We start from the raw sequence: 114,143 nt of genomic DNA, 5'->3' as shown, positions 1-114,143 counted from the left end.
GGGTGGGTGGAGGTTGCCACGCGGCCGGAGGCGGGCTGTGCGGTGCTGGTGGTGACCAATACCGGTCCGGTGGTCCCGGCGTATGAGGTGGAGAATCTTTTCGAGCCGTTTCGGCGGTTGCGTACCGAGCGGACCGGTAGTGACAAGGGTGTGGGTCTGGGGCTGTCCATTGTGCGTTCGGTGGTGCGTGCGCATGACGGGTCGATTGCGGCCGAGCCCCGTGAGGGCGGCGGCCTGGTGATGCGGGTCGTCCTCCCGCTCTGACCCGCCGGCCCACCACGCAGGCGCGGGCGGCACGGCCGCCGTACGGCCCGCTGTACGGCCGCTGGAGCCGTCGCCCACCCCCGGCGGCAGGGGTTCGGACATCTGTGCGTACGATCGCCCTTCTCGCGGCCGTACGTCGCCCTGCCACCCGACGGTCCGCCTGCCCTCTCCCCCCGGCTTGACGAAACGGGGGGTAGAAAGGGATCCTCTGCGCCGAGTTCGCTTTGCGCGGAATTGCACCGGAACGACCGCCGGTGCTCGTGTGTGTGATCGCTCACAGGCGCGAAATTCCAGCCACCTACGCTCCGCGATCACATGCCTGCCGAAATGTCGGGGAAGTCCGAGTTTTCAGGGGGCCAGATCACGGGAAGTACAGGTGATGGGCTGCGCGAGGTGCGACATTCGGACCGTGTACGGTCCTGATCGCCATCCAAAACGATCACCTCTTCAGGGGTGCGTTTGGGTGTCGATTGAGTAACAGACCTTGATGTGAGGCAAAATCTCCGCCTCAGGTCGGGCACAAGTCCGGCCTCTCACGCGTTACGAGCGCTGAGACACCGCAGACACCCAGAGGGGGAGAGCGAAAATGGCTACGGATTACGACACCCCACGCAAGACCGATGACGACCTCAACGAGGACAGCATCGAGGAGCTGAAGTCGCGGCGGAACGACAAGTCCGCCTCGGCCGTCGACGTCGACGAGTTCGAGCAGGCCGAAGGCCTGGAACTGCCCGGCGCCGACCTGTCCAACGAAGAGCTCGCCGTGCGCGTGCTGCCCAAGCAGCAGGACGAGTTCACGTGCATGAGCTGCTTCCTGGTCCACCACCGCAGCCAGCTCGCCGCGGAGGACAAGCAGGGCAACCCGATCTGCCGCGACTGCGCGGCCTGACCGGTCTACGCCGTGGCAGGCGTGAACCCGTTCCGTAAGGGCCCCAAGGGCGACCAGGGCCCGGCGGCCGGCGCACGATCACATGAGACAGCAGCGTCCGTGCCCGCCGACCCGACCGCCCTTCCCGCGGAGCGGACCACCGGTGCCCCACAGGAGCGAGGCCGCCGGGCCTCGCTCGTGGCCAGGGTCACCGGCGCCGGACGGGCCGGAGCAGCCGGGGGCAAGCGCCGGGTGCGGGCGGCGGTCGCCGCGATCGCCGACCGGATCATCGAAAACGCCCCGCGGATCCCGGTCCGCGACCTTGCCGCGCTGCGCACCCAGTTCCCCGGCCTGACCCCCGAGGAGCTGGCCGACAAGCTGGTCGCGGGCGCCCGCGCGGGCACCGCCACCGTCGGCGCAGGGGTGGGCGCGGCAGCGATGCTGCCCGTACCGCCCGCCATGCCGGCCGAGCTGGCCGCCGAGGTCGTCGGGGTGGCCTCGGTGGAGATCAAACTGATCGCCGAGCTGCACGAGGTGTACGGGCTGCGCCCCCCGGGCGTCTTCCGGCAGCGCACGATGGCCTATCTGACGTCCTGGACGCAGGAGCGGGGTATCGACGTCACCGCACCGGCCTCGTTGAACATCGCGCTCGGCGGGCAGATGAAGCGCGAACTGCGCCAGCAGATCATGAAGCGCACGCTGCGCAATCTGCCCAACCTCACCCCGTTCCTGATCGGCGCCGCGGTCGGCGCCTTCATGAACCGCCGGGACACCGGAAAACTCGCGGAGAAGATCCGCCGGGACCTGCGGACGAAGCAGGTCCCCTGGGACGCCCTCCCCGAAACGGGCGGCTCCGCAATGGGCGGCCTCCCCGGCCCGAGCGGCCCGAGCGGCCCGAACAGCCCGGGCGGCCCGAACAGCCCGGGCGGCCTCCCCGCGCCGGGCGGCTGATACCCCCGGGCTCTCCGGAGGCCCCACAGCCGCGGACCGGCCCCGGATCAGCCGCGCGCCGCCGCCAGCGCCGCCACCAGCCGCTCCGGCTGCCGTGTCGAGAGATAGGCGTACGGCGTCGGGTCGTCCGGATCCGTGATCTCCACTCGTACCGCGGTGCGGACATAGCCGCGCAGCAGCATGAACGCACGGGCGTCGGCCTTGTGCGTGCGCCACGCCAGCGCCTCGTCGGCGTCCAGCGGCCGGGCCTCGCCCAGCGCCGCCGCCGGGATCTTGGCGTCACCGGCGATCAGCGCACCGGCCACCACCCGGATCCGCGCCGAGCCGTACGAGCTCACCGCCACCGCGGCGAGCGCCGAGCCGCCGATCAGTCCGCCGAGCATCGGGAGCGTCCCCAGGGGCAGCAGCATCAGGGCGCAGGCGACGCCGATCAGCGCGGCGATCGCCCACCAGGACCGGGGTGCGGTGAGACGTTCTTCGTACGACTGCATGGCTCCAGCTTGGCACGGCGGCGCGGGGCCGCCGCCCGCGCGGGTAGGGTCTGCACTCGTGAGTGGAACTGACGAACCCAGAGTGCGGCTGACGCCACCGGCGGACGCCGTCGCTCCGGTCCGGCACGCCGAGGCGCCGGCGCCCGGAGAACTCCTCGGCGCGCACTACGACCGCTGCTTCGGCTGCGGCACGGGACAGCCGCACGGCCTGCACCTGGAGGCGCGGGCCGGCGACGGCGTGAGCGTACAGGCGGAGTTCACCGTCAAGGAGGCCCACCAGGGCGCGCCCGGCCTGGCGCACGGCGGGGTGCTGGCGACCGCGCTGGACGAGACGCTCGGCGCGCTGAACTGGCTGCTGCGGGTGATCGCGGTGACCGGCCGGCTGGAGACCGACTTCGTACGGCCGGTGCCGCTGGGCACGGTCCTGCACCTGGACGCGCGGGTCACCGCGGTGCACGGGCGCAAGATCTACTCTGCGGCCGTGGGCCGGATAGGCGGCCCGGACGGCCCGGTCGCGGTGCGCGCCGAGGCCGTCTTCATCGAGGTGAAGATCGACCACTTCGTCGAGAACGGAAGGACCGAGGAGATCCAGGCGGCGATGGCCGACCCGGACCAGGTCAAGCGAGCGCGTGCCTTTGAGGTGAACCCGTGAGTCAGGTACGGAATCCGGTGGATGTACTGCTGCGGCGACTGGACCCGGAGGTGCCCGTTCCGTCGTATGGGCATCCCGGCGACGCGGGTGTGGATCTGGTGACCACCGAGGCCGCCGAGCTGGCACCGGGGGAGCGTACGGTGCTGCCGACGGGTGTGTCGATCGCCCTGCCTGATGGGTATGCGGCTTTTGTGCACCCACGGTCCGGGCTCGCGGCCCGGTGCGGACTGGCACTGGTGAATGCCCCCGGGACGGTGGATGCCGGGTACCGTGGAGAGATCAAGGTGATCGTGGTCAACCTGGACCCGCGTGAGAGCGTGCGGTTCGAGAGGTTCGACCGGATTGCCCAACTGGTCGTCCAGCAGGTCGAGAAGGTGCGCTTCCACGAGGTGGCGGAACTCCCCGGCTCGGCGCGGGCCGAGGGGGGATTCGGTTCCACCGGCGGTCATGCGGCGGTGGGCGGCTCCACGGGCGGGAATGAATACGCAGCGGTCGGTGCCGACCGGGAAGGACAGTGACGTGTTCGGACGTCGCAAGAAGAACGAGGCTCCTGAAGAGTCGGCCGACGACACCACGCTCGCCGACGAGCAAGCGGTGGACGGCGCCGACGACGAGAACGAGGCGACGGAGCAGCGGCTCAATCTTCCGCCCGCGCCCCGTCCCGACGGCCCCTGGGACGCCTCCGAGGTCACGAACCCGGGCGAGGGACGCGTGGACCTCGGCGGCCTCTTCGTGCCCGGTGTCGAGGGCATGGAGCTGAGGGTGGAGGTCGCCGGGGACGCGATCGTCGCCGCGACGGTGGTGCTGCGGGACAGCGCCGTACAGCTCCAGGCCTTCGCGGCCCCCCGGAACGAGGGGATCTGGGCGGAGGTCCGCGAGGAGATCGCGGCCGGCATCACCCAGCAGGGCGGTGTCGTGGACGTGGTCGAGGGACCGCTGGGCTGGGAGCTGCGCGCCCAGGTTCCGGTACAGCTGCCGGACGGCACCAACGGTGTGCAGGTCGTGCGCTTCGTCGGGGTCGACGGGCCGCGGTGGTTCCTGCGCGGAGTCATCTCCGGGCAGGGCGCGGTGCAGCCGGAGGCCGCCGGCGTGCTGGAGCACATCTTCCGGGACACCGTCATCGTCCGCGGCGAGGGCCCGATGGCGCCGCGCGACCCGATCGTCCTGAAGCTGCCGGACGACGCCCAGATGGTGCCGGACGGCGTGCAGCAGGAGCCGGCTGCGGCGTCCCGCTTCGGCGGCGGCGTGGAGCGCCTGGAGCGCGGCCCGGAGATCACCGAAATCCGCTGACACGCTTCACGAGGGCCCGTATCCCCCAGGGGGTACGGGCCCTCGGCGTATGTGCGGGCCGGATCGCGCCCGTACGGCGCCGGAGCCCTCGGGCCCCGTACGACGCCGGAGCCTGTACGACGCCGCAGCCTGTACGGCGCCGGAGCCCTCGGGCCCGGTACGACGCCGGGAGCGTGTAAGAACTCCGTCAACGGGGCGCCCATGCCCGTCAGGGAGGTATCAACAGCGGTCGTACGGGCGGCACGAGGACGCCACGCTGTGGGGGTCCTCGTCTCACCGTCCCACTAGGAGCACACGATGGCCGATGTGGCCTTCGTCGTCGCCACGGTCGCGGTCTTCGCGCTGGTGGCCCTCGTCGCCAAGGGGGTGGCGAAGCTGTGACCATCGAGAACGTGGTCGGCCTGCTCGTCGCCGTCAGCCTGCTCGGATACCTGATCCTCGCTCTCGTCTACCCGGAGAGGTTCTGAGGCGGCGGCCCGCCGCCGCAGTCATGCCGGGTACTCCGCGGAGGCCCGGATCACCAGACGGCGCCGTCGCGCCAGTCGCAGGTCAGGCCTGCGTCGAGGTCCAGGGGAGTGGCCGCGGTCGGGAGGACGTAAATGCCGCCGTCTTCGTCGGGGGTGCGCCGGACACCGGCCGGGGTGAGGCTCCAGGAGGGGCCGCGCCAGAGCTGCCAGCCCCGGGCGGCGTAGAAGTCCGCGGCCCCCTCGGAGGCGCTGAGCGCACCGAGGTCGTAGGCGCCCCGGATCGCTCGCTCCAGGGCCGCCATCATGGCCGCTCCACAGCCGCGCCCGCGCCGGTCCGCGCGGACCCCGACGCCCTCCACATATCCGCAGCGCAGCGCCCGCCCGTCGTGCAGCAGCCGTCGCTGGACCACGGCCGCGTGCCCGATCAGTTCGCCGTCCTCGTGGACCAGGGCGTGCAGACCGCCGAGCGAGTGCTCCCAGTCCTCCGCGGTCAGGTCGTCGAAGACGTCGTGGAGCAGGGTTCGAGCCGCCTCGAGGGTGACGGCGTCCAGGTCGGCGGTGTGGGCGACGCGTACGCCGGCCAGGCGGGGCGCTTTCGGATGGGTCTCGGTCACGTGGGGCATGGTCGCAGCCGGACCACGAGCGGGCGAAGGGATTTTCCCGGTGCGCACTGCCCGGTCAACGGCGCTTTCCGGCCGCATGCCCTTGTCGGCCTTCCGCGCATGCCGTTCTCCGCCCGCCGCGCGTCATCTGCTTCACGTCACCCGCCCCTTGCGGCCGTCCCCTGACATGTGCCCCGAATGACATGTGCCCCGAAGCGGCCATTGCTGTCAGCGATGCGTCAGGGAAGGGGAGTTGGGCTGGTGCTCGGGGCGTCCGGCCGATGTCATGGGGGCGACCGGGCGAACCGTACTGCCGGACCGGCCGCCCTCCGGCGGTGCGTGGTGTGCGGCGTCCGGAACGGTCGGCCGGCCAACCGGGCCGACAGGGTGGACGTCGCGTACCTCTTCGCGCGGCGTCCACCATCCCGGGGCGTGCCGTGCCGATGACCGTGCCGGGGTGTGCCGTGCCGATGGCCGTGCCGCCTGCCGTGCTGGTGATCGCATCGTGCTGGCGATCGCCTCGTACCAGTGGCGACGCCGTACCGGTGACCGCGCCGTATCGATAGCGGAGAGTCCCGGGAATACCGCCCACCCCCGCCCGGTTGTGGTCCCGCAGGGGGCCCTCGCGTCCCTTAGGGGATCCGTTCGACCACCCCCTACGGGCCCGCTCCCCGTACGGGTGGATTTCCCCGGACGTCCGCCCCCTCCCAGGCCGAACCCGCAGTCGGCCTGTCGGCTGACCCGCGACTGACGGGCGACTGACCCGCGGCTGACCCGCCGGCTGGCCCCTCGGCCTCCGGCGTCCGCGGCAGATATCAGGGTCGCGTCAAGACCGGAGGTGGAGTGGGCATTCAGGGCGTTTGTCCTCTTGTAGGGCCGATAGGGTCGCAGCAGGCCCAGCCCGGTGGGGGCGGCCTTCACGTAAGACAATGGGGCCATGGCACGCGGCAAGCTACGGATATATCTCGGTGCGGCACCGGGCGTCGGCAAGACGTACGCGATGCTCTCGGAGGCACATCGGCGCGTGGAGCGGGGCACGGACGTCGTCGTGGGGTTCGTGGAGCACCACGGCCGGCCCCGGACCGAGGTCATGCTGCACGGCCTGGAACAGATCCAGCGCCACGAGCTGAGCTACCGCGGCACGGCCTTCACCGAGATGGACGTGGCAGCGGTCCTGGCGCGCAAGCCGGCCGTCGCGCTGGTCGACGAGCTGGCGCACACCAACGTCCCCGGCTCCCGCCACGACAAGCGCTGGCAGGACATCGAGCAGCTGCTGGAAGCCGGGATCGATGTGATCTCGACGGTCAACATCCAGCATCTGGAGTCGCTCGGCGATGTCGTCGAATCGATAACGGGAGTGCGCCAGCGGGAGACCGTGCCGGACGAGATCGTCCGGCGGGCCGACCAGATCGAGCTGGTCGACATGTCGCCACAGGCGCTCCGCCGGCGCATGGCGCACGGCAACATCTACCAGTCGGACAAGGTCGACGCCGCCCTCTCCAACTACTTCCGGCCGGGCAACCTCACGGCCTTGCGCGAGCTGGCCCTGCTCTGGGTCGCCGACCGGGTGGACGAGTACCTCCAGGAGTACCGGGCGGAGCATTCGATCCGCTCGACGTGGCAGGCGCGCGAGCGCATCGTCGTCGGGCTGACGGGCGGACCGGAGGGCCGTACGCTCATCCGCCGGGCGGCCCGGATGGCGGCCAAGGGATCGGGCAGCGAGGTCCTCGCCGTCTACATCGCCCGCAGCGACGGCCTGACCTCGGCCTCGCCCAAGGAGCTCGCCGTCCAGCGCACGCTGGTGGAGGACCTGGGCGGGACGTTTCATCACGTCATCGGGGATGACATACCGTCCGCGCTGCTGGAGTTCGCACGGGGCGTCAACGCCACCCAGATCGTGCTGGGCTCCAGCCGCCGCAAGGCCTGGCAGTACGTCTTCGGGCCGGGGGTGGGCGCCACCGTCGCCCGCGACTCCGGTCCCGACCTCGATGTGCACATCGTCACCCACGACGAGGTCGCCAAGGGCCGGGGACTGCCGGTGGCGCGCGGTGCCCGGCTGGGACGGAGCCGGATCATCGCCGGCTGGATCATCGGGGTGGTCGGTCCGGCGCTGCTCACCCTGCTGCTGACCAGCATCCCCAACGGCCCCGGGCTCGCCAATGACGTGCTGCTGTTCCTGTTCCTGACCGTGGCCGCCGCGCTGGCCGGCGGGCGGCTGCCGGCGCTGGCGTCGGCCGCGGCCGGGTCGCTGCTGCTGAACTTCTACTTCGTCTCACCCACCCACACCCTCACGGTCAGCAACCCGGAGAACATCGTCGCGATCGCGATCTTCTTCGCGGTCGCGGTGTCGGTCGCCTCGGTGGTGGACCTCGCCACCCGCCGTACGCACCAGGCCGCCAGGCTGCGCGCAGAGTCGGAGATCCTCTCCTTCCTGGCGGGCAGTGTGCTGCGCGGGGAGACGACCCTGGACGCCCTGCTGGAGCGGGTACGGGAGACCTTCGGCATGGAGACCGTGGCGCTGCTGGAGCGCAGCAGCGACGTCGACCCGTGGACCTGCGCCGGACGCGCCGGCGGCTCCGAGGACGGCGACGACAAGCCGCTCCTCCGCCCCGAGGACGCGGATGTCGACATGCCGGTCGGCGACCACATGGCACTGGCGCTGACCGGCCGGGTGCTGCCCGCCGAGGACCGCCGGGTGCTGGCCGCGTTCGCCGCCCAGGCCGCCGTCGTACTGGACCGCCAGCGGCTGGCCGGCGAGGCGGCGCGGGCCGGCGAGCTGGCCGAGGGCAACCGCATCAGGACGGCGCTGCTGGCCGCGGTCAGCCACGACCTGCGCACCCCGCTGGCGAGCATCAAGGCCTCCGTCACGTCCCTGCGCTCCGACGACGTCGCCTGGTCCCCGGAGGACGAGGCGGAGCTGCTGGCCGGCATCGAGGCGGGCGCGGACCGGCTGGACCACCTGGTCGGCAACCTCCTGGACATGTCCCGGCTCCAGACCGGCACGGTCACCCCGCTGATCCGTGAGATCGACCTCGACGAGGTGGTGCCGATGGCGCTGGGCGGCGTACCGGAGGGCAGCGTCGCCCTCGACATCCCCGAGGAGCTGCCGATCGTCGCCGTCGACCCGGGGCTCCTGGAACGCTCGGTCGCCAATCTCGTCGAGAACGCCGTGAAGTACAGCCCGGACGGTGAGCCGGTGCTGGTCGCGGCCAGCGCGCTCGGCGACCGCGTGGAGGTGCGGATCGCCGACCGCGGGCCGGGCGTCCCCGACAGCGCCAAGGACCGCATCTTCGAACCGTTCCAGCGGTACGGAGACGCCCCGCGCGGCGCCGGTGTGGGCCTGGGCCTGGCCGTGGCACGCGGCTTCGCGGAGGCGATGGGCGGCACGCTCGCCGCCGAGGACACCCCCGGGGGCGGTATGACCATGGTGCTCACCCTCCGGGCCGCGCCGGGCCGCCCCCTGGTCAGACCCGACCTGCCGGCCCAGGCCACGACATGAGCAGGACCGTACGGACCACACACTCCACACTCAGCACACGCTCCGCGGGTCCGGCCCGCGGGAAGACGACACCACAAGGAGACAGCCAGTGAACCGGGTGCTTGTGGTCGATGACGAGCCGCAGATCGTCCGCGCCCTCGTGATCAACCTGAAGGCGCGCAAGTACGAGGTCGACGCCGCCCCCGACGGGGCCACCGCCCTCAAGCTCGCCGCCGCCCGCCACCCCGACGTCATCGTCCTGGACCTCGGCCTGCCCGATATGGACGGCGTTGAGGTGATCAAGGGGCTGCGGGGGTGGACCCGGGTGCCGATCCTGGTGCTCTCCGCACGCCAGACCTCCGACGAGAAGGTGGAGGCGCTGGACGCGGGCGCGGACGACTACGTCACCAAGCCGTTCGGGATGGACGAGCTGCTGGCCCGGCTGCGGGCGGCGGTGCGCCGCGCCGAGCCGACCGGGCCGGCCGATGACGAGGTCGTCGTGGAGACCGAGGGCTTCACCGTCGACCTCGCCGCCAAGAAGGTCAACCGCGGCGGCCGCGACATCCGGCTGACCCCCACCGAGTGGCACCTGCTGGAGGTCCTGGTCCGCAACGCGGGCCGTCTGGTCAGCCAGAAGCAGCTGCTCCAGGAGGTCTGGGGACCGTCGTACGGCACCGAGACCAACTACCTGCGGGTCTACATGGCCCAGCTCCGCCGCAAGCTGGAGAGCGACCCGTCGCACCCGAAGCACTTCATCACGGAGCCAGGGATGGGGTACCGGTTCGAGCAGTGAGCCCGGCGGTCGGCTTCGAGCAGTGAGGGGCGGGCTGTCGGCCGGGGGCCGGGGGTTGTCCCCCGGGGTGTGCGGCATCGCGGAGCCGGGGATGGGGTACCGGTTCGAGCAGTGGGCCCGGCGGTCGGCTTCGAGCAGTGAACCCGGCGGTCGGCGCGGCCGGGACTGACCCGCTGTGCCCCGTGGCAGGCATGGGGATCAGGGCCCCGGCCACCGGTACGCTGGGCGCATGAGTGCTGGTACCCGACGCGAGAAGCCGGCCGGTCGCTTCCGCCGGATGCTCGACCGGCTGTCGTCCTCCGAGGAGGAGCTGCAGTCCGCCGAGCTTCAGCAGGATGCGCAGGACACGGGCTGCACCCGTATCTGCGACTGCGACGACCGCCAGATAGTGAAGGTCACCGGCACCCTGCGGCATGTCACGCTGCGGCCGCGCGCCGGTGTGCCCGCGCTCGAGGCGGAGCTGTTCGACGGCTCCGCCGCGCTCGACGTGGTGTGGCTCGGCCGCCGCTCCATCGTCGGGATCGAGCCGGGCAGGAAGCTCATCGCCTCGGGCCGGGTCTCGATGAGTCACGGACGCCGGGTGCTCTTCAACCCGAAGTACGAACTCCGACCGCTCGGACAGGAGTGACCGGTGCCGTCTTACGACCGACCGAACACTGACATGGATGCCGCCGCAGGAAACCAGGCGTCCTCCAGCTCCCCGCCCGCCGAGGGCACCCACGACGGCAGACAGGTGACCGAGGCGGCGCTCTTCGAAGCGTTCGGCGGTATCCGGGGCATGGTGGAGACCGTCGTGCCCGGCCTGCTGTTCGTCGCCATCTACACCGTCAACAAGGACCTGCACACCTCGGCGATCGCCGCGCTGGCCGTCTCGCTCGTGCTCACGGCCGCCCGCCTGGTCCGCAAGGACACCGTCAAGCACGCCTTCAGCGGCATCTTCGGGGTGGCCTTCGGCGTGGTCTTCGCGATGATGACCGGCAACGCCAAGGACTTCTACCTGCCGGGCATGGTCTACACCCTGGGCCTCGCCCTGGCGTACATCCTCACCACGGTCGCCGGCATCCCGCTGATCGGGCTGATCCTGGGCCCGGTGTTCAAGGAGAACCTCTCCTGGCGTACCCGCAACCCGGGCCGGAAGAAGGCGTACGCCAAGGCCAGCTGGGCCTGGGGCCTGATCCTGCTCGCCAAGAGCGCGATCCTCTTCCCGCTGTACTGGTGGGCGGACACCACCCACCTCGGCTGGGTGCTGGTCGGCCTGAAGATCCCGCCGTTCCTGCTGGCCGTCTACCTCACCTACGTCTTCCTGTCGAAGGCACCGGCTCCGATCGACGTCTTCGCCGAGATGGAGGCGAAGGAGAAGGCCGAGGAGGAGGCCAAGAGGCAGCGGGCTGCGGAGCGGGAGGCCGCCGAGCGGCACTGACCGCCGGGACTCCGCCCGCCGACGCGCGGGAACCCGTACGCAAGAACGCCCGGGGCCCGGGAACCACATGGTTCCCGGGCCCCGGGCGTGACACACGGCAGGTCATGCCGCGCCGCGTCACGCCTCTTCGCGGCGCACCGACAGCAGGTCCTCCAGCTGCTCCTCCCGCGACTGGGCCGCGACGAACAGCAGCTCGTCGCCCGCCTCCAGCACGTCGTCCTTGCTGGGCGTGAGGACCCGCGTACCGCGGATGATCGTGACCAGTGAGGTGTCCTCGGGCCAGGCCACATCGCCGACCCGGGTACCGGACAGCGCGGCCTCGGGCGGCAGGGTCAGCTCGACGAGGTTGGCATCGCCGTGGCTGAAGCGCAGCAGCCGCACCAGGTCGCCGACGCTGACCGCCTCCTCGACCAGGGCCGACATCAGACGCGGTGTGGAGACCGCGACATCGACACCCCAGGCCTCGTTGAACAGCCACTCGTTCTTCGGGTTGTTGACCCGGGCGACCACCCGCGGCACGCCGTACTCCGTCTTGGCGAGCAGCGAGACGACCAGGTTGACCTTGTCGTCGCCGGTCGCCGCGATGACGACGTTGCAGCGCTGCAGCGCCGCCTCGTCCAGCGAGGTGATCTCACAGGCGTCGGCCAGCAGCCACTCCGCCATCGGCACCCGCTCCACCGAGATGGCGGTGGGCGCCTTGTCGATGAGCAGGATCTCGTGACCGTTCTCCAGGAGCTCACCGGCGATGGAACGGCCCACCGCGCCGGCACCTGCGATGGCGATCCTCATGCGTGCGCCCCCTCAGGGCCCGTGGCGAATGCCGCTTCGACTTTCTCGACCTCGTCGGCACGCATCATGGCGTGCACCAGATCGCCCTCCTGCAGCACGGTCTGCGAGGTCGGCAGCATCGCCTCGCCCAGCCGGGTGAGGAAGGCGACGCGGACTCCGGTCTCCTCCTGAAGTGTGCTGATCTTGTGGCCGACCCAGGAGGGGGCCGCGTGCACCTCGGCGAGCTGGACGGCGCCGCTCGGGTCCCGCCACAGCGGCTCGGCACCGGACGGCAGCAGCCGGCGCAGCATCTGGTCGGCCGTCCAGCGGACGGTGGCGACGGTGGGGATGCCCAGGCGCTGGTAGACCTCGGCGCGGCGCGGGTCGTAGATACGGGCTGCGACGTTCTCGACACCGAACATCTCGCGGGCCACCCGGGCGGCGATGATGTTGGAGTTGTCGCCGCTGGAGACGGCCGCGAAGGCACCCGCCTCCTCGATGCCGGCCTCCCGCAGGGTGTCCTGGTCGAAGCCGACACCGGTCACCCGCCGGCCGCCGAAGGCCGCACCCAGGCGCCGGAACGCGGTCGGGTCCTGGTCGACCACCGCGATGGTGTGACCCTGGCGCTCCAGGGTCTGCGCGAGCGCGGCGCCGACGCGTCCGCACCCCATGATGACGATGTGCATGCTGGTTACCCCGTGCCCTGTACTAGCGCGCTGACCTGCCCAAACACCCTGCTCACTACTTCCTTCTCCACGTACCGGCGTCACGAGGCCACAGCTCGCGATAGGGACCGGGTGCCGGCGCCGGCGCCGGGCGCACCGTGGTCCGGTACAACCGTAGCCTTTATGCCGCTCACCGTTAGGAGACGCGGTGGACGGCGGTACGAACCGCACCCCCGCCGTCACGTCCCGTGAACGTCCGGGTGGGGTGTGTGCCGGTCCACACGCCCACCGTTCCCCCGCGCCGGTCACGGTTGGGCACGAGCCTTGACGAACCCTTAGCATCCTCGGGTGTCCAAACTGACCGACGTGCCCAAACGGATCTTGATCGGGCGCGCACTGCGCAGCGACAAGCTGGGAGAGACCTTCCTCCCCAAGCGCATCGCACTCCCCGTCTTCGCCTCCGACCCGCTGTCCTCCGTGGCCTACGCACCGGGCGAGGTGCTGCTCGTCCTCTCCGTCGCGGGAGTGACCGCGTACAACTTCAGCCCGTGGATCGCGGTCGCGGTCGTGGTGCTGATGTTCACCGTCGTCGCGTCGTACCGGCAGAATGTGCACGCCTACCCGAGCGGCGGTGGTGACTACGAGGTCGCCACCACCAACCTCGGCCCCAAGGCCGGCCTCACCGTCGCCAGCGCGCTGCTCGTCGACTACGTCCTGACGGTGGCGGTCTCGATCTCCTCCGGAATCGAGAACCTGGGCTCCGCGGTCCCGTTCATCGTCGAACACAAGACGCTCTGCGCGATCGCCGTCATCGTCCTGCTGACCCTGATGAACCTGCGCGGTGTCAAGGAGTCCGGCAAGCTCTTCGCGATCCCGACCTACGTCTTCGTCGCCGGCGTCTTCGTCCTGATCGCCTGGGGCGTGGTCCGCGGTGTGTTCCTCGGCGACACGATGAAGGCCCCCACCGCCGACTACTCCATCCATGCCGAACAGGGCGGCCTGGCCGGCTTCGCGCTGGTCTTCCTCCTGCTGCGCGCCTTCTCCTCCGGCTGTGCCGCGCTCACCGGCGTGGAGGCCATCTCCAACGGCGTCCCCGCCTTCCGCAAGCCCAAGTCCAAGAACGCCGCCACGACGCTGGCCCTCATGGGCGGCCTGGCCGTCACCATGTTCTGCGGCATCATCGGGCTCGCCCTGGCCACCGGCGTCCGGATGGCGGAGAACCCCGCCAAGGACCTGCTCGACCACGGCACACCGGTCGGCTCCGGCTACACCCAGAACCCGGTCATCTCCCAGGTCGCCGAGGCGGTCTTCGGCAAGGGCAGCCTCCTGTTCGTCGTCCTCGCCGCGGCCACCGCACTGGTGCTGTTCCTCGCCGCCAACACCGCCTACAACGGTTTCCCGCTGCTCGGCTCGATCCTCGCCCAGGACCGCTACCTGCCCCGTCAGCTGCACACCCGCGGCGACCGGCTGGCGTTCTCCAACGGCATCGTCCTGCTGGCCGGCGCGGCCGCGGTCCTGGTCTACCTCTACGGCGCGGACTCCACCCGCCTGATCCAGCTCTACATCGTCGGCGTCTTCGTGTCCTTCACGCTCAGCCAGATCGGCATGGTCCGCCACTGGAACCGCCACCTGGTCACCGAGCAGGACCCGGCCAAGCGCCGCCGGATGCACCGCTCCCGGGCCATCAACACCTTCGGCGCCTTCTTCACCGGCCTGGTCCTGGTCGTCGTCCTGCTGACCAAGTTCACCCACGGCGCCTGGGTGGCGCTGCTCGGCATGGTCATCTTCTACGTGACGATGTCCGCCATCCGCCGCCACTACGACAACGTCGCCGATGAGATCGCCGTCGACGACAGCCCCGCCGACGACGTCGTACGCCCCTCCCGCGTGCACTCCATCGTCCTGGTCTCCAAGGTCCACAAGCCCACGCTGCGCGCCCTGAACTACGCCAAGCTGATGCGTTCCGACACCCTCGAAGCGGTCAGCGTGGACGTCGACCAGGCCGATACCAAGGCCCTGCGGCAGGAGTGGGAGCGCCACGGCATCGACGTCCCCCTGAAGGTCCTGGCCTCGCCCTACCGTGAGGTCACCCGGCCCTTCATCGACCACGTCAAGTCCCTGCGCCGGGAGAGCCCGCGCGACGTCGTCTCCGTCTACATCCCCGAGTACGTCGTCGGCCGCTGGTACGAGCACCTGCTGCACAACCAGTCCGCGCTGCGCCTGAAGGGACGCCTGCTGTTCACCCCCGGCGTCATGGTCACCTCCGTCCCCTGGCAGCTGGACTCCTCCGATGCGGCCAGGGTCCGCGCCCGCAAGCGCGCGGAGTGGAACGCCCCCGGCGCGGTACGCCGCGGGCCGGTCGCCCAGCCGAAGAAGGAGAAGGCGGCCACCAAGCGGTAGCGACGAACGACCGGACCGGACGGGACCGGACCGGGGCGCGGCACGGCGGGGGCCCGCAGGGGTCCCCGCGGCCCGCCCGGGTGCGGTACGGCGGGGCCGGAACACCCCGGCCGCCACGTAGAATGAACGGCTGGCGTCCCGACGACCGGCGTCCCGCCGTACCGCACCGGTACGTCCCGCCTTACCGCACCGGTACGTCCCCCCGTACCGCCTCGGTACGCCCCCCCCGCAACGCACCACCGCACACACCACCCACCTCAGGAGCCCTCCCGCCATGCAGGCAGAACCGAAGAAGTCCCTGGTCGGCGCGGAGTACGAGGTCGAGATCGGACCGGTGGCACACGGCGGCCACTGCATCGCCCGCACCGACGAGGGCCAGGTCCTCTTCGTACGGCACGCCCTCCCCGGAGAGCGCGTCACGGCCCGCGTCACCGAAGGCGAAGAGGGCGCCCGCTTCCTCCGCGCCGACGCCGTCACCATCCACACCGCCTCCAAGGACCGGGTCGAGGCCCCCTGCCCCTTCTCCGGACCCGGCCGCTGCGGCGGCTGCGACTGGCAGCACGCCGCGCCCGGCGCCCAGCGCCGCCTGAAGGCCTCCGTCATCGCCGAACAGCTCCAGCGGCTGGCCGGACTCGCACCCGAGGACGCGGGCTGGGACGGCACCGTCGAGCCCGCCCCCGGCGACAAGGTCGCCAAGGGCGAGGTCCCGGCCTGGCGCACCCGCGTCCAGTACGCCGTCGACGCCGAGGGCCACGCCGGCCTGCGCAAGCACCGCTCCCACGACATCGAACCCGTCACCCGCTGCCTGATCGCCGCCCCCGGTGTCACGGAGCTGGGCATCGAGCAGCGCGACTGGCCCCAGATGGCCACCGTCGAGGCCATCGCCGCCACCGGCTCCCACGACCGCCAGGTCGTCCTCACCCCGCGCCCCGGCGGCCGCCTCCCCATCGTCGACCTCGACAAGCCGGTCTCCGTCCTCCGCGTCAGCGAGAAGGACGGCAGTGTCCACCGCGTCCACGGCCGCCCCTTCGTCCGCGAACGCGCCGCCGGCCGCACCTGGCGGGTCGGCAACGGCGGCTTCTGGCAGGTCCACCCGAAGGCCGCGGACCTCCTCGTCGAGGCCGTCATGCAGGGTCTTATGCCGAAAAAGGGCGATATGGCCCTCGATCTCTACTGCGGCGTCGGCCTGTTCGCCGGAGCCCTCGCCGAACGCGTCGGCGACAAGGGCGCCGTCCTCGGCATCGAATCCGCCAAGCGCGCCGTCGAGGACGCCCGCCACAACCTCGCCGATCTGGACCGCGTCCGCATCGAACACGGCAAGGTCGACCAGATCCTCCCCCGCACCGGCATCACCGACGTCGACCTCGTCGTCCTCGACCCGCCCCGCGCCGGCGCCGGCAAGAAGACCGTCCACCACCTCGCCTCCCTCACCCCCCGCCGCATCGCCTACGTCGCCTGCGACCCGGCCGCCCTCGCCCGCGACCTCACCTACTTCGCCCAGGCGGGCTACACCCCGCGCCGCCTGCGGGCGTTCGACCTGTTCCCGATGACGCATCATGTGGAGTGCGTGGCGATCCTCGAAAGGGCCCCGAAGGGCTCCTGACCTGCGACTTTATGTGTGCGCATTATGCGCGTTGTGGGCGTTACGGGCGATATCTTGACGCTGAAACGACGCTCGTGACGCTCAAATGACGCTCGGCCGCGACGATATCGGCCCTGGGCCCGACGGCCTGACCACCCTGATCACCTGTGGCTCTCCGCTCGCGTGGCCCACCATTCGCCACTCCCTGGGCCAGGACGGGAGCTTCCGACTCCCCGATGGCATCGAGTGGCTGAATCTCTATGCCCCTGGTGACATCGTCGCCCAATCCCGCGGCCTTGCCTCCGTTGCCCCTGCAGTACGCGACGTACGTGTCTTGAACGGCGTGGCCGAACCCCACTCCGCGCTGCGCTACCTCAGGAACGGCCGCATTGGCCGACGCCGTCGCAAAGGCTGGCGAGAATTGAGGGGAGTACGCCGATCGCCAGCCGACTTCGCTCGTCTGGGAGACGGAGCGTGCATGAGCGGTGGACTTTCCGCCGGGCGGAGCTGAGCACGACGGCCGCATTCGATCTCGTACCTTCCGCGACGCCGCAGCACAAGCGGAGAATCGTTCAGGATCTCAGCCTGATCTTTAGTTCTGTCAGCTCGCGATCAGCTCATCCATCGTGAGGTTGCGGGTGAATGGACGAGCCATCGTGGTGGCGCGATCACCCGTGGGCTTTGGTGAACAGAGCAGGTGCTTAGAAGGCATCTGCTCTGTTCTGGCCGTTTCGGGCATCCAAGGTGAGCCTTCTCGTGGGTGGGTCTTCGTGATTCGGGGGCATTGTGCTGATTCGCCGGCGGCAGACACATGAGGTCCGGAACGAACTGGAATAGAGCGGCGAAGCAAGTGAACCTAGAGCGGTCCTTCGAAGCCGCGGTGACCCGCAGCCGGTTCTCTTCACGCGAATCCAGAGGCCGTGAGCGTGAGGGTCGGCGCAACATAGCGCGAGATCGCCGGTTGGCCAAACCGGCGAATTTGCGGACTATTGAATCTGCCAGGGGATGCCCACACATCCCGATGCCCCTTGTGAGGAGTCAAGTAGCTTGTCCCAGCTTGCAATAGATGAATCATCCCTGCTTTCCCGGTAGCAGATCCGGTCTCTGCTCGAATGGGCGCGGGAAAACACCGGGGGACAGAGTGCCGTGTACCCCTTCTTTGCCTGCATTGCGGGAGCGGCCCTGCGTTCCGGCGAGGCGGCCGGCTTCGAGCGGACGACGTGACGCTTCCGGGAAGCGGGTTCGGCGAGCTGCTGATCCGGGCCGGTGAAGGTCGGAAGGTGCCTGTGACTCCTCATACTCCAGCTGTAGTTCGTGATCTTCATGTCCGGGTTGCGGCTTGTCGGCGGTAGTGGCTGGACTGTGATCGTGCCTGGTGGCGGCGTCGCCAGTCGGACCAGCTGAGTCGGTGTACGAGGTCGTTCAGCGGTCGGACGGTGACCGCGAGAAACAGGTGCTGGATCTCGTTGCAGGTCAGCGGAGCCAGGTCGTCCGGTCCGATGCGGCGTGCGTGTTCGTCTGCGCGGACGACAGCGAGAAAGGCATGAGCGAGCATGGCGAGGGTGACCCAACGGCTCCAGGACGGGTAGCGGCGGACCTGGTGTTCATCGAGTCCGGCCAGGGCCTTCTCGGTCTGGAGGGTCTCCTCCACCCGCCACCTGGATCCGGCCGTCCGGACCAGTGTGCGCAACGGGACTGGCCTGGTGGAATGGCAGCGGTAGTAGACAAGTTCGCCGATAGTGCGGTTGCGTCGGATCAGCAGGTGACGGTGGCCCGGTGCCGGGTCGGTGAGGTCGATGACGGCCCAGTCGTAGTAGCGGTGTCCCTTCGCGCCGCGTCCGACGGATAGTTTCTGCCAGGCCCGCTTCGGGAGTTTCCCGGCCAGCGTGTCGGCGCGGAACTTTCCTGCGCCGGTGGGCACTTCAGCTGAACAGGCCACCGCGAGGACGTAGCTCAGACCGCGCTTTCCAGGGCCGCCCTCAGCTTCGGATTGGAGCCGTAGACCTCGTCGCCGGTCACCCAGCCGATGTGATGCCCGGCGTCCAGGAACCATTCGATCATCGTGCGGGCCAGCTCCGGCCTGGTCGCGAACACCGTGTCCTCGCTCAGCCCGGCCGCCCGGCATCGATCCGGGTCTGAGGTCTAAGAGCGCGGGACGTACAACTCCCGGTCCACCGCTGCGTGCCCTCGCTCGCCCGCATAGACGAGATAGACGGCGACCTGGGAGTTCTCGATCCGGCCGGCAGTGCCGGTGTACTGGCGTTGGACACCGACGGTGCGGGTGCCCTTCTTCACATCGCCGGTCTCGTCCACGACCAGCACCGCCGCATCGTCACGGAGATGCTCGACGACATACTCGCGCACATCGTCACGCACGGCATCGGCGTCCCAGGACGCCCGGCACAGCAGATGCTGCATGCCATGCGGGGTCTTCTCCCCGGCACACTCCGCAATCGTCCAGCAGTTCTTGCGTGGCAGCTCCGACAGCAGCCCCAGCACCAACCGCCTGGCCCGCAGCCGGGGATCGACCCGGGCGAACCGGCCCGCGATACGGCCCACGGCCACCTCGAACGCCTTCCGCCAACGGCCCGGATCTATGCTGTGAGCCGCGGCCACCGTCTCTTCGTCAGTCCACACAACTCACGATGATCAACGGTGGCCGCACCCGTCTCAACCAGGGAGCGAAGAATGACCGATCGCCCGGATACTCAGGGATTTCAGACCAATAATTACGATGCGCGCCTCATTGAGGAAATTTTCGCTGATTTGGGATCAGCTTTCGCTGAGCATGACGCCGTGAAGTTCGACGAGCGGTTCACCGCGGATATCGTCTTCACGGCAGTGAACGGCACACGGTTCTTTGGCTGGGAGAAGATTCATGCGTATCACAGCGAGCGCCTGGCCGGGCATGCAGAGGGAATCAACACCTGGTACGAAATCGAGCGCATCACCTTTCCGACCCCGGACGTCGCCGTGGTCTTCTTCCGGCAGCCCATCGTCGTGTCAGAACACATGCGTGCCAATGTAGGGACGTGGGTGCTGGTGAAGAGGGAAGGACAGTGGTGGATCTCCGCTGGCCAAAACACAGCCGTCGCCGTAACTGAGTGACCACTCGCGCAGGTTGTCGGCGCCGTAGGGGCAGGGTACTCAGCCCAAGAATCCCAGGTCGGAGCGCTTCCGACCTGGGATTTTGTGTCGCTGGCCCGGCGGGCAGGTCAGCCTCGCCAGCCGGCGAGGATGTCGTCCGGGTTCCACGGCAGGTCGAGCGGGGCGGTGTCCAGATCCGTGGCGGTGCCGGAGAGGGTGGCGGCGGCGAGGCCGGTGCGGGTGAGATCGAAGCCTGCTACGCGGAGGCGGCGCGGCGTAAGAATGTGGACAGGCCGTGGGCATCGAAGGGGGTGCCCAGCGACTTGACCGAGCCGACGAATCGGGCCTCGCGAGCCACCGGTGCGCGGTCCGCGCCGACCAGGTTGAGCTCCGGGCCGAACTGCCGGTTCCACCAGCTGCCGACCGCTTTGACCCCTGCCCGGGGCAACCGGTCGGAGAGCACGGCCAGTTCGAGAGCTTCCCGGATCACTTCTTCAGTGCCTTGTCGCGCCGCGTCGTCCAGCGGCGCCCGATGAGGCCGGAGGCCGCCTCGGGGCGGCCGCGGCGGGCCTGCTCCTGGCAACGCGGAGCGCGGCGAGGCCCCGATCAGCAAGATCACGATCTACAGCTGGAGTACCAAGCTCGCCGACCTGCTGCGGGCTTGGATCGGTGTTGCTGCGCTGAAGCCAGGCGATCTGCTGTTCCCCGGTGAGTGCGGCGGGCTGTTGTCGCCTTCGGTGTACCGGAGGGTGTGGCGACAGGCGCGTGAGGTGGTCCTGCATACGGACGAGTTCGAAGCGGGGTTGGGGAAGCATGTCACCAGCCTTCGCGATTCCTGCCTGGAGAAGTGGCTCAAGGCCGGCGTTCCTGTGTGGGCCGTTGCTGAGGGGGCCGGGGCGACGCCGAGTCGGCTTGCGTTGCGCTACCCGCACTGCTTCCGTCTGGAGGATGCCGAAGTCGACTGGGACCACCTGGCCAAGATCATTGCCCTTCCCGACGTGCCCAAGTCGTAATTCTCGCCCCTCGCTCTGGCTGGCGCCCAGAGCGAGGGCGCTACCAGCTTTGCCCTCCTGAGAATCGGCGGTCCGTACCTCGTCGATGCCGTCACGTGATGGATCTCTTCTCTGGGAGTCTCTGCGTGACGCGGTCCCACTGCCCTGACGGGGCTGGTTGACCTTTGTATTGGACCGGCGACAGCCCGGCTGCCGACTCGCCGGGCGTCCATCCCACCCTCACCGTCAAGGACCCACCCATGCCTGCGCGCTTGTTGTCCATTCCCGCACGGAGATGCTGACCGGGCAGAACGAGCTGCTCGCCGAGCTCGCCATCAGTAGCCACCGCCCGGCCGGTTGGGGTCGAATTGCCGGACCTTCGCGGCGAGATTGGAACCGTCCGCGGTAACACCGTACCTCTTGCGGACGTACCCGATTGCGGCGGCGATCGATGCCACGGGATCGTAGATGTTCACCGACGTACCGGCGGCGTGGCGCGAGGCGAATGTCTGCGGAATGCACTGCAGGACGCCCCGGGAGCACTGGAACGGGGCCAGAGCGCCGTTCATCTTCCTTGGTACTCCATCGCGCCGGACACCGTCTCCGAAGTCGTGGACCTCACTGAATCCGTGCGGCGTGATGGCGTTGGTGTCCCACAGATTGCAGGCGTTGGGGTTGCCGGACGACTCGCGCGCGGCGGCGGTTTTGATGCCCCTTATCCAATGGTGGTTTGCGGGGACTCCGGCTGCCGAACACGCCTCCGTGATCCAGTCCTCCAGGCTGCCCTCGCTCATATGCCGATTGAACGTCACATCCTTCGGGTCAATTGCCGCTGACCCGCTGAGGCGCGTGCCGCCCGTCAGCCCGCCCACAGGCGAACCGAAATCGACCTGGAACAGTCCCGAGCGCTGCCCGAGTTCGCTCAGCGACTCCCCGCCCGGGCGCCCGGTGGCATCGTCGCCGGTGAAATTCAGCACAGTACGACGAAAATCGTCATAGAGAGACTGCGTGGCTTGCTCAAAGATTCCGGGTGCGTCGGCCACCACCGTGTGCATGACCTTCTTCAGCCCGTCCTGCACCAGAGCCACATCGACCTTCGTGCTGGCGGCCCCGGCTGGCTGCGCCTCTTCTTCCTGGGCGCTGTGTGTCGCGGCCCATATCACCTGGTTCACGCTCACCGAGGGCAGCGCGAGAGCCGGAGACGAGCCTGCGCGTACGTTGAACAGCTTTGACCGCTGCCCCAGTTCGACCAACGACTGCGTTCCGGGGGCGCCCATGGCATCCGCCCCGGAGTAGCCCAGCTTCTCCCTGCGGAATTTGTCGTACAGGTTCTGCGTTTCCGCATCGAACACGCCGTGTGGGTCGCCCGTGGCGACGCCCATGACCTTCTCCAGCGCGTCCTGCACCAGCCCCACATCGTCTGCGGGATTGCTGTTGCCGGGCTCCACGGCCCGCTGTTCGTCCACGGAGTGGACAGCGGCCCAGAGGAGCTGGTTCGAGGACACCCACGGCAGGGTGGTTTCGACGGGCGTCGTGGGGGGCGAACCGGCCTCTCTGGATGAGGCGGTGGCCTGGTACGTGAAGCCGGGCTTGCCCTTCAGACCGGGATCGGCTGTGATGACGCCTTCCTCGAAGGCCGGCAGCCCGTAGCCGTGGAGGAAACTGTCCCTACGAGGACGCGTTTTCATGTACACGCCGTTGCCTTCGGCCGAACCGTTGGCGTTGGTGTTTCCTTCGATCGTGTACGCGTTGTCGGCGTCGTACTTGTAGACGAGTCCGACATGCGTGCCTCCCCCGGGGCCGAAGAACGCCAGCGCCCCGATCGCGGGATAGAACGAGAACCTGCCCCGGCTCTTGTACCAGTTGACCGCGGTTGCGCAAGAGGCGGTGGCCGGAGCGAGGCTTTTCTCATGTGCCTGTTGGAAGGACCAGGACTGGAACGTCTGGCACCATGCCTGGTTCTGTGACCACTCCAGTCCAGGGACTGCGGGGGAAAACTTCTGATGGTTGTTGTAGTGACCGTTTGAGAAACCTTCGCGATACCCAACCTCGGTCTTTTCGATGGCGATGAGCGTATCTGCTTGGTTCATCGTTCTCCCTTTCCCATCATCTCGGAGATCAAGTTTTCGACCAAGTTTTCCGCATTAGCGCACCTGACCAAGCACCAGCCGCGAGATGCGGCCCGGGCAGGCTTCACCCGGGCCGGCGGTGGCCCCCATGGCCCCCATGGCCACCGTGCCCGCCAGGACCGCCAGGGCCGCCAGGACCACCGCCCGGACCGCCGGGCCGCGGCGGGAGGTCGACGGTGTCGCAGTAGATCACCGGCCCCGGGGTCGTGGGCGGGGTGGGGCCGTCGGGGCGGATGCCCTCGGTTTCGATGACCATGAGGCGCAGCGGCATCCCGCGCCGCCGGGGCGGTATGGGGACCTGGCCCGTGTAGAAGGGCGTCCGGGAGGATTCCGCGTCGACCGAGGTGAGTACGGTGGCGGTCTCGTCGAGCGTCACCCAACCGAGGTCTGCGTCGGCGACGAGGCTGTTGCGGCGTTGCAGCGTGGCGGTGATCTGCGGCGGCAGCGATCCGGTCGGGTCCCAGGAGGGGCCGGTGACGCTGACCGACAGCGGATCGCCGGGCGTGACCCTCAGTTCCCGGTCGGGCAGGGTGCGCACCAGGTCGGCGAGGACGACCGGGGAGATCTCGGCTCCTGGAATGGAATCCGGCTGGTAGCGGACCAGGGCGAACCGGACGAAGGGCAGGCAGGCGTCCCCGGTGTCCAGGTCCAGGTCGCAGAACCAGCGGTCGCCCTCGTCCTCGTCGAACTGCGGGGTGAAGCCGACGACTGTGACGGGGAGGGGGCCGGAGGGGGTGGGAAGAGCGAGTTTCCCGGACTGCCGCACCGCGTTGGTGAACGTTTCCGCGGTCGGGGCGAAGACGGGTGCGGAACGGTGGATGGGGTCGCGGCCCATCAGGGTGACCCAGGAGTCCCGGACGGAGGCCGGATCGCCCCCCGGCTGTTCGCCGAGAACCACGCCGAGCAGTTCGCCGTCTCCGGAGGAGAACCACGGGCGCCCCAGGAACACCCGGATGCCGCCGCCGCGCCGGCGGTGGACGATCGTGCCGGGCGGTCCGTCGATGTGCTCCAGGGTGAGCGTGGGCACGCAGTACAGCAGCCGCGGCGCCGTGGGGCGCTCGCTGCTCGGCACCGAGTGCTCCTTCGCCTGCCCCGGTACGGTCAGTGCGTGCTGGCCGGGCGCGGCGAACTGCGGTGGGAAGTAGTCGGCGAACCTGCTGCCGGCCACCGGGTGGTAGCGCACCGTCCGGTGCTTGGTGTCGCCGAACTCGTGCTTGGCGGGTATGGGCGGGACGGGCCGGGACTCGTTCCGGCTTGCCTGCGCCCTGTTCTCGGCCGCCTGTGTGCTGAAGGTCAGGACGCCGTTCTTGAGGAGGGCGGGCTCGGTGCCCGGGACGCCCTCCCGGCTCGCCCGCGCCGTCAGCAGGTCGAAGACCGGGACAGTCATCTGGCGGGTGTCACGGCCAGTGGGGCCGGCGTCCGTCACCTCGGTCCACTCGGCGACCAGGTCGATCCGGTCTGTACTGTTCTCGTCCAGTGCGATGGTGCCGGCAAGGTGCTCGGCGGTCGCGCCGCGGGCACGCGGGGCGGCTGCGGGCGTCAGGGTCAACACCGGTGTCTTCAGCGGCTGTTGCACGGCGTGCACGAGGGTGAGCTCCTGCCACGGGGTGAACATCCAGTGCCGGCTGGCCGCGGCGAGTGCCAGCGTGTCGTCGGTTCTTCGCGCCGCCGCGGTTCTCCTCGCCGCTGCCTCGGCCTCCGTCTCCGGCTCGCGCGTCGGTGCCCGCTCCGGCTGCTCCCGGCACCAAGCAGCCATGCCCATGATGGTCTCGTCGAAGTCGATCCTGGAGCACACCCGGACGGTCGCCACGACGCCCTTCGGCAGCGATACGGTCAGCACCCGGCTCGCCTCGTCGAAGCTAGGCGGCGCGGTCCCTTCGGCCAGCCGCAGCCGCAGAGACCGGGGGCGGTGCCAGACGTCGCCGTCCCAGGGGACCGGGAAGGGCTGCCCGGCGGGCATTCCCGGCAGGTCCAGGAAGACGGCTCCGGTGGACAGCGGATCGGGGAGATAGGGCAGTTCAATCCGCTCACCGGTGTACCGGGCGGTCATGGCCGGGTTGCTGGGATCCGCCGCCGGCGACGTGATCGGTTCCACCCGGACGTCCGGCCGGGACGGGGAGGTGTCGTTCAGCGCGCCGCTCTCGCGCTTGGCCAGCTCGTAGACCGCGTCCTGGACGCCCTGGTCCGTGGAGCCGATGGCCTCGTCCAGCAGGCCGTGCCACTCGACGCAGCGGAGCGACGCCTTCGGTGCCACCACATGGCGTTCGTCGGCCCCCTCGTACGGAACGTGTCCTTCCGTGGTGACCAGCGATGACCGGTTGAAGTCCGCGGCGTACTGCTCCGCCGTCCTGCCGGCTCCGCTGCCGGCGGCAGTTCCGGCACCCGTGCCGGTGCCGCAGTCCACGGCGAAGCCGCTCTTGCGGCCGAGCTCGGTGAGGGACTTGCAGCCTGGGTGGCCGTCGGCGTCCCTCTCCGAGAAGCCCTGGGCGCGTTGTTCGGCGGCGTATGCGGCCAGGGTCTGATCGCTGAAGTCGCCGTCCGCATCGCCCACGAGCGGGTGGCCTTGGTCCATGAGGGCCTGCTGGACGATGCGGACGTCCTCGTTGACCTTGCCGAACTGGACGTTGACCAGGGCGACCGCCCGCCCGCTTCCCGCGGCCGGTGGCGGAGCGGAGCCCGGGCTGCTCCGGATCACCATCCGGAAGGCCGAGGCACCTTCCCCGAACGGGGATCTGGGCACCACGGCGGGGGCCGGGACGGCCTCGAACCTCTGGAAGGTCAGCAGTCCCTCACCGCCGGGGAGCGTCAGGCCCTCCCCGTCCTGCAGGGCGTCGGCCTCCGCTACGTCGAGGCCGTTCCCGGCCAGGTCGACGGTGCGCAGCCGTACCCGGTACCGGTGGCCGAACCGCAGCCTGGGCAGCGTGCCGGGCCGCGCCCTGCACATGATCTCCAGCGGCAGTTTCGTCTGCGCTTCGTTGGTGAGCGGCACCGGCTGGTTGGGGGCTCTGTTCTCCTCGACCGATCCCTCATCGATGTCCAGCACCAGGCCCGGGCGGGGCGCGGACAGCGACCATCCGTCCCAGGTGACCAGTTGCTCGGGGACGTAGAGATGGCCGCTGTTCCGGGCTTCTGGCGGTGGTGAGGCCAGGTTGGCCTGGAAGAAACCTTCGTCGGAGGCCGTCAGAAGGAGCGGTCCGCCATGCGGCTGCCGGTACTCCACAACGCGCTCGTGCAGAGAGAACCACCGCTGCTGGTTCTCATCCCAGATGTCCATCCGGTGGCCGCGGACCAGGTCCTCGGCGACCAGCGTGGGGGGTGGTGGCTCCGCCGTCTCGTGCGGGGCGGCGACTCCCGGAGTCTGAGGGTCCGGCGCTCGGACACGTGCGCCTCGGTGCGCGAGCACCCGGGTGAATACCTCGTCATGCTCGGCTGCCCGCGTGAATTCCTCCGTGAGGCTGCCCAGGCGCTCGTTCCTGACCAGCGAGATCCCATGGGTCCGTACCGGGGAGAGTCCCCTGGCGTCCTTGGGCGGCGAGATCAGCTTGCGCGCGGCGCCGTCGATGTCGGCCTGCTCGACGGCGAACTTTCCCGTCAGCTCCACCAGGCCGCGGGACGGCGATGGCAGTGGATCGGCGTCCGTGCGGGCCACGGCCCCGGGGACGAAGGCGCGGCGGTCCGGGAGGAAGACGTAGTACGTGCGAGGGGGCACATCGTGCGAACCCTCCCCCAGTTCGGATGCCCACTGGGGGGTGATGGTCAGGAACCGCTTGCCCGAGGAGACGGGGAGCAGGGCGGCCGGCAGAAGGAAGTCCAGGACCAGTCCAAGGCGTCGCAGCAGGGTGGGATGGTCGCCGAGCGCGGTGAGCATCTGGTGGAAGTCGGGGTCGTGCCGGGGCGGCCGGGGCGGCGGGGGCGGCACTGCGCCGACGAACGGGATGGGCCGTCGCTTGAGTGTGTGGAACTCGTTCAGCTGGGCCAGCTGCGGGGGCATGGGAGGAGCGCCCTCCGCGGCGGTGTCGCCGGTCGCCGTGGGCGCTTCCCCGACGCCCCTTGGGACGTCACTCAGCGAGCGCAGGAGGTCCCTGGTCGGGGGCGGTGTCTCGGGCGACGCCTTGGCCGCCGCAGCGTAGGTGCCCTTGGTGAAGTTGCCGACCGCGTCGGCCGAGTAGGTGTGGAACTTCTCCTGGTCCGTGTGTTCTTCGAAGACGTAGGGGTCCACAGGCGTGCGCGTGGTGAAGAGGCGCTGCCACAAGTCCGTGTCGGGGGGCGGGCCGTGCGGCTTGAGCCCGCTGACGAAGGGCGTCGGAGCAGCGGCGGGCGCGGAGGGGTCGTCCCCGGTACCGAACGCGAAGGTGGCCGCCTTGATCTTGTCCGGCCAGCGCAGGAAGTCGGGGAAGTGTGCCAGCGCGGTGCGGCCCTTTGCACCGGGCGTGGCCAGCCGCGGGGCGATGAACACCGACACCCGGGCCTGGGTGCCGTCGTCCGAGAGCCCGGCGGGGAGAACGGTCCAGTTGGTGTGCTGTTCGAAGTCCATGGTCGTCTCCCGCACGGCTCACGCGGCGAACGCCGCACAGTACTCGCGCCAGTCGTCTTGCGAGACACAGCGGGCGAAGGTCGGGTCGCCCGGCGCGCCGGCGAAGCTCCGCTCCAGTGTGAGCTGGACGGACTTGCTGAAGAAGGCGATCCGTACGCTGACCGTGAGGGTGCCCCTGCCTCGCACCACCGACTGATGGCCGTGCTTCTCGTAGCCGAGTTCCAGGTAGAACTCGACGGACACCGTGACGATGCCCAGCACGGTCAGGAAGCCGTTGCACCGCAGATAGCCGCTCAGGGACACGTCGTTGCCGGCGAGCACGAAGCGGATTCCCGCCATCACCGACACCCCGCCGCTCGCCACTCCGAGATCCAGTGCCGCGCTGCCGCCGAACTCTATGGCGCCCTCGACCTCCTTGACGCCTCCGGTGTCGACCAGCATGGAGAAGTAGCCGCCGCCACCGAACAGGGAGACGGTGACGTTGAAGGGGTGCTTCTGCTCAGAGACCGAGAAGCGGAAGGAGACCGGCTCGTTGGTGAAGGGGATCGCCAGCTCGGCCGACAGCGCGACGTTCGACAGGGTGAAGACACCGAGGCCGAGGGCCGGAAGTGCGAGTTGGTAGCCCGCACGGATGCCGGTGGGCTGGACGTCGACGAACGAGCCGGGGCCGAAGACGTCGGCGGGCAAGGCGCTGCGGAGGGTGTTGATGAACTCCAGGTCGTTGCTGAACTTCAGCTCCACACCGCTCGCCGTCACATCGGGCTTCCTGCCCGGGGCTGTGGTGAACTTCAGGTCGGCGATCTCCACTTTCGCGATGCCGGCGAAGTCCAGCGCGAAGTTGCTCAGTCTGCCCGCCACGGTGGCCTGGTCCACGGCGTCCTTCGAGCGGACCGTACGGGCATCCAGAATCAGCGAGGCCCCGGACACATCGATGAACGCGTCCGGGTCCTTCTTCCCGTCCTTCATCGGCTGGTCCAACGGGGGCTTCCACACATACCGCAGTTCCTGGCCCTGTCCGTCCGCCAGGTCGCGGATGCGCAGCACGGGCGCCGGCAGCAGTCCTTCCGGGTCGCGCAGGATGGCCTCGATCTGCTCATCGCCGAGCTGCCGCAGAGCGCCGAGGCTGTCCTTGGCGATGCTCTTCAGGTACGGGTGCAGGTCGATGCCGAGCAGCTGCGCCCCACCGAAAGCCTTCCTGATGATGGCGATGTCGAGTGCGCCGACGACCGCTCCGGTGTTGTCCGTCTGGAAGACATCCGGGACGACGCCTGCCTGGCTGGTGATCAGCTTCACCGCGGCGTTGGGGCTGGCGAGTCCACCGGCCTGCTCCGCCCCGAAGGTGAGGCCGACCGCGTTCGTCAGCTCCAGGTAGGCGCCCGCCGGATGGCCCGCCATGGTCTGCCGGAGATAGGTGTCGTTGAATGCGACCGAGAGTTCACCGGCGTTCGGGACGAACTGCTCGATGGCGGGGACGCGTACCGTCGCGGCGGAGACTCGGGGCAGACCCACCACGGGCGGGCCGTCTGCCGAGCCGAACCCGAAGGTCAGGGTGCCAACCGCGTGACTGGTGCTGCCGGGAGCGTCGGCGGGCGGCTGCGCCATGGCCATCACCTGGCCGCCCATCGGCCGGTTCAGGCGCTTGTCCAGGCGCCTGTCGCCTGGTGGTTCCTTCGCCGGGTCGTACAGATCCTTCAACTGCTGTTGCTCATCGGCCAGTCCGTCCGGCACGAATACCAGCGGCATGGTGAAGCTGACCTTCCGCTCCTCGCTGTCCGTGCCGATCAAGGTGAACTCGTGGTCTTTGCCGTCACGTTGCAGACGCACCCAGAAGGCGACGGTGTCAGTAGGGGGGTCGGGCGCTTCCACCACGGGGGTGACGCGGTCGGTGATGCGCAGCGCACGGAACGGCATCTCACGTCCGCCATGCCGGAAACGGGGGTCCGCTCCGTACGAGACCTCGGGCTGCTTGACGATGACGCGGTCCTCCCGCTGCAGGTAGGCGACGATTCCGTCATCCGGGCGCGCGACGAAGACCCGCCTGAACTCCTTCATGTGCAACGCCTCATGACCGGTGGACAACCGGCCGGACGTGACGATGCGGATGTACTGGTCGCGTCCCAAGCCCGTGATGTGGTCGTACGCCCGCAGGCTCGGGGGACGTCGCACGGCCGGCTCCCAGGCGCCGTGCAGGTGGACCGAGGAGCCCAGCGGCGTGACGATGAACTGCTCGGCATGCAACGGCGCGCTGGGGACTTCGAGGGGCACGCCGCCACCCGGGCCGGTCAGCTCGGCCCGGCTGGTGAGGGTGACGATGTCCCGCAGGTTCTCGACGGTCAGAGGACTGCTCTCGGGTAGTACGCCCCGATCCCCGGCTGTCGCGAATGCCCGCAGCAGGACGTCGCCGTCCCGTGCGCCGTGCAATCGGGCGTGCCACAACGCGGTGCGACCGTCGGCCTGTTGAGGCTGGACCCTGCCCACCCAGTCCACGGGCTCGTCGTAGGTGATCAGCAGCCGGGTGGGGAATTCGATGACACTGCGGGGAATGCCTTGGAAGACCGTCGTTCCCGGCGTGTCCGGGCTCTGGGGGCCCACCGGCACGGTCATCGGTACCAGGCGCGCCCAGTCGAGCAACGCGTCCAACGACAGTTCCAGGCCATCGATGTTGGCCGGCACCGAGAAGGCCAGGTGCGTCGAGCCTGCGGTGAACGCCTTCATGGGGCCGAGGGCGGCGACGCCCAGCTGCGGGGGGACCTCCTCCAGCACGTGCTGCGGTGGCAGCCCGGCCAGGACGAGCGCGGGCTCGCCCGGATCCCGCCGCACCAGGCGGCGGCCGTTGAAGCGCAGGTTGACCAGGCCGATGTCGACGACGAGCATGTCCGCCGGCCGCACCAACCGGAACGGCCCCTCTGCGACATCCTCCTCGTGCGGCCCGGAGTCCGGAGGCGGGTGGGGTCCGGGACCAGGATGCGGAGGTCCATGGGGCGGACCGGGGTGCGGCGGCCCATGAGGCGGCCCACCGCCGAATCCCCCACCGCCGAAGCCGCCACCGTGCTCGCCGCCGTGCTCGCCGCCGTGGCCGACGAGGTGAGCATCGCGCTGTCCCTCGCCGTCACGGTTGCGCACATCGCCGCGCTGGTCCCGTACTTCTTCCCACAGCCTCACGGCAACAGGACGCCTGGTGCGGAATGACATGCCGAACGCCTCATCCGGGCTCGTTGGCGTGGTCCAGAGGTCGTGCAGGAGGTGAGGTGCGGAGGCACCCTGTACCTCCCTTCCATGCTCACTCCGGTGGCGGATACCCGCCACCGGGAGGCGGCACGGCGGCTGCCGACGCCTGGCCCTCAGTGTCCCCCGTCTGTTGCGTGCCGCAGCGACCGGGGGATACTGGCCTTGGAGCTCGTGTGAGAGGCGACCGAAGTAGCAGGTTCTCCTGCACATCGGCACCACAACCGGCCCCGATGCAGCCGGAAAGACTCAGGAGCGCTGCTCCTCTGCCGGCGATGGCCCGCAGCATGGATGATTGAGCCATGGCTGCTGTCGCAGTGAATGACAGACACAGCGCATTCGTCAGGAAACCTTCATGTTTGGGCAAGTGCGAGCAGTCATCGATAACACACCGATCGCGATGATCAAGGTCAGTGTCTATCGCGATCGGAATCTGATGGGGAAGGCGTACACCAACGACGAGGGCCGCTACACCGTAGAGCTTCCCAAGAACGAATTGGTCACAGTGAGGTTTGACACTCATCACTCGCTGACAAATGCTGAAGAGTGGCACCCCTCGGTAGTTGCCAACGTGATTTCCGACGATGACAGTCCATTGGATCGCTATTTACTGAAGAGCGGTCATGGTGCCGGACCCGAATCGGCCGTGGACGCTCTCAGTGGGTATCTGTTCGCTGCAGCATGGGAAGATGCGGATTACGCTCGAACGGCAGCGTCCCGCCTGTCAAGGCTCAAACAGACCAGTAAGGTACTCCAGGAAATCCAGCAAACGCTTCAGGAACATTTCAACGCACAGGCTTAGATGTCCAGTTCGCGAGTTCGCGGGGGTGGAACCCAGAGTTCCACATGTTGAGGTTCTTACGAGGAACGGGTTGAGGGGAATGGATGATGCAGTGAGTGTCCGGAACTTGTCCGAGAGCGTCGGTGAAGGCGGTGCCAACGGCCCTGACGATGTCTTCACCGTCCAGATGCTGCTCAACCACGTGGATTCGGCGTCGGGTGGACCGACCCCTCGACTGGATGTGGACGGCCTGGTCGGACCGAAGACCATTGGGGCGATCCGCCGTTTCCAGCTCCTGCAACTCGGCTTCCAGGACGGGCTGGTCGAGCCCGGCAAGAACACCTTCCGAGCGCTCAAGGGATTCTTCAGGGCACCGGAAGCCTTCCCGGACGAACTCATCGCCGGTGATGCCGCGTTCCGCCCGCACCGCCTCGTGTACCGGGACGTACGGCTGGCCGGCAGCAAACCGGCGGGTGACACCGTGATCGAGGTCGACGCCGACACACCGCTGCAGTGGTTCTTGGACAGCTCCGCCCACACCGTCGACCACACCGCGGACCCGGTTCGCCTCAAGCTGATGGCCCATGGCGCGCCTGCTTTCGTACAGTTCTGTAAGGAGAACCTGTTCACTGCCAATCTTCCGCTACTTGCCGTGCTGAAGAACAAGTTCGCCGCGGGTGTCGATCTGTTCTCCTGCTCGGCGGCGTTCATTGGTCCCGGCCCCAGCGATGGCAACGTCTTCTGCTACCGCATGGCACAGACGCTGAACACGTTCGTCCGGGCTTCCACGGCCACGCAGACGTACAACCTGGGCTCAGCCGGGTCGGGCCTGGACTTCGGCCGCTGGGAGGGCACCGTACTGACCTACGGCCCGACTGGAGCTGTCGTGCACGTCCAGCACGCCCCGCGATTCTGAAGGACGACTTCGTGAGCGGTCGTGAGGTCCTGCCTTCATGCATTCAAGTTCAAGAGCAGAGTGCGCGTTCGGGTGTCGCGTTGAGCGTGACGCGACCGAACGTTGAGGGGGAACTCTACGTGCGTATCCGAACGGGGGGCAGCTTCCGCTGCCGGCCGGGATCCGGGCCAAGGTCACGGTATGGCTGTAGGCCAAGCGAGGTCAGGATGGAAGACCCTGACTAAGGAATTCAAGAACGTCTACTCCGGTGGTGGACGCGGCAAGGGGACGGCTGCCGCGTACAAGTGCACGTACAACGTGGATGTGTACGAGTTCCGCAGCGCCATCGACGTTGACATCAGTGGCTACCCGGACAGCGACAACAAGAAGATCACCGCGACACAGAAGCTGGGTTGCGGCCTGTGATCAACAGCTGATGGCAGTGCTGGAAGACTGCTTCTTCCAGCACCGTCTGCTTACCGGAAGTGCCTGTGTTTCCCCACCGTCATCGTTGGCCTGCATGGGATTCTCAAGCGGTATCCGTGGTTCGACCGGATTGCCATGCAGGATGCGGATGCTGATGCCGAGGACTCTGTTGAGGAAGATCGCCTCTTTGTTGCCGTCGACCGGGCCGGTTCCTTCGGCTGGCAACCGTGGGTGGCTTGCTGTACGAGCACGGCAAGGTCACGGCCTCCTTTGAGCCCACGTCGTGGGCTCATGAGATCGGCCGGACGGGAAGCTCCGGACGCGGGTCGGTCGGATGGTGCACACTCAGGGGATGTGCGAGGTGATGCGGTTCGGCTGCCGCACGCGGGAGCGGTCGCCGGACGTCGCGGTGTGGCTGGTGTACCCGGCCGGCCCTGAACTCCCCGAGTGATGCCCCGCCCCTGGTGAGCCTGCTCTTCCTGAGGGACACCGGCACCAGACAGCACACACTTCCGTCCGGGTACCGGCTCCTCCGTCAGGAATCGCAGTGCTGAACACCCTCGTCCACGCCTACCGCAGCGGATGAGTGAAGACCCTGCGCGCCCGGTACCGGCCCCCTCCTCAGAGGCGCCTATCGCAGGAGAAGGCCGCCAGATGAGGGTACAGAGTGGCGATTCTCCAGGGCATCGTGAGGTGTAGCGTCACAGGCCGACGCCCAGAGCGACGGCGACCGTGGCGAAGTCGGTGGCGTAGCCGTTCACCCCGTCTCCGGCGAAGTGCAAAGCGACGATCTCGTTGTTCTCGTTCACCACGACCGCCCCCGAGTCGCCGTCCCGGGACCACCTTCCGCACGGATTGAGGCCCAGGTCGGGAAGGCAGGTGATTGCCGTCTGCCCGAGCATCCACCACAGTATCTTGCCGTTTTCGTCCCTGATCTGGTAGCTGCCGAGTGAGCCGCTGACCACGCCGTGGCTGAGACGCGTCTGAGCTCCGCGCTTGCGTACCCGGTCGCCAAGGTGCGGCGAGCCGAAGCCCGTTACGGTGCCGATGTCGGCTATCTCACCTACGCTCGCCGTTCTGCCGTTAATGATCGCGCTGTCGATCGAGCAGGTGGCCGCGTCGAAGAAGCCGGACACACCACCCATGTGAGGAGTCGGAAAGAACGCCGGGGTGCTGGGGATCTCGCAGTGCTGGACCGTGCCGAGTTCTTCGGAGCTCAACGGAGGGTCTGTGTGCGGGGCAGGTTGCTGGATCACGCCTCCCATGCCGCAGATCACGTGGGCATTGCTTATGGCGACGGGGTCTCCACTGGCCCTGTCGCGCAGGATGCAGCCGAGGGTTCCGGCGTGGGCTAGACCATCCATCGTGGCCCGCGGGCCGATCTGGATCCCGCCGACGAGCGCGTTGTGCTTCATTTCATCAGGTACGCACCGTTGCTCGGCGACCGGGTCGCCGCGCACCAGCAGCACAGGGAATCCACCAATGGTCTCCGGCAGCCCACCGGGCGGGTCGTCCGGGTCACTGACGAGGATCCGCATCGCCAGCTCGCCCGACTCGTCGAGCCCGATGTCGACGCCGTTGACCCCTTCGACCGGGAGTGGATCGGCGAGGTTATCGGAGAGCGCCTGGGACATTTCCTGTGGTACGTCCATGTCGCCCACCCCGGATGCAGGACCGTCGGAACATTCACATCGATTCCATGGTGCGTCGACGGCGTCCGCCGTGCATCCGGGGGCAGTGGTGCCATCGGGCGGCTGCCTGCACAGTCTTGGTGAGGCGGTGGCCTCGCCCGGCAGTTGAGGGGCGGATACGTGCGGGATCCCTGTCCGGCTGGCCCGCTTCATGAGTACGTTGAAATCGACGAGATCCGTTTCTTTCGGCCATGGCTCAGCTCGTATCGGCGTCTGCGCTGGTAATGACGAAGCGGGCCAGCACGTCCTTGCCATGGCCGGCCGAACCGGGCTCCACGCTGAGCGTGCCGTCGTACCGCGCGGTTAGCTCCGTAATCGTCCGCAGCCCCGCACCCAGCGCATCACCCTCCACATCCGGGCTCCGAGGATCCCGGTCGGCCAGACCGATCACCAGCTGCCCTGCGCCGACCGTGACCCCGCCATCCGCCGTGGGCGACCGGTCCGCAGCGTGGCGCAGCACATTGGCCACAGCTCGCTGACGACCAGCGGCGCCGCGTCCGAAAGCAGCGAGTTCGGGTGATCCCGAACTCGGGGAGCTTCGCGGCCGCCTCCTGCCTGGCCACGCGCACCGCACCGGGCTGGACGGGCACAGTGAACACATGCCGCCGCACCTGCGACAGCGTGTGCTCACAGGCCGCGGCGGACAGGAGTTGCCGCCGCTACGGCAGGAAACGACCCACCCACCTCATGACGCCCGGCCTTCCCGCGCACCCACGTCGGACTCCGTGAGCTCGGCCAACAGGTCCTGCTGCCTGGCAAGCAACTCCACCAGGAGCCGCCGCGCCGCCCCCAGCAACTCCGCCACATCCCCACCCGCCAGCTCCTACACCACGGTCGAACCACCCCGGGTCGCCGTCACGATCTCCGCCCGCCGCAGCACAGCCAGCTGCTGCGAGAGGCTCGACCTCGATCTCGGCCAGCAGCTCCCGTACCGGCATCGGCCCGTCCTGCAACAGCTCCAGCACACGGATACGCACCGGATGCCCGAGCATCCGGAAGAACTCCGCCTTCGCCTGATACAGCGGAACCTGCGCACCGATCATGCCCGGCTCCCATCAGGCTCCGCATTCGGATCGACTCCGACGTTCCGGGCCACCTGCAGCGCGTCCTCCGCCACATCCACCTCGTAGGCGTCCCCCACCCCAGACCTCCATACCTCGGACCGACTTGGCTGTCACGATAACTAGCGAATTGAAAAACTCTGCAAGTCTAGACTCGGCGAGTCCGTGGACGGCGTCTCCAGGCCAAGCCGACGGCGGCAGCCGGAATCGCGCCACGATGCCCCGGCGCAAGCAGTCAACAGCCCCAAGCACCGCATCCAGGAGGGACGGCGGGATGCGCAGTGCTCACTTCATTGAGCGTTGTTCATCCTGAATTTGCTGGTCATGGGGCTGGCGTGGGCGGGGGCTGAGGGGCTCGTGCCGGTCGGGGCGTGATCGGTAGCAGGTGATCATCCGGCGTATCGGCGGTCCGCCGGAATTGCGATGCCAGGTTGGAACTGCCTCGTAGGCTCCGAGGAGAGCCGGGTGGGAAGGGGCTGCTGGTGGCAGACGTGCTGGTCTGGGTGATGCAGCGAAGGGTGGTGCCGGCCGATCGCGCCGAACGGCTGCGCAAGGAGCTCGCCGAGATCGATGCCGAGGTGGCCCGGCTGGAGACAGCAGAGGTGGTGATCGGGCAGTTCATCGAGGCTGAGCGGAGCGGGCAGGCCGACGACCCGGCAGTGGCTGAGGAGTTGAAGCAGGTGACGACTCCGGGTGCGGGCGGGATGCTGCTGGTCCCGCACCGCGAGCCGGACATGGACGAGAGCGCGCTGCCCACCGACCACCAGTCGGTCATGAAGATCGTGGCCGCGGTCTCGGAACCGGTCCCGGCCAAGGACGTCAGCGTCCAGCCGGGCAGGGGCACCCAGCCCGGACAGGTCGAACCGGTGCGCGACAAGCTCAGGCGCCTAGCTGACCGGGGCTGGCTGCACCGCACTCCCGCAGGCCGCTTCACCGCCCTGACGCAGCCGTCCACCTGACCGGCCCGCGGCCTGATTCCGACGTAACGCGCGTGCACCCGACAGGAGTTGGGGATTCCATGCGAGCTGCCCGGCCTCAAGCGTGAGGACATCGACGTCGAGGTCAGCTGGCAGGAGGTCTACATCACCGGTGAGGTGAAGGAACGCGAAGGCGCGGGCGTCCTGCGTCGCGCTACGCGCCGCACCGGGCGTTTCGAGTACCGGGCGCTGCTGTCGGCTGAGGTGAAGTCCGAGGAGGTCAGCGCGTCGCTGTCCGACGGGATCCTGACCGTGACCATCCCCAGGCCGCATCACGTCGAGGTCGCGACCTGACCACTGTGAGGGATCGGGGTGGCAGCTCGTCCGGCCGGTGCGGGCAGAGCCATGATGCTCACTCCCTGCACTGGCGGGCGGGCTGCGTGGATCCCGACCTGAAGATCCTCGCGCGGACACCAACCTCCCACTACCCCGGTGTTTTCGGCGTGGGTGTTTCGCGTTTCGGAGCCATCGCGGCGGCGAGGAAGAGCTTGTTGGAACCAGCGCGTCAGCGGGAGGCATCGCTGCCGCCTCGCCCTGCCCGGGTCGCCGACCGCAGGAGACCATGCTGGAATGCTGGGCACCGGCCCGGTGCTGTGGGTCCGGTGGTTGCAGGGGGGAGCAAAGGAGCTCGTCATGAAACTCTCCCGGCTTGTTTGCGTGTCCGTGCTGCTCACCTCGGCCGTTTTCACTTCCGGTGTTCCGGCAGTTGAGGCGCAGGCGCCTTCCTCGCAGCGTCGCGACACGGGATGCGGTGAAGGGGGCGGGGAGTACAAGGACGCGACCGTGCCCGCGGTGGGCCAGACGTGGACTGCGGATTTCGGGGTTGATACGCCCCTCGGCAAGGGCCCGTTCCTGACCACGATCACGTTCCGTTCGGCGACCGAAGCGACGATCAAGGTGGTTGAGGGGCCGGGGACGCTCACGGGCCTGACGCAGCAGATCACCTACAGCACAACGCGGCTGCGGCCCTGCCAGTACGCCCTGTCCTGGTACGAGCCGGTCAGCGGCGTCTACGTCACCCAGGTGGAGGACTACACCGAGCAGCGCGTGTTCGACACCACCGTCAACGGCACGCAGTTCTTCCACATGACCGGCAAGTTCTACGCGGGGGCCCCGGTCGAGCGCGATGCTTGACCGTCCGTCGGGAGGCGGGGCGCGCGAGGGTGTGCGACGGTGAGGTCATGAAGGTGGGAATCATCGGCGCCGGGCGCCTTGGCGCCGCTCTGGCCGGGCACTTCACCCGGCCGGGCACCAGGTGATGATGGCCGGCTCCCGCGGCCCGGAGAAGCTGGCCCCCGCTCGTCGGCGAGCTCGGCGAGAAGGCATCGGCCGGGACACCGCAGGAGGCCGCCGACTTCGGTGACATCGTCGTCCTGGCCGTCCAGTGGGACCAGAAGGAGAGCGCGGCGGCCGCTGTCTCTTCCTGGCAGGGACGGATCGTCCTCGTCCCGATCAATCCGCTGCGGGAGACGCCGAGCGGTCTGGAGCACGCCGACACCGGAGGGCGCCCGCCCACCGAGGTCGTCGCCTCTCTCGTCCCGGGTGCCCGCCTGGTCAAGGGCTTCAACACCTACCCGGCCCAGGTCCTCGCCGAGGACCCCGTCGTCAACGGCGGGCGCCGCATCGTCCTGCTCGCCGGAGACGATCTCAACGCCAAACGCAAAGTGGCCGAGCTGGTCGACAGTACGGGTTTCCAGGCCGTCGACACCGGATCGCTCGCCGAGGGCGGGCCCCTCTTCGACAGCGGCGGACCGCTGGGCGGCCCACGCAAGGACCTGCTGGCCCTGTGACACCGCTGTCCTCGGCGTGCCGGGCGGCCGCTGAGCAGTCCGCGCCCGGCACTGACCACTGTTGAGGCAGGTGAGAGAGGTGGCACCCGTCCTGGGCCTTGGCCCGATCGGTATCTGGAGCAGTTGGTTCCGCTCGGATGATCCCGCCGAGGCCGGGCAGATCCGTGAGGCAGCGGCGGCGCTGGAAGACATGGGTTTCGCTGCCCTGTGGATCGGCGGCAGCCCGGGCTTCGACCACGCCGCTCGCCTGCTGGCGGCGACGAACCGTGTGGTGGTGGCCACCAGCATTCTCAGCATCTGGCAGTACGAGGCGGCCGATGTCGCCGCGCGGGAGGCCGCCCTCGACCCTGCCGACCGCGAACGTTTCCTCCTCGGTCTGGGCGTCAGCCACGCCCGGTTCGCCACGCGGTACGCCCGCCCGTACTCCGCGATGCAGGACTACCTGACCGGCCTCGACTCCGCCCCCATGCCGGTGCCTGCCGAACGGCGTGTGCTGGCCGCAATCGGCCCGAAGATGCTCGGGCTGGCCCGTGACCGCGCGGCGGGTGCCATCCCGTACCTCGTCACGCCGGAGTTCACCGCGCAGGCTCGCGAAATCCTGGGGCAACAGCCTTTCCTCGGGCCGGAGATGAAGGTCGTCCTGGACGCCGACCTGCCCCGCGCCCGCCATACTGCCCGTGACTACCTTGCCTCCTACCTGGCCCTGCCGAACTACACCAACAGCCTCAAGCGCGCGGGTTACACCGAGGAGGACTTCGCAGGCGGCGGCAGCGACCGCCTCCTCGACGCCCTCGTCGCACTCGGCGACGTGGAACGGATCCGTACGCGCGTCGCGGAGTTCCACAAGGCGGGGGCCGACCATGTCGCGGTGCAGGTGGTACTGCCACAAGGGCAGGGATACCACCAGCTTCTGGCGCAGTGGCGTGAACTGGCGCAGGCACTGCCCCTATGAGTGGTGAGCTGCAGCGGCCGATGCCCGCGTCTCGGCCCGGTGCTCCCGGCGCTGTGGTGACGTTCTGTGTCGTACTGAGCAATCGTTCCGTGTCGTACTGAGCAATCGGGAGCACCGGGCCCGGCTGCGGGACGCGTCAGGGAGGAGTTACTGCGTCTTGCCCGCTGCTGCGGCCGCGGTGTGGTGGTGCGCTGCCGCATGCAGGGCCTCCGCGACCTCGCAAAGGGCCGCCCGCCTGAGCTCCCCCTTCAGCAGGATATCGACGGCGATTTGGACGTCGTCGGCGCCGATGGTCTGCTTGCCGGCCTTGAGGGCCAGACCGGCGGCGGTTTCGGCGATGCGTGCGACGAGGTCGCTGGCGATGTCGTTCAGAACTCGCACCGAGGATGTGGCTGCCTGCCCCTGCCGGGCTTTCAGCAGCCGCTTGACGAACGCCTCGTACTGGTGCGCGCCGAGCAAGGCACTGTGCTTGCGAGGGTTCCCGGCCTGCGTCCCGGTCTCTTGCGGCGCGGCCGGCGCCACGGCCTCGCCGGGCCCGCCCAGGGACTTGCTGCGGGCCGCCGCTTCACCGGAGCGGATGAACCAGGGGTGGTCGGCAGCGGCCAGCTCGCTGTCGTTGGCCACCGCGCCGCTGATGTGCTTCGGGAGGATCCTCTTGCCGCCCTCCGCCTCAGCCAGCACGTGTGCGCCGTCGATGATCTCCGACACCACGTAGTGCACGGTGACTCCCGCCGCCACGATGGCCTTCTTCGAGGTCCGCATCTTGGTGAGCCGCCGCATGGACCGTTTGATCAACGCCAGCTTCGGCATCGTCTCAACGTCCCCTGTGGTGTGGGACGGTGCTGTGGGCGTGGGCATGAGGGGTACTCCCTGGGCGATGGTGGGCCCCTGCCGGAGTGCGAAGGGCCGCTCGACTCCCCGTACCTGTCCATCCGGCAGATGATCAATGCTGAGATCCCGCACACGTCCATGCCACTGCCGCAAAAGGAAGGGGTTTGATGCCAATGAGCGAGGTTCAGCCTGAAGTTACAGGTCCACGGGCTAGCAGGGGCCGCGGTGGGGATGCTCGTGCGGGTCGGGGTGTGATCGGTGGGAGGTGGTCGTCCCTCAGCGGTGGACCTCGGCGTTCGTCAGCACGCGGAGAGCCCGAAGAAGCGTGGTCGCGTGTCGGGCGTTCATACGGACCTTGGTGAGGATCCGCCAGTTCTTCAGGTCGGCGAAGCCGTGCTCGTTCGCCGCTCGCTCGCGGCTGACCAGCCGGAAAGCCGCTGGTCGTGCCGGAGGACCGCCAGGACGATCAGAGCAGTCCGGCCGGGCGGGAGCTTGCGCCAGCGGGTTGCGCTGACTTGCTGACCCCGAAATGCCCCCTGACCTGCAACGATGCCTTATCATGCCTCTTCGGTTTCGACTGGGATACCCAATCAACAGTAGCGCGACCGTCCAGGACTCGTGCCACGTGGCCTTATCGACAGGCACGCGGACAGAGAGCAAAGCGTGCGCTGCGTGCGTCAAGAGGTTGCCCGTAGCGCACGCAATGCCCACAGCGCACACTTGCCAATTGTCCGGTTTGATCTCGGCGGGGTCCCTGAGCTGCTGTTTCTTTTCGCATGTTTTTCATTCACATTATTTTTATGACCCATCATGTGGAGTGCGTCGCAATCCTTGAGCCCGCTGGAAAGGGCCGCTGACCTGCGGTTTCGCGTGGTGTGCGTTATGGGCGTGGTGTGCGTTACGGGCGATATCTTGACGCATATTCGACGCACGTGACGCACGTTTGACGCACGTCCTTACGGGTCGTCAGGGCGTCTTGTGTGCAGGTCAGGACAGTCGCTGGGGGATGGCTGCGGTGCCTGCTTTGTGAAGGCTTTGCCTTGGAGCGGGCCGGCTGCTCCTCGCTGTGCGGGTGGGTCGACCTCTGCCGTTCGTGGTCAGTGGACGTGAGGGCCGTAAGGGCTCCAGCCGTGGAGGAAGGGCTTGAGGTCGTCGGCGGTTGCGTCGGGGATGTCGGGCAGCCGGGGTGGTGTGGCCAGTGGATTGAGGCGCTCCAGGTATGTGGTGGCCCAGGAGAGCCAGGCTTCGGCGTCGGCTCTGGCCTGTCCGCCGGGCAGGGTCTCGATGTGGGCGCGGGCGGCGTCGAGGTAGGCGGCGAGCCGGGTTGCGCGATGCCATGCCTCCGCCTGGGTTTCGAGGTGCCCTACGCGGTATGCCTCGGCGTATTCGATGCGGGCCTGGTGCATTGCGGCCTCCCAGTCCAGGCGCCGCTGCCTGGCTGCTTCCTGCTCGGCGAGGCGCTTGCGCGCGGCGGCTTCGCCCCGCAGCGTCACCTCCTGGACGATCTCTGGGAGCTGGTCTTCGAGGGGGTGGTCGGGGATGTCGGCCCATTCGTCGGCCCGGTGGGGCTGGCCGCCGCTGAGGATGATGCGCAGGCGGTCGGAGGAGGCGTAGTCGTAGCGGCGGATGCCGGCCCAGGCGTACTTCTTGGCCCGGGCGAGTTCTTGTTCCGTGGGGATGTGCTCGTGCCGGTCCTGCCCTTGGAGGAACAGGAAGCCGACGGGCTGTCCTTGGGCGGTGATGATGAAGTGGGGAGGTGCGCTGCGCCGCCGATAGGGGCGGGGTGCGCCGTGGGTCGGTCCGATTTCGCTGGTGTGGCCCTGGGCGTTTGTGGCGGTGATGAGTGCCTGGATGATGCGCAGGGCTCGTGGCTGCACGCTTTTGGTCAGGCCCAGGGGATGGGGTTGGCTCTTCAGGGCTTTGATTACGGGATGGGGGTGGGTGAGTCTGGTGGGTACGGTAATGGGGTCGAGATCGGCCAGGCGCCAGGTGGGGATGTCGTCCAGGTGGATTTCGTAGCCGCGCGGAGTGCGGAATCCGTACAGCTCTTTTGTCTTCGGAATTTTTCCGGATCTACGTGCCGCGCTGATTCGTCCCTGCCAGTTCACGGCGTTGGGGCCGGATTCGGGTTTCTTGATGATCCGGCCGTCTGCTTCTGCGAGTTCTTCCAGGAGCTCGTCCACGACCGTTTTTCGGGACGGGGTTGCGGACTTCCCCATGCGTGGTGCGGTGGGTGCGGCCTGGTTCGCGGTTCGGTCATTGCCTGTGCGTACGGGGGAGGGCGCGGATTTGTTGTTCTGTGCTGACGGGGGTAGTTCGTGCCGGGTGGGCACGGGTGGGGCGCTGCGGGCCAGATACTGCGCGCCGGCTTCGGTCAGTACCGCGCTCCAGTGTCCGCGTCGGCGGGTGACTTTGACCAGTCCTCGGTTCTGCAGGGCCTGGCAGCTGATTTTGTAGGAGCTGGACTGCCACACCCCGTCGGGGCACCCTTGGCTGACCCATTGCAATACGGCGAACTGGCGGTCGTTGAGTTGCTGCTTCACCCGAGCCTCCAAGTGGAGCTGGTGGGTTCGTTTGCATGCTCTGAGCTTGTCCTACCTTCCAAGCATGGCCTGAGACGGTCATTTCTAGGGGCGTCGGACTCAGGGGTCCGGGTGTGGCTGTTAGCTTGTCGCGGTTCGGTGGCTTGAGAAAACGTGGCTGCCCGGCACCCCGCGACGACTCGACCCGCTAATTCGGATACGCGACTCGATCGCCGTGCAGGACAACGTCGGCGAAGTCGTCTGCGGGACCCACGTGTGACGACGAGCTGGCGGAGGTGGCCAGTCTGCGGTCGTGTCCCACCTCCCGGGGCTGTCACATCACGGACTTACGCGATCTTTCAGACACGCTCTTCACGGGGTGGGGTGGTGGAGGCTGTGGATGTAGTCCTGCCAGCGGGGGATGCCGTGGTGGGCGGCGCGGGTGTGGATGTGGTCGGTGACCTGCTGGACGTAGTGCGGGGGCATGGCACGCCGGGTAGCGAAGTCGGCGGCGAGGCGGTGGTGGAGGTGGGGCGGGAGGTGCCGGGCGGCTTGGTCCAGGAACCAGGGGCGGGCGCCGGGGCTGAGGCGCATGATGTCGGGGAAGACGGTGACGGCGCCGGCTTCGGCGCAGGCGTCGACGAGGTTGTTGAGGGCGTCGGGGTGGTCGGCGGCGTGGGGGATGACGGGGGCGATGAGGACGCCGGCGGGGACGCCCGCGGCGCGCAGGGCGCGGAGGGTGTCGAGGCGGGCGCGGGGTGGTGAGGCGGCTGGTTCGAAGGCGCGCCAGACGCGGTCGTCGAGGGAGCCGAGGGAGGTCATGACCAGGACGTCGGTCACGCGGGCGGCTTCGGCGTAGAGGGCGATGTCGCGGTGGAGGAGGGCGGACTTGGTGGTCGTGGTGAAGGGGACACGGTAGTCGATGAGGGCGCGCAGGATGCCGGGCATCAACTGGTAGCGGCCTTCGGCGCGTTGGTAGCAGTCGGTGGAGGTGCCGACCATGACCCACTGGTCGCCGGTTTTGCCGGTGCGCAGTTCGCGGCGCAGGACGGTGGCGGCGTTGGTCTTGACGTAGAGGTGGGTCTGGAAGTCTTCGCCGGTGTTGTGGCCGAGGTGGCGGTGGCCGTCGCGGGCGAAGCAGTAGGTGCAGGCGTGGGTGCAGCCGCGGTAGGGGTTGAGGGTCCAGCCCAGGCCGCCGGGTGCGGCACCGCGCCTGCGGTTGAGGAGGGTGCGGGCCTGGATCTCGTGGAAGGTGACGCCGTGGAAGTCGGGGGATGGGAGTGGCTCGGGAGTGACTGCGGAGGCCGGGAAGAGGGCCGGTTGCGGTTCAGTGGGCGTCATGGGGTTGCTCGGTTGGGGTCGGCTGTGGTGCTGATGTTCTGGGCGGCGTCGAGGAGTTGCTGTCCCAGGGCGGCCAGGTGCGGGGCGAGTTCGGGGTCGGCCTCAAGGGTGGCGTTGGAGCCGAGGGCCAGCAGGCGCTGGGCGATGTGGAGGGGCTGGTCGGCGGAGAGGTCGACGGTGCAGGTGCCGTTGCCTGTGGGGGTGATGCGGTCGGGGAGGGCGCCGGTGCGTTGGCGGAGGGTGTCCGCGTCGGCGGGGACGGTGGCGCGGGCGTGGTGGCGGACCGGGGCGCGGGCGATGGTACGGGCGACGAAGGTGGCGGGGTCGGGGGCGGGGAGTGGGCGGGGTGGGACGCGGTGGCCGGTGGGGGTGGGGTCGGTGAGGCGGTCGAGGCGGAAGGTGCGCCAGTCCTGGCGTTCGGTGTCGTAGGCGACGAGGTACCAGCGGCCGTGGGAAGAAACCAGGGCGTGGGGTTCGACGCGGCGGGTGCTGGGGGTGCGGTGGCGGGTGGTGTAGGCGAAGGTGGTGATCTCGTGGTCGCGGCAGGCGGTGGCCAGGAGTGCCAGTGCGGCGGGGTCGGCCTGGGGGCCACCGCTCCATGGCAGGGGGACGGTGGCCTGCTGGAGGGCGGAGACCTGGTGGCGTAGGCGGGTGGGCAGGGCGCGTTCGAGTTTGGCCAGGGCGCGGACGGCGGTTTCCTCGATGCCGCTCACGCCGCCGGTGGTGGTGCGCAGGGCGACGGCGATGGCGACGGCTTCCTCGTCGTCGAGGGTGAGAGGTGGGAGGTCGGCGCCGGGGGCGAGGCGGTAGCCGCCGGCGGTGCCGGTGGTGCCGTCGATGGCGTAGCCGAGTTCGCGCAGGCGGTCGATGTCGCGGCGGACGGTACGGCCGGTGACGCCGAGTCGTTCGGCGAGTTCGGCGCCGGACCATTCGCGCCGGGTCTGGAGCAGCGACAGCAGGCGCAGCATCCGGGCGGGCATATCCGTGCTCATGCCATCGAGCATTCCAGGCGTTACGGACGCGAGGTGTCCTAAAGGGCGTCTAGCGTCGAAGTCGTGTCTGAGAACAAAACCGTTCAAACGGTAAGAAATGTGTCTATTGTGCCGGATCCGCGGCGGTGGGCGGCGCTGGCCGTGCTGCTGGTGGCGGCGATCATGGACGCGGTGGATGTCACCGTCGTCAACGTCGCCATTCCCCATATCCAGAACGACACCGGGGCGTCGTTCTCCCAGGTCCAGTGGGTCGTGGGCGGCTATGCCCTCGCCTTCGCCCTGGGGCTGATCACCGGTGGGCGGCTGGGCGACCTCTACGGGCGCAAGCGCGTCTTCCTCACCGGTGTGGCCGGGTTCACGCTGGCCTCGCTGGTGTGCGGGATCGCCACCACCCCGGAGGTGTTGCTGGCCGGCCGGGTCGTGCAGGGGGCGCTGGCCGCGCTGATGGTGCCGCAGGTGCTCTCCATCGTCCACGTCTCCTTCCCCGAGAAGGAGCGGGGCAAGGTCTTCGGTGTCTACGGGGCCGTCACCGCCCTCGGTGTCCTGGCAGGTCCGCTGGTCGGCGCGCTGCTGGTCGACGGCGACCTGTTCGGCTGGGGCTGGCGGCCGATCTTCCTGGTCAACCTCCCCCTGGGCATCATCGGCCTGATCGCGGGTGCCCTCCTGATCCGCGAGTCCAAGGCGGAGAAGGCAGCCCGCCTCGATGTGGTCGGTGTCCTGCTGTCCACCGTTGGCCTGCTGTTCCTGGTGCTGCCGCTGACGCAGGGGCGCGAGCTGGGCTGGCCCGCCTGGACGTGGGTGATGCTGGCCGCCTCGGTGCCGGTGCTCGCAGTGTTCGTCCTCCACCAGCGCCGGGTGGCAGGCCGCGGGGGCACGCCTTTGGTGGAGCTGTTGCTGTTCTCCCGCAGGAGCTTCGCGGGGGGCTTGGGTGTGCAGCTGCTGTTCGGGCTGGCTTCTGGGGTCTTCTTCCTGTCCTGGGCGCTGTATCTGCAGCTCGGGCTGGGCTTCTCCCCGCTGAAGGCGGGCCTGTCCGGGCTGCCGCTCTCCCTGCTGCTGATGGCCGGCGCCGGCGTCTCGATGCAGGTACTGGTGCCGCGCTTCGGCCGCGCCGTGCTCCAGGTGGGCGCGCTCGTCGCGGCGGTCGGCATGGGCCTGTTCGCCTGGATGACCGGCCACTACGGTGCGGAGATCACGCTGTGGCAGACGATGCTGCCGCTGGTGCCGATGGGTATCGGCATGGGACTGATCGTCGCGCCGCTGGCGGACATCATCCTCTCCGAAGTCCCGCACGAGCACGCCGGATCCGCCTCCGGCCTGAACAACACCACCACCCAGCTCGGCCAGGCCGTGGGCACCGTCCTGTCCTCGCTCATCTTCTTCAACCACCTCGGCGAGGGCGACCCGGCCACCCAGGCCGCCGACATGCCCGATGCCTTCGCCCAGACCCTGCCGTATGTCGGCGCGGCCTTCCTCGTCGCCTTCGCGGTGCTGTTCGCGGTCCCGCGGCAGGCCGGGCGCAAGAACAAGGACGCCGGCGCCAGCGAAGGTGCCGACAACACTGCGACATCGGATGAGGCCGCGGACCTCGCATCCGCCCGGTGAACAGGACGGGCGGTGCCCCACCCGCGCGGTACCGCCCCACCCGAAGGGGCCGGAACACCGACCCACGCGGCAACCGCCCGGCATGTAGCCGGTCGAGCAACACCCCGCCTGGGACGCACCGCCCTCCTCCAAGACCGCTCAGCCGCGGGAAGAGACCGCAGAAGGAAGACAAAGCATGACCGAAGGCAGCGCCCTGGCGGCCAATCAACTGGCGATGCCACCACTCGGTTTCGGGACCTGGCAACTCAAAGGCGACGACGCCTATCGGGCCGTCTCGCTGGCCCTGGAGACCGGCTACCGCCACCTGGACACCGCCATGCTGTACGGCAACGAGGAGGCGGTCGGCAAGGCGCTGGCCGCCAGCGGGCTGCCGCGCGACGAGGCGTTCGTGACCACCAAGTTCGCCCAGCGCCGCGCCGGCGGCGAGCCGGAGGCGCTGGAGCAGTCGCTGGACCGCCTCGGCTTGGAACGCGTCGACCTGTGGCTGGTCCACTTCCCGCTCAAGGACCCGGGCGAGAACGCCGCGGTCTGGGATGCGTTCCTGGCCGCTGCCGAGGAGGGCCTGGCCACCGACGTAGGGGTGAGCAACCACAGCCTGGCCCAGCTCGACGCGCTGACCGCCGCGACCGGTGACACCCCGGCCGTCAACCAGATCCGGCTCAACCCGCCGCTGTACGACCCGGCCGTGGTGGCGGGACACGAGGAGCGAGGGGTGGTGCTGGAAGGGCACAGCCCACTGCGCCCGCGCAAGCCCGGTCTGGGCCACCCCACTCTCGTCGAGATCGCTGCCGCGTACGAGGCGACCCCGGCGCAGATCGTCATCGCCTGGCACGTGGCGCACCGGATCCCGGTCATCCCCAAGTCGGGCCACCCGGAACGCATCTTTGAGAACTTCCTCGGCGCCGAACTGGAACTCGACGCCGAGGACATCACCCGCATCGACGCCCTGGGGACGACCGCGCCCCGTCGCAGACGCACCCCCTGAGAGAGCTCATGAACAAGCACATCGTCATCGAGGGCGCACGCGAGCACAATCTCCGCGAAGTCTCGCTGCGCATCCCCAAGAACACGATCACGGTCTTCACCGGTGTGTCCGGCTCCGGCAAGTCATCGTTGGTGTTCTCCACCCTCGCGGTGGAGGCCCAGCGGCAGCTGAACGAGACCTTCACCACCTTCGTGCGCAACCGGCTGCCGCGCTACGAGAAGCCCGACGCCGACCGGATCGACCACCTGTCCACCGCCGTGGTCGTGGACCAGAAGCCGATCGGCGCCAACGCCCGCTCCACCGTCGGCACCGCCACCGACATCGCCTCGATCATCCGGCTGCTGTTCTCGCGCGCCGGGGAGCCGTCGGCGGGCATGGCGACGGCGTACTCCTTCAACACGCCCGAGGGTGCCTGCCCGACCTGCGCCGGGCTCGGCCGGACCGTCCAGCCCGACCTGGACGAGTTCTTCGACACCGCCAAGTCACTGAACCAGGGCGCGCTGCTGTTCCCGCTGTTCAACGTCGGCGGTGCGCAGTGGAACCTGGTCACCCGCACCGGCCGCTTCGACCTCGACAAGCCGCTGAAGCGCTACTCGCACGCCGAGTGGCAGCGCCTCCTGCACGGCGAGCCCGGCTCCACCTCCGCCTCCGACGAGGGCCTCGTGCCCCGCTTCCAACGGCTCTACCTGGGCCGGGACATCTCCACCCTCTCCCCCCGCACCCGAAAGGCAGTCGAGGAGTTCACCGCCCAGGGCACCTGCCCCACCTGTGACGGCGCACGGCTGAACGAGGCCGCGCGTACGACCCGCGTCAACGGATACGGCATCACCGACTACATGGCGATGGAGGTCGCCGAGCTCATCGACGTCCTGGGGAAGATCGACCACCCGCTGGGCACCCCGCTCGCCGAACAGGCCGCCTCCGGACTCCGCCGCCTGGTCGACATCGGGCTCGGCTACCTCAACCTGGGCCGCGAGACCTCGACCCTGTCCGGCGGCGAGGCACAGCGCCTGAAGATGGTGCGCTTCCTCGGCTCGTCGCTGACCGGGATGACCTACATCTTCGACGAGCCGTCAACCGGCCTGCACCCCCGCGACGTCGGCCGCATGAACACCCTGCTGCGCGAGCTGCGCGACCGCGGCAACACCGTGCTCGTCGTTGAGCACGACCGCGACGTCATCACCGCCGCCGACCACGTCATCGACATGGGCCCCGGCGCCGGCACCCACGGCGGCCGCGCCGTCTACCAGGGCACCCCCGACGGCCTCCGGGACAGCAGCACCCCCACCGGCCGCTGCCTGCGCCGCACCCCCGAGTTGAAGGAGCAGGTCCGCACCCCGACCGGCCACCTGACGATCAGCAACGCCGACTCGCACAACCTCAAGAACATCACCGTGGACATCCCCACCGGCGTACTGACCGTGTTCACCGGGGTCGCAGGGTCCGGCAAGTCCACCCTGGTCACCGAGGTGTTCACCGCCCAGCACCCGGAGGCCGTCGTGGTCGGCCAGAGCGGCATCGGCGTCTCCTCGCGCTCCACTCCGCTCAGCCACCTGGGCATCATGGACACGATCCGCAAGGCGTTCGGCACGGCCAACGGCGTGGACGCCGGGTACTTCAGCTTCAACTCGCGCGGCGCCTGCCCCGTCTGCCACGGCAAGGGTGAGATCACCGCAGACATGGCCTTCATGGACCCGGTCACCACCCCCTGCGAGCACTGCGGCGGCACCCGCTACGCCCCCGAGGTGCTCGCCCACACCCTGGGTGGCAAGAACATCGTCGACGTCCTCGGCCTCACCGCCGAGGAAGCCGCCGGCTTCTTCACCGACCGTGCCCTCACGCGCAAGATCAGCCTGCTCAACGAGGTCGGCCTCGGCTACCTCACCTTGGGCCAGCCTCTGTCCACCCTCTCCGGCGGCGAACGCCAACGTCTCAAGCTGGCAGGCGAACTCCACAAGACCGGCGGCATTTACGTCCTGGACGAGCCCACCACCGGCCTGCACATGTCCGACACCCGGACCCTCCTGTCGCTCCTGGACCGGATGGTCAACGCGGGCAACACCATCCTGGTCATCGAACACGACCTGGACGTCATCGAGCACGCCGACTGGATCGTCGAGCTGGGCCCCGACGGCGGCCGCCACGGCGGCGAGGTCCTCTTCACCGGCACCCCCGCCCAGCTCCTGGAGCACCCCACCTCCCACACCGCCCAGGCCCTGCGCGCCGATCTGGACACCTCGGACACGCGACGCCAGCGACAGGCACTTTAGGACGATCTGCGTCCTAAAGGACTCCTACTGTGGGTTTTGGGCGCGGTCACGGGCTTTGAGGGGGGAAAGGGGATACCGCCCTCGGCGGGCCGGAGCGGCGGCCCGGAGCCCGGCCGCGCCCCAACCACAGACCTGCAACCACCAACTCACGCATGAGGAAGACGCCATGAGCTTCATGTCCCCCGGAAACGTCGTCTGGTTCGAGTTCGCCACCGCCGATCCGCAGGCGGTCCAGGGCTTCTACGGCCCGTTGCTGGGCTGGTCCTTCGAGAAGGACCCGGACTCCTCCATCGACGGCAACATCTACATCCGCATCATGGCCCCCGGTATGCCCTGGCCGATGGGCGCCATCACCAGCCGCGAAGGCGGGGCCGGCGTTGGCGAGGCATCCCACCTCTCGATCCTGTCCACCGACGTGGCCGCCGACGTCGAGCGGCTGCGTGTCCTGGGCGCGAGCGTAGAGGTGCCGGCCACCCAGGTCAGCTATGTAACGGTCTTCGCCCGGCTGCGCGACCCGCAGGGCAACGTCTTCTCGCTGTTCTCCCAGAGCACGGCGGCCCGTTTCGAGGACCGCATGGAGGCCAGCCACGAGCAGATGGAGCAGGTCGCCTTCGAGCCCTGCCCCGGCGCCTTCGCCTGGTTCGAGATCGGCACCACCGACCCCGAGGCCACCCGCGACTTCTACTCCCGCGCCTTCGGCTGGCGGTTCGAGGGCGAGGGCCCGTACCAGTCCATCCTCACCGGCGGCCCGTACCCGGTCGGCGGGCTGTACGACCACAGCGGACGGCAAGGCGGCGCGGACTACGCCATGCCGTGCTTCCTGGCCGACGACGTCACAGCCCTGGTCGAGAAGGCCGACGCGACCGGTGCCCGCGCCGAGCAGGGGCCCGAGACCTCACCCGACGGCTGCTGCTTCGCCCGCCTGCTGGACCCGCGCGGCAACCGCTTCGGCCTGTTCTCCGCGTCCGCCAAGGGCCAGGACGGCTAACGCCCCGATGGGGCCTGCGGTCAGCTGACCGCAGGCCCGACCACCACCACGACAGCAACAACGACAGCAACAACGACAGCAACGACGACAGCAGCAAGGAGAACGCACGATGAAGATCGGTCTGCTGGGAACGGGCTTCGGCCGCGCACACGCCGCCGTCTACGCCACCCACCCGGACATCGACGAGGTCGTCGTCTTCGGCCGCACCCCGGCCAAGCTCCAGGCAGTCGCCGATGAGTTCGGCTTCGCCACGACCACGGACGCCGACGCCATCCACGACGATCCGGACATCGACCTGGTCGATGTCTGCCTGCCCACCCCGCTCCACGCCGACCACGCCGTACGGGCCATGGAAGCTGGCAAGGACGTGCTGTGCGAGCTGCCGCTGGCCACCACGATGGAGGACGCACGCCGTGTCGTCGAGACCCAACACGCCACCGGGCGCCAGGCGTTCGTGGATCTCTTCGCCCGCTTCAACCCCGTCAACGAGTACATCCACCACGCCATCACCGAGGGCACCTACGGGCCACTGCACACCTGGGAGATCGAGGTCCGCACCGCACTGCTGTGGGAGGGCTACGACATCCGCCTGGACTCCCTCGTCATGGACGCCATGCATTGTGAACTCGACCTCTTCGCCACCGCCCTGGGCCTTCCGGAGTCCCTCACTGCACTGGGCACCGAAGGCGAGCGACGCGGCTCGGCCGGCGAGGCGCTGCTGACCTACCCCGGCGGCGTACTGGTGCGCTGCGCCTCCTCCGCCCTGATGCCCAAGTCCTACGGCCTGCGCGGCAATTCGCGGATCGTCTTCGCCGACGCCGTGCTGGAAACGGATTTCACCGGCGGCTTCGACGGACAGGGGCGCACCCGCCTGGTCGAGTACACCGACGCCGGCCAGCGCCCCGTCGACCTGCCCGAACGCAACACCTACGCCGCCGTCATCGACCACGTACTGGCCTGCCTGACCGGAAAGGAGACCTCCCGGATCACCCCTCAGAGCGCGCTGGATGGCCTCCAGCTCACCCTCGACATCCGCCAGAAGATCAACTAGTAGGCATAGCACCTCACTCGTCAGGGCCCTGGGGTGTCTCCAAGGCGCCCAGGGCCCGTTCGGCGATCCGCCGCAGGTGCGGGACGATCTCGGGCGGCCCGACGAGGGTGTAGTCCAGGCGCAGCGCGGCGATGCGGAAGGCCAGGTACTCGGGGGAGTCCACGGCCGTACGCAACCTGCAGCGGTGCTCGTCGAGCCGTTCCAGGACACCCAGGGAGGCCGGTACACCCTCTGCGGCGCGTTCGATCGGCGCGTGGAGGATCAGCTCGGCGCGGCAGTTGCCCGGCCCGGCGGCCAGCGTGTCGGCCACGTACGCGGTGGCGCTCTGGCCGTCGGGCAGTGCGCGCTCGGGGACGCGGGCGCCGGTGCGGTGCAGGGCGTCGATCCGGTCGATGCGGAAGGTGCGCCAGTCGCCGCGGTCCAGGTCGTAGGCGAGGAGGTACCAGCGCCGGCCGGCGGCCACCAGTCGCTTGGGCTCGGCCAGCCGTCGCGACGGCGCCCCGCGCGCCGGGGCGTAGCCGAAGCGGATCTTCTCGTGGGCGACGCAGGCGGCGGCGAGGGCGGCCAGCAGGTCGGCGTCGGCCCCTTGGACGGGCTGCGGGAGGAAGGTGGCGGCCTCGGCGAGGTGTGACACCCGGCGCCGCAGCCGCGAGGGCAGCACCTGCTCCAGCTTGGCCAGGGCCCGCAGTGAGGTGTCCTCGATGCCGCTGACCGCCGCGGTGGCCGCCGCGCGCAGGCCGATGGCGATGGCCACGGCCTCATCGTCGTCCAGCAGGAGCGGCGGCATGGCGGTTCCGGCGCTCAGCCGGTATCCGCCGATGTTGCCCTGGGTTGCCTGGACGGGGTAGCCCAGCTCCCGCAGGTGCTCGATGTCTCGGCGGATGGTGCGGGGCGTGACACCCAGGCGCTCGGCGAGCTCGGCGCCTGTCCAGTCGCGTGGGGCTTGCAGCAGGGAGAGCAGTTGCAGCAAACGGGCGGCGGGATCTCTCGTACCTCGTGTCTCTTCCGTACTTCGGGGATCTTCCGGTTCGGCTCTCATGCAGTTGACCTTCGCCGCGCTTTAGGACGCCGAGTGACCTATTGAGCCTCTACCGTCGAAGACACCGAGTGAAACACCCCGTTTCCTCCCCATTTCAAGCCGCATTTCAGGCCGTGAGAGAGGAGCCCACCGTGGCCACCAAGGAAATCTTCCAGCGCTTCGTGCCCCTGCTGTACGTGCGGGACAGCCTGGAGGCGATCGCCTTCTACGCCGACGCCTTCGGCGTCGAGGAACTCACCGAGCGCACCATGCTGCTGTCCCAGGTACCCGGCATGGACCAGACCCCTGGCGCGGACCGGACGGTCGTCTACTCCAAGCTCCAGTTCTCCGACGGCAGCGCGCTGGGCGTCGCCGAACTGACCGCCGACGCCACCGCCGGCGGCGACCATGTCATCGGCAACAACATCCACGTCGGCCTGGTCTACGAGGACCCTGCCGAGCAGCGCACGGCCTTCGACAAGCTCGCCCAGGACGGCGAAGTCCTCGAAGCCCTGGAGAACCAGTTCTGGGGTGCCGCCTACGGCGCCGTCCGCGACAAGTACGGCGTCATCTGGGAGACCAACTGCTACCTCCCCCAGGAGGACGGCGATGGCACCGGCACACCCGCCTGACGCGCCGCCGCCGCCGCCCGGCGGGCTGGTCCGGTCACCGCCTACCAGGTGACGGGCAGCGCGGTGACGCCCTGGAACGAGGCGTCACCCGGCGTGCACGACAGCTCCGCAGCCGGAACGGCCAGTCGCAGGCTCGGAAGCCGGGCGAACAACGTCCGCAGGGCGACCTCCAGCTCCAGCCGCGCCAGATGCTGCCCCAGGCACTGATGGACGCCGAACCCGAACGCCAGATGCCGGCGACCGGCGCGGCGCACGTCCACCTCGTCGGGGCGAGGGTGAATCGAGGGGTCACGGTTGAGCACCGCCAGGGGAAACACCACGCCCTCCCCGGCCCTGATCACCGTTCCGCCCGTCTCCACGTCCCGGGTGGCCACCCTCACCAGGCCGTCCAGGGTGGACAGACAGCGCAGCAGCTCTTCCACCGCGGACGGGGAACAGCGACTCATCCGCGCGCAGCGCCGCGAGCTGCCGCGGGTGCTCCAGCAGCATCAGCGCGCCGGTGGCGATCGAGTGGGCGGTCGACTCGTGCCCGGCGATGAGCAGCACCAGCGCCAGCGCCACCAACTCGTCCCGGTCCGGGCCACCGCTCCGGCCGCGCCCATCCACCAGCTCGTCCAGCAATCCGTGATCGCTATGAACCACCTCCTCCCCAGTCCCCTCCCGCCACTTGCTCCGGGACTCCTTCCCGTCCACCAACGCCTCCAGATACGCGCAGAGTTCGACGTACCCGTCCCGCGTCTGCCGGGCCGTTTCCCCGCGCATGAGCCATCGCGTCCGTTCCTCGAAGAAGTCGTGGTCCGCATAGGGCACGCCCAGCAACTGGCAGATGACGGTGGACGACACCGGGAGCGCAAACGCGGAGAGCAGATCGGCCGGCGAGCCTTGGCAGACCATGGCGTCCAGGTGCCGGTCCACCACCCGCTGGACCGTCCCACGCAGCGCGGCGATGCGCCGGACACCGAAGTACGGGATCAGCCGCTGTCGCTGCCGCCGGTGTTCGGGATCGTCGAAGGTCAGCAGCGGCAGGGTCATCCCCCGCAGGTCCGCGAAGCGGGCCGCGAGGGACGGGAAACGCGGATGGGTGCTGTCGGAGGACAGCCGCACGTCGCACAGCAGCCGGCGGGCCTCGGCCTCGCCGGTCACCGCCCACACCACCCGCCCGTCGTAGAGGGCCACCCGCGCCAAGGGGCGCTGCTCCCGCAGTCGTCGATAGCCCTCAGGGGGCTGGTAGGGGCACGTCCGCTCCTGCGGAAAGGTGATGACGTCCGACATATCGGACATGACGAAGCCTCCTTGCCAAGGGAACTGGCATACGGAATGGGCGAACGCCGCCGACGCTATGCGCCCAATAGGTCACCGAACGACCTGCCGGACCTGTCGTCGCCCAGGTATCTCCCGTTCTCAGGAGGCGAGTTCACGCTCCAGCGGCGTGCGGTAGGCCGGGGTGAAGCGTCGCTCCCCGAGGAATGCCGCCATCCGGTCCACCTCGGCCTCGATCGCCGTACGGGCCTCCCGTCCGAGGTCGGCGGCGAGCGGCCGCCAGGCCAGGGCGCCGTCCTTGCGCTGTGCCCAGCTGCCGACGATCCGGCCGTCCCACCACACGGTCGGGCCGATGTTCCCCATCCGGTCGAAGAGCGCCGGGACGTGCTCGGGGTCGAGGTAGAAGCCGCGCTCCCGCCAGCCCATGGGGGTGGGGTCCAGCGCCGGCAGCAACGCGGCTGCTGGAGCGGGCTCGGCGGGCTGCGGCGCTTCGAGGTCCTCGGGCAGCGCGTACCCCGTCCCCTCGTCGAGGGCGACCTCCACCACCCCCGCGGCGGCGAGGGACTTACGGGTCTCGGTGACTGTCCAGCCGGTCCACCACTTCAGGTCGGCGACGGTACCGGGACCGAAGGCGCCCAGCCAGTGCCGGACCAGCTCCGCGCGGGCCAACGGTGCAGGAATATCCGGAAGTTCGGGAGCCAGGGTCCAGGCGTGCTGGTTGCTGGTCCAGCCGCCGCGGCGGCTGCCACGAACGAGGTGGCCGTCGGCGGCCAGGGCGAAGAGCAGGTCGGTGGCGATACTGCGGCGCGACTCGTACCGCTTGCCCGGGGAGACGACCAGCTGCTGGTCCAGCCCCGGGACAGCGGCCGCGAGTTCGGCCGTGGTCGCCTCGTACCGCTCCCGTACGGCCTCCAGGGTGCTGCGGGTGACGTTCTCCAGCCAGGCGGCGTCACCGTAGCCGTTCTCCTCCAGCTGGCGCAGCAGCCCCTTGGTGCGGGCCGCGGCGTTCGGCCGGCCGGCGGCGGCGAGCAGCACAGGCGCCAGGGCGGTGGGAACGACGAAGAGGGTGCAGCGCATCGCCGTCATCCGCAACAGCGTCTCCCGCTGGTACAGCTCGCGCTCGATGGTGTCGTAGCGCGGGTTCTCCAGGCGGGCGGCGGCCGAGAGGTAGACCGTGGCGGCGTCGGTGGCGTGCAGGGCCAGCACCGACTCGGCCACCTCCCGGGTGGTTGCCGACCGCCGGCCGGGGCCGGGCAGGTGGCGGCGGACCAGGCGGGTGCGGCGCTGGGCGTCGGTGATGCGGGGGACGGCACTCATGAGGAATTCTCAGGGGACTCGGGGGCCGGTGGGGATGTCCTGGTCCGCTGCGGCGGGTGCGGGCAGGTTCGGGTTCGGGGTGAGGACGCGGCGCAGGATGTCTTCGACCTCGGCCCGGGTGGGTGGTGTGGTGCCGGCCAGCCCGCGCAGGGTCAGACCATTGGTGGCCACGGCCGCGGCGCGGGCGGTGAGCGGGTCGACGTACGGCAGGAGCGCGTTGACGCTCAGCTCGATGAACCGGTCGGCGATCGGGCGCAGCGTGGGCCGACGCAGAGCGGCCAGATACAGCTCGAACTCCACAACCTGGATGTCGCGTTGAGGCCCGAAGGAGCCCATGAGGGCGTCGGTCAGCAGCACGATGAGCTGCTCCGGGGTGAGCTCGGGGCGCTGGGCCACCCAGTCGGCGAGGTAGGCGGCGTAGCGATCGACGGACCGCTGGAGGGCCGCCTGGATGAGGTCGTCCTTGGTCGCGAAGTGGTACGTCGTCGCGCCGAGCGGGACACCGGCCTGCTCGGCGACCGCCCGGTGGGTCAGCCCCTCGATACCGCGCTCGGCGATGACCTTCTCGGTGGCGGTGGTGATCTCCGCTATCCGCCGCTTGGGGTCGTACCGCCGCTTCGCGGCGCTCTGCCCTGCCATGACCGTATCCCTCCCGGGAGCTCACATGCCTGCGATGAATGCTTGAGTGAAGCAACTTATGTACGAAGGTATCAATCTTTCCGCGAGGACGCCCTCGCGGAATGCCGGTTCATCGAACGATCTCCGTCAACCTGCCGCCTTGGTCGTGTCCTGTTCGCCACGCAGCGCTATTGGGGCAGGTGGAAGGTTGATCATCTGGGTGCGTTTGCTCTCTTTGCTGACATCGCTAGACAGAAGTGCTGTACGTATGTGCTAATTGAGGAGCAGGGTGTCCTAGCGTCTCCACGGACCTGGGAGCGCAGAGTCCACGGGGCTCCCTTGAGCCCGCTGCGGGCCCGCCTCGCCAGCCGTCGCAGGCGGTATGGCATCGCCGCCCTTCCCTCTCGACCTGGCCTTCGACGACGCCCAGGCCGCCGAAGAACGCCTGCTGGAACTGGGCGGCCACCAAGCCCGCCCACCAGCCCAGCGGAGCGCACTGGACCGTCCTGCTGGACCCCTCCGGCCGGTCCTTCTGCCTCAACAGCACCCCACAGAGCGCCTGACCACACCACACCTCTCCTGCCGACCGGAGCCCCCCTTGATGAACATCGCCCCCTGCCTGGCCGTGAAAGACCCCCTCGCCACCGCGGCCTTCTACCAGAAGCTCGGCTTCGGTGTCCTCGACACCGGCCCCCTCGACCCCGAACACCCCCTACTGATCATCACCCATGAGGGCAAACCCGGCCTGATGATCCAGACCGACACCAGCCTCCGCGAACTGCTGCCCACCATGCAGCCCACCAACGGCTGCTCCGGCATCCACTACTTCACCACGGCCGACTTCGACACGACCGTGGCGCGCATCCGCCCCCACGTCGAGGTCGTCAAGGACGCCGTCCCCAACTATGACCGCACCGGCCGCGAGTTCTTCTTCCGCGACCCCGACGGCTACATCCTCGGCATCTTCGGCCCCGACGACATCAACCAGATCCGCACCCACTACACCCAGCACGAAGGACAGTGACCCCTCATGCGCACCCCCGCCATCTCCGCCTGCCTCGGCGTCAACGACCTCGACGCGACCATCGCCTACTACGAGAAGCTCGGCTTCCAGGCCCTCCCCGCCCCGCCCGGCGCCTGCATCCGCGTCCTCACCTACGGCGGTGAGTTCGCGTTCATGCTCCAGCAGACCGACCTGCTCGGCATCTGGCTGCCGCCCCTGAAGGACACCCCGCCCGGCTGCTGCGGCATGCACTACCTCGCCGTCGACGACTTCGACGCCTGGGTCGCCGAGCACCGCGACCACATCGACGTCGTCAAGGGCCCGGTCGACGCCGGAGGCGGCCATGTGGCGCTCTACTTCCGCGACCTCAACGGCTACCTCATCGGCGTCACCCAGAAGACCCAGCACTGACCACCCAGCCCGAATACCCCTATCCATTCCATTCATCGCACGGAGTCACTCATGAAGATCGCAGTCCTCGGCACCGGAGGCGGCGGCCGCGCCCACGCCGCCAAGCTCCTCGAACTCGGCCATGACGTCCACGTCGGCACCCGCGACCCCGAGGCCACCCTGGCCCGCACCGAACCCGACATGATGGGCAACCCGCCCTACCGGCAGTTCCTCGCCGACCACCCCGGCATCCACCTGCACGCCTTCGCCGAGGCCGCGGCCGCCGCCGAACTCGTCATCAACGGCATCGACGGCGCCAACGCCCTCAAGGCCCTCACCGCCATCGCCGACCAACTCGCCGACAAGACCCTCATCGACTACGCCGTCCCCTACCTCTACGGCGCCCAGATGGAACACCCCTGGCCCACCCCCTTCGGCACCATGCCCAAGCTCGACCCCTGCGACACCGACAGCCTCGCCGAGCAGATCCAGCGCGCCCTGCCGGACGTGAAGGTGGTCAAGTCCTTCGTCACCCAGGAACAGGACACCGTCGTCAACCCCGAGGCCATCGCCGGCGGCGACCACACCATGTTCGTCGCTGGCGACGACGCCGAGGCGAAGAAGACCGTCACCGAACTGCTGGACTCCTACGGCTGGACCGACGTCCTCGACCTCGGCGACCTCGTCGCCGCCCGCGGCATGGAGATGTACGCCCACATGCACGGCGCCATCGGCATGGCCCTCGGCATGGGCAACCACTTCGGCGTCAAGATCGTCCGCCGCTGACCGCCGACAACGGCAGCAGCCGCTGCCGGGAGCCCACCTTCCGGCCGGCTGACAAGTGGGTCCGGCCCCACCCTCCCGCAAGTGGGTCTGGCCCCACTCTCCCGTATGCCCAGGCCCATACCGCGCTGCCCATGTGATCCCTAACGTCGGTACCACGTCCAGACGACACCAGGGGAGAGGAAGCGAACGACATGGGTACCGTCAGCCACACCGAGGCCGGGGCCGGCCGCGTCAGCCAGCCGGGCATTCAGGAGGCCTTCGCCAAGGCGAGGAAGTTCATCGCGCTCTACGGAGTGATAGCCGCCGCGGTCCTCGCCGTGGTCGTCATCAGGGAGAACAGCGGCCACGCGGCGACCGGGTTCATGTGGGGCCGGGCATGTGGTGTGCTCGCGAGCGCTCTGGTCGCCCTCTGGCTCACCGGCCGGGCCTCGCGGGGATCGCGGGCGGCCTATCTGCGCGTGCGTTTCATCGCGAGCATCGCGCCGGTCGCGATCATCGTCATCGACAGCATTCCCGGTGTTCTTCCGGCGTGGTTCATCGCGATGCAGATCTTGGCCGCCCTCGCCCTCGTCCCGGCCGCTTTCCTCGTCAACCGATCCGAAGTGCGGGCCGCCTTCCCCAAGAAGGCACGCTGAGAAGTCACGAAGAAGGCACGCTGAGAAGTACGCCGGCCCGGTTCTGCCCGCTGTGGCTCGAAGGCTGTGATCGGTGTTGTTACGATCGAAGTCAAGGTGTTGGGCAAAGGGCCCGCGTTGTGCAGTGTGAAGTTTGGGGTTGGGGATGACGGTTGGTCGAGTGATCCGGTTCGATGGGATGCGCGGTTACGGCTTCATCGCGCCGGACCACGGTGGGGACGATGTCTTCTTGCACGTGAACGACTTGCTCATTCCTGAGTCGTCCGTGCACTCAGGCCTGGCGGTGGAGTTCGAGGTCGAGGACGGCGATCGCGGTCTGAAGGCCTCCGAGGTCAGGTTCGCCCACGAGGCCGAGGGCCCGTCGGTGCGGACCGCCGTGCCCGGGTCGCGGAAGCTCGCGGGGGCAGTGGCCCCGGCGGCATTCTCGGCGTCCGGGGACGGCCAGGAACCGATGTGTGACGTGCTCAGCTCGGTGGAGTACACGCGTGAGGTGACCGAGCTTCTGCTGACCTCCGTTCCGGAGCTGACGGGGCAGCAGGTTCTCGCCGTACGCAAGCATCTGACGCTCCTCGGCAAGCGGCACGGCTGGATCGAGGACTGACCGGGCGCACGGCCGACACGGACGACACGGGCAATACGGACGACGCACGAGTCCGCGGAGACCCGTAGAGATCCGCGGAGAGCGGACGTGGTGGGCGGTCATGCTTGCACACATTGTTGGACTTGGACTGGACTTGGACTAGGCCCTCCGTGCGGTGACTCGGACCGGCGGCGAGGGTGGGGAGGATGTCATGACTACCGAGACGCTTGAGTTTCAGGCTGAAACTCGGCAACTTCTGCAGTTGATGGTTCATTCGATCTACTCGAACAAGGACATCTTCCTGCGGGAACTGATCTCCAACGCCTCTGACGCCTTGGACAAACGGCGCCTCGCCGGTCTCACCGACGACCGTCTCAGGACCGACGACGAGCTTCGTATCGACATCGAGGCCGACCCGGAGTCCCGCACGCTGACCGTGCGGGACAACGGCATCGGTATGTCGCGCGACGAGGTCGTGGGACTCATCGGCACCATCGCCAGGTCCGGTACGGCCGAGATGCTGCGCGAGCTCCGGGAGAGCAAGGAATCGGCCGAGCTGATCGGCCAGTTCGGCGTCGGTTTCTACTCGACCTTCATGGTGGCCGACCGCGTGACCCTGCTCACGCGCAAGGCCGGCGAGGAGACGGGCACGCGCTGGCAGTCGGACGGCGACGGCACGTACACGATGGAGACCGTCGAGGACGTGCGCGAGGGCACAGCGGTGACCGTCCACCTGCGTCCCGAGGACGAGGAGGACGCGCTCTACGACTACACGGACGAACGGAAGATCCGGGAGATCGTCAAGCGGTACTCCGACTTCATCTCGTTCCCCGTCAAGTTGGGGGAAGACACCCTCAACTCGATGAAGGCGCTGTGGGCGCGGCCGCGATCCGAGGTCAAGGACGAGGAGTACGGGGAGTTCTACCGGCACATCAGCCACGACTGGACCGACCCGCTGGAGACCATCCAGATGCGGGCGGAGGGCACCTTCGAGTACGAGGCTCTGCTCTTCCTTCCGGCACGTGCCCCGCACGACCTCTTCCAGCGCGACGGACGCCACGGAATCCAGCTGTACGTCAAGCGCGTGTTCATCATGGAGGACAGCCGCGAGCTGCTGCCCGACCATCTCCGCTTCGTCAAGGGAGTGGTGGACGCCGCCGATCTGTCGCTGAACATCTCCCGTGAGATCCTCCAGCAGGACCGGCACATCCAGCTGATCCGTCGCCGGCTCGCGAAGAAGGTCCTGTCGGCCGTCAAGGACCTCATGAAGAACGACGCGGAGAAGTACCGTTCGTTCTGGCGCGAGTTCGGGCCCGTGGTCAAGGAGGGCCTGCTGAGCGCGGCCGAGGACCACAAGGCGATTCTCGACGTCGCGTCGTTCGCCTCCACCGCCACCGACGAGCCCACCAGTCTGGCCGACTACGTCGCCCGGATGAAGGACGGCCAGGACAAGATCTACTTCATGACAGGCGAAAGCCGCGCACAGGTCGAGAACTCGCCGCACATGGAGGCGTTCAAGGCCAAGGAGTACGAGGTCCTGCTCCTCACCGACCCGGTGGACGAGATCTGGGTCGAGGCGGTGCAGGAGTACGACGGCAAGGAGTTCCAGTCCGCCGCGCGGGGCAGTGTCGACCTGCCCTCCGACGAGGAGCTGTCCGAGGAGAAGACCGGCGAGTACGCACCGCTGCTGACGTGGCTGGGCGAGACGCTCGACGAGGTGAAGGACGTGCGGCTGACGTCCCGCCTGACCAGCTCACCGGCGTGTCTGGTCAATGACGCCGACGGCATCACGCCGGCGCTGGAGAAGATGTACAAGGCGATGGGCCAGGCGACCCCGCCGGTCAAGCGCATCCTTGAGCTGAACCCCGAGCACCCGCTGGTCAGCGGGCTGCGGGGTGCGTACGAGCAGCGCGCCGCCGACGCCGCCGATGCCGACGGGGATCTGGCCGAGACGGCCGAGCTGCTGTACGGCACCGCCCTCCTCGCGGAAGGGGGCGACCTGGCCGACCCGGCCCGCTTCGCCAAGCTGCTCGCCGACCGCCTCGCCAGGACGGTGTGACCGGCGGTCCGGCGGAGGACGACCGAGGAGGACCGAGGGCCCCGCACCTGCCGTGACCGGCGGTGCGGGGCCGTCTCTCTGAGGACGTCTCCTTGGGAACGCGCACTGCCTTGGGGACGCGCCACTTCCTCGGCCACGGGGCGTTTCCCTCGCCCTCACTGATCGTGCTGTGCGCCGGCGCTGAGATAGGTGAGGACGGCCCGGACCCGGCGATTGGTGTCGTCGTCGGCGGCAACGCCGAGCTTGGCGAAGATGGTGGTCGTGTACTTGCTGATGGCGCCCTCGCTGAGGAACAACCGGCCCGCGATCGCCGAGTTGGACAGGCCCTCGGCCATCAGCGCGAGCACCGAGCGCTCCCGCTCGGTCAGCGTGGCGAGCGGATCGGCGCGCCTCGGCCGGCCGAGCAGTTTCGCGACGACCGCCGGGTCGAGTGCGGTACCGCCTTCGGCGACGCGGCTCACCGCGTCCATGAACTGGTCGGCGTCCAGGACGCGGTCCTTGAGCTGGTAGCCGACGCCGCCGTGCCCGTCGGCGAGGAGTTCGCGCGCATAGAGCTGTTGCACGTGCTGCGAGAGGATGAGCACGGGCAGCCCCGGCACCTCCCGGCGGGCGGCGAGCGCGGCCTGCAGCCCTTCGTCGGAGAGTGTCGGCGGCAGGCGGACGTCGACGATCGCCACATCCGGCCGTGTGCTGAGCAGCGCCTCGAGCGTGGCGGGACCTGTGCCGACCGCCGCGACCACCGAGTGCCCGTACGCCTCGACGAGGCGGACCAGTCCGTCGCGCAGCAGGAAAAGATCTTCGGCTATGACAATGCGCATGGTACCGCCACGGTGATGCGGGTAGGGCCCCCGGCCGGACTGTTGATGTCCACGCTACCGCCGAACGCCCTCGTCCGGCGCTCGATCCCACTCAGCCCGGATCCCGCCGACGCGGCCGCTCCGCCGATCCCGTCGTCGGTCACGGTCGCCGTCAACTGCCCCGCCGCATAGCGGAGTTCGGCTGTCACTGCGGTGGCATGGGCGTGCTTGGCCACATTTGTCAGCAGTTCCGCGACGGCGAAGTAGACCGCCGACTCGACCGGACGCTCGGGGCGGGAGGGCACGGCGCTGTGCACGGTCACCTCGACGGGAGCGTCGAGCGCCAGGTCCCGGACGGCGTCCACCAGGCCGCGCTCGGTGAGCACGGGCGGGTTGATCCCGCGGACCAGCGAGCGCAGTTCGGCGAGTGCGGCGGCCGACGAGGCACGGGCCTCGGCGAGGATCGCCTTCGCGGCGTCGGGATCGGCGTCGACGAGCCGTTCGGCCGCCTGCATCGACATCCCCATGGCGACCAGCCGGGCCTGCGCTCCGTCGTGCAGGCCCCGTTCGATGCGCTCCAGTTCGGCCGCCTGGGTCTGGGTCAGGTCCGCCCGTACGGCTTCGAGCTCCGCCACCCGCTCACCGAGCCGCGAGCCAGGTACCGGTCCGAGAAACCGCGTGGCGAGCGGGCCGAAGACCGTCCATGCGAACGGGGCGGCGGCCAGGCCGGCGACGATCCCGGCGACGCCGAATCCGAGAAGACCCGGCGTCAGCGTCAGGTATACGCCGCCGACGAGCCCGAGCCACGGCAGGGCCGCGACCGGCAGCACGGTCACCGAGGCGACCACGGCCCACAGCCCCTCCCAGTACAGCTGCGGATCGTGGAATCGGGCGTGCACCTTGGCCCGGCGGCGCGCTTCCCGCTCGGACCGGTGGTATTCGTGGCCGTCCCACCAGTACCCCGTGGTCATGCGGGTGACCGGGGGAACGGGACGGTAGGCCTCCTCGATCCGCACGCCGAGCCAGCGCTTCGCGCAGCGGCGTACGGCCTGGCTGAGCTTCCGCCCGGCCAGCATGTGCGCGATCCAGGCGGCCACGGCGATCCACACCATCACCACCAGCGCCTCTCCGAGGCCCGCCAGTACCCGGACCACCAGGGGCGCGGTCGACCCCGCGGACCAGGAAGAGGCCAGCCGCCGGCCGCCGAGCCCGACGGCCACGGCAACCGCCGGCACCACACCGGTGAGCGCGGCCAGCACCGCGGACCGGTACAGCCCGAGCGCGCTCTCGATCCACCAGCGCAACGGGCCGCCTCGGAGGCGGGGAGGGCGCGGCACGGGGAACGCCATGGCTTCTTCTCCTCATCCAGTCCCTGGGCAACACCGGAGAAGGTACGGTCGGCCGCCTTGTGCCCAGTATCCCGCTATGCCCCGTGGGCGGTGGGTCCAGGCCCACCCTCGATGCGTCTTCTGTGCGCCTCGATACTGCCGGCGAAGTCCTGCCAGACGGCGGCGCACTCCCGGGAGACCAGCCAGAGCATGTCGAGGTGGTAGGGAGGAAGGCTCTCCACCAGCTCCCGCCGCTGGGCGGGGGAGACGGGCTGGGAGGCGAGCAGCCGCAGCAGCTTCCGCCCCGCCTCCGTGGAGCGCAGTGACGGATCCTTGCCCAGCGAGTGCAACGCCCGCTGGACGCTGATGTTGGCATGGACGTTATTACCGGGCGTCGTCCCCGGCCGCCGGTGTTCCTGGGACTTCTCGTGCGAGGAGCGCGGCCGGGCCGCCGGGACCGGGTGTTCCCCACGGCGTAACCGGTCCCGTACGTCCCGTACCGTCCCCGGCGAGATCCCGGCCGCCCGGGCGGCCGCCCGCAGCGACGCTTCCGGGTTGGCGGTGAGGTACTCCGCCGCGAGCAGGCGGCCCCGTTCGCTGTTCACCGGCCGGACCCGGCCGTCGCGCCCGACCCGGGCGGCGGGCTGCGGCGCGTCCTTGGCGACGCGACGGCGTAACTCGGCCACGGTGCGCGCGGACAGCCCGACGGCGGAGGCTATGGCCCGGTCCGAGCGGTGGGGCTGGGCCTCGAGCAACCGTGCCGCGGCTTGCCCCCGTTCACTCGTGGTCAAGGGAGCCGACGGCGCGGAGGGAGCCGGGGGAGTTGAGGAAGCCGGGTGGTCGCCCGCCGCGCCCGGCGCCGACCGATGTGTCCCCCTTTGTGGACGGCGTGCCGCGCCGCGTGTACCAGGCCGGCGGCCAGGAGCACTGTTCGCTGTCATGTCGGGTTATCTCCGTGCGCCCACCCCGTGATCTTCCGCTTTGATCGTCTCACAGCCGCCCCCGCCCCTGCCCCCGCCCACCGTGCGGCCGGTGGGCGGAGGCGGCTGTGGGCGGAGGTCAGCCCTTCAGGGCCGCCTGCGACAGTTCCATGAGCGTCCGGGCGACGGTGGCCACATGCGGCTCCTTCATGAGGGAGACGTGGTCGCCCGGTACGTCGACGACCTCCAGGTGTCCCCGGGTCCGGTCGCTCCAGCCGTTGCTCGGATCCCGGTACAGCGTCCTCGCCGACTCGTGCATCTCGGTGAGCGCCGCGGGCAGCGGCTCTTCGGCATGGAGCAGGGTGATGTCGAGCTCGGGTGTCCCGGGGCGGTAGTCGAGCGCCGCCTGCCAGTTACTGGCGTAGACGCGGAACAGCCTGCGGACGATCTCCCCGGAGCTGCCCGCCGGGAGGACGCCGAGTTCGACGGCCTGGCGCGCGATCCGCGCGAAGCGCTCGTCCAGGCTGCCGGTACCGTCCGCAGGCTCGGTCAGGGGCGAGTCGTCATCGCGCTTGGCCCACAGCAGTTCCCAGAAGAACCAGCCGAGCAGCGCGTCGTCGGTCGACCGGGCCCGCCGGCCCTCGGGCAGGGCGACGGTGTCCAGCAGGAACGTCTTCACCACGTCCTCGCCCTGGGCCGTCAGCTGACGGGCCATCTCGAAGGCCACGAACCCGCCGAAGGACCAGCCGCCCAGCACGTACGGGCCCTCGGGCCGTACCCGGCGGATCGCTGCGAGGTAGTGCGCGGCGAGTTCGCCGACGCCGGCCAGGGGCTCGGTGCCGGCGTCACCCCCGGGCGCCTGCAGGGCGTAGAAGGGCTGGTCCTTGGGGAGGTGCTCGACGAGTGGCGCGTAGCACAGCACATTGCCGCCCATGGGGTGGACGAAGAACATCGGCGGGCGCGTTCCGCCGGTGCGGAACGGCACCAGCGGATCGAAGGCGGCCGTCCGTGCGCCGCCGTCCCGGAGGAAGCACGCCAGTTCCGCGGCCGTCGGGGACATGATGAAGCGGGACATCGGCACATTCACCCCGGTGCGCTGCTCGATCAGCACGATGAGCCGCATCGCGGTGAGCGAATTGCCCCCCAGGTCGAAGAAGTTGTCGTGCACGCCGACCTCGGGCGTCCGCAGCAGCTCGGCGAGCAGTGCGACGAGCAGCCGCTCGTGTTCGTCGCGCGGCGGGGTGCGGTGGGCCCGTTCGCCGCCGGTCAGCGGTACGGCGCGGAGCGCCGCGTCGTCGCGCTTGCCACTCGGAGTCTTCGGCAGCCGCGGTAGCCACGCGAAATGGGAAGGTACCAGGTAGTCGGGGAGCGATCGCTGGAGCGACGTGCGCAACTCGGCGGTGTCCACCGCCGCTTCGTCGCCGACGAGGAAGGCCGCGAGGAAGGAGTCGATGCCCTCGCGCCGCCGTGCCACGACGGCGACTTCGCGGATTCCGGGGAAGCGGTCGGCCAGCGCGGACACGGCCAGCTCGACCTCGGCCGGTTCGACGCGGTATCCGCGGACCTTGACCTGGGAGTCGGCGCGGCCCAGGCATACCACGTCGCCACCGGGCAGCCGCAGGCCGAGGTCCCCGCTGCGGTAGAGCACGCGGTCCGGTACGCGGTCGGGTGCGTCGCCCGGTGTGCCGCCCGGTGCGCCGTCCAGCGCGTCTTCCGGGTGCGGGACGAAGCGCTCCCGGGTGAGGTCCGGGCGGCCGAGGTAGCCGTCCGAGAGGCAGCTGCCGCCCAGGTAGATCTCGCCCTTGACGCCGTCCGGCACCGGGCGCATCCGGTCGTCGAGCACCAGCACCTCGGCGCCGTCGATCGCCTTGCCGATGGGCGGCAGCGCGGGGAACGCGGCGCTGTCACCGGTCATCGTGAAACTGGTGACGACATGGCTCTCCGTCGGCCCGTACTGGTTCTCCAGCAGTACCCCGGGCAGGGCGTCGCACAGCCGCCGGATCTCCGGGGTGACCCGCAGCTGCTCCCCCGAGGAGATCAGCACCCGCAGCCGTCCCGGGACCAGGCCGAGCGCCTGGGACACCTCGGCGAGCTGCTGGAGGGCGACGTACGGCAGGAAGACCCGGTTGACGCCCTCCTCGTCGAGGAGGCGCAGCAGGGCCGCCATGTCCCGGCGCCGGTCGTCGGTGACGATCCGCAGACTGCCGCCGGAGCACAGCGTGGCGTGGATCTCCTGGAAGGACACGTCGAAGCTGAGCGGGGCGAACTGGAGAGTCCTGCCGCCCGGGGCTCCGCTGGGACGGCCGTTCTGCCAGGTGACCAGGTTCGCCAGCGAGCGGTGCGGCATCGCCACGCCCTTGGGCGCGCCGGTGGAGCCGGAGGTGAAGAGGACGTACGCGGTGTCGGCGGGCTCCGGCCGCCGCCCGCCGTCGACGCCGGCCCCGTCGGCGCCGTGCCCGGCCTGTGGCGGATCCTCGGCGAGGATGTCCTCGGCCAGCAGGGTGCGGGCCCCCTCCGGGGCCAGGCCCGCGTGGGCACGATGGGCGACGATCCGCACCGGTGCGGACTGCTCCACCATCGTCCTGAGCCGGTCCTCGGGGTAGCCGGTGTCCAGCGGTACGCACGCGGCGCCCGCCTGGGCGACGCCGAGCACCACGGCCACGGTCTCCGGAGCCCGGTCCATCGCGACGGCGATCCGGTCGCCCGGCACGGTTCCGCGGGCGCGGAGGTGCCCGGCCACCCGCCGTGCCGCCGCGTCGAGTTCCCGGTACGTCCAGGAACCGCCGTCGAAGGCCAGCGCCACCGCGTCCGGGGTGCGGCGCACCTGCTCCTCGAAGAGGTCCACGACGGTGCGCTGCGGGGAGGCCGGGGCGACCGGGGCGACCGGGGACGCTGGGGAGACCAGGGAGGCCGGGGACGGTGCGGCGGCCCCCGCTGCGGCCCCCACCGCGGTATCCGCTGCGGCGTCCGCGAGGAACCCGAAGTCGATCTGCTCCTCCGGGTGCTGGGTCATCCGGTGGAGGATGCCGGTGAAGGCGGCGCCGAAGAGGTCGGCCTGTTCGGGCGAGAAGGTCTGCCCGTCGTAGTCCACGCGCAGCTGGACGCGGCCGTTCGCCGGGTCGGCGATGGCGTTCACCAGGATGGCGAAGTTGGTCTCCTCCCAGGTCCGGAAGGACCGCAGGCGGATGCCCGGGAGCTGGAGGACCGGGGCCAGGACGTGGAAGTGGACGTAGTTGAACGCGGCGTCGACGGCCGGCCTGCCCAGTGCCTCCTGCACCGAGCTGAGCGGATAGCGGCGGTGCGGGTGGCTCTCCTGCTCCTGGGAGAACGCCTCCCGTGCCACCTCCAGCCAGCTCCGGCCGGAGTGGACGAGCCGGACCGGCATGGTGTTGAGGAACAGGCCGGCGATGCGGTCACCGCCGGGAACCTCGGGACGTCCGTGGGTCACCAGTCCGCAGGCGAAGTCATCGGCGCCGAACTGGCTGCCGAGCGTGAGCTGGTAGGCCGCGAACAGCAGCGATTTCAGCGGAATCCCGTGTGCTGCCACGAGGCGGCGGGCCGCGGCCTCCACCTCCGCGGGGATGTCCACGTACCGGACGATCTGCCCGGTCTCCCGCGGTGCCAAGTGGGCGCGGAATCCCTCGAAATGGGGCACGGTGGTGGACTCCAGCAGCCGCGTCCAGTACGCCCGCGACGCCTCGGACTCCCGGGCGGCGAGCTCCGCCCGCGCGTAGTGGGCGGGCGAGGGCAGCGCGGTCTCGGCCACCGGGTCGGGGTGCAGGCCGAGGTGGTGCGCGTAGTCCTGGAGCAGTTCGCTGAGGAGGGCGGCGACGCTGCCGCCGTCGAGCAGGGAGTGGTGGAAGCTCAGCACCAGCTCGACCGAGGAGGCGCAGACATGGACCTGGAAGCGGCACAGCGGAGCGGCGGTGAAGTCGTAGCGGTGGAAGCGCCGTTCCTCGATGTGCGCGGCGATCTCCTTCTCCGTGCTGTCGGCGTCCCGGTCGCGCAGGTCCGTGACCTCCCACAGGCCGGAGACACCGGAGTGCACGATCTGGAGGGGTTCGGAGAATCCGGACAGGTCGAAGGAGCTGCGCAGCGCCGGGTGGCGCCGGGCGAGCTTCCCGGCCGCGGCCCGGAACGCCTCCTCGTCCCACGCCATCGCGAAGCTGTACCGGAACACGTCGTTGTAGACGGCCGAACTCTCCGACTCCAGGCTGTGGTAGATCAGCCCGAGCTGGAGCCGGCTGAGCGGGTAGGCGTCCGTGCCCCGCGCCACGGCCTTCGCCCGGTCCTCCTCCGCGAGCAGGGCGAAGGGAGCGAGCCCGGCGGGGGCGGCGTCCTCGGCCCCGGCCCCGGCCCCGGTCCCCGTGCCGGCGAGCGCGGCGAGCCCGGCGACGGTGGGCGCCTGCATGAGATCGCTCAGCGAGAAGTGGATGCCCTGTGCCTCCGCCAGTGCGCGCACCCTGAGCATGGTGATCGAATCCCCGCCCAGGGCGAAGTAGTTGTCGTGCACGCCGACCGGGCGGACACCGAGCACCTCCGACCAGATGGCGGCCAGAGCGGACTCGGTCTCGTCGGCCGGGGTGCCGTCGCCGCAGGCCGTGGTGGCCTCGGGCAGGGCCCGGCGGTCGGCCTTGCCGTTCGGGGTCAGCGGGATGCCGTCGATCCGTACGAAGTGCGCGGGCACCATGAACTCCGGCAGCGCCTCGGCGAGATGGGCGCGGAGCGCGTCGTCGTCGAGCTCTCCGTCGGCGACGCAGTAGCCCACCAGGTAGGTGCCGCGCGCGGGGGAGTGACGGTCGATGACCAGGGCGTCCCGTACACCGGGCGCGGTGGCGAGGCGGCTCTGTACCTCGCCCAGCTCGATCCGGTTGCCGCGGACCTTGACCTGCCCGTCGATCCGGCCGAGGTACTCCAGCGTGCCGTCGGCGAGCCAGCGTGCCAGGTCTCCGGTGCGGTACAGCCGCTCCCCGGGGGCGAAGGGATCGTCGGTGTACTTCTCCGCCGTGAGCTCCGGGCGGTCCAGGTAGCCGCGGGCGACCTGGACGCCGCCGATGCACAGCTCGCCCGCGGCACCCGCCGGCTGCAGCCGGTCCTGCGGACTGAGCACATACAGCAGGGTGTTGTCGACGGGCCGCCCGATGGGCACCCGGGTGACCGGCGCTCCCGGGACGGCGGGCAGGTCGTGGTACGAGACGTCGACGGTCGCCTCGGTCGGGCCGTACAGGTTCACCAGGAGCGGGCCCTCGGCCCCGAAGACCCGGTGGAACTGCGCGACGCGGGAGGCCGGCAGCGCCTCACCGCTGCAGAAGACGTGCCGCAGACCGGCCGCGGCCGCGCGCCGACCCGGTGAACTCTCCAGCAGGTCCAGGAACGGACCCAGCATGGAGGGGACGAAGTGCAGGGTCGTCACACCGCACTCGTCGATCGCCCGCACGATCTGCCGCGGGTCCTTCTCCCCGCCGACGGGCAGCAGTGCCACGGCGGCGCCCGTGACACCCCACCAGAACAGCTCCCAGACCGAGACGTCGAAGGAGACCGGGGTCTTCTGGAGGATGACGTCCCGCTCGCCGAGGGGATAGCGGCCCTGCATCCACGCGAGCCGGTTGATCACCGACCGGTGTTCGACCATGACGCCCTTGGGTGTACCGGTGGAACCCGAGGTGTAGATCACATAGGCCAGGTCGCGGGAGGAGGCGGCCGGTTCGAGGGCCGCGTCCGGTCCGGTCAGCAGTGTGCCGACGGGCAGGACGGGGGTGTCGGTGTCCCCGCCGACGCCGACGGGTATCTCGTCGCCCACCAGGACCGCCTTGGCGCCGCAGTCCCGCAGCAGGAACGCGATCCGCGCGCTCGGGTAGCCGGGGTCCACGGGGACATAGGCGGCACCGGACTTGAGCACGCCGAGCAGCGCCGTCAGCAGGTGGGGGCCGCGCCGCAGCATCACGGCGACCCGGTCTCCGGGCACGACGCCGAGCGAGCGGAGCCGCCGGGCCACCTGATTGGCGCGCCGGTCCAACTGCGCGTAGCTGAGCGCCGGTACCGCACCGCAGGCCGCCACGGCCGTGCGGTCCGGGGTCCGGCGCACCTGCTCCTCGAACCGGCCGTGCAGCGTCGCGTCCTGGTCGAACTCCGCCGTGCGGCCGGTGCCCCAGGCCAGCAGTTCGCGCTGCTGGGCGTCGGTGAGGACCGGCAGCCGCCCGGAGGGCAGGTCCGGTGCGTCCAGGCTCGCGCGCAGCAGGGAGAGCACCGCGTCGGCCACACCGGTGATGGGCAGGTGCTCGTCGAAGACGTCCTGCGCATAGCTGAGGTCGACGGAGATGTCGCTGGTGTCCTCGAAGGCCCGGACGACCACGGAGAGCGCGTCGCCCTCGTGCACGGCGCTGATCAGCGCCGTCTCCCGCTGCACACCGGGCAGCGGGGTGGGGCGGGGGAAGCGGAGGTAGGAGACCGTGACGTCGAACAGCCGGCGGGAGCCGGCCAGGCCGGCCGGGAGTTCACGCAGCACGTCGCCCAGGGCGAGCCGTTCGTGCGCCCGCAGTTCGCGGGTCCGGCCGCGGACCCCGGACGCCATCTCGGGCAGCGTCAGTCCGTCCCGTGTGGTGACGCGCAGCGGCAGGGTGTTGGCGTACTGGCCGACGGTACGCAGCTCGGCGTCGGAGTGCCGGTTGAGCATCGGAACGCCCAGCACGACCTCGTCGGTGCGGTGCAGCCGGGCGAGGCAGGCGCCGAAGACGGCGGTCAGGTACGCGTACGGCGAGTGGCCGGCGGCGAGGATGCGGTCCACCAGTGCGCCCTCGACGACGAAGGAGTGCCGGCCACGCGAGCGTTTCTCCGGCTTGGCCGCCGCACGGGGGAACAGGACGGGGCGCACGCCGTCCAGGGCGCTCCGGAAGAAAGCCCGGTCCTCGTCGAACCGGTCCGAGGACCGGTACCGCGCGTCCTCCGCCACCGAGTCGCGGTAATCCGGTGCGGGTGTCTCGTCCGTCTCGTCCGTCTCGTCCGTCGCGTCTGCCTCGTCGAGGGGCTCGACGGCGGTGAGCGCCGCGTAGTCGCGGTTGACCTGGCGGCTGAACTCGTTGAGTGCGTACCCGTCGAGGACGATGTGGTGGGTCCGAACGAAGAGATGGGTGACGGTGTCCGTCTCGCGCAGCAGCGCGGCCTGATAGAGCCTGCCCCGGCGGGCGGTGAAGGCGTCGGCGAACGCGGAGCGCATCCACGCGGCGCAGGCGGCTTCCGGGTCGGCGGCGTCGCGGAGGTCCACCACCTCCACCTCCGGGACCTGGTGCTCCCACCACTGGTAGGGCCGGCCGTCCCGCTCGTCGAACCGCAGGTGGAAGGCGTCGTTGCGCTCCAGGGCCCGCTCCACGCAGGCACGCAGGACGTCCAGGTCCAGGCGGCCGGTGAAACGGTCGTGCAGTCCGCAGTTGAACTGCGGCGAGTCAGGCTGGAGCGAGTCCGCGGCCCATACGTCCCGCTGATACGAATTCAACGGGAGCTGCTTCAACGGAAGCTGCGGCTGAGTGGTCAATGGACTGCCTTTCCGGAGGGGCAGGAGCTGAAGCAGATCAGGCCCTCACTGATAGACCCCCGGCTGAAAGGTTGGGCGGGTCACCGCACACTTCCGAACGCTTCCGGCCGGCGCGGTGGTCACCGCACTCTCGGCTCCGGATTTGCGTGGATGGCGCTCTGGAGGGCCTGCAGTCATTCGTTCTAGTAGTCAACGGAATTTTTGTCCAGCCAGGCCGTGAGCGAGATTCCCTGTTTGTGATGCGCGACACTTTTCGGAATGCGTCGGGAGGGGTGTGCAACTGCCGGAATTAATCATTTGCACACCCTTCGGTAGGGGTCCTCACGTGCTCAAGAGCCCTGGAATCTCTCACTCCGGCCTGCCGCAGGATGCTTTCCTTCACTGTTGAAGCAACGCCCTTCAGGTGTTATCCGAGCCCGCCCCGAAGGCTCTGCGGGTACGATCACTAACCGAGCCGCGCCACTCCGGGCGTGGTTTTCGTATTTCCCTCTGCGTAACCCCTGGCCGGACGTCAGTGAGCACGGAAGTCCGAGTGGGAAATCCCTCCGGTGGGAAATCTAGGTAAATCCCTAAACAGAACTCTGTAATGAGCCTCTGCAAGGGAGGATCTGTAAGGGTGGCTTTGTGGCGATGGGGATTTGCAAGGGAACTCCGTGACTGCTGAGGAGCAGGTCATGCCTGTGGGAACAGCTGCGGCGGGTTCTTGCGTGCCGCCGCCGGAGCCGCACGCCGGCCTGCGGGCGGGCCTGGAGACCGTGGAGACGGAGTGGGCGCGCTTCGCTGGCTTGTTCGAGACGGAGGGCTGCCGGCGCGCCAGGCGCGGATTTGTGGAGGGCCGTCCTGGCCAGGCAGCCTGCACGGGCCGCTGACATGGCGTCAGCTGACCGGGCCGGCCTGTCGGCGACGGGTACGCGGAGCCGTGCAACCGAGAGGGGAAGCGATTCATGATCGGATCACGTGTGGTGGCGCTCGGTCACTACCAGCCGTCGAAGGTCCTGACGAACGAGGACCTTTCGGCCATGGTCGACACCACCGACGAGTGGATCCGCACCCGGGTCGGCATTCGGACCCGCCGGATCGCCGCCGACGACGAGACGGTCGACCAGATGGCCGCGCGGGCCGCCGAGAAGGCACTCGCCAACGCGGGGATGGACGCCGCCGAGATCGACCTGGTCATCGTCGCCACCTGCACGGCGTGGGACCGGTCGCCGAACATGGCCGCCCGGGTCGCCCGCCGGCTGGGGATACCCGGACCGGTCGCCCTCGACCTCAGCGTCGCCTGCTCGGGGTTCACCCACGCCCTGGGCACCGCCGACAGCCTCATCCGGGCCGGTACCGCCACCAAGGCGCTGGTCGTGGGCGCCGAGAAGCTCAGCGCCTTCACCGACTGGACCGACCGCACCACCTGCGTCCTTGTCGGGGACGGAGCGGGTGCCGCGGTCCTGACCGCCTCGGAGGAGCCGGGCGTCGCACCGCCGGTCTGGGGCTCGGTACCGGAGATGTCGGAGGTGGTACGGATCGAGGGTGATCCCGCCCGCTTCGCCCAGGACGGCCAGCGGGTCTTCCGGTGGGCCACCACCGTCCTCCCCGACATCGCCCGCTCGGCCTGTGAGAAGGCCGGAGTGACGCCGGAGGACCTGGCCGCCGTCGTCCTGCACCAGGCGAACCTCCGCATCATCGAGCCCGTCGCCCAGAAGATCGGTGCCGTCAACGCGATCGTCGCCCGGGACGTCGTGGAATCCGGCAACACCTCGGCGGCGAGCATCCCCATCGCGCTGTCGAAGCTCCTGGAGCGCGAAGAGATCACTCCGGGCGCCCCCATCCTGCTGTTCGGTTTCGGCGGAGGCATGGCCTACGCGGGGCAGGTCATCCGCTGCCCCTGAGGGGCCGGACGCACCCACCGGGACCATGCCACCGCTGCCGCGGACACGAAGGCTCTCGCGGGTACGAAGGTTCTCGCGGACACGAAGACGGAACGGACTCATGACGATCACACGCCGGCGCAAGGTCATCATCATCGGGGCAGGCATCGGCGGCCTGACAGCCGCCGCCACACTGCGCCGCATGGGCCTGAGCGTCGAAATCCACGAACGCGCCACAGAATTGCGTCCGGTCGGCACCGGGCTGTCCATCATGTGCAACGCGCTGACGGCGCTGCGCGCGGTCGGCGTCGACCTGCACGCCGCACTGCACGAGCGCAGCCAGAGCTTCGACGCGATCCACGTCATGCGCAGCGACGGGCGGCCGATACGCACGCTGCGTACGGGCGAGATCGCGGACCGCCTTGAATCGGCCAACTTCGCGGTGCACCGCGCCGACCTGCAACAGGTACTCCTGGACGCCCTCGGCGACGACTGCCCGGTCGAACTGGGCGCCAAGGCCACCGGCTTCACGGTGGACGAGGACGGCGTGACGGTGGAGTTCGCCGACGGCCGCAGCACCCGGGGCGACGTGCTCATCGGCGCGGACGGCTTCCACTCCGCGATCCGCCGTCAGCTCGTCGGACCGGAGCGTCCGGACGAGCACGGCTACCTCTGCTGGCTGGCGACCGTGCCGTTCGAGCACCCGAAGATGCCCAAGGGGTACGTGGGCCACTACTGGGCGCCCGGCAAGCGGTTCGGGCTCATCGACATCGGCCACGGCCGTGCGTACTGGTGGGGTACGCGGAATGTGCCCACCGCCGTCGCCCGGTCCTGGGACGGCCCGAAGGAGGAGATCCTCCGCACCTACGCGGGCTGGGCGGAGGAGGTCGGCGCCGCCATCCGGGAGACGGCCCGGGAGGACATCGTCACTGTGCCCGCCAAGGACCGCCCCTTCCTGGAGCGCTGGGGCTACGGCCCCGTCACCCTGCTCGGTGACGCCGCGCACCCGATGCTCACCAGCCTGGGCCAGGGTGCCGCCATGGCCATGGAGGATGCGGCCGTCCTGGCCGAAAGCCTGGCCGGCGCCCAGGACCTGCCGCGCGCGCTGCGCGACTACGAGAACCGGCGCCGGGCCCGTACCCGGCAGATGGTCCAGAGCTCCCGTAGCCTCAGCCGCATCGAGCAGTGGGAGAAACCCCTGTCCGTCCGCGCCCGCGAGCTGTACTTCCGGTACGCACCGGAATCGGTGTTCGCCAAGCAGAACGATGCCGTACTCCACTACCGTCCGGTCGCGGCGTCATGACCGGCGGTGAGGTGGTGGCCGGTCGTGGCGTGGTGTCCGGGTCCGGGGCCGACCGGGCGGCAAGCGGTGGTGCGGGCCTCGTTCCCCGGAGCGAACCGGACGGCTCGTGGCGGCCGCTGGGCCCCGTGGAGCGCTGGTACTGGATCACCGACCAGATCTCCCCGCTCAACGGCGTCTGCGTCGCCCGGGTCCACGCACGGCTGCCGGAAAAGCTCTGGCGCGCGGCCCTGGACGTCCTGAGCGCCCGTCATCCGCTGCTCAACGTCGTCATCGCGACGGATGAGGACGGGGCGAACCCGCGCTTCGTCCCGGCGGACGGCCTCTCGATCCCTCTCCGGTACGAACTGCTGGAGAAGACAGGGGAGTCGGCCACGCCTGGTGAAGTGGGCGAGCCCGGTGAACCGGGGGAGTCCGGAGCCACCGCGGAGCCGTACTGGGTGACGGAGGTGAACGCACACGCCCTCGTCGAGCGGGTGGACCCGCGTTCCGGACCGTTTGCCCGGGCCGTCGTCCTGGACCGGGGCACGGCCGGGGGCCGTCACCCCGAGCAGTTCCTGGTCCTCACCGTGCCCCACTACGTCGCGGACGGGGTGTCCGGGCTGTCGCTGATGCGCGAGTGGATCGAGGCCGCCGCCGAGCTGGAAGGACACCTTCCGCCCTCGTCGGCCACCCCTGGCACCCCCGCCACCTCCGGCATCCCCGCCACCTCCGGCATCCCCGCCACCCCCGCCACCTCCGGCATCCCTGTCACCTCCACCACCCCTACCGCCCCCGGCGCCCCCTGCCTCCCCTACCGGGCACTGCCGCCGGTGGAGGAGCTTCTCCCCGCCGCGCACCGCGGTGACGAGGGTGCCCGGCGCAGCCGAGAGCAACGGACCGCCGACGCGGAGGCCATGGCCGAACTGCGGCCCCTCAGGGTGGAGCCCGCGCACACCGTGCCGTTCACGGAACGCCGGACACGTCTGCTGCACCGCGAATTGACGCCCTCGCAGCTCGGCGCGCTGGTCGCCGCCTGCCGGGCGGAGGGCACCACGGTGCACGGTGCGCTCGCGGCGGCCATGGTGACCGCGGTGGCCCGCGCGAGCGGCGCGCGGGGAGGGGAGTACGTGTCCATCGGCTCACCCGTCGACTTCCGGGGCGAGCTCGACCCGCCCGTCCTGCCGCAGGAGATGGGCGCGTACGTGGCCACGGTCCCCACCATCGCCCCGTACCGGCCGGACCGACCGCTCTGGGAGACGGCCCGCCACATCAGTTCGGACGTGGCCGCCCGCAAGCAACGGGGCGAACCCTTCAGCGCCATCACCACCTTCGGCTCGATGTGCCCGGGCACGCCGGCCGAGGCCGCTCCGCTCCTCCGGTTCATGGACGAGGAAGGCCCGATCAACCTCTGCCTGTCCAACCTGGGCCGGGTCGACTTCCCCGACAAGATCGGTCCGTGGGAGGTCTCCGACGCCCAGCTCATCGCCGGGCTGTCGGTGAACGGCCAGTTCGTGGGGGTCGTCAACACCTGCCACGGCCACCTGTTCTGGAACTTCACCTACATCGACGGCGCACTGGCGGACGGCGCCGCGGAACAGCTCGCCGACGACTGCCTCACGACGCTGCTCTCCGCCCTCCCGGACACCCCGTCGGTGCCCAACTCACCGGCGAAGGAGGGGTCGTGATGCGCACCACCCCGTCACCCGGCCACCGGGACCGGGCCGTCGTCGTGACCGGAGCCTCCAGCGGTCTGGGGCGCGAAATGGCGCTCGTCCTGGAACGCAAGGGCTTCCTCGTCTACGCCGGTGTCCGCAACGCACGCGACGGCAAGGCCGTGGCAGCCGACGCCGCCCACGGCCGGGTGCGCCCGCTGCTGCTGGACATCGCCTCCCCGGAGTCCATCCAGGAAGCCGCCGCGCGGGTACAAGCGGAGACCGCGGAGACTGCGAATACCGCGGAACCGCGGCCGGCCGCAGGACCCGCGGACCCCGAACGTCCCCTCCTGTGGGGCCTGGTGAACAACGCGGGCATATGCGTCTCCGCCCCCCTGGAATGCATCCCGAGGGAAGAGCTCCGCCGCCAGCTGGACGTCAACGTCATCGGCAGCGTGGAGGTGACCCAGGCGATGCTGCCCCGGCTGCGGGCCGCCCGGGGCCGGGTCGTCAACATCACCTCCGGCGTCGGCTCGGTCGCCTTCCCCTACCTCGGCGCGTATGCCTGCGCCCAGTTCGCCAAGGAAGCGTTCAGCGACGCACTGCGACGGGAGCTGCTGCCGCACGGGGTGCGGGTCTCGGTGGTGCAGCCCGGGGCCATCGCCACCCCCATCTGGGACAAGGTCAACGACGGCGCCGCCCGCATCCTCCAGCACGCCCCGGCCCCCGTGGCGGACGTCTACCGCACCGCGTTCACCGGCTTCGCCAGGTCCAACGCCGCCACCGCACAGCACAGCAGGACCACCCCCCGTCAGGTGGCAGCGGCCGTCGCGCACGCCCTGAGCTCCGACCGGCCGCGCATCCGCTACCGCGTCGGCCAGGACGCACGGACCGCGGCCGCCCTGGCCCGGCTCCTGCCGGCGTCGGCACTGGACCGCATGATCTCGAAGCTCGTAGCACGATGACACGAGGAGAGGAATCTCGATGACCGACACCACCGCCGTACGGACCCAGGCCCGTGAGCTGTTCGCCCGCCTACTGGAGCTCCTGGAGACCGGTGACATCGACGCATGGGTCGACCTCTTCCACGAGGACGGCGTACTGGAGTTCCCGTTCCCGCCGCCCGGCTGGGGCACGACGATCAAAGGGCACGAGGCCCTCCTCAGCCACATGAAGAACTTCCCCGAGCAGCTCGACGTGAGGTTCTCGGACGTGGTCATCCATGAGACCACCGACCCCGAGCTGGTCGTCGCCGAATTCACGGGTACGGGAACGGCTCTGGCCACCGGCCGACCGTTCAACCAGACCTACGTCTCCCTGATCTGGATCAAGGACGGGAAGGTCAGCCGCTTCAAGGACTTCTGGAACCCGCTGGTGACCATCGAGTCCCTCGGCGGCCTGGAGGCCATCACCCGCATCGTCGACAACTGAGCGAGTCCTCAAGCCCTTCTGGTACCGGACTTGAACCACCTGGCTCGCCTGGCTCGCCGCAACCTGCCGGAACGGTGCCGCTGTATCGATCCAGGCCCGCCCCCACGCCGGCCCGCTGCCGAAGCAGCGGGCGGTGGGTGGCACCTACGCCGCGCTCGCGGGCTCCGTCGTCCAGGTGCCCAGGGCCATCTCCGCGGTGATGCCCGGCCCGAAGCCGGCCAGCAGGCCGCGGTGCCCCTCTTCAGGGGAGGCCTCGTCGAACATGCGGGCCAGGGCGTCGAGGACCACCGCGCTGGCGATGTTGCCGTACTCGGTCAGCGTGGCCCGGCTGAAGCGGAAGGCCTCGTGCGGCACCTCCAGGAAGCGGCACAGGTCGTCCAGGATGCGCGGGCCGCCCGCGTGGACGATGTAGAAGTCCAGCTTGCCCGCGTCCCAGTGGTGCTCCTCGGCGACCGCGCGCAGGGCCGGAGCGAGCGGCTCCATGGTGCCGGGCACACGCTTGTCCAGCAGGAAGTGGAAGCCGGTGGGCCGCACCGCGTAGGAGATCCAGTCCTCGGTGTGCGGGATGAGGTACGAACCGTTGCGCTCCAGCCGGACACCGGTGCCGCCGTTGCCGCGGACCACGGCGGAGGCGACCGCGTCCCCGAACAGGCCGTTGGACAGCAGCGATCCGACACCCAGGTCGGTGGGCTGGTAGCACAGCGAGCAGAACTCGCAGGCCACGATGAGCACATTGGCGTCGGGGTAGGCCGTGCAGAAGTCGTGCGCCCGGTTTATCGCGGCACCGCCGGCCGCGCAGCCGAGCTGCGCTATCGGGATCTGCCGGGTCTCCTCCCGGAAGCCCAGGGTGTTGATCAACCAGGCGGTCAGTGACGGCATCAGGAATCCGGTGCACGACACGTAGATGATCAGGTCGATCTGCCGGGATTCCAGCTCCGCCTGGTCGAGCGCCTGGCGCACCACGGAGGGGACGCGGGCCTTGGACTCCTCTTCGTAGACCGTGGTCCGGGCGTCCAGCCCCGGGTGCTTGAGCACCTTGTCGATCGGCTGGATCAGATGTCGGGTGAGGACTCCGGTGTGCTCGATCAGCCGGAGTACCAGCTTCAGTTCCGAATGGTCCTTGTGCAGACGTCGTGCCAGTTCGAGTGTGTCTTCCTGGGTGATGACGTATTCAGGGACCTCGATTGCCGGTTTACACAGAACCGCCATGGGATCCACTCCTTGCAGTCCGTGGTCCGCCCGGTGAAGTCCCCTCAAGGGAGCTGACGCCCCCGAGAAGGGAGCTGACGCTTCTGAAGAAGGGATACGGGCGGGCCAGCCGACTAAGAAATGAACTCTCCCCGTGCTGGTGGGTCGGTTGTGCGGACAACTGATGGGTCAGTTGCCCGACCCACCGTCCGACCAACAGTAAGCCAGCCGGGTGGGTTCCGCATGCCGTCGCGGTTCTGATGCCGATTCCGCGGTTCTGGTGCCGATTCGCGTTCCGGCACCGTGTGATGTCACCAGGAGACCGGCAGCTCCAGCGGGTATCGCCAGATCGCGTTGGTGTTCCAGGGGACTTCCTCGGCCGGTTTCGCCAGTTTCAGGTCCGGGAAACGCTCCAGAAGGGTGCTCAGCGCGATTTCGAGCTCGACGAGGGCCAGTGGAGCGCCCAGGCAGTGGTGGCCGCCCCAGCCGAAGGTCATGTGGTTGATGGGGCCTTCGCGTTCCAGGTCCAGTTCATCCGGATGGTCGAATTTCGCCGGATCCCGGTTTGCCGTCAGATAGGAGACATGGACAATGTCCCCGGACCGGATCTTCACCCCACTCAATTCCACGTCCTCAAGGGCGACCCGGGGAATGCCGACGCCCTTGCGGAAGGGAATGAAGCGCAGCATTTCCTCCAGCGCCTGCGGCAGCTTCTCGGGGTGGGAGCGCAGCATCGCGAGCTCCGCGGGCCGGGTGAGGAGGGTGTAGGAGAGGTTCCCGATCTCGTAGGTCGTGGTGTCCTGGCCGGTGATGAGCAGGACCATCGCCATGACGGTCAGTTCTTTGTCGTCGAGGACCTCATCACCGTCACGGGCCGTGGCCAGGGCGCTGATCATGTCGTCGCCCGGGTTCCGGCGCCGTTCGGCCGTCAGCTCCGCGAAGTAGGCGCGCATATCGGCCTTGGCGCGGATGGCATTGTCGCGGTTTTCGGGGGTGAGGTTCATCATCGTCCGGGCGTGCGCGCGCAGTTGGGCGCTGTCGCCGTCGGGGATGTCGAGAACCTCGCAGATCGTCGTCAGGGGCAGCGGAGAGGCCAGGCTCTCCATCAGGTCGGCAGGCGGGCCGTGTTCGGCCATCCGGTCCAGCAGTTCGTTCACGACGTGCTGGGTGCGGGCCCGCATCCGCTCCACCTGACGCGGGGCGAACGCCTTGGAGACCAGGCTCCGCAGCCGGCTGTTGGCGGGCGGGTCCATCACGTTGATCGCCTCGTCCTGAACGATCGGCTCGGGCGTCATCCGCGGGAAGTCCTTGCCGACGATGGCGTGACGGCTGAAACGCCGGTCGGTCGTCACCGTCCGTACATCCTCGTACCGGGTGACCAGCCAGGCTTCGCCCTCCCCGTAGGGCAGTTTGATGCGGGCGACGGGTTCCTCGGTCAGCAGACGCTTGAGCGTCGGATCGAACTCAAGGGCCTCGGCGTAGTCGAACGGGCAGTTCCAGACGTTGGAGCCGGGTTCCATGACGATCTCCCGTAGTCGGAGGGACAAGATCACGCCGTTCTCATTATCAGGTAAAGGGAGATTTGGGCGTGTCTTGACGTCCGAGTAATGTGCCAATTGGGTGGCGCCCCGTGCTGTGCCGTGCCCCGCAGCTCTCTGCCGCGATTTCCCACCGCGATTTCCCACCGCGAATTCCCGTCGGTCTCCGCATCGATGAACCAGCCGGCCTCTTCCTGCCAACCGGTCTCTTCAAGGATGAATCAGGTGTCGCCCTTCGCCGGCAAGGACGGCAAGGCAGGCAAGGACGGCAAGGCCGGCAAGGACGGCAAGACGCCGACGTCAGGGAAACGGCTTGTCCGCCATTCGCGGCACGGCATACGGTCCGTGGATGACAGGCAGCCACACCTATCGCGCACTCCTCACCCGACCGGTGCTCAGCTGGGCAGCCGTCGCCGTGGCGGCACGTATGCCGGTGGCGATGGCGCCGCTGGCCCTGGTGCTCCTCGTACGGGAGCGGCCCGGGGGCTACGTACTGGGTGCCGGACTGGCGGCGGTGTACGTGGTGGGCGAGGTGCTCGGCGCGGCACTGCTCGGGGCGAGGCTGCGGCCCGCGCGGGCGCGGCGCCACCTGGCCGCCGGACTCGGGGTCGGCGCCGTGGCGTTCGCCGGCCTCGGTCTGCTGCCCGACGCTCCTGATGTGGTGCTGGGGGCGCTGGCCCTGCTGGCGGGTGCCGCGCCGGCCGCGTCCCCGGGAGGACTGCGGGCCCTGCTGACCGAGCATGTCGAACCCGGCCTGGTCCCCAAGGCGCTGAGTGCGGAGGCCATGGTGAGCTATGCGGTCTGGGCCGCCGCGCCCGCCGCGGCCGGCGGTCTCGCGTTCGAAGTGGCCGCCTACGCGCCCCTGCTGCTGGCGGCGGCCCTGATGGCGCTGTCCGTCGCCGGGCTGTGGGCCCTGCCGAGCGGCTGGCCCTCGGACGAGTCCGACCGCGGGGACGTGTCGATGATCCGTACGCTCGCGGCCGCCTGGCCGGTGTATGTGTCGGGCGCGGCCGCCATGTCGCTGGTTGCGCTGGCGGAGCTGGTCCTGCCCGCGCTGCTGGAACAGCGGGACATCGCGGTCGGCTGGTCGGGTCCGTTGCTGGCCGGGTACGCGCTGGCGGCGGCGGCCGGGGCGCTGCTGTACGGGCTGCGGAGCTGGCCCGGCCGGATCCGCACCCAGAGCCTTGTCCTGCTGCTGGGTGTCACGGCCTGCGTGGCCGTCGCCGCCCTGGTCCCGGCGCTCGGCGGCATCGCGGCGGCCCTCGTCATGGCCGGTCTGCTGCAGGCCGGCGTGCAGGTGACCCGGTCGCTGGGGCTCCGGCAGGCGCTGCCGCAGAGCGCCCTGGCCGCCGGCTACTCGATCATGTACTCGGTGGTCGGGGTCGGCTACGCGGCCAGCGCCTCCCTCTCCGGCGCGGTACAGGCCATGGCCTCGCCCAGCACCGCGATCCTCACCGGGGTGCTCCTGACCCTTCTGCTCACCGCGGCCGGCGCACTCGGCGAACTGCGACTTACCGGAACGCGACAGCACACGCAGCCTGAAAGGCCGGTTGAACAGCCGGTTGAACAGTCGGTGGAGCGGTCGGCTGAACAACAGAATCCGGTCGAGTGACGGGCCAGGCGCCAGAGAGAAGCGGAGCGGAACAGCGCAACAGCGGAATCTGCGCTGCGGAGCCGGCCGGAAATTCAGAGCCAGTCGCGGCGTTTGAAGACGATGTACAGGCTGATGCAGACGATCGCCATGAGGACGAGGGCGAACGGGTAGCCGAACCCCCAGCTCAGCTCCGGCATGTTCTGGAAGTTCATGCCATAGATCGTGCCGACGAGGGTCGGTGCGAAGAGGATCGCGGCCCAGCTGGAGATCTTTTTGATCTCCTCGTTCTGTTCGAAGCCGGCCTCCGCCAGGGCGCGCATCTCGGCGTTCTGCTGCTGGTTCACCAGGGTCGCGTTGACCGTGAGGATGTCCTGCAGAGCCTGGCGGAAGCCGTCCACCTGGTCCGTGGTGTGCAGTGCATGGTCGGCCACGTCGCGCAGGTAGCGGCGGAGCTCCTCGTCGATGGCGTACTTCTCGAAGCCCGCGGTGAGGCTCTCCAGGATGCGGTTCAGGGGGCGGGTGGCGCGCTGGAACTCCACGACCTCACGGGAGAGTTCGTAGATGCGGCGGGAGACGCGGGGGTCGCCGCCGAAGACCTCGGTCTCGATCTCGTCGATGTCGTTCTGGACGCCGGCGACGACCGGTGCGTAGCCGTCGACGACGGCGTCGAGGATCGCGTAGAGGACGGCTTCGGGCCCGCGTTTGAGGAGCTCGGGGGCGTCCTCCATGCGGTGTCGTACGGCCGAGAGGTCGGGGGCACCGCCGTGCCGGACTGTGATGACGAAGTCCCCGCCGACGAAGACGTGCAGTTCGCCGAAGTCGACCTCTTCGCGGTCGTCCAGATAGCGCGCGGCACGCAGCACGACGAAGAGGGTGCCGCCGTAGCGCTCCAGTTTGGGGCGCTGGTGGGCTTCGAGGGCGTCCTCCACGGCGAGCGGGTGGAGGTCGAACTCCGCGGCCAGGGCGACCAGTTCGGACGGTGTGGGGCGGTGCAGGCCGATCCAGGCCAGCGTGTTCGCCGTGGCGCGCTGCTCCCGGAAGGCGTCGGCGAGGGTGTCGTGGGTGCTGAAGCGGTGCCCGTCGCGGTACAGGGCGGCGCTGATGACGCTGCTGGTGTTCTCGGCCGGCGGCGGTGCGGTGCCGGACTCGTCGGTGGGCTCGGCGGGCGGAGGGGCGGCGGGTCGTTTCTTCGCGGGTTTGCGCAGACCGCGGAGTCCGTGCAGGCCGGGCAGGCGACGTGGCCGTCGGCCGGGAGGTTCAGCGCTCACGACAGAACCGACCTCCGTCACGAGAGGGGATGAACAGGCACACAGAATCTCGACGCAGGATATCTGCTGCGGATGTCAGCACAGGTCAGCGGCCATGGTGCAGGATGGAACGGGGCGTGGTGCGGTCTGTGTCGCGTCCACCGAGGTTTGTACGTTTATCCCTAGAATTGTGCGATGCAGATGCCGCAGATAGTCAGCGTTCCTCCGGGTGAGGTGATTCGGTGAACGGCCCCGATGCCACCGACGAACAGTGGGAAGGGCTCGCCGAAGTCGTCCCGCTCCGTGGCAACAGCGAATGGCCTTCCTGGTCCGACCACCGTGCGCTCCCCGACGAGGAGCCGGCGGAGGAACAGCGGCGGTTCATCGTCATCCGCGTCCAGACCTTCGCCGACGCCCGCGAGGTCGCCGAGTACCTGATGGCGCAGCTCCCGGTCCTGCTCGACCTCAGCAGCGCCGACACCGATGTCGCCAAGCGCATCCTGGACTTCTCCAGCGGTGTCGTCTTCGGGCTCGGCAGCGGGATGCACCGCGTGGACACCAACGTCTTCCTGCTGGCGCCGGTGGGCACCGAGGTCGCCGAAGCGGCGGCGGGGGCGGGGGCGGCGTATCGCCCGTAGACGGCAGGGGCGGCGTCCCCCGTTCGTAGGAAGAGCCGTCGGGTGTAACGGTTCTCCGGCCGGGGTACTGCATAGCGTCCCCGCATGCGTACCGACACCGTCCGACCGGCGGTCACCGAATTACGGCTGTCCGCCTTCAAGTGCCATCGCCGCGTCACCCTGCCGCTCGGCCCGGTGACGATGCTGAGCGGCGGGAGCGGCAGCGGGAAATCCAGTGCGTTGCAGGCGTACGAGATCCTTGCCCGGCTCGGCAGCGGGGAGTCACTCGCCCGGGCCGTACGGGAGGTGACCGGCGATCCGTCGGCGTGTGTGCCGGCGGGGGCGCGGCCCGATGGCCAGGGCCGGCGCGGCTTCCGCCTCGGCTGTACGGTCGACGGTCCGGCCGGCCCGGTCGACCTCGACCTCGCCGTACAGGCCGAGCCCGAACTCCGCATCGTCGGCGAACGGCTGACCGGCGGCGGGGAGACGCTGCTCAGCACCGCGCTCACCGATCCCACCCGACGCGCCGTACAGGCGGCCTGGCACACCGCGGGCGCGACCCCGGTGACCCGTGCGCCGCTGCCCGACGACCGGCTGGGCACCTCGCTCCTGCCGCTGCGGGTCGCGGGCAGGACGGAAGGGCAGCGGCTGGTCCTGGCGGCCGCGGAGCAGGTGGTGGTCGCGCTGCGGTCGGCGTTCGTCTGCGATCCGCGCCCGGAGATGATGCGGTGGCCCGAGGAGCGGGCGGGAGCCGGAGAAGAGCGAGTGGGAGCCAGGGAAAACGGAGGGAGCCGAAGAAGCGGTGGTAGCCGAAGAAGCGGCGGTAGTGGTTCCGATCGTGGCGCTGCCGAAGCCCGGGTGGCCGGAGCGCGGAAGGGGAGCGGCTCCGGCGGTCACGGTGGCGGCCGGGACGGTTCGCCGGAGCCTGACGAGGGACGGCTCCGGTCGTCCTGCGAGAACCTGCCCGCGGTATTGGAGCGTACGAGCCGGGAGTGCACCCGGAGACATGCGGTGCTGGTCGCAGCCGTACGGGAGGCCTGCGCGGGTCCGGTGGACGGGCTGCGCGCGGTGCCTCGGCAGGCGGGCGCCGGAGAAGGGGCGGCAGCGGCGTCCGTGGCGGGCGGGAGCGCCGGGCCGGCCGGCGTCCGGACCGGGCAGGGTGCGGGGGAGGCGGGCCTGCGGGCGGTCGTCGACCGTGGTGAGCTGGGGGAGATGCCGGTCGACCAGTTGGGCGACGGGGAGCTCAGGTTCCTGGCACTGGCGCTGGTGCTGCTGACCGGGCCGGGCGTACTGGCCATGGATCCGGCCGGGGAGATCCCGTCGGCCCGGCAGCAGATGACGGTCATGGCGGACGGGCTGGACCGCTGTATGGACCGCAGACAGGCGCGTGAGCTGATGTCGCTGGCCGTACGGATGGCCGAGCGTGGCCATGTCAGGGTGCTGGGGACGGTACGTGATCCGTCGGCCGCCGAGGGACTGCCGGGGGTCCAGGTGCTACACCTGAGGGCATGAGCAAGGATCTTCACGCGTTGCAGCGACGGCTGGCCGAGTTCGCCGCCGCGCGGGACTGGCAGCAGTACCACACCCCCAAGAACCTGGCCGCGGCGCTCAGCGTCGAGGCCGCGGAACTCGTCGAGATCTTCCAGTGGTTGACGCCGGAGGAGTCGGCGCGAGTGATGTCCGACCCGCGGGCGGCCGGCCGGGTGGAGGACGAGGTCGCCGATGTGCTGGCGTATCTGCTGCAGTTCTGTGAGGCGCTGGGGATCGACCCGCTGGTGGCGCTCGCCGCGAAGATCGAGCGCAATGAGTCACGTTTTCCGGCGGTTCGCCAGGCGCCGCCGGACCGGCCGCGGGAGGACGGCGGGACGTCCGGTCCGGCCGTGGGAGGGTGACGGGACGTCCGGTCCGTTTGCGGGAAGGGTGACGGGGCGTCCGGTTCGGGACCTCGGTCCTGAAGCCGCACTCCCGTCGGTGGTCTGCGGGCCCGGGGTCGGTCTCTCCGGGCCCCGGGCCGTTCGGTCGTGCCGGCGGGACTGATTCACGACTTTCCGGTCTTTTCCGTGACCTGTGCCCGTCGTGTGAGTGATGGGGCTGCTGTGACGCAAGAGGAACAGGGCGAGCTCTAACCCGCCATGCGTCACTCTATGGAGTCATGGATCTTTCCACAGCGCCTTGCTTGTCCACAGATTTGCGAATTCCCCTGGCTTTTTTGGCTGTTCGACCTCACTCTGGGTAGTGGAAGGGATGTGGGGTGCATGCGCATGGCGAGAGAAAGGAGGGGCACGGATGGACGCGGTGCGGATCATCACGGCGAGCCGACGCAGTCTGGCGGACGCAACCACCGTTGAGGATGTGATCGTCGAGGCATGGCAGGCACAGGCCTTGGCGGAAGCGATAGGCAGCCATCTCGCGATATTCGGGCCGTACGAAGTGCGGTCCCGGGCCCGAGGGCTGGGTGACGCGGGCGGGCGGTTCAGCGGGGGACTGCTGTGCCCGGCAGTGGTCACCGGCGGACTGCGGGCGGCTCAGCTGACCGAAGTACGCGACGTCCGGGCGGCTTTGACGGATCTGCGGCGACTCCTGCGAGAAGTGTGCGAGGCGCTGGTGGGTGTGGTCCTGCTCGTGGACGAGGAGGGGATGTACTGGACCTGCGTCGAGGCGATGGACACGGTCGACGAATCGAGAGACCGCGTGAGCGGGATATTGGAGAAACTGGAGGTGCGAGACCGGAATCCCGCTTGATGCGGTTGCGGTATGAGGCGGGCAGAGCGGGTCAGTAAGCCGGCGCCAGGCCGGCGCGCCGGAGCCGGCGCCAGATCGTTCGCGTTCGCGCGGGATGGATGCCCCGGGTGGTTCCCACCGGCCCGCGGGCCAGGGAAGGCTCACGCCCAACAGATCGGCACCGCCCCGCCCCCAGCCGATCGCCTTCCGCCCCGATGTGGCGCATACGCCCGACGATCGCTGCCCTCGTGGAACGACGACGCCCAGACAGCAGCGACGACGCCCGGACAGTAACGACGACGCCCAGACAGTGACGTATCCGGATCAGGGCCGGGCGCATCAGCGGCGAGGAAAAATCCGGTATGGATCATGACGTATTGCGGTGATACTGGGACATGTGTTTCTGACGATAACCACCACCGGCAACGCCGACCGTCCCGCGACCGACCTCGGGTTTCTGCTGCACAAGCATCCCGACCGGGCGCAGCAGTTCTCGACGGCGCACGGCACCGCGCACGTCCTCTACCCGGAGGCGGACGCGGAACGCTGCACGGCGGCGCTGCTGCTGGAGGTCGATCCCATCGCCCTGGTCCGCAGGAGCCGGGGGAAGGGCCGTGGCGGCGCTCCGGACTCGGCGCTCGGGCAGTATGTGAACGACCGGCCGTATGCGGCGTCCTCGCTGCTCGCGGTGGCGCTGCGGAGCGTCTTCGCGACGGCGATGACGGGGCAGTGCGAGGCGCGGCCCGAGTTGGCGGCGCGGGCGCTGCCGTTGCGTATCGAGGTGCCGGTGCTGCCCGCCAGGGGCGGTGCGGAACTGGTGCGCAAGCTGTTCCAGCCGCTGGGCTGGACCGTGCAGGCCGAGCCGGTGCCGCTGGACGAGACGTTCCCGGAGTGGGGCGACTCCCGCTACGTACGGCTCGTCCTGGACGGGGAGCGCACGCTCGCCGAGGCGCTGCGGCATCTGTATGTGCTGCTGCCGGTGCTGGACGACGCCAAGCACTACTGGGTCGCGCCGGACGAGGTCGACAAGCTGCTGCGGGCCGGGCAGGGCTGGCTGGAGGACCACCCGGAGCAGCGGCTGATCGTCGGCCGCTACCTCTCGCGGCGCTGGGCGCTGACCCGTCAGGCCATGGAACGACTGGCGCTGGAGCGGCTGGCCGAGTCGGACGATGTGGCCGCGGAGGAGATCGACAACGCGGTGGACGAGGAGGCGGATACCGAGGAGCGGCCGGTGCCGCTCGCCGTACAGCGGCGGGAGGCGATCCTTGCGCTGCTGCGCGCGGAGAAGGCAGCGCGGGTCCTCGACCTGGGATGCGGGCAGGGGCAGTTGGTCGGTGCGTTGCTCAAGGAGACGCAGTTCACCGAGGTCGTGGGCGTGGACGTCTCGATGCGGGCGCTGCACGAAGCCCGCCGCCGGCTGCGGCTGGACCGGATGTCCGAGCGGCAGTCGGAGCGCGTACGGCTCGTACAGGGGTCGCTGGCGTACACCGACAGCAGGCTCAAGGGGTATGACGCGGCGGTGCTCAGCGAGGTCGTCGAGCATGTCGACCCGGCGCGGCTGCCGGCGCTGGAGTACGCGGTGTTCGGGGCGGCCGGACCACGGACCGTCGTGGTGACGACGCCCAACGTCGAGTACAACGTGCGCTGGGAATCGCTGCCGGCCGGCCATGCGCGGCACGCGGACCATCGCTTCGAGTGGACCCGGGAGGAGTTCCGGCAGTGGGCGCGGGAGGTTGCCGCGCGGCATGGCTACGAGGTGAGTTTCGCCCCGGTCGGCCCGGACGATCCCGAGGTCGGCCCGCCCACCCAGCTGGCCCATTTCCGCAGGGCGGGCGAGGACGGCGAGGGCGCGGGCAGAGGCGCCCGGCACACCGGCGGTCAGCAGAACGACAGCAGTGAGCAGAGCGACAGCGCTGGGCGGAACGACAGCGCTGGGCGGAACGGCAGCGGTGAGCGGAACGGCAAGAGTGAGCGGAACAAGGACAGTTCGGACCGGAGCGGTTCGGTACGCGGGAAGGAGGTCGCGGCATGACGGGCGGTGACCGTACGGAGTACGAGGACAACGGCCGGCGGGAGGACGCCGGCGCGCGGGAGGCGGCACGGCGTACGCTCGCGGTGCCCGACCTGTCGCTCGTGGTGCTGATCGGGGCCACCGGCTCCGGCAAGTCCACGTTCGCGGCCCGGCACTTCAAGCCGACGCAGGTCATCTCCTCCGACTTCTGCCGGGGGCTGGTCAGCGACGACGAGAACGACCAGAGCGCCAGCGGCGACGCGTTCGACGTGCTCCACTTCATCGCGGGCAAGCGGCTGGCGGCCGGCCGGCTGACGGTCGTCGACGCCACCAATGTGCAGTCCGAGGCGCGCGCCCAACTGGTGCGGCTGGCCCGGGAGCACGACGTCCTCCCGGTCGCGATCGTGCTGGACGTGCCCGAGCAGCTGTGCGCCGAGCGCAACGCGGCGCGGGCCGACCGGGCCGGACTGCCGAGGCGGGTCATCCAGCGCCACCAGCGTGAACTGCGCCGTTCCCTGAGGAACTTGGAGCGCGAGGGCTTCCGCAAGGTGCACATCCTGCGCGGCCAGGACGAGGTGGCGGCGGCCGAGGTCGTCACGGAGCGGCGGTTCAACGACCTGCGCCATCTCACCGGTCCGTTCGACATCATCGGTGACATCCACGGCTGCCGGTCCGAGCTGGAGACGCTGCTCGGCCGGCTGGGCCACGTGCTGACGCGCGACGGGCTCGGCAGGCCCGTGGACGCGGTGCACCCGGAGGGCCGTACCGCGGTCTTCGTGGGAGACCTCGTCGACCGCGGGCCGGACAGCCCCGGAGTGCTGCGCCTGGTGATGGGCATGGTGAAGGCCGGGCACGCGCTGTGCGTACCTGGCAACCACGAGAACAAGCTCGGCCGCCACCTCAGGGGCCGCAAGGTCCAGCCCACCCATGGGCTCGCCGAGACCATCGAGCAGCTGGACAAGGAGAACGCCCGGGATCCCGACTTCCGCGCGGAGGCGGAGGAGTTCATCCACGGGCTGGTCAGCCACTACGTCCTGGACGGCGGCGGGCTGGTGGTGTGCCACGCGGGGCTGCCGGAGAAGTACCACGGCCGGACGTCGGGCCGGGTGCGGTCGTTCGCGCTGTACGGCGACACGACCGGCGAGACCGATGAGTTCGGCCTGCCGGTGCGTTACCCCTGGGCCGAGGACTACCGGGGCCGCGCCGCCGTCGTCTACGGTCACACGCCCACCCCGCGGGCCACCTGGCTCAACAACACCCTCTGCCTGGACACGGGCTGTGTCTTCGGCGGCAGGATGACCGCGCTGCGCTGGCCGGAGCGCGAGCTGGTGGACGTACCGGCGGAGCGCGTCTGGTACGAGCCCACGAAGCCGCTCGGCACGGAGGCGCCGGGCGGTGCGGACGGCCGGCCGCTCGACCTGAAGGACGTGGCCGGCCGGCGGGTCGTGGAGACCCGCACCATGGGCCGGCTGGCGGTCAGGGAGGAGAACGCCGCGGCCGCGCTGGAGGTGATGAGCCGCTTCGCGACCGACCCGCGGCTGCTGCCGTACCTCCCGCCGACGATGGCCCCTTGTGCGACCTCCGCGGAGGACGGCTACTTGGAGCATCCGGCGGAGGCGTTCGCCGGCTATCGGGCCGACGGGGTGCGGGAGGTCGTGTGCGAGGAGAAGCACATGGGGTCCCGGGCCGTGGCCCTGGTGTGCCGCGACGAGTCGGCGGCCGTCGAGAGGTTCGGGGTGCCGAAGGGCGTGTCCGGTGCCCTGTACACCCGCACCGGACGGCCGTTCTTCGACGATCCGCAGCCGGCCGAGCGGATCCTGCGACGCGTCCGGGAGTGCGTTACGGAGGCCGGTCTCTGGGAGGAGCTGGAGACGGACTGGCTGCTGCTGGACGCGGAGTTGATGCCGTGGTCGCTGAAGGCGACGGGGCTGCTGCGCAAGCAGTACGCGGCCGTCGGCGCGGCGTCGGGGGCGGCGTTCCCCGGCGTGCTCGGCGCGCTGGAGGCGGCGGCCGCCCGGGGCGTCGAGGTGGGGCCGCTGCTCGACCGGCAGCGCGACCGGGCGGCGGACGCCGCGGCGTTCACCGAGGCGTACCGGCGCTACTGCTGGCGCGTCGGGGCGGACACGCCGGACGGCGCGATGGTGAACGGCGCCGCACCGGACGGCGCGACGGCGAACGGCGCTATACCGGACGGCGCGACGGAGCAGGCCGAGGAACAGGACGAGCGGACCGCCGGCCTCGGGGAGCTGGACGGCGTCCGGCTCGCGCCGTTCCAGATCCTCGCGGTGCAGGGGCGCAGCCTCGCCGCGCTGCCGCACACCGACCAGCTGGCGCTGATCGACCGGATGGCCGCGGCCGAGGCCGCGGTGATATCCCGGGCCGGTACGCCGGACGGCCCCGGGCTGCTCGCCACGACCCGCCGGATCATCGTCGACACCGAGGACGAACAGTCGGTCGCGGCCGGCATCCGGTGGTGGCTGGAGCTGACCGAGGCCGGCGGTGAGGGCATGGTCGTCAAGCCGGTGCAGGCGCTGGTCCGCCAGGCCGACGGGCGACTGGTGCAGCCGGGCGTCAAGTGCCGCGGCCGGGAGTACCTGCGGATCATCTACGGGCCGGAGTACACCCGCCCGGAGAACCTCAGGCGGCTCCGCGTCCGCCACCTCGGACACAAGCGCTCACTGGCCCTGCGGGAGTACGCGCTCGGCCTGGAGGCACTCGACCGGCTGGCGGACGGCGAACCGCTGTGGCGGGTGCACGAGGCGGTCTTCGCGGTGCTCGCCCTGGAGTCGGAGCCGGTGGACCCCCGCCTGTAGCCGGTCCCGGGGGAGGGACCGTCTCTCTCCCCCCGGGGGCGACGGCCCCGCTTCCCGGTGCTCGCTCACCCCACCCGCGCGGCCCGGTACGACCGCCGGTAGTCGACCGGCGGGACGCCCAGCACCCGGGTGAAGTGCCGACGCAGGTTGGCCGCCGCTCCGAGGCCGGCGAGCTCCGCCACCCGGTCCACGGGCAGGTCGGTGCTCTCGAGCAACTCCCGTGCCCGGGCGATCCGCTGAGCCTGGAGCCACCGCAGGGGTGTGGTGCCCGTGGCGGCATGGAAGCGCCGGACCAGGGTGCGGGGGCTGGTGTGCGCCTGACGCGCGAGGTCGGCCACGGTCAGCGGCCGGTGCAGGCGTTCGGCGGCCCACTGCAGGACGGGCGCCAGCGAGTCGTCGCGGCGTTCGGGCAGCGGCGTCTCGATGTACTGCGCCTGCCCTCCGGGGCGGTGGGCCGGGGCGACCAGCTGACGGGCCAGCGAGTTGGCGGTCTCGGCGCCGAAGTCCTCGCGTACCAGGTGCAGACAGACATCGATGCCGGCCGTCGATCCCGCACCGGTGAGCACATCGCCGTGGTCGATGTAGAGCACCGACGGGTCGACGGTGATGGCCGGGTACCGCTCGGCGAGCAGCGCCGCGTACATCCAGTGCGTGGCGGCCGTCCGGCCGTCGAGGAGCCCGGTCGCGGCGAGGGTGAAGGCGCCGGAACACAGGGAGACCAGCCGTGCGCCGCGGCGGTGCGCCGCGAGCAACGCCGCGACGAGTTCGTCCGGCGGATCGCCGTGCACATCCGCCGACCCCGGCACCAGAACGGTGTCGGAGGTCACCAACTCCTCGGCCCCGTACGGGGTATGGGTGTGGAACCAGGGGCCGGTGCGGGCCGGTTCGGTGCTGTCCGTACCGATCGCGCAGACCCGCAGGTCGTACCAGTCAGGGGGTGTCTGGATCCGGTCGAAGCCGAAGACATGGCAGGGGATGGCGAGTTCGAAGAACGGTATGCCGTCCGTGACGACGACCGCGAGGGAAGGCATGCGGCGAGTATGCCAGGACGAGTGGCAGGAATGTAGCGGGAGGTGTCAGGACTGCCACTCGTCGCGGCTGGACCGGCCGCCCATGCTTGACCGACATGACCACTCCAGTCTCCGAAAACCGGCCGACGGGCACCTCCGCGACCGCCCCTGACCCGGGCGGACATGCCGAGCCGCAGGGCGCGGCGGAACCCGCCCCCGACCCCCGCCGCTGGCTCGTCCTGGCGATCGCCTCCGCGGCCCAGTTCCTGGCCGTCCTCGACCTGCTCGCCGTCACCATCGCGTTCCCGGCGATCGGCCGGGACTTCGCGCCGGCGCCCACCTCCGCGCTGTCCTGGGTACTCAACGGCTACACCGTCGTACTCGCCGCGTTGCTGGTACCGGCCGGCCGGATCGCCGACGAGGCCGGGCGGCGGCGCTGCTTCCTGCTCGGCATGGTGCTGTTCGGCCTGGCCTCCGCGGCCTGCGGCGCGGCGCCCACCCTCCCGCTCCTCGTCGCGGCCCGCGTGGTGCAGGGCGCGGCGGCCGCGGTTCTGATCCCCACCTCGCTCTCCCTCGCCCTGCCTGCCTTCCCGTCGCGGGAGCGGGCGACCGCGGTCGGCGCCTGGACCGCGGTCAGTGCCGTCGCGGCGGGCTCCGGCCCGGTGCTGGGCGGACTGCTGGCCGCCGCCGACTGGCGGCTGATCTTCCTGATCAATGTGCCGGTGGTGCTGCTCGCGGTCGGCGCGGGCGTACGGCTGCTGCCCCGTTCGGAACGCGGTGAACGGCAGCCCCTCGACCTGCCGGGGACGGCACTGGTGCTGGTGTGCGTCGGCGCGCTGGTGACCGCGTGTGTCCAGGCCCCCGAGTGGGGCTGGGCCGGACCCGCCACGCTCGCCGTGCTCGCCACCGGACTGCTCGCCGGCGTGCTGGGGGTGCGTCATGTACGCCGCGCCCCCAAGCCGGTCATCGATCCGGAGCTCTTCCGGACGCCCGGGTTCGCGGCCGCCACGCTCGGCCTGATCGGCTACTTCGTGGCGTACGGGGCCATGATGCTCAGCGGCACCCTCCTGTTCACCGAGGTCTGGCACTACTCGGTCCGGACGGCCGGGCTGGCGCTGGCGCCCTGGCCGCTCACGGTGCTGGTGGTCTCCGCGCTCTCCGGCCGGATCGTCCGGGCAGTCGGTGAGCGGGGCACCGGCGTCATCGGCGCGCTCTGCTTCGTGGCGGCCGCCCTGTGGTGGCTGCTGCTCGCCGATGCGGACGGTGTGGGCCCGCATTACGCGGTGCGCTTCCTGCCCGGTCTGGTCCTCGCCGGCCTCGGCACCGGCCTGTACCAGCCGGTGATGTTCGCGGCCGCCGGTCTGCTGCCCGCCCGCCGGCTGTCCCTGGGCTCCGGTGTCCTGATGGTCTCGCGGCAGGTCGGGACGGCGCTCGGGGTGGCCGTGCTGATCGCCGTCGTGGGGGATCAACAGGCGCCGGGTATGGCGGAGTTGCGCGGCGGCTGGGCCATCGCGGCGGTGACCGGGGCGGGTGCGGTGGCCGCGGCGCGGGCCCTGCGCCCCCGGCCGACGGGCGACCGTACGACGGGGGACTGACCGCTCCCGCGCTCCGGTACGGGTGTGAACGACCCCGCCCCTCTCCCGCACGGGCCGGGAACGGGCCCCTCCGCCCGCTCACCGCGACCCATGCGCCGACATCCCCGGGACTCCCTCCGCCTGGCCCGGGAAACGGCCAAGATAGGCAGATGGGATTCCATGTCGACTCAGAGGCCGGGCGGCTGCGCCGGGTCATCCTGCACCGCCCCGATCTGGAGCTGAAGCGGCTCACGCCGTCGAACAAGGACGCCTTGCTCTTCGACGATGTGCTGTGGGTGCGCCGGGCGCGGGCCGAGCACGACGGTTTCGCGGACGTGCTGCGGGACCGGGGGGTGGAGGTGCACCTCTTCGGGGATCTGCTGGCCGAGAGCCTGCGGATCCCCGAGGCACGGCAGCTGGTTCTGGACCGGGTCTTCGACGAGAAGGAGTACGGCCCGCTGGCCACCGACCATCTGCGGGCGGCCTTCGACGAGCTGCCGGTGCCGGAACTCGTCGAGGCGCTGGTCGGCGGCATGACCAAGCGCGAGTTCCTGGAACGCCACCCGGAGCCGACCTCGGTCCGCTTCCATGTGATGGACCTGGACGACTTCCTGCTGGGCCCGCTGCCCAATCACCTCTTCACCCGCGACACCTCCGCATGGATCTACGACGGGGTGTCGATCAACTCGATGCGCTGGCCGGCCCGGCAGCGCGAGACCGTGCACTACGAGGCGATCTACCACTACCACCCGCTCTTCCGCGGTGCGGATTTCCACGTCTGGTCGGACGGGCAGGCGGACTTCCCCTCGACGATCGAGGGCGGCGATGTCCTGGTGCTGGGCAGCGGCGCGGTGCTGATCGGGATGAGCGAGCGGACCACGCCGCAGGCCGTCGAGCTGCTGGCGCGCGGGCTGTTCGCGGCCGGTTCGGCGCGGACGATCGTGGCGCTCGACATGCCCAAGCGGCGGGCGTTCATGCACCTGGACACCGTGATGACCATGATCGACGGGGACACCTTCACCCAGTACGAGGGGCTCGGCATGCTCCGCTCGTACACCATCGAGCCGGGCGCGGGCGACCACGACCTCAAGGTCACCGACCATCCACCGGAGCATATGCACCGCGCCATAGCGGCCTCGCTGGGACTGACCGACATCCGGGTGCTGACCGCGACCCAGGACGTGCACTCCGCCGAACGGGAGCAGTGGGACGACGGGTGCAATGTGCTGGCCGTGGAGCCGGGTGTGGTGGTGGCGTACGAGCGGAACGTCACCACAAACACCTTCCTGCGCAAGCGCGGCATCGAGGTGATCACGATCCCGGGGAGCGAGCTGGGACGCGGACGCGGCGGGCCGCGCTGTATGAGCTGCCCGGTGGCACGGGACGCGGTGCCCGGGGCAACCTGAGGCATGCTGCGGGAGGACGAGCGCCCAGGGCTTCGCTTCGCATAGGGATGCTAATGCTCGTATAGAATTCCAGCTGTACGTCCGTCCCGACCGTCGCGAATCAGGAGCCCACCCATGGCGATAGACCTCACCGGCCGCCACTTCCTCAAGGAGCTGGACTTCAGTGCCGAGGAGTTCCGCCGACTGATCGACCTGGCGGCCGAGCTGAAAGCGGCAAAGCGCGCCGGCACCGAGATCCCCCGCCTGCGGGGCCGGAACATCGCCCTGATCTTCGAGAAGACCTCGACCAGAACCCGCTGCGCCTTCGAGGTCGCGGCCGCCGACCAGGGCGCCTCGACCACCTACCTCGACCCGTCCGGCTCGCAGATCGGGCACAAGGAGTCGGTCAAGGACACCGCGCGCGTCCTCGGCCGGATGTTCGACGCGATCGAGTATCGGGGCCACGGCCAGGGCGTCGTGGAGGAGCTGGCCGCGCACGCCGGCGTCCCGGTCTACAACGGCCTCACCGACGAGTGGCACCCCACCCAGATGCTCGCCGACGTGCTCACCATGGCCGAGCACAGCGACGGGCCGCTGGACCGGATCGCCTACGCGTACCTGGGCGACGCCCGTTACAACATGGGCAATTCCTACCTGGTCACCGGCGCCCTGCTCGGCATGGACGTGCGGATCGTGGCCCCCCGGCTGCTGTGGCCGGACGAGACGATCGTCGCCGTGGCGCGCGAGCTGGCCAAGTCCTCCGGCGCCCGCATCACCCTCACCGAGGACGTCCCGGAGGGCGTGCGCGGGGCGGATTTCGTCGCCACTGATGTCTGGGTGTCGATGGGCGAGCCCAAGGAGGTGTGGGACGAGCGGATCGCGCTGCTCGGCCCGTACGCGGTGACGATGGACGTGCTGCGTGCCACCGGCAAGCCGGACGTGAAGTTCCTGCACTGCCTGCCGGCCTTCCACGACCTGGGCACGGACGTCGGCCGGGAGATCCATGAGCGGCACGGACTGACCGAGCTGGAGGTCACCGACGAGGTCTTCGAGTCCGCGCACTCGGTGGTCTTCGACGAGGCGGAGAACCGGATGCACACGATCAAGGCGGTACTGGTCGCCACCCTCGCCGGCAGGCGGCCCGGCGAAGTGGCGCAGTAGGGAACATCACACTGCATAGTCATACGGCGAGGCGGGCGATCATGCAGTGGTAGCGGCTACCATCGAGCTGCTCGCGGGGTCCGGACCCCACCCGGTCCGGACCCCGCTCCGCGCGCGGCCCACCCCCGCCGCGCGCACCGCACCACCAGAGAGAGAACCACCCCCATGCCCCCCTCAGGTCCGTCCGGTCTGCGCATCAAGTCCCCCGACCTGCTCATCGCCGAATCGGGCGCGGACCTCGAAGGCCACGTCCTCAAGCGCAGCATGGGGCTCTTCCAGCTCGTGTGCTTCGGCGTCGGCGCCATCGTCGGCACCGGCATCTTCGTCGGTCTGTCCGACACTGTCGCCGCGGCCGGCCCCGCCGTGGTCGTCTCGTTCGTCCTGGCGGCCGTCACCTGCGTCTTCACCGCCTTCTCCTTCGCCGAGCTGGGCGGCGCGATTCCGGTCTCCGGCAGCTCGTACTCCTACGCGTACGCCACCCTCGGCGAGCGCGCCGCCTTTCTCGTCGGCTGGTGCCTGCTGCTCGAATACGGCGTCTCGGTGTCGGCGGTCGCCGTCGGCTGGGGCCAGTACCTCAACGAGCTGCTGGGCAACCTGACCGGCTGGCAGCTGCCCGCCGCGCTCGCCAACCCGCCCGGCGAGGGCGGCATCGTCAACCTCCCGGCCGTGGTCGTGATCCTCCTCGCCACGCTGCTGCTGGTCCGCGGCGTGCGGGAGAGCGCCCGGGCGACCGCCGCGATGGCCGTGCTCAAGCTCGCGGTCCTGGTGCTGTTCTGCGTCATCGGCTTCAGCGCCTTCCGGGCCGGAAACCTCTCGCCGTTCGCGCCGCAGAGCGTCGCCGGAATCACCTCCGGTGCCTCGGTCGCCTTCTTCTCGTACATCGGCTTCGACGCGATCACCACGGCCGGTGAAGAGGTGAAGAACCCCCGGCGGAACATCCCGGTGGCGATCATGGTGTGCATCGGTGTGGTCACCGTCCTGTACTGCCTGGTCGCGCTGGCCGCCATCGGCGCGCTCTCCTCGGACCAGGTCGCCGGGCAGCCCGCCGCGCTGTCGCTGATCGTCAACCGCGTCACCGACTCGACGTTCGGCGGCGGGGTGATCGCCTTCGGCGCGGTCATCGCCATCGCCTCGGTCGTCCTCGCGGTCATGTACGGCCAGACCCGGATCCTGATGTCGATGTCGCGGGACGGGCTGGTTCCGCGGGTCTTCGAGCGCGTCTCGCCTCGTACGTCCACTCCGGTCGCCAACACCTGGATCGTCGCGGCCGTCTTCGCGGTCCCGGCCGCGGTCGTCCCGTTGGACGTGGTGATGAACCTGACCACCATCGGAACGCTGGCGGTCATGGCGGTGGTCAATGTCAGCGTGCTGGTGCTCCGCCGCACCCGCCCCGACCTCCCGCGCCGCTTCCGCGTCCCGCTCTTCCCGCTCAGCCCGCTGCTCGGCATAGCCTTCTGCGGCTATCTGATGTACGGCACCGGCCCGGTGACCTGGCTGCAGTTCGCGGGCTTCCTGGCGGCGGGTGCGGCTGTGTACGCCCTCTACGGACGCCGTCGCTCGGCGCTTGCCTGACCGCTGCGCTTGGCTGGCTTCCCACGTTGTCGGCTTTCCCGCCGTGCCTTCCGGTTTCGCCGTTGCGCCTGCGGCGGGCGTGGGTGTGTCGGGTGCGGGTCCGCTCCTCCGGACTTCGTCCTGCGGAGCGGCCCCTCCCGGGAGTGGGAGGGAAAACGGTGAGTGGGGGTGTACGTACGCGGTCCGCTTCCTGCGGACGATTGCTTACGTACACCCCCACTCGTCTTTCTCCACCCACCCACGGGAGGGGGCGCACCGCAGGACGGCAGTCCGGAGGGGCGCACCCGTGACGTACAGCCCCGCGCAGCGGCAACGGCCCGCCGCCAGGCGCCACGGCGGGAAAGCCAAGTACGTGGGAAGGCAGCCAAGCGCAGCGGAACGCGTAGCGGTTTGGTGACGGCGGTCACCAAACGGTGATAACTTCACAGCGCATCCGGAGAACATCCACCGGCCGACCCGCCAAAGGGGGCAGGCAGTCCGATGAGCCCGTTCGCAGGATCCGCCCGAGCCACCGACTCCTGGCAGCATCTCCGTGTGACCAGGAAGGACGGCATCGCCACGGTCACACTGGCGCGCCCGGAGAAGCTCAACGCACTCACCTTCGAGGCCTACGCCGACCTCCGCGACCTGCTCGCGGAGCTCTCCCGGGAGCGCTCCGTACGTGCCCTCGTCCTTGCCGGAGAGGGGCGCGGATTCTGCTCCGGCGGCGATGTCGAGGAGATCATCGGCGCCACTCTGGACCTGGATACCGCACAGCTGCTGGACTTCAACCGGATGACCGGGCAGGTCGTCCGGGCCGTGCGGGAGTGCCCGTTCCCGGTGATCGCGGCCGTGCACGGCGTCGCGGCCGGCGCCGGGGCGGTGCTCGCGCTGGCCGCGGACTTCCGGGTCGCCGATCCGTCGGCCCGGTTCGCCTTCCTTTTCACCCGGGTCGGACTCTCCGGCGGTGACATGGGCGCGGCCTATCTGCTGCCCCGCGTCATCGGGCTCGGTCATGCCACCCGGCTGCTGATGCTCGGCGACACCGTACGGGCCCCGGAGGCCGAACGGCTCGGCCTGATCAGCGTGCTGGCCGAGGAGGGGCATGCGGACGAGGCCGCCGCCGCGCTCGCCAAGCGGCTCGCCGAGGGCCCCGCGCTGGCGCACGCCCAGACCAAGGCGCTGCTCACGGCGGAGCTCGACATGCCGCTGGCCGCCGCCGTCGAGATGGACGCCGCCACCCAGGCGCTGCTGATGAACAGTGCCGACTACGCGGAGTTCCACGCCGCTTTCACGAAGAAGCGGAACCCCCAGTGGCAGGGGAAGTAGCCATGCGGGTCGCCGTGATCGGCGGCGGACCGGGCGGGCTGTACGCTGCCGCCCTCCTCAAACGCCTCGACCCCGCCCGCGAGATCACCGTATGGGAGCGCAACGCCCCCGACGACACCTTCGGCTTCGGGGTCGTCCTCTCCGACGAGACGCTCGGCGGCATCGAGCACGCCGACCCGGAGGTCTACCGCGCGCTCCAGCGCGAGTTCGTCCGCTGGGACGACATCGACATCGTGCACCGGGGCCGCACCCTCACCTCCGGCGGGCACGGCTTCGCGGCGCTCAGCCGACGCCGGCTGCTGGCCGTACTGCACCGGCGCTGCCGCGACCTCGGCATCGAGCTGCGGTTCCGCACCGAGGCGCCGCCCGCCGCCGAGCTGGCCCGTACCCACGATCTGGTGATCGCCGCCGACGGGGTGCACAGCGCGACCCGCACCGCGCACGCCGACGCCTTCCGCCCGCAGCTGACCACCCACCGCTGCCGCTACATCTGGCTCGCCGCCGATATCGCCTTCGACGCCTTCCGCTTCGAGATCGCCGAGACCGAGTACGGCATCGTCCAGCTGCACGCCTACCCCTACTCGCGGGACTCCTCCACCGTCATCGTCGAGATGCGGGAGGAGATCTGGCGGGCGGCCGGGCTGGAGCGGGCGGACGAGCGGGAGTCGGCCGTATGGTGCGCCAAGGTCTTCGCGGAAGCGCTGGGCGGACGGCCGCTGCGGGGCAACAAGTCCAGCTGGACCCGGTTCCGTACGGTCGTCAACGACCGCTGGTCGTACGGCAATACGGTGCTGCTCGGCGATGCCGCGCACACCGCGCACTTCTCCATCGGCTCCGGCACCAAGCTCGCCGTCGAGGACGCCCTGGCGCTGGCCGCCTGTCTCCAGGAGCAGTCCGGCACCGCCGCCGCGCTCGCCGCGTACGAGGCGGAGCGCCGCCCGGTCATCGCCTCCACCCAGCGCGCCGCCCGCGCCAGCCTCGCCTGGTTCGAGGAGCTGGCCACCTACGCCGACCAGCCACCCCGCCAGTTCGCGTTCAATCTGCTCACCCGCAGCCGCCGGGTCACCCATGACAATCTGCGGCTGCGCGACCCCGCGTTCGTCGCGGGCGTCGAGGACGAGGCGGGCCACCCGGACGGCACCCCGCCGATGTTCACCCCGTTCCGGCTCGGCGAACTGACCCTCCGCAACCGGGTCGTGGTCTCCCCGATGGACATGTACTCCGCCGCGGACGGCGACGGCACCCCCGGCGACTTCCACCTCGTCCACCTCGGCGCCCGTGCGCTGGGCGGCGCCGGCCTGGTGATGACCGAGATGGTGTGCGTCAGCCGTGACGGGCGGATCACCCCGGGCTGTACGGGGCTGTACACGCCGGGCCACGAGCGGGCCTGGCGCCGGATCACCGACTTCGTCCACGCCTCGGCGCCCGGGACCGCCATCGGTGTGCAGCTCGGCCACTCGGGGCGGAAGGGCTCCACCCGGCTGATGTGGGAGGGCATCGACCAGCCGCTCCCGGACGGCAACTGGCCGGTCGTGGCGCCCACCGAGCTGCCCTACCGGCCCGGCGTCAACCAGGTTCCGCACGCCCTGACCGGGCCCGAACTCGCCGCGATCCGCGAGCAGTTCGCCCGCTCCGCCGAGTCCGCCGCCCGGGCCGGCTTCGATCTGCTCGAACTCCACTGCGCGCACGGCTATCTGCTCTCCGGCTTCCTCTCCCCGCTCACCAACCACCGTACCGACGCCTACGGCGGTGACCTCACCGCCCGGCTGCGCTTCCCGCTGGAGGTCTTCGACGCGGTCCGGGCGGCCTGGCCCGCCGGGCGCCCGATGACCGTCCGTATCTCCGCGACCGACTGGGCGGACGGTGGCACCACCGCCGAGGACGCGGTGGCCATCGCGGCGGCCTTCGCCGAGCACGGCGCGGACGCCATCGATGTCTCGACCGGGCAGGTCGTCCCCGATGAGCGCCCCGACTTCGGGCGCTCGTATCAGACGCCGTTCGCCGATCGCATCCGCAACACCCTGGGGGTGCCGGTCATCGCGGTCGGCGCGATCTCGTCCTGGGACGACGTCAACTCCCTGGTGCTGGCCGGGCGCGCGGATCTGTGCGCGCTGGGCCGGCCGCATCTGTACGACCCGCACTGGACGCTGCACGCCGCCGCCGAGCAGGGGTACTCGGGGCACGGTGCCCCCTGGCCGCTGCCCTACCAGGCGGGCAGCCGCACTCCGCCGACGGGGCGGACGGACGCGCCGAAGCCCCGCCTCACGCTGCGGTGACGGGGGAGGCACGGGCAGCGGGGCGGGGCCGTCTCTGGGGCGGGCCGGGTGATTCCCGGCGCCGAGGCGGGGCCGGGGCCGGTGGGGCGATCAGGGCAGCGGCGGTGCGATCGGCACGCTGGTGACCTGCGCGGTGGTCACCGGTTTGCCGTGCTGTTCCACACCGACCTCGACCTGCTGACGGCCGCGATCGGCGGGGCCCGCCACCGGGTCCGCGGTGGTCCGTGCCCGGACCCAGCACGGCGCGTCCAGCTCGGCGTACCCCTCGAAGGCGCAGTCCATGGCCGTCGGCACGGTGACCTCCGGCGTCATCGCCTGCGCGGCCTGCCAGGCAGCCTCGATCATCAGCATGCCGGGTGCGTGATCGGCCGGGTGGCCCAAGAGCACCGGATGGGAGGTGTCCGCCCGCAGCAGCCAGCGGTCCGGCCGGCCGGTGGGGGAGAGCACCACCTCACGGTCGCGGTCCCGGCCGACCAGCTGCGGGCTGACGGCTTCGGGCAGCGGCAGCCGGCGGGCGCGGGAAAGCGCCGGATCGCTGTACCTGCCGCGCAGTCGACGGTAGACGGCAGGGCTGTGACAGGAGTAGTCGACCACCGCCGAGGCCAGGTCGGCACCGTCGCACCGCACCCGGAACTCCTGCCGGGCGCCTGCCAGTTGGCTCCCGTGGCGGACCAGGTCATGGTCGGTGACGCGGAGCTCCACCTCGGCCGGTTCGTCGGCGGTGCGCGGCGCCCGGGGCGCGAGGTCGTAGCGGATCCGCCGCCAGAGGACCGGATGGTCGAGCGGGACGCGGTGCGCCACATGGCTCAGTAATATCCCGGCCTGCCGGAGGGTTTCGATCAGCAGCAGCGGATCCGGATCGTGCGGCCCATGGGCCGACGCGTAGAAGCTGTGCGCGCGTGGCCACCGCGCGCTCACCACCCAGCTGTCGGCCGTGCCGCGCCGCCAGTTGGTCAGGAACACCTCGGACGCGGCGGTGCGGCGCCCATACGCACCTGGCACCGTCGCGGTCGCAACGGACTGGCGGTCCCCGTCGCCGGACCGGACTCCGCCGTCGTGGCGCCGGTCGCGCCAGGACGGCATGAGGGTGGCGCTGGCCATGGGCATCCCTTCTCCGGTCTGGAACTCAGGTCTGGAACTCAGGTCTGATGGGCCGCGCCTTGCCGGGCGCCCCAAGGCGCCAAGATACGGACCATGTGGTTTGTTTACTAGTGCCAAGGCTCGTTCTTCAACGGAGCAAGGCGGGCTTCGCACCGCACGTGCCTGCTTGACCACCGATCACCCTCCGTATGCTCTCTTGGAGTTTGCAGGAGTATGTAGCCGAATGCGCCCCGTCGCTGTCACCGCACGGTTGCTCTCCGCATCATGAAGAAGCCCACCAGGCGGTATGGGCGGCAGGGAACGCCACCGCCGTATGTCGAAGAGCCAGGAGCAGCCCCATGTCCCCCACCGCCGTTCCCGACCTGCCCGCCATGCAGCGGGAGGTCCGGCTCGCCGCTCGTGTCACCGGCGAGCTGACCACCCGGCACTTCACGATCGCGGAGGTTCCGGTGCCGCGGCCGCAGCCGGGACAGGTGCTGGTGCGTACCCGTGTGATGGCGGTGACCGCCGCGATGCGGACGCAGATGACCGGAGTCCCGCTGCCGATGCCCTCGTTCGTACCGGGCGAGGCGCTGTGGGGCTCCGCGGTCGGTGAGGTGGTGGAGGCGCCCGGCGGCGGCTTCACACCCGGCGAGCTCGTTCACCACCCTTACGGCTGGCGGGAGTTCGCGGTCGTCGAGGAGTCGCGGGCGCGCCGGATCGATCCGGACGTGCTGCCGACCCCCGCCGCGCATCTGTCACAGGGCGCGACCGCCTGGGGGGCGCTCCGCCGGGCCGCGGGCGTCCGGCCGGGGGACACCGTGTTCGTCACCGGCGCGGCCGGCGGGGTGGGCAGCCTCGCCGGGCAGCTGGCGCGCAGGCTGGGCGCCGGCCGGGTCATCGGCAGCACCGGTTCGGAGGACAAGGCCGCCCGGCTGCGCGCCGAGCTCGGGTACGACGACACGGTCGTGCGCGGCAGCGGTTCGATCGAGCGGCAGCTGCGCCGGGCGGCCCCGGACGGCATCGACGTCCTGCTGGACACCGTGGGCGGCGAGCAGTTGGCCGCGGCGCTCGCGGTGGCCCGCCCTGACGCACGGTTCGCGCTGGTCGGGGCGCTCTCCAGCCAGTTGGGCGAGGGCGGTGGGGTCACCGCTCCGGTGGAGCTGGACGCGGGGCTGATCATCACGCGGCGGGTGACGCTGCGTGGCTTCGGACTGTACGCGCACCCGGATCTGGCGCAGGAGTGGACGCGGGAGTTCGGTCAGGGCCTGCGGGACGGGTCGCTGGTCTTCCCGCACGCTCTGCTGAAGGGCATCGAGCAGGCCCCCCGGGCGCTGTGCGAGCTGACACAGGGGCGCCACATCGGCGCCGTACTGGTGGAACTGTGATGCTGGGCACGCCTCACCGGCAGCTGACGTCCCCTCACCTGCGCGACATTCCTCACGTGTGGGGCATGCCTCACACGTGTCACCCGTGGGGCATGCCTCATGTGCGGGGTGCGTCTCCGCGGCGCGGTGTGCCTCCGCTGTGTGGTGCGTCTCCGCTGTGTGGTGTGCCTCGGGCGGGCGTCCGGCCGTAACGGCCCGGCGGGGTCAGCCGGCCGCCGGGAGCTCCGCGGGCGCGGAGAGGCCGGCGGCCGGAACCGGTTCCTGCGCGGCCGGCAGCAGGGACCACAGGCCGGTCACGGCCTCGCTGTCCCACCACATCCCGTCCTCGCCGCCCAGGTGCAGCAGACCCACCACGATCGAGGTCAACAGCTGGGCGGTACGCCGTGGTTCGGCATCCGGGCCGACGGCGGTCGGTCCGGATACCTGCCCGGTCCCGCAGGTCACCGCCTTGTCGAGGAAGAGCGCGTACCAGCGCTGCTCCAAGGCGTAGATACCCAGGCCCGGCGCGGTCTCCGGGCGCAGTCGCAGTCCGGCGCGCAGTACGGCGTCCTCCTCCACCCGGCTGAACAGCTCGACGGCGAAGTCCCGTACGGCGACCGCGAGCGGCGCCGGGGAGTGGGTGAAGGCGTCCTCGATCTCCTGCAGGATGATGAGCGAGGAGTCCCGCACCGCCAGGGTGAGGTCGTCCTTCGAAGTGAAGTGGAAGTAGAGGGCCCCCTTGCTCAGGCGGGCCCGCCGGCTGATCTCGACCATGCCCGAGGCGGGAACCCCCTTCTCCAGGAAGGTCTCTGCGGCCGATCGGATGAGTGCCTGGCGGCTCTGGATGGCGCGATGCTGGATGGGCACGGTGTCCGTCCCGTCTCTAGTACGGCTGCGAAGCTGATTGCAGTCTACATAGAAAACCAACCATGCGGTTCGATATTGTCCAGGAGGTTGGCTGGAACTGGCCGGCGCTGACGCGAAGACGACCTTCCACTCCCACTCCGATCCCGGAGTGACGCACGGGAGGCTTGTGTTTCCGGGCCTGGTCCGGGGCGGGGCGCGTTGTCGGACCGTCAGGATGTGACAAAGGCACATTGACAAACAGCGCAGGCGGTTTTTAAATCTCCGGCAGGCGGTAAAACGGGACGATCCCTTCCGTTGCCACCGCCGCGACGGTCGCGTACCGCGTTGGACCGCGGTGCGTCATGGCGAGACCGCCTCTGCCTCTACCAGTCGTCGACCGCAGGCCGCCCGACCAGCCGAGCCAGCAACGTCACCCGAACCCCCCGCACCCCCATCGGAATCCGGAAAGGTCTCCAGCCATGCGCGTAGCAATGGAAGTCCGCGATCGTCCCGTGAGAGGCGCACGGGCCGCCGCCGCAAGCGAGACGATCAGGGCTGCCGTCTTCGATCTGGACGGCACTCTGGCCAACACCCTGCCGGCGATCAGCAAACTTCTGGTCAAGGTGGCCGCCGAGCAGGGATGTTCGGTGACCGCGCGACAGGCGGCCGCCGCCATCGGCAAGCCGCCGGGCCCCGCCTTCGGCCGGCTGCTGGGCAAGCCCGAGGACGACACCCGGGTTCAGGCCGCCATCTCCCGCTACCGCGAGCTGTTCGCCTACGAAGTCCTCTGCCAGGGGCCGCAGCTGCTTTTCCCCGGCGTGACCGCGGGGCTGTCCGCGCTGCGCGCCCACGGTGTCGAGCTGGCCGTCGCCACGTCCAAGACCACTCGCAGCGCCGAGGCGCTGCTCGACGTCATGGGGATCCGCGACCTGGTCGGCCCGGTCATCGGCCAGGACATGGTCCGGCGCGGCAAGCCGCACCCGGAGATGGTGCTGCGGGCGGCCGAACGGCTGGGCGTCCCGGCCTGGCAGAGCGCGTATGTGGGGGACACCGTCGGGGATATGCGGATGGCGGTCACCGCGCGCATGGAGCCGGTCGCGGTGACCTACGGGGTCGGCACGTTCGGCGAGCTCGCCGGGGTCGCCGGCACCCGGATGTGCAGTTCGTTCAAGGACGTGGTGTCCGTGATAGCCGCCTCCCGGCCGCGCCCGGCCGCCGCCATGGTGGGCGCCCAGCCGCGCCGCCGCTGACCCGGCGGACGGGGGGCCGGTCCCCCGAGTACCGGGGAACCACGGGCCGGGGAACCACGGACCAGGGAAGCCTCGCACGGAACAGGGAGCCATGGGGCGGGGGCTACGGGCCGCCCAGCGCCTCGCTCACATAACGGGCGCCCGCGTCCCGCAGTGCGCCGTGCAGCCGGCCGAACACCTCCGCCGCGCGACCACCCGGCCAGCCCTCCGGCAGGAGGGGAGAGGGCAGTCCGGGATCGGCGTACGGGAGACGGCGCCAGGCGTCCAGCGCCAGCAGATAGTCGCGGTAGGCCTCCTCCGGAGGCGCCGTGCGCCGCCGTGACCAGCGGCGCAGGACCGGCTCCTGTTCTTCGAGGAAGGCGTGGTACTGCGCGGCGACGGCGGTCAGGTCCCACCAGCGTGCCACTGCGTCCGCCGTGGCGGCGAAGCCGGTATGCGTACCGGTGAACAGCTCGACGTACGGCGTCAGTTGCAGCCGCTCCAGGGTGTGCCGGGTCTCCTCGTAGAGCTGCGCGGGGGCGATCCACACCCCCGGGGCGGCGGTGCCGAAGCCGAGCCGGGTCAGCCGGGACCGCAGCAGATGCCGCTTGTGCCGCTCCTCCTCGGGAACGGAGAAGACGGCCAGCACCCAGCCGTCGGACAACCGCGCGGCCGGCCGGCCGAAGATCCGCCGGTCTCCGTCCTCCAGCAGCTGGCGGGCCGCGTCGGACAGCCCGTAGCCGGCCGCCCCGGTGCCCGTCCGGGCGGACACCAGCAGCCCGCGCCGCTTGAGCCGGGAGACCGCCGAGCGTACCGACGGCGGATCCACCCCGAGCGCCCCCAGCAGCCGGATCAGCGCGGCGACCGGCACCGGCCCGGCCGTCCCGTCCCCGGTACCGGCACCGGACCGGCCGCGCCCGTAGGCGCCGTAGAACGTGACGATCAGGGACCGTGGGGTGCGCTGTGCTTGCTGGTCGGCCACCGGATCACTGTAGATCGGCCACCGGACCGGCGGAGGAGGGGCGGTCCGTGGCCCCTTCCGGCCTCCGCCCGGCCGCGTCCCCGACCTCACAGGCCTCAGGGCCCGACGTCACCGGCCTCAAGGCCCGGCCTCACAGGCCTCAGGGCCCGGCGCGCAGCCGGAAACGCTGGAGTTTGCCCGTCGGGGTGCGGGGCAGCGCGGCGTGAAAGACGATCTCGCGCGGGCACTTGAAGGGCGCGATACGGGTCTTGGTGAAGGCGCGTAGCGCGGCGACGGTCTCCTCGGCCTCCTCCTCATCGGCGGGCATACCGCTCCGCAGCACCACATGGGCGACGACCACCTCCCCCCGGTCCTCGTCGGCCCGTCCGACCACCGCCACCTCGGTGACATCCGGGTGCCGCAGCAGTGCGTCCTCCACCTCGGGTCCGGCGATGTTGTAGCCGGCCGAGACGATCATGTCGTCCGCCCGGGCGACATAGCGGAAGTAGCCGTCGCGCTCGCGGACATAGGTGTCGCCGGTGATGTTCCACCCGTCCCGGACGTACTCCGTCTGCCGGGCATCCGCCAGGTAGCGGCAGCCGGTCGGCCCGCGTACGGCCAGCAGGCCCGGCTCACCGTCCGGCAACGGGGCGCCGTCCAGGCCCACCACCCGCGCCTGGAACCCCGGCACCGGCAGCCCCGTCGTGCCCGGCCGGATCGCCTCGTCGGCCGCCGAGATGAAGATGTGCAGCAGCTCCGTCGCGCCGATGCCGTTGATGAGCCGCAGGCCGGTCGCCTCGTACCAGGACTGCCAGGTCGCGACGGGCAGGTTCTCACCGGCCGACACGCACCGGCGCAGTGAGGAGACGTCATGGCCGGCGAGCCGCGGCAGCATCGCCCGATAGGCGGTCGGGGCGGTGAACAGCACCGAGATCCGGTGCGCCGCGATATCCGTGAGCAGCTGTTCCGGCCCGCCCCAGTCGGTGAGCAGAGCCGAGGCACCGGCCCGCAGTGGGAAGATCACCAGCCCGCCGAGGCCGAAGGTGAACCCCAGCGGCGGACTGCCGGCGAACACGTCGTCGGGGGTCGGCCGGAGCACCCGCGCCGAGAAGGTGTCCGCGATGGCGAGCACATCGCGGTGGAAGTGCAGACACCCTTTGGGGCGGCCGGTGGTGCCCGAGGTGAACGCGATCAGCGCGACATCGTCGGCCGAGGTCGCCACCGCCGGGTACGGTGCGCCACCGGGCCGGGCGAGCTGCCGCAGATCGGCCGGGCCGTCCCCGCCGTACGTGGTGATCCGCAGCCCCGGGACCCCGGCCCGGGCGAGGTCCTCGACCGAGCGGATGTCGCACAGCGCATACCGCACCCGGGCGATCTCGCAGATCGCGGTGAGCTCCTTGGGGCGCTGCGCGGCCAGTACCGTCACCGCGACCGCCCCCGCCTTCATGACGGCGAGCCAGCAGGCGGCCAGCCATGGCGTGGTGGGACCGCGCAGCAGGACGCGGTTGCCCGGCCGCACGCCCAGCTGTCCGGTGAGCGCATGGGCGATCGCGTCGACCTGCGCGCGCAGCTGCCCGTACGTCCATACCGGGCCGTTCGCGTCACGGAAGGCCGGGCGGTCCGCGCCGAACCGCCCGATGGTGCCGTCCAGTAACTCGGCGCCGCAGTTCAGGCGGTCGGGATAGCCCAGATCGGTGAGGTGCGGCCACTGCTCCCGAGGTGGCAGCCGGTCGCGCGCGAAGGTGTCGGTGTGTGCCGAGGACCGTAGCTCCATGGCGGATACGCCCCCTAGGACGGCCGGGTGGCCGGGTGGCCGCGACCGGTCGACGAGGTGCCGGCGAGTGCTGGTGAGGTGCTGGGCGAGGTGCGAGGACTGCCGTTCGGATCCTGCGTCAGCGTAACGTGTCTGTGACGGCAGTCAACAGTCCGCAATAAAGACCGGAAAGCCTAGCGAAGAAGACCGCACATCCCCGTGTGACCGGAAGCCCCCGTGACCCCGTGTGAGAGACCGTCACCGTCACCGTTACCAGGGAGCCGCCTCATGACCGTATTCGCACTGGGACCGGAGGAGCAGGAGTGGTGCGCCGCAGTACGCGCCATGACGGCCGAACGGCTGCGCCCGCTGGCGGAGAAGGGGGAGCCGGGCCGGGTCAACCGCCCGCTGGTCGCCGCCCTGGGCGAACTGGGCCTGCTGCGCCGCCTGTTCCCGGCCGACGCCGCACCGCGCGCCCTGGACCTGTGCCTGCTGCGCGAGTCCCTCGCCCGGGAATGCACGGAGGCGGAGACCGCACTGGCCCTCCAGGGCCTGGGCGCCCACCCGCTGGTCCGCTCCGGGACCGACGCCCAGCGCGCCCGTTGGCTGCCCGAGGTGGCCGCCGGCCGTGCGATCGCGTCCTTCGCGCTGAGCGAGCCCGGCGCGGGGTCGGATGCCGCCGCGCTGTCTCTGACCGCGGAGCCGGACGGCCCGGACGGCTGGCGGCTGACCGGCGAGAAGTGCTGGATCTCCAACGCCCCCGAGGCCGACTTCGCCACCGTTTTCGCCCGTACCGGGGACGCGGGCGCGCGAGGGGTCACCGCCTTCCTCGTCCCCGCCGGCCGGCCGGGGCTGACCGGAGAGCCCCTGGACATGCTCAGCCCGCACCCCATCGGCACTCTGGTCTTCGACGGCACGCCGGTGACCAGGGCGGATGTACTGGGCGAGGTGGGCGGCGGATTCGCCGTGGCGATGGCCACGCTGAACCTCTTCCGGCCGAGTGTGGGGGCCTTCGCGGTCGGCATGGCGCAGGCCGCGCTGGATGCGGCCCTGGCGCATGCCGGGGCGCGCACCGCGTTCGGGGGACCGCTCAAGGACCTCCAGTCCGTGGGCCACCAGCTCGCCGAGATGGCCACCCGGGTCGAGTCCGCCCGCCTCCTGGTGTACGCGGCCGCCTCCGCTTACGACACCGGGGCGCCCGGCATCGTCCGCCGCTCGGCGATGGCCAAACTGCTGGCGACCGAGACCGCCCAGTACGTCGTCGACGCCGCGGTCCAGATCCACGGTGCCCGCGCGCTGCGCCGTGGCCACCTCCTGGAACACCTCTACCGGGAGGTCCGCGCGCCGCGCATCTACGAGGGCGCGACGGAGGTGCAACGCTCCATCATCGCCAAGGAGCTCTACCGGGACTGAGCTCGATACAGGTGGCGGTCGGAGGCCGGCGGTCGGCGGTCGGAGGTCGGAGAGCGGAGGTCGGAGATCGGCTGCCGTCGGGCGATTGTCAGTGGCGGATGTCAGGCTGAAACCGGCGGACATCACACAGCATCCGCGAAGGGAAACGCCATGATCACCACTGATTTCGTCCCCGGCTCACCTTGCTGGCTCGATCTCGGTGCCCCCGATGTCGAGGTCGCCGCGGCTTTCTACCGAGCGGTGTTCGGCTGGCGGGCCGAGCCGTACGGTGGCCAGGGCGCGGGCGGATACTCCCTCTTCCGGCTCGACGGCAAGGTGGTCGCCGCGGCCGGCCCGCTCACCGAGGACGGCGCGCGGTCCGCCTGGATGATCTACTTCCACACCCCTGACGCGGATGCCACGGTCGAGGCCGTGGAGCGGGCGGGCGGCACGGTCCGCTCGGCACCGGCCCGGGTCGGCGCCGAGGGCGGCCGCTTCGCCCAGCTCACCGACCCCCAGGGTGCGGAGTTCGCCATCTGGGAGCCGGCGGGATACCTGGGCATCGAAGCGGCGGACGGCCCCGGCGCACTGGGCTGGACGGAGCTCTACACCACCGACCCGGCTGCCGCGCGGACCTTCTACCGGACTGTCTTCGACTGGCACACCCAGGACGTGCCGCTCCCCGGCGGGAGCGGCACATACACCCTGCTCCGCCCCGCCAACTGCGGGGAGGACCGGGCGCACGGCGGCCTCCTCGGTGTCCCGGCCGACCTCCTCGGACCGGCCGGAAGACCGTACTGGCACCCGGTGTTCGGCTCCAGGGACTGTGACGCCTCCGTCGGCCTGGTAACGGGCAACGGCGGCAGGCTCGCCATGGGCCCGGAGACAGTCGAGGGCGTCGGCCGACTGGCCGTCTGCACCGACCCGGCAGGCGCGGAATTCGTCCTCCTCACACCGCAGCAGCCGCTCTGACGCACCCATAACGCACCCACGCGGCCAGCCGATCACCGATCCAGCACAGGGACATGCGCCTTCCAGGACAACCGTCTTCTCCAGTGCCGTGGATTCTGACGTGACCCCGATGGCCTGGTCGGTACGACGCTCATCGGCAGCCCCGCGTTGCCGTCTCCGGTGCGTCAGGATCCGCAACTCCTTGCGTCACCAACTCGCGGCGCGACAAAGGGAAATGAACAGCCACTGCCGCCGTACGACCGCACAGCACACACCACGGATTCGCGTACAGGTACGTCCGCCGGCGGCGCTGCCACCTGGTTCCGTAGCCCCGCTCGGCAGACATGCCGTCTCTGGAGCCGACGCCACCCGTTTGGGTGTATTCCATGATCGAAAAGGTTGTCGCGCGTAGGCCAGGCAGATGATTCGGTGAGAGTCTCTCCTGATAGGGGTGGGGTATCGATGACCGTTCAGTTCCGTGACCGCGCTCTCGCGGCCTCTGTCCTCGTGGGCCTGGTTTCCAGCCTGTCCCTTGCCGCTTCGCCTGTGGCGGCCGCGCAGAGGGCAGCCAGTCCGGCGGGGAGCACGGCACACCGCGTTGCCATCCCCGTGCAAGACGATGCCAGTAACTTCAGAATTTCCTGGCAACCAGGGGGGAGCGACACTGATCTCCTCATTGCTCAGGGCACGGTCACAGTGTCAGACGAAAAGGAGTCCTACACGATCGAGGGCGAGCTCTCGATCGGCGGAAGTGTCCAAAACTGCAACTGGTTTCACGGGGGGACAAAAATGAGTGTGCGGCGCGACGGCGAAGAATGGGCTCCCCAAGGCTCCGAGCGGTGGGGCTGGAAGCAGATCTCCGAAGAACGCACATGCAATGAATTGCACTTTAAGCCTGTGCACTTCGAGTACACCGGTAAGTGGGATGTAGGAGATCTGGCCGTTCTCATCGATATTCGATCGAATCCGATCGTCGGCTCCTACATGTACAGCGACAACGCACGGTGTGCGATGCAGGCCGGAAAGCTCAATTGTTGAACGGATACCCATCTCCTGCACAAGCAGAGCTTCGGCGCAGTTCATGCCGGGTTCATGCTCACCCGAAGCCCTGGCTCACCGGCGGCCGAGGACGTACAACCTCCTGGTGACGGGGCGTGAGCGCAAGGCGATCAACCGGAACTACTTCCACTCCTACGTCTGGTCCAAGAGGTGCCGCCGCACCCCCTCCTGACCTGCATCAGCACAGGTCAGGCAGGGTGCGGCGGCGCCCGCCCGTCAGATGTCCCGGAAGATTTCGATCTGGGCGCCGATGGAGTTGAGGCGTTCCGCCAGGTCCTCGTAACCGCGGTTGATGACATAGACGTTGCGCAGTACGGATGTGCCTTCGGCGGCCATCATGGCCAGGAGGACGACGACGGCCGGGCGCAGGGCCGGCGGGCACATCATCTCCGCGGAGCGCCAGCGGGTCGGGCCGTCGACCAGGACGCGGTGCGGGTCGAGCAGTTTGACCTGGGCACCGAGCCGGTTGAGGTCCGTCAGGTAGATCGCGCGGTTGTCGTAGACCCAGTCGTGGATGAGGGTCTGGCCCTGGGCGCTGGCTGCGATGGCGGCGAAGAAGGGGACGTTGTCGATGTTGAG

The 114,143-nt window shown here is 70.0% G+C and carries 89 protein-coding genes and 4 pseudogenes (1 of these 93 only partly in view); 60 read left to right on the top strand and 33 right to left on the bottom strand.

What is annotated here, in order from left to right:
* The 3 genes from ACFY12_RS20910 to ACFY12_RS20900 all read left to right on the top strand — a co-directional run.
* A partial coding sequence (locus tag ACFY12_RS20910) for a sensor histidine kinase (RefSeq protein ID WP_390717301.1) occupies positions 1 to 264 on the top strand: 264 nt, incomplete at its 5' end.
* Between the two features lie 586 nt (positions 265 to 850).
* Positions 851 to 1,153, top strand: coding sequence for a DUF4193 domain-containing protein (locus ACFY12_RS20905; protein WP_066935643.1), 303 nt, complete (start codon positions 851 to 853; stop codon positions 1,151 to 1,153).
* 12 nt (positions 1,154 to 1,165) lie between these two features.
* Positions 1,166 to 2,083: a hypothetical protein gene (locus ACFY12_RS20900; protein WP_390717300.1), complete on the top strand. Its 918-nt coding sequence runs from the start codon at positions 1,166 to 1,168 to the stop codon at positions 2,081 to 2,083.
* Between the two features lie 47 nt (positions 2,084 to 2,130).
* Here the strand turns inward: ACFY12_RS20900 and ACFY12_RS20895 are convergent, their stop codons facing one another.
* Positions 2,131 to 2,574, bottom strand: coding sequence for a DUF3093 domain-containing protein (locus ACFY12_RS20895; protein ID WP_390717299.1), 444 nt, complete (start codon positions 2,572 to 2,574; stop codon positions 2,131 to 2,133).
* A gap of 58 nt (positions 2,575 to 2,632) precedes the next feature.
* Between ACFY12_RS20895 and ACFY12_RS20890 the strand changes: the two genes are divergently transcribed.
* The 4 genes from ACFY12_RS20890 (at position 2,633) to kdpF (ending at position 4,983) form a co-directional block, all read left to right on the top strand.
* Positions 2,633 to 3,226, top strand: coding sequence for a PaaI family thioesterase (locus ACFY12_RS20890; protein WP_390717298.1), 594 nt, complete (start codon positions 2,633 to 2,635; stop codon positions 3,224 to 3,226).
* Positions 3,223 to 3,744 carry a dUTP diphosphatase gene (gene dut, locus ACFY12_RS20885; protein WP_066935630.1) on the top strand — a complete coding sequence of 174 codons (522 nt, stop codon included), beginning with the start codon at positions 3,223 to 3,225 and terminating at the stop codon, positions 3,742 to 3,744. The genes ACFY12_RS20890 and dut overlap by 4 nt, the downstream gene beginning before the upstream one ends.
* Position 3,745: 1 nt before the next feature.
* Complete coding sequence (locus ACFY12_RS20880) at positions 3,746 to 4,516, top strand: DUF3710 domain-containing protein (protein ID WP_390717297.1); 771 nt, start codon at positions 3,746 to 3,748, stop codon at positions 4,514 to 4,516.
* Between the two features lie 377 nt (positions 4,517 to 4,893).
* Complete coding sequence (gene kdpF, locus ACFY12_RS20875) at positions 4,894 to 4,983, top strand: K(+)-transporting ATPase subunit F (RefSeq protein ID WP_066935627.1); 90 nt, start codon at positions 4,894 to 4,896, stop codon at positions 4,981 to 4,983.
* Between the two features lie 50 nt (positions 4,984 to 5,033).
* Here the strand turns inward: kdpF and ACFY12_RS20870 are convergent, their stop codons facing one another.
* On the bottom strand, positions 5,034 to 5,606 hold the full coding sequence (locus tag ACFY12_RS20870; RefSeq protein ID WP_390717296.1) for a GNAT family N-acetyltransferase: 573 nt from the start codon (positions 5,604 to 5,606) through the stop codon (positions 5,034 to 5,036).
* A 916-nt stretch (positions 5,607 to 6,522) separates the two neighbouring features.
* On the opposite strand from ACFY12_RS20870, the gene ACFY12_RS20865 reads away from it, so the two are divergent.
* The 4 genes from ACFY12_RS20865 to ACFY12_RS20850 all read left to right on the top strand — a co-directional run bounded on the left by ACFY12_RS20865 (position 6,523) and on the right by ACFY12_RS20850 (position 11,276).
* A complete protein-coding gene (locus ACFY12_RS20865; protein ID WP_390717295.1) occupies positions 6,523 to 9,084 on the top strand; it encodes an ATP-binding protein in 2,562 nt (853 codons plus the stop codon).
* Between the two features lie 88 nt (positions 9,085 to 9,172).
* Positions 9,173 to 9,856 (top strand): response regulator, encoded by a 684-nt coding sequence (locus tag ACFY12_RS20860; RefSeq protein WP_390717294.1) that lies wholly within the window; start codon positions 9,173 to 9,175, stop codon positions 9,854 to 9,856.
* 229 nt (positions 9,857 to 10,085) lie between these two features.
* Entirely contained in the window at positions 10,086 to 10,484 is a 399-nt protein-coding gene (locus ACFY12_RS20855; RefSeq protein ID WP_390717293.1) for an OB-fold nucleic acid binding domain-containing protein, read from the top strand.
* Positions 10,485 to 10,487: 3 nt separating this feature from the next.
* Positions 10,488 to 11,276, top strand: coding sequence for a DUF3159 domain-containing protein (locus ACFY12_RS20850; protein ID WP_390717292.1), 789 nt, complete (start codon positions 10,488 to 10,490; stop codon positions 11,274 to 11,276).
* Positions 11,277 to 11,393: 117 nt separating this feature from the next.
* Here the strand turns inward: ACFY12_RS20850 and ACFY12_RS20845 are convergent, their stop codons facing one another.
* Both ACFY12_RS20845 and ACFY12_RS20840 read right to left on the bottom strand, forming a co-directional pair.
* Positions 11,394 to 12,065, bottom strand: coding sequence for a TrkA family potassium uptake protein (locus ACFY12_RS20845; protein WP_066935614.1), 672 nt, complete (start codon positions 12,063 to 12,065; stop codon positions 11,394 to 11,396).
* Complete coding sequence (locus ACFY12_RS20840; protein ID WP_390717291.1) at positions 12,062 to 12,730, bottom strand: potassium channel family protein; 669 nt, start codon at positions 12,728 to 12,730, stop codon at positions 12,062 to 12,064. Before ACFY12_RS20840 ends, ACFY12_RS20845 begins: the two co-directional genes overlap by 4 nt.
* Positions 12,731 to 13,057: 327 nt before the next feature.
* Between ACFY12_RS20840 and ACFY12_RS20835 the strand changes: the two genes are divergently transcribed.
* Both ACFY12_RS20835 and ACFY12_RS20830 read left to right on the top strand, forming a co-directional pair.
* Entirely contained in the window at positions 13,058 to 15,109 is a 2,052-nt protein-coding gene (locus tag ACFY12_RS20835; RefSeq protein WP_390717290.1) for an APC family permease, read from the top strand.
* Positions 15,110 to 15,383: 274 nt separating this feature from the next.
* Entirely contained in the window at positions 15,384 to 16,712 is a 1,329-nt protein-coding gene (locus tag ACFY12_RS20830; protein WP_390717289.1) for a class I SAM-dependent RNA methyltransferase, read from the top strand.
* 1,300 nt (positions 16,713 to 18,012) lie between these two features.
* Here ACFY12_RS20830 and ACFY12_RS20825 read toward each other — a convergent pair.
* A pseudogene (locus tag ACFY12_RS20825) lies at positions 18,013 to 19,250 on the bottom strand (IS701 family transposase).
* A 129-nt stretch (positions 19,251 to 19,379) separates the two neighbouring features.
* Here ACFY12_RS20825 and ACFY12_RS20820 point away from each other — a divergent pair.
* On the top strand, positions 19,380 to 19,799 hold the full coding sequence (locus ACFY12_RS20820; RefSeq protein WP_390717288.1) for an SgcJ/EcaC family oxidoreductase: 420 nt from the start codon (positions 19,380 to 19,382) through the stop codon (positions 19,797 to 19,799).
* A gap of 235 nt (positions 19,800 to 20,034) precedes the next feature.
* On the opposite strand, the gene ACFY12_RS20815 is transcribed toward ACFY12_RS20820, so the two are convergent.
* Positions 20,035 to 20,268: a hypothetical protein gene (locus ACFY12_RS20815; RefSeq protein WP_390717287.1), complete on the bottom strand. Its 234-nt coding sequence runs from the start codon at positions 20,266 to 20,268 to the stop codon at positions 20,035 to 20,037.
* Between the two features lie 280 nt (positions 20,269 to 20,548).
* Here ACFY12_RS20815 and ACFY12_RS20810 point away from each other — a divergent pair, with 280 nt between their 5' ends.
* Positions 20,549 to 20,791 (top strand): hypothetical protein, encoded by a 243-nt coding sequence (locus tag ACFY12_RS20810; RefSeq protein ID WP_390717286.1) that lies wholly within the window; start codon positions 20,549 to 20,551, stop codon positions 20,789 to 20,791.
* A gap of 314 nt (positions 20,792 to 21,105) precedes the next feature.
* On the opposite strand, the gene ACFY12_RS20805 is transcribed toward ACFY12_RS20810, so the two are convergent.
* The 3 genes from ACFY12_RS20805 to ACFY12_RS20795 form a co-directional block, all read right to left on the bottom strand.
* A complete protein-coding gene (locus tag ACFY12_RS20805) occupies positions 21,106 to 22,860 on the bottom strand; it encodes a hypothetical protein (RefSeq protein ID WP_390717285.1) in 1,755 nt (584 codons plus the stop codon).
* A gap of 103 nt (positions 22,861 to 22,963) precedes the next feature.
* On the bottom strand, positions 22,964 to 27,433 hold the full coding sequence (locus tag ACFY12_RS20800; RefSeq protein WP_390717284.1) for a hypothetical protein: 4,470 nt from the start codon (positions 27,431 to 27,433) through the stop codon (positions 22,964 to 22,966).
* An 18-nt stretch (positions 27,434 to 27,451) separates the two neighbouring features.
* Positions 27,452 to 30,325 carry a hypothetical protein gene (locus ACFY12_RS20795; RefSeq protein WP_390717283.1) on the bottom strand — a complete coding sequence of 958 codons (2,874 nt, stop codon included), beginning with the start codon at positions 30,323 to 30,325 and terminating at the stop codon, positions 27,452 to 27,454.
* A 111-nt stretch (positions 30,326 to 30,436) separates the two neighbouring features.
* Here ACFY12_RS20795 and ACFY12_RS20790 point away from each other — a divergent pair, with 111 nt between their 5' ends.
* The 4 genes from ACFY12_RS20790 to ACFY12_RS20775 all read left to right on the top strand — a co-directional run bounded on the left by ACFY12_RS20790 (position 30,437) and on the right by ACFY12_RS20775 (position 32,760).
* Positions 30,437 to 30,622: a hypothetical protein gene (locus ACFY12_RS20790; protein WP_390717282.1), complete on the top strand. Its 186-nt coding sequence runs from the start codon at positions 30,437 to 30,439 to the stop codon at positions 30,620 to 30,622.
* A gap of 403 nt (positions 30,623 to 31,025) precedes the next feature.
* On the top strand, positions 31,026 to 31,460 hold the full coding sequence (locus ACFY12_RS20785; protein ID WP_390717281.1) for a carboxypeptidase regulatory-like domain-containing protein: 435 nt from the start codon (positions 31,026 to 31,028) through the stop codon (positions 31,458 to 31,460).
* A 106-nt stretch (positions 31,461 to 31,566) separates the two neighbouring features.
* Positions 31,567 to 32,355: a peptidoglycan-binding protein gene (locus tag ACFY12_RS20780; RefSeq protein ID WP_390717280.1), complete on the top strand. Its 789-nt coding sequence runs from the start codon at positions 31,567 to 31,569 to the stop codon at positions 32,353 to 32,355.
* A 180-nt stretch (positions 32,356 to 32,535) separates the two neighbouring features.
* Positions 32,536 to 32,760 (top strand): hypothetical protein, encoded by a 225-nt coding sequence (locus ACFY12_RS20775; protein WP_390717279.1) that lies wholly within the window; start codon positions 32,536 to 32,538, stop codon positions 32,758 to 32,760.
* 701 nt (positions 32,761 to 33,461) lie between these two features.
* On the opposite strand, the gene ACFY12_RS20770 is transcribed toward ACFY12_RS20775, so the two are convergent.
* From ACFY12_RS20770 to ACFY12_RS20760, 3 genes and pseudogenes are all read right to left on the bottom strand, one after another.
* Positions 33,462 to 34,412 (bottom strand): hypothetical protein, encoded by a 951-nt coding sequence (locus tag ACFY12_RS20770; RefSeq protein WP_390717278.1) that lies wholly within the window; start codon positions 34,410 to 34,412, stop codon positions 33,462 to 33,464.
* 235 nt (positions 34,413 to 34,647) lie between these two features.
* Positions 34,648 to 34,920: a hypothetical protein gene (locus ACFY12_RS20765; protein WP_390717277.1), complete on the bottom strand. Its 273-nt coding sequence runs from the start codon at positions 34,918 to 34,920 to the stop codon at positions 34,648 to 34,650.
* Between the two features lie 216 nt (positions 34,921 to 35,136).
* Positions 35,137 to 35,494 (bottom strand): annotated as a pseudogene (locus ACFY12_RS20760) (ArsR/SmtB family transcription factor).
* A gap of 500 nt (positions 35,495 to 35,994) precedes the next feature.
* Between ACFY12_RS20760 and ACFY12_RS20755 the strand changes: the two are divergent.
* The 6 genes and pseudogenes from ACFY12_RS20755 to ACFY12_RS20730 all read left to right on the top strand — a co-directional run bounded on the left by ACFY12_RS20755 (position 35,995) and on the right by ACFY12_RS20730 (position 39,231).
* Entirely contained in the window at positions 35,995 to 36,471 is a 477-nt protein-coding gene (locus tag ACFY12_RS20755; protein WP_390717276.1) for a hypothetical protein, read from the top strand.
* A 48-nt stretch (positions 36,472 to 36,519) separates the two neighbouring features.
* Entirely contained in the window at positions 36,520 to 36,783 is a 264-nt protein-coding gene (locus ACFY12_RS20750; protein WP_390717275.1) for an Hsp20/alpha crystallin family protein, read from the top strand.
* A 339-nt stretch (positions 36,784 to 37,122) separates the two neighbouring features.
* Positions 37,123 to 37,623, top strand: coding sequence for a hypothetical protein (locus ACFY12_RS20745; RefSeq protein WP_390717274.1), 501 nt, complete (start codon positions 37,123 to 37,125; stop codon positions 37,621 to 37,623).
* A 176-nt stretch (positions 37,624 to 37,799) separates the two neighbouring features.
* Positions 37,800 to 37,922 (top strand): annotated as a pseudogene (locus ACFY12_RS20740) (NAD(P)-binding domain-containing protein); the annotation flags it as partial.
* Positions 37,923 to 38,153: 231 nt separating this feature from the next.
* On the top strand, positions 38,154 to 38,279 hold the full coding sequence (locus ACFY12_RS20735) for a hypothetical protein (RefSeq protein WP_390717273.1): 126 nt from the start codon (positions 38,154 to 38,156) through the stop codon (positions 38,277 to 38,279).
* A 79-nt stretch (positions 38,280 to 38,358) separates the two neighbouring features.
* Positions 38,359 to 39,231, top strand: a complete 873-nt coding sequence (locus tag ACFY12_RS20730) for an LLM class F420-dependent oxidoreductase (RefSeq protein WP_390717272.1) — start codon at positions 38,359 to 38,361, stop codon at positions 39,229 to 39,231.
* Between the two features lie 147 nt (positions 39,232 to 39,378).
* Here the strand turns inward: ACFY12_RS20730 and ACFY12_RS20725 are convergent, their stop codons facing one another.
* The 4 genes from ACFY12_RS20725 to ACFY12_RS20710 all read right to left on the bottom strand — a co-directional run bounded on the left by ACFY12_RS20725 (position 39,379) and on the right by ACFY12_RS20710 (position 44,917).
* Positions 39,379 to 40,041 (bottom strand): hypothetical protein, encoded by a 663-nt coding sequence (locus tag ACFY12_RS20725; protein ID WP_390717271.1) that lies wholly within the window; start codon positions 40,039 to 40,041, stop codon positions 39,379 to 39,381.
* A 1,118-nt stretch (positions 40,042 to 41,159) separates the two neighbouring features.
* Positions 41,160 to 42,605: a hypothetical protein gene (locus ACFY12_RS20720; RefSeq protein ID WP_390717270.1), complete on the bottom strand. Its 1,446-nt coding sequence runs from the start codon at positions 42,603 to 42,605 to the stop codon at positions 41,160 to 41,162.
* Between the two features lie 351 nt (positions 42,606 to 42,956).
* Positions 42,957 to 43,925, bottom strand: a complete 969-nt coding sequence (locus ACFY12_RS20715; protein WP_390717269.1) for a radical SAM protein — start codon at positions 43,923 to 43,925, stop codon at positions 42,957 to 42,959.
* Complete coding sequence (locus ACFY12_RS20710; protein ID WP_390717268.1) at positions 43,922 to 44,917, bottom strand: helix-turn-helix transcriptional regulator; 996 nt, start codon at positions 44,915 to 44,917, stop codon at positions 43,922 to 43,924. The genes ACFY12_RS20715 and ACFY12_RS20710 overlap by 4 nt, the downstream gene beginning before the upstream one ends.
* A 99-nt stretch (positions 44,918 to 45,016) precedes the next feature.
* Between ACFY12_RS20710 and ACFY12_RS20705 the strand changes: the two genes are divergently transcribed.
* The 5 genes from ACFY12_RS20705 (at position 45,017) to ACFY12_RS20685 (ending at position 51,813) form a co-directional block, all read left to right on the top strand.
* Positions 45,017 to 46,519 carry an MFS transporter gene (locus ACFY12_RS20705; protein WP_390717267.1) on the top strand — a complete coding sequence of 501 codons (1,503 nt, stop codon included), beginning with the start codon at positions 45,017 to 45,019 and terminating at the stop codon, positions 46,517 to 46,519.
* Between the two features lie 175 nt (positions 46,520 to 46,694).
* Positions 46,695 to 47,504, top strand: coding sequence for an aldo/keto reductase (locus ACFY12_RS20700; protein WP_390717266.1), 810 nt, complete (start codon positions 46,695 to 46,697; stop codon positions 47,502 to 47,504).
* Between the two features lie 8 nt (positions 47,505 to 47,512).
* Positions 47,513 to 49,774: an excinuclease ABC subunit UvrA gene (locus ACFY12_RS20695; protein ID WP_390717265.1), complete on the top strand. Its 2,262-nt coding sequence runs from the start codon at positions 47,513 to 47,515 to the stop codon at positions 49,772 to 49,774.
* Positions 49,775 to 49,940: 166 nt separating this feature from the next.
* Positions 49,941 to 50,762, top strand: a complete 822-nt coding sequence (locus ACFY12_RS20690; protein ID WP_390717264.1) for a VOC family protein — start codon at positions 49,941 to 49,943, stop codon at positions 50,760 to 50,762.
* A gap of 109 nt (positions 50,763 to 50,871) precedes the next feature.
* A complete protein-coding gene (locus tag ACFY12_RS20685; RefSeq protein WP_390717263.1) occupies positions 50,872 to 51,813 on the top strand; it encodes a Gfo/Idh/MocA family protein in 942 nt (313 codons plus the stop codon).
* 13 nt (positions 51,814 to 51,826) lie between these two features.
* On the opposite strand, the gene ACFY12_RS20680 is transcribed toward ACFY12_RS20685, so the two are convergent.
* A complete protein-coding gene (locus tag ACFY12_RS20680) occupies positions 51,827 to 52,852 on the bottom strand; it encodes a helix-turn-helix transcriptional regulator (protein WP_390717262.1) in 1,026 nt (341 codons plus the stop codon).
* A gap of 131 nt (positions 52,853 to 52,983) precedes the next feature.
* Here ACFY12_RS20680 and ACFY12_RS20675 point away from each other — a divergent pair, with 131 nt between their 5' ends.
* Positions 52,984 to 53,463 (top strand): VOC family protein, encoded by a 480-nt coding sequence (locus ACFY12_RS20675; RefSeq protein WP_390717261.1) that lies wholly within the window; start codon positions 52,984 to 52,986, stop codon positions 53,461 to 53,463.
* Between the two features lie 41 nt (positions 53,464 to 53,504).
* Here the strand turns inward: ACFY12_RS20675 and ACFY12_RS20670 are convergent.
* The 3 genes and pseudogenes from ACFY12_RS20670 to ACFY12_RS20660 all read right to left on the bottom strand — a co-directional run bounded on the left by ACFY12_RS20670 (position 53,505) and on the right by ACFY12_RS20660 (position 56,679).
* A pseudogene (locus ACFY12_RS20670) lies at positions 53,505 to 54,735 on the bottom strand (cytochrome P450).
* A gap of 129 nt (positions 54,736 to 54,864) precedes the next feature.
* The gene (locus ACFY12_RS20665; protein WP_390717260.1) at positions 54,865 to 56,040 is read right to left on the bottom strand and encodes a winged helix DNA-binding domain-containing protein; all 1,176 of its coding nucleotides are present in this window, start codon (positions 56,038 to 56,040) and stop codon (positions 54,865 to 54,867) included.
* Between the two features lie 9 nt (positions 56,041 to 56,049).
* Positions 56,050 to 56,679, bottom strand: coding sequence for a TetR/AcrR family transcriptional regulator (locus ACFY12_RS20660; RefSeq protein WP_390717259.1), 630 nt, complete (start codon positions 56,677 to 56,679; stop codon positions 56,050 to 56,052).
* 361 nt (positions 56,680 to 57,040) lie between these two features.
* Here ACFY12_RS20660 and ACFY12_RS20655 point away from each other — a divergent pair, with 361 nt between their 5' ends.
* The 6 genes from ACFY12_RS20655 (at position 57,041) to htpG (ending at position 62,111) form a co-directional block, all read left to right on the top strand.
* Positions 57,041 to 57,682 carry a VOC family protein gene (locus ACFY12_RS20655; RefSeq protein ID WP_390717258.1) on the top strand — a complete coding sequence of 214 codons (642 nt, stop codon included), beginning with the start codon at positions 57,041 to 57,043 and terminating at the stop codon, positions 57,680 to 57,682.
* Between the two features lie 6 nt (positions 57,683 to 57,688).
* A complete protein-coding gene (locus tag ACFY12_RS20650; RefSeq protein WP_390717257.1) occupies positions 57,689 to 58,072 on the top strand; it encodes a VOC family protein in 384 nt (127 codons plus the stop codon).
* 51 nt (positions 58,073 to 58,123) lie between these two features.
* Entirely contained in the window at positions 58,124 to 58,837 is a 714-nt protein-coding gene (locus ACFY12_RS20645) for an NADPH-dependent F420 reductase (RefSeq protein ID WP_390717256.1), read from the top strand.
* Between the two features lie 191 nt (positions 58,838 to 59,028).
* Entirely contained in the window at positions 59,029 to 59,472 is a 444-nt protein-coding gene (locus tag ACFY12_RS20640) for a hypothetical protein (protein WP_390717255.1), read from the top strand.
* A 145-nt stretch (positions 59,473 to 59,617) separates the two neighbouring features.
* The gene (locus ACFY12_RS20635) at positions 59,618 to 60,073 is read left to right on the top strand and encodes a cold-shock protein (protein WP_390717254.1); all 456 of its coding nucleotides are present in this window, start codon (positions 59,618 to 59,620) and stop codon (positions 60,071 to 60,073) included.
* A gap of 190 nt (positions 60,074 to 60,263) precedes the next feature.
* Complete coding sequence (gene htpG, locus ACFY12_RS20630; RefSeq protein WP_390717253.1) at positions 60,264 to 62,111, top strand: molecular chaperone HtpG; 1,848 nt, start codon at positions 60,264 to 60,266, stop codon at positions 62,109 to 62,111.
* Between the two features lie 155 nt (positions 62,112 to 62,266).
* Here htpG and ACFY12_RS20625 read toward each other — a convergent pair whose 3' ends face one another.
* From ACFY12_RS20625 to ACFY12_RS20610, 4 genes are all read right to left on the bottom strand, one after another.
* Entirely contained in the window at positions 62,267 to 62,929 is a 663-nt protein-coding gene (locus ACFY12_RS20625) for a LuxR C-terminal-related transcriptional regulator (RefSeq protein WP_390717252.1), read from the bottom strand.
* Positions 62,914 to 64,257: a sensor histidine kinase gene (locus ACFY12_RS20620; protein WP_390717251.1), complete on the bottom strand. Its 1,344-nt coding sequence runs from the start codon at positions 64,255 to 64,257 to the stop codon at positions 62,914 to 62,916. Before ACFY12_RS20620 ends, ACFY12_RS20625 begins: the two co-directional genes overlap by 16 nt.
* 74 nt (positions 64,258 to 64,331) lie before the next feature.
* Complete coding sequence (locus tag ACFY12_RS20615; RefSeq protein WP_390717250.1) at positions 64,332 to 65,027, bottom strand: hypothetical protein; 696 nt, start codon at positions 65,025 to 65,027, stop codon at positions 64,332 to 64,334.
* 268 nt (positions 65,028 to 65,295) lie between these two features.
* On the bottom strand, positions 65,296 to 72,645 hold the full coding sequence (locus tag ACFY12_RS20610) for an amino acid adenylation domain-containing protein (RefSeq protein ID WP_390717249.1): 7,350 nt from the start codon (positions 72,643 to 72,645) through the stop codon (positions 65,296 to 65,298).
* Between the two features lie 983 nt (positions 72,646 to 73,628).
* On the opposite strand from ACFY12_RS20610, the gene ACFY12_RS20605 reads away from it, so the two are divergent.
* The 5 genes from ACFY12_RS20605 (at position 73,629) to ACFY12_RS20585 (ending at position 78,911) form a co-directional block, all read left to right on the top strand.
* Complete coding sequence (locus tag ACFY12_RS20605) at positions 73,629 to 74,567, top strand: beta-ketoacyl-ACP synthase III (protein WP_390717248.1); 939 nt, start codon at positions 73,629 to 73,631, stop codon at positions 74,565 to 74,567.
* 100 nt (positions 74,568 to 74,667) lie between these two features.
* On the top strand, positions 74,668 to 75,849 hold the full coding sequence (locus ACFY12_RS20600; RefSeq protein WP_390717247.1) for an FAD-dependent monooxygenase: 1,182 nt from the start codon (positions 74,668 to 74,670) through the stop codon (positions 75,847 to 75,849).
* The gene (locus ACFY12_RS20595; protein ID WP_390717246.1) at positions 75,846 to 77,513 is read left to right on the top strand and encodes a short-chain dehydrogenase; all 1,668 of its coding nucleotides are present in this window, start codon (positions 75,846 to 75,848) and stop codon (positions 77,511 to 77,513) included. Before ACFY12_RS20600 ends, ACFY12_RS20595 begins: the two co-directional genes overlap by 4 nt.
* Positions 77,513 to 78,445 carry an SDR family NAD(P)-dependent oxidoreductase gene (locus tag ACFY12_RS20590; RefSeq protein ID WP_390717245.1) on the top strand — a complete coding sequence of 311 codons (933 nt, stop codon included), beginning with the start codon at positions 77,513 to 77,515 and terminating at the stop codon, positions 78,443 to 78,445. Before ACFY12_RS20595 ends, ACFY12_RS20590 begins: the two co-directional genes overlap by 1 nt.
* A 19-nt stretch (positions 78,446 to 78,464) precedes the next feature.
* A complete protein-coding gene (locus ACFY12_RS20585) occupies positions 78,465 to 78,911 on the top strand; it encodes a nuclear transport factor 2 family protein (RefSeq protein WP_390717244.1) in 447 nt (148 codons plus the stop codon).
* Between the two features lie 144 nt (positions 78,912 to 79,055).
* On the opposite strand, the gene ACFY12_RS20580 is transcribed toward ACFY12_RS20585, so the two are convergent.
* Both ACFY12_RS20580 and ACFY12_RS20575 read right to left on the bottom strand, forming a co-directional pair.
* Complete coding sequence (locus ACFY12_RS20580) at positions 79,056 to 80,120, bottom strand: type III polyketide synthase (RefSeq protein WP_390717243.1); 1,065 nt, start codon at positions 80,118 to 80,120, stop codon at positions 79,056 to 79,058.
* A gap of 290 nt (positions 80,121 to 80,410) precedes the next feature.
* Complete coding sequence (locus ACFY12_RS20575; RefSeq protein ID WP_390717342.1) at positions 80,411 to 81,619, bottom strand: cytochrome P450; 1,209 nt, start codon at positions 81,617 to 81,619, stop codon at positions 80,411 to 80,413.
* A gap of 367 nt (positions 81,620 to 81,986) precedes the next feature.
* Here ACFY12_RS20575 and ACFY12_RS20570 point away from each other — a divergent pair, with 367 nt between their 5' ends.
* Positions 81,987 to 83,249 carry an MFS transporter gene (locus tag ACFY12_RS20570; protein ID WP_390717242.1) on the top strand — a complete coding sequence of 421 codons (1,263 nt, stop codon included), beginning with the start codon at positions 81,987 to 81,989 and terminating at the stop codon, positions 83,247 to 83,249.
* A 74-nt stretch (positions 83,250 to 83,323) separates the two neighbouring features.
* Here the strand turns inward: ACFY12_RS20570 and corA are convergent, their stop codons facing one another.
* Positions 83,324 to 84,499 carry a magnesium/cobalt transporter CorA gene (corA, locus tag ACFY12_RS20565; protein ID WP_390717241.1) on the bottom strand — a complete coding sequence of 392 codons (1,176 nt, stop codon included), beginning with the start codon at positions 84,497 to 84,499 and terminating at the stop codon, positions 83,324 to 83,326.
* A 221-nt stretch (positions 84,500 to 84,720) separates the two neighbouring features.
* Here corA and ACFY12_RS20560 point away from each other — a divergent pair, with 221 nt between their 5' ends.
* The 6 genes from ACFY12_RS20560 (at position 84,721) to ACFY12_RS20535 (ending at position 92,640) form a co-directional block, all read left to right on the top strand.
* Positions 84,721 to 85,116 carry a cell division protein SepF gene (locus tag ACFY12_RS20560; protein ID WP_390717240.1) on the top strand — a complete coding sequence of 132 codons (396 nt, stop codon included), beginning with the start codon at positions 84,721 to 84,723 and terminating at the stop codon, positions 85,114 to 85,116.
* Positions 85,117 to 85,200: 84 nt separating this feature from the next.
* A complete protein-coding gene (locus ACFY12_RS20555; RefSeq protein WP_390717239.1) occupies positions 85,201 to 86,607 on the top strand; it encodes a biotin transporter BioY in 1,407 nt (468 codons plus the stop codon).
* Positions 86,604 to 86,987 (top strand): nucleotide pyrophosphohydrolase, encoded by a 384-nt coding sequence (locus ACFY12_RS20550; RefSeq protein WP_390717238.1) that lies wholly within the window; start codon positions 86,604 to 86,606, stop codon positions 86,985 to 86,987. The genes ACFY12_RS20555 and ACFY12_RS20550 overlap by 4 nt, the downstream gene beginning before the upstream one ends.
* Positions 86,988 to 87,381: 394 nt before the next feature.
* Positions 87,382 to 87,837: a DUF6099 family protein gene (locus ACFY12_RS20545; RefSeq protein ID WP_390717237.1), complete on the top strand. Its 456-nt coding sequence runs from the start codon at positions 87,382 to 87,384 to the stop codon at positions 87,835 to 87,837.
* Positions 87,838 to 88,213: 376 nt separating this feature from the next.
* Positions 88,214 to 89,848, top strand: coding sequence for a 3' terminal RNA ribose 2'-O-methyltransferase Hen1 (locus ACFY12_RS20540; RefSeq protein WP_390717236.1), 1,635 nt, complete (start codon positions 88,214 to 88,216; stop codon positions 89,846 to 89,848).
* Positions 89,845 to 92,640: a polynucleotide kinase-phosphatase gene (locus tag ACFY12_RS20535; RefSeq protein ID WP_390717235.1), complete on the top strand. Its 2,796-nt coding sequence runs from the start codon at positions 89,845 to 89,847 to the stop codon at positions 92,638 to 92,640. The genes ACFY12_RS20540 and ACFY12_RS20535 overlap by 4 nt, the downstream gene beginning before the upstream one ends.
* Positions 92,641 to 92,705: 65 nt before the next feature.
* Here ACFY12_RS20535 and ACFY12_RS20530 read toward each other — a convergent pair whose 3' ends face one another.
* Positions 92,706 to 93,671, bottom strand: coding sequence for a helix-turn-helix domain-containing protein (locus ACFY12_RS20530; protein WP_390717234.1), 966 nt, complete (start codon positions 93,669 to 93,671; stop codon positions 92,706 to 92,708).
* A gap of 95 nt (positions 93,672 to 93,766) precedes the next feature.
* On the opposite strand from ACFY12_RS20530, the gene ACFY12_RS20525 reads away from it, so the two are divergent.
* The 6 genes from ACFY12_RS20525 to ACFY12_RS20500 all read left to right on the top strand — a co-directional run bounded on the left by ACFY12_RS20525 (position 93,767) and on the right by ACFY12_RS20500 (position 102,926).
* Positions 93,767 to 95,245 (top strand): MFS transporter, encoded by a 1,479-nt coding sequence (locus ACFY12_RS20525; RefSeq protein WP_390717233.1) that lies wholly within the window; start codon positions 93,767 to 93,769, stop codon positions 95,243 to 95,245.
* A 149-nt stretch (positions 95,246 to 95,394) separates the two neighbouring features.
* Entirely contained in the window at positions 95,395 to 96,630 is a 1,236-nt protein-coding gene (locus ACFY12_RS20520; protein ID WP_390717232.1) for an arginine deiminase, read from the top strand.
* Positions 96,631 to 96,744: 114 nt separating this feature from the next.
* Positions 96,745 to 97,770 carry an ornithine carbamoyltransferase gene (gene argF, locus ACFY12_RS20515; RefSeq protein ID WP_390717231.1) on the top strand — a complete coding sequence of 342 codons (1,026 nt, stop codon included), beginning with the start codon at positions 96,745 to 96,747 and terminating at the stop codon, positions 97,768 to 97,770.
* A 165-nt stretch (positions 97,771 to 97,935) separates the two neighbouring features.
* Complete coding sequence (locus ACFY12_RS20510) at positions 97,936 to 99,342, top strand: amino acid permease (RefSeq protein ID WP_390717230.1); 1,407 nt, start codon at positions 97,936 to 97,938, stop codon at positions 99,340 to 99,342.
* A 480-nt stretch (positions 99,343 to 99,822) separates the two neighbouring features.
* Positions 99,823 to 100,650, top strand: coding sequence for an enoyl-CoA hydratase family protein (locus tag ACFY12_RS20505; protein WP_390717229.1), 828 nt, complete (start codon positions 99,823 to 99,825; stop codon positions 100,648 to 100,650).
* Between the two features lie 2 nt (positions 100,651 to 100,652).
* The gene (locus ACFY12_RS20500; RefSeq protein WP_390717341.1) at positions 100,653 to 102,926 is read left to right on the top strand and encodes a bifunctional salicylyl-CoA 5-hydroxylase/oxidoreductase; all 2,274 of its coding nucleotides are present in this window, start codon (positions 100,653 to 100,655) and stop codon (positions 102,924 to 102,926) included.
* Positions 102,927 to 103,016: 90 nt separating this feature from the next.
* On the opposite strand, the gene ACFY12_RS20495 is transcribed toward ACFY12_RS20500, so the two are convergent.
* Positions 103,017 to 104,027: a ScbA/BarX family gamma-butyrolactone biosynthesis protein gene (locus tag ACFY12_RS20495; RefSeq protein ID WP_390717228.1), complete on the bottom strand. Its 1,011-nt coding sequence runs from the start codon at positions 104,025 to 104,027 to the stop codon at positions 103,017 to 103,019.
* A gap of 338 nt (positions 104,028 to 104,365) precedes the next feature.
* On the opposite strand from ACFY12_RS20495, the gene ACFY12_RS20490 reads away from it, so the two are divergent.
* On the top strand, positions 104,366 to 105,394 hold the full coding sequence (locus tag ACFY12_RS20490) for an MDR family NADP-dependent oxidoreductase (RefSeq protein WP_390717227.1): 1,029 nt from the start codon (positions 104,366 to 104,368) through the stop codon (positions 105,392 to 105,394).
* Between the two features lie 204 nt (positions 105,395 to 105,598).
* Here the strand turns inward: ACFY12_RS20490 and ACFY12_RS20485 are convergent, their stop codons facing one another.
* Positions 105,599 to 106,240 carry a TetR family transcriptional regulator gene (locus tag ACFY12_RS20485; protein WP_390717226.1) on the bottom strand — a complete coding sequence of 214 codons (642 nt, stop codon included), beginning with the start codon at positions 106,238 to 106,240 and terminating at the stop codon, positions 105,599 to 105,601.
* A gap of 491 nt (positions 106,241 to 106,731) precedes the next feature.
* On the opposite strand from ACFY12_RS20485, the gene ACFY12_RS20480 reads away from it, so the two are divergent.
* Positions 106,732 to 107,469, top strand: coding sequence for an HAD family hydrolase (locus ACFY12_RS20480; RefSeq protein ID WP_390717225.1), 738 nt, complete (start codon positions 106,732 to 106,734; stop codon positions 107,467 to 107,469).
* A 103-nt stretch (positions 107,470 to 107,572) separates the two neighbouring features.
* Here the strand turns inward: ACFY12_RS20480 and ACFY12_RS20475 are convergent, their stop codons facing one another.
* A complete protein-coding gene (locus ACFY12_RS20475; RefSeq protein ID WP_390717224.1) occupies positions 107,573 to 108,430 on the bottom strand; it encodes a PaaX family transcriptional regulator C-terminal domain-containing protein in 858 nt (285 codons plus the stop codon).
* A 139-nt stretch (positions 108,431 to 108,569) separates the two neighbouring features.
* Positions 108,570 to 110,183: an AMP-binding protein gene (locus ACFY12_RS20470; protein WP_390717223.1), complete on the bottom strand. Its 1,614-nt coding sequence runs from the start codon at positions 110,181 to 110,183 to the stop codon at positions 108,570 to 108,572.
* A gap of 267 nt (positions 110,184 to 110,450) precedes the next feature.
* Here ACFY12_RS20470 and ACFY12_RS20465 point away from each other — a divergent pair, with 267 nt between their 5' ends.
* From ACFY12_RS20465 to ACFY12_RS20455, 3 genes are all read left to right on the top strand, one after another.
* Positions 110,451 to 111,575, top strand: a complete 1,125-nt coding sequence (locus tag ACFY12_RS20465) for an acyl-CoA dehydrogenase family protein (RefSeq protein ID WP_390717222.1) — start codon at positions 110,451 to 110,453, stop codon at positions 111,573 to 111,575.
* 150 nt (positions 111,576 to 111,725) lie between these two features.
* Positions 111,726 to 112,526: a VOC family protein gene (locus tag ACFY12_RS20460; protein WP_390717221.1), complete on the top strand. Its 801-nt coding sequence runs from the start codon at positions 111,726 to 111,728 to the stop codon at positions 112,524 to 112,526.
* Between the two features lie 441 nt (positions 112,527 to 112,967).
* The gene (locus ACFY12_RS20455) at positions 112,968 to 113,543 is read left to right on the top strand and encodes a hypothetical protein (protein ID WP_390717220.1); all 576 of its coding nucleotides are present in this window, start codon (positions 112,968 to 112,970) and stop codon (positions 113,541 to 113,543) included.
* Positions 113,544 to 113,780: 237 nt separating this feature from the next.
* On the opposite strand, the gene ACFY12_RS20450 is transcribed toward ACFY12_RS20455, so the two are convergent.
* Positions 113,781 to 114,143, bottom strand: partial view of a helix-turn-helix domain-containing protein gene (locus ACFY12_RS20450; protein WP_390717219.1) — the final stretch only. The gene runs 1,167 nt beyond the window's last position; the window shows 363 of its 1,530 coding nt (coding positions 1,168–1,530); its start codon lies beyond the right edge, outside the window — the gene reads right to left on this strand; it ends in the stop codon at positions 113,781 to 113,783.

This window comes from Streptomyces sp. NPDC001339 (genome assembly GCF_042895955.1).
GTDB lineage: Bacteria > Actinomycetota > Actinomycetes > Streptomycetales > Streptomycetaceae > Streptomyces.
This window is presented reverse-complemented; position numbering and strand designations above follow the sequence as displayed.

What these genes read in the sequence shown, in the direction of transcription:
- ACFY12_RS20905 (WP_066935643.1), top strand. Translation starts at nt 851, where the DNA reads ATGGCTACGGATTACGACACCCCACGCAAGACCGATGACGACCTCAAC.
- ACFY12_RS20895 (WP_390717299.1), bottom strand. Translation starts at nt 2,574, where the DNA reads ATGCAGTCGTACGAAGAACGTCTCACCGCACCCCGGTCCTGGTGGGCG.
- ACFY12_RS20870 (WP_390717296.1), bottom strand. Translation starts at nt 5,606, where the DNA reads ATGCCCCACGTGACCGAGACCCATCCGAAAGCGCCCCGCCTGGCCGGC.
- ACFY12_RS20865 (WP_390717295.1), top strand. Translation starts at nt 6,523, where the DNA reads ATGGCACGCGGCAAGCTACGGATATATCTCGGTGCGGCACCGGGCGTC.
- ACFY12_RS20855 (WP_390717293.1), top strand. Translation starts at nt 10,086, where the DNA reads ATGAGTGCTGGTACCCGACGCGAGAAGCCGGCCGGTCGCTTCCGCCGG.
- ACFY12_RS20845 (WP_066935614.1), bottom strand. Translation starts at nt 12,065, where the DNA reads ATGAGGATCGCCATCGCAGGTGCCGGCGCGGTGGGCCGTTCCATCGCC.
- ACFY12_RS20840 (WP_390717291.1), bottom strand. Translation starts at nt 12,730, where the DNA reads ATGCACATCGTCATCATGGGGTGCGGACGCGTCGGCGCCGCGCTCGCG.
- ACFY12_RS20830 (WP_390717289.1), top strand. Translation starts at nt 15,384, where the DNA reads ATGCAGGCAGAACCGAAGAAGTCCCTGGTCGGCGCGGAGTACGAGGTC.
- ACFY12_RS20820 (WP_390717288.1), top strand. Translation starts at nt 19,380, where the DNA reads ATGACCGATCGCCCGGATACTCAGGGATTTCAGACCAATAATTACGAT.
- ACFY12_RS20805 (WP_390717285.1), bottom strand. Translation starts at nt 22,860, where the DNA reads ATGAACCAAGCAGATACGCTCATCGCCATCGAAAAGACCGAGGTTGGG.
- ACFY12_RS20800 (WP_390717284.1), bottom strand. Translation starts at nt 27,433, where the DNA reads ATGGACTTCGAACAGCACACCAACTGGACCGTTCTCCCCGCCGGGCTC.
- ACFY12_RS20790 (WP_390717282.1), top strand. Translation starts at nt 30,437, where the DNA reads ATGAGGCGGCCCACCGCCGAATCCCCCACCGCCGAAGCCGCCACCGTG.
- ACFY12_RS20775 (WP_390717279.1), top strand. Translation starts at nt 32,536, where the DNA reads ATGGCTGTAGGCCAAGCGAGGTCAGGATGGAAGACCCTGACTAAGGAA.
- ACFY12_RS20770 (WP_390717278.1), bottom strand. Translation starts at nt 34,412, where the DNA reads ATGGACGTACCACAGGAAATGTCCCAGGCGCTCTCCGATAACCTCGCC.
- ACFY12_RS20745 (WP_390717274.1), top strand. Translation starts at nt 37,123, where the DNA reads ATGAAACTCTCCCGGCTTGTTTGCGTGTCCGTGCTGCTCACCTCGGCC.
- ACFY12_RS20725 (WP_390717271.1), bottom strand. Translation starts at nt 40,041, where the DNA reads ATGCCGAAGCTGGCGTTGATCAAACGGTCCATGCGGCGGCTCACCAAG.
- ACFY12_RS20715 (WP_390717269.1), bottom strand. Translation starts at nt 43,925, where the DNA reads ATGACGCCCACTGAACCGCAACCGGCCCTCTTCCCGGCCTCCGCAGTC.
- ACFY12_RS20710 (WP_390717268.1), bottom strand. Translation starts at nt 44,917, where the DNA reads ATGAGCACGGATATGCCCGCCCGGATGCTGCGCCTGCTGTCGCTGCTC.
- ACFY12_RS20700 (WP_390717266.1), top strand. Translation starts at nt 46,695, where the DNA reads ATGACCGAAGGCAGCGCCCTGGCGGCCAATCAACTGGCGATGCCACCA.
- ACFY12_RS20695 (WP_390717265.1), top strand. Translation starts at nt 47,513, where the DNA reads ATGAACAAGCACATCGTCATCGAGGGCGCACGCGAGCACAATCTCCGC.
- ACFY12_RS20690 (WP_390717264.1), top strand. Translation starts at nt 49,941, where the DNA reads ATGAGCTTCATGTCCCCCGGAAACGTCGTCTGGTTCGAGTTCGCCACC.
- ACFY12_RS20685 (WP_390717263.1), top strand. Translation starts at nt 50,872, where the DNA reads ATGAAGATCGGTCTGCTGGGAACGGGCTTCGGCCGCGCACACGCCGCC.
- ACFY12_RS20680 (WP_390717262.1), bottom strand. Translation starts at nt 52,852, where the DNA reads ATGAGAGCCGAACCGGAAGATCCCCGAAGTACGGAAGAGACACGAGGT.
- ACFY12_RS20665 (WP_390717260.1), bottom strand. Translation starts at nt 56,040, where the DNA reads ATGAGTGCCGTCCCCCGCATCACCGACGCCCAGCGCCGCACCCGCCTG.
- ACFY12_RS20660 (WP_390717259.1), bottom strand. Translation starts at nt 56,679, where the DNA reads ATGGCAGGGCAGAGCGCCGCGAAGCGGCGGTACGACCCCAAGCGGCGG.
- ACFY12_RS20655 (WP_390717258.1), top strand. Translation starts at nt 57,041, where the DNA reads ATGGCATCGCCGCCCTTCCCTCTCGACCTGGCCTTCGACGACGCCCAG.
- ACFY12_RS20650 (WP_390717257.1), top strand. Translation starts at nt 57,689, where the DNA reads ATGCGCACCCCCGCCATCTCCGCCTGCCTCGGCGTCAACGACCTCGAC.
- ACFY12_RS20645 (WP_390717256.1), top strand. Translation starts at nt 58,124, where the DNA reads ATGAAGATCGCAGTCCTCGGCACCGGAGGCGGCGGCCGCGCCCACGCC.
- ACFY12_RS20640 (WP_390717255.1), top strand. Translation starts at nt 59,029, where the DNA reads ATGGGTACCGTCAGCCACACCGAGGCCGGGGCCGGCCGCGTCAGCCAG.
- ACFY12_RS20635 (WP_390717254.1), top strand. Translation starts at nt 59,618, where the DNA reads ATGACGGTTGGTCGAGTGATCCGGTTCGATGGGATGCGCGGTTACGGC.
- htpG (WP_390717253.1), top strand. Translation starts at nt 60,264, where the DNA reads ATGACTACCGAGACGCTTGAGTTTCAGGCTGAAACTCGGCAACTTCTG.
- ACFY12_RS20625 (WP_390717252.1), bottom strand. Translation starts at nt 62,929, where the DNA reads ATGCGCATTGTCATAGCCGAAGATCTTTTCCTGCTGCGCGACGGACTG.
- ACFY12_RS20620 (WP_390717251.1), bottom strand. Translation starts at nt 64,257, where the DNA reads ATGGCGTTCCCCGTGCCGCGCCCTCCCCGCCTCCGAGGCGGCCCGTTG.
- ACFY12_RS20605 (WP_390717248.1), top strand. Translation starts at nt 73,629, where the DNA reads ATGATCGGATCACGTGTGGTGGCGCTCGGTCACTACCAGCCGTCGAAG.
- ACFY12_RS20600 (WP_390717247.1), top strand. Translation starts at nt 74,668, where the DNA reads ATGACGATCACACGCCGGCGCAAGGTCATCATCATCGGGGCAGGCATC.
- ACFY12_RS20595 (WP_390717246.1), top strand. Translation starts at nt 75,846, where the DNA reads ATGACCGGCGGTGAGGTGGTGGCCGGTCGTGGCGTGGTGTCCGGGTCC.
- ACFY12_RS20590 (WP_390717245.1), top strand. Translation starts at nt 77,513, where the DNA reads ATGCGCACCACCCCGTCACCCGGCCACCGGGACCGGGCCGTCGTCGTG.
- ACFY12_RS20585 (WP_390717244.1), top strand. Translation starts at nt 78,465, where the DNA reads ATGACCGACACCACCGCCGTACGGACCCAGGCCCGTGAGCTGTTCGCC.
- ACFY12_RS20580 (WP_390717243.1), bottom strand. Translation starts at nt 80,120, where the DNA reads ATGGCGGTTCTGTGTAAACCGGCAATCGAGGTCCCTGAATACGTCATC.
- ACFY12_RS20575 (WP_390717342.1), bottom strand. Translation starts at nt 81,619, where the DNA reads ATGGAACCCGGCTCCAACGTCTGGAACTGCCCGTTCGACTACGCCGAG.
- ACFY12_RS20570 (WP_390717242.1), top strand. Translation starts at nt 81,987, where the DNA reads ATGACAGGCAGCCACACCTATCGCGCACTCCTCACCCGACCGGTGCTC.
- ACFY12_RS20555 (WP_390717239.1), top strand. Translation starts at nt 85,201, where the DNA reads ATGCGTACCGACACCGTCCGACCGGCGGTCACCGAATTACGGCTGTCC.
- ACFY12_RS20550 (WP_390717238.1), top strand. Translation starts at nt 86,604, where the DNA reads ATGAGCAAGGATCTTCACGCGTTGCAGCGACGGCTGGCCGAGTTCGCC.
- ACFY12_RS20545 (WP_390717237.1), top strand. Translation starts at nt 87,382, where the DNA reads ATGGACGCGGTGCGGATCATCACGGCGAGCCGACGCAGTCTGGCGGAC.
- ACFY12_RS20535 (WP_390717235.1), top strand. Translation starts at nt 89,845, where the DNA reads ATGACGGGCGGTGACCGTACGGAGTACGAGGACAACGGCCGGCGGGAG.
- ACFY12_RS20530 (WP_390717234.1), bottom strand. Translation starts at nt 93,671, where the DNA reads ATGCCTTCCCTCGCGGTCGTCGTCACGGACGGCATACCGTTCTTCGAA.
- ACFY12_RS20525 (WP_390717233.1), top strand. Translation starts at nt 93,767, where the DNA reads ATGACCACTCCAGTCTCCGAAAACCGGCCGACGGGCACCTCCGCGACC.
- ACFY12_RS20520 (WP_390717232.1), top strand. Translation starts at nt 95,395, where the DNA reads ATGGGATTCCATGTCGACTCAGAGGCCGGGCGGCTGCGCCGGGTCATC.
- argF (WP_390717231.1), top strand. Translation starts at nt 96,745, where the DNA reads ATGGCGATAGACCTCACCGGCCGCCACTTCCTCAAGGAGCTGGACTTC.
- ACFY12_RS20510 (WP_390717230.1), top strand. Translation starts at nt 97,936, where the DNA reads ATGCCCCCCTCAGGTCCGTCCGGTCTGCGCATCAAGTCCCCCGACCTG.
- ACFY12_RS20505 (WP_390717229.1), top strand. Translation starts at nt 99,823, where the DNA reads ATGAGCCCGTTCGCAGGATCCGCCCGAGCCACCGACTCCTGGCAGCAT.
- ACFY12_RS20500 (WP_390717341.1), top strand. Translation starts at nt 100,653, where the DNA reads ATGCGGGTCGCCGTGATCGGCGGCGGACCGGGCGGGCTGTACGCTGCC.
- ACFY12_RS20495 (WP_390717228.1), bottom strand. Translation starts at nt 104,027, where the DNA reads ATGGCCAGCGCCACCCTCATGCCGTCCTGGCGCGACCGGCGCCACGAC.
- ACFY12_RS20490 (WP_390717227.1), top strand. Translation starts at nt 104,366, where the DNA reads ATGTCCCCCACCGCCGTTCCCGACCTGCCCGCCATGCAGCGGGAGGTC.
- ACFY12_RS20470 (WP_390717223.1), bottom strand. Translation starts at nt 110,183, where the DNA reads ATGGAGCTACGGTCCTCGGCACACACCGACACCTTCGCGCGCGACCGG.
- ACFY12_RS20465 (WP_390717222.1), top strand. Translation starts at nt 110,451, where the DNA reads ATGACCGTATTCGCACTGGGACCGGAGGAGCAGGAGTGGTGCGCCGCA.
- ACFY12_RS20460 (WP_390717221.1), top strand. Translation starts at nt 111,726, where the DNA reads ATGATCACCACTGATTTCGTCCCCGGCTCACCTTGCTGGCTCGATCTC.
- ACFY12_RS20455 (WP_390717220.1), top strand. Translation starts at nt 112,968, where the DNA reads ATGACCGTTCAGTTCCGTGACCGCGCTCTCGCGGCCTCTGTCCTCGTG.